This window comes from Prolixibacter sp. DSM 2831 (genome assembly GCF_056493735.1).
The window spans coordinates 3,460,286-3,575,628 of record NZ_CM151379.1; the positions used below are offsets into that span (position 1 = coordinate 3,460,286).

Below are 115,343 nucleotides of genomic sequence, written 5' to 3' on the forward strand. Positions count from 1 at the left end.
TCCGGTCATTTTGCTGAACGGCTTCGCGTAATTCATTGATTTTTCCTTTCGGCAAGAATCCTAAACCCGCTTCATACAAATCGAGTTCTACCACTTCGTCTGCGGGATATTTCTCTTTATACGCTTTAATGAAACTATCGGAAATCCGGAAAGTTCTTGACTCTCCATCTGCTTTTGCATTCGCTTTTATATACAATAACTTGCTCATTTTAATCTCTTTTAAATCCATTCTTTACTGACATTCAGCAAGCCATAAAGCTTGTATCGTCTTCTCTGTTTTTCAGACCCTTTGGGGAAATCCGGAGCATAGCAATTCCATGTAAAGCCTGCTATGTTTTCAAGCTCCATTACCAATTAACCTTACCAGGGTCTCTCTACTTCAAGCGATATCGTTTTTGAGAAGATGGTGATGCAAATGTATCGTGTGGGTAGCGGAATTCTTTTTACAAATGTTAAAAAGTTACTTCTTCGATCGAATCCGGCTGAGTGTCACCTGGGATATGCCCAGATAACCCGCTGTATCACCAAGACTAATGCGCTGTTGAAGATGACCAAACTCTTTCAGAAATTTGGCATAGCGCTCGGTGGCATCCAGGTAGAGTAGATTCTTTAATTTTGAAATGGCCGTGTAAGCGACCATGGATATAAACTTCCGGGCGAAGCTTTCAAATGAGTGGTATTTCTGGCAGAGATCCTCAAAATCATCATATTTCAAATAACAAATTGTCGTCTCCTCCAGGGCCATGGTCGAATATTCAGCGGGTAAATCATTAAAAAAGCTGTCGGTGGCGATGAAGAAATTATTTTCATCGAAAAAGCGCAAAACATACTGGTTGTCATGATGATAATAGAAGTGCTTCACCAACCCGGATTTCACAAAAAACAAGTGTTTGCAAACTTTTCCCTGGGTATGGATTAACGCTCCCTTCGGATAAGTTTTCGTCTGAAAACGTTGCAACAGCTCTTCTGCTGCTTCCTCCGACAACGGCGAAATCTGATTGACGCTTCTTAAATATTCACTCATGCCTGTTTCCTTTCACACCAAAAATAACAAACAATCTGATATGAAACAGCTATCAATCCTCATCTGTAGTTAGTGTGTAATCCGGCATTGTCACTGCATCGCTTGACAATATTTTGATAGGTTGATAAAAAACAACAAATAAATCCGCTAAAGCTGTTTATAATCCAATATTTACCCCTATTTACTCGTCACGTACCGCTTCAGGTTCTTGGCGATTTCAATCCGGTTCAGGAATGAATCGATGACCATATCGTAGAGTTTCTCTTTTAGAATCTCGTCCTCGATGCCAAAATCGATGTTCGGGTTATCGTTCACCTCCATCACGTACACTTTGCCGTCAATCTCCTTCAGGTCGACACCGTAGAGGCCGTCACCAATCAGGGCAGCAGCTTTCAATGCCGTTTCGAGCACATGGGCGGGTACCTCACTTACCGGCAACGTTTCCGAATCACCCGATTGCTCCTCAGCTTCTCCCTGCCAGTTGTAAATCTGCCAGTGGTCCCTGGTCATGTAGTATTTGCAGGCAAACAGCGGTGTGTTGTCGATAATCCCAATCCGCCAGTCAAACTCCGAGTAGGTGAACTCCTGGCAAATCACCATGTCCGATTTCCGGAACAATGTATTCAGCACTTCTAACGCCTCCTCCTCATTATTCACTTTCGTGATACCCAGTGAAAAAGCGCTGTCGGGCTGCTTAATCACCACCGGATAGCTCAGGCCGTCCAAATCTTTGGGTTGAAACAGGTTCTTGGTAAAGACAGTAGTTTGAGGCGTTAGGATTTTATTATTCCGGAACAGCTCGTTCTGATATATCTTGTTGGAGCAACGCAGAATCGACCACGGATCATCAATCACCACCAAACCTTCGGCGTAGGCCAGTCGCGACAATTCATAGGTATAGTTGTTCACGCTGGTGGTTTCGCGGATAAAGAGCGCATCAAACTCGTTGATCTTATCGAAATCGTTCTTCGTGATAAACTCCGTATAAATCCCTTTCCGGTTAGCCGCCTGTTTAAATAGTTTCAATGCCGTGTTACACGAGGGTGGCGTGGCTTCGTGGGGATTCACCAGGATGGCTAAATCGTACTTATAAGCTGTTAGCCTCGATTTGTTGAAGCGTTTCTTATCGAAATATTCCCGTGCAAATTCATTGACCACTATCAGCTCATCATCGCTGATTCTGTTCAGGTTCAGTGGCTGTATCTTTTTGATCATCCACTCCCCGTTCCGGATGAAGTGTACCTTGAATAATGGCGTTTCAAACAGCTGATATAATTTCGGTGCGAGCTTCTTCATGCCCCGCACGTTGGTGTGCCCGAAGTACACGTTCATGCTGAACTCTTTCTCCTTCACGTTTCTCAGCGCTACTTGCAACAACTCATTTATCTCGGTGGTGATGGAACGAATCACGCCCGTGCTGCTAAAATCACGAATGGTGGTCACGTTAGGAATAACCCGCTGTCCGCGGGCCGATGCCAGCAGCGACACGTAGTAACCGTAGCTCTGGTACTGATACGAGCTGCACAGGTTAAAAACGCGCAAGCTGTTGTCGGTATGGTACTCCGAATTGTTGATGTACTCCTTCACTGAAATGATTTTGGCATTCACATCGGTAAAGTGCCAGGTACGCGGCTGGTTCACCACGATGATGTTCTTCATCCGGTTTTGATAAAGAGAGGCGGGTAACAGATACTCCAACTTCAAACAATCATATCCCTCCGCGTAGTAATCCTTCACCGTCTTAACGGGTTGAAAACCCCATTGCTGATACCATTCCAGCAGTTTTTCATTCGATGCATCCGCTTCCAGTATCAATTTTTCCTGCTTCCGCGAAGTCGCCAGGTTCAGCGCGTGAGTCAACAGGAAACGCCCCACCCCTTTACTCTGGAACTCGGGCAAAGTAGCAATAGAATAAATACGCAGTGATTTCTTGTGCAAATGCAGGACCATCGCTCCCACCGGCCGACGCCGGGATTTTCCTTTTTCGGCTATCCAAACCTCCTGGAACGGGCTGGATAGACTTAGTGCAAGACTCCGACGGTTGTTTCGCTGGAAAGCCGGAAACGATTCTTTCTCCAGTTTTTCCAGGAAAATCAAGTCTTCCGGCGAAGACTTTCTAATGTGCAACGTCATGTTGGTTCATCAAGATAATTTGCCAAATAAACTAATTTTTCAAACAGGTTATTCAGCTTATATCAACGAAATACAACATTTTACCAATAAAAATCGACACGAAGCAGACACACACTGATATACTGCTACTTAAACCTAAGACAAGACGCGAATTTATCCATTAATTCGTACTCATCAGGGTTGAGATATGTTCCGCGCTCACCTCATCAAAATCTTTGATAGTTAACGATGCTCCTATTTTATTTAATTCCTCAGCCGAATGACTGGTGGTTACCCCAATAACTCTTAAGCCCGCGCCTACGGCCGATTTTACTCCTGCAAGAGAATCTTCAAATACAACACAACGGGAATCTGGAATAGCTATTTGCTCCAATGTCTTCAGATAAATTTCCGGATGTGGTTTACCATGAGTTACACGGGTCCGGTCGATAATGAATTCAAAATACTCTCTTAGTTGAAGCTTGTCCATCACCATATCGACATTCTTAGTCGGTGCCGACGTAGCCACAACGATTCTGTGGCCGGCTGAACGCATTCGCTCCAGGAAATTACGTAATCCTTTCACCGGGCCTACATTCATCTCGGTTAACATACGGCGAAATTCAGCATCAACTGCCTCATTGAAATGATTTACCTCATCCTGTGTCAGCTCCCTTTTCAGTAAGGTACGAATTGCTGTGTCACCTGTTGTGCCTGAAACGATATTGGAGAAGTCATCATCGCTAATAAAAACATTCTCTTTCTCAAAAACAGATCGCCAAGCCTTTATATGTAATGGATTACTGTCGATAATCACACCGTCCATGTCAAATATAATCCCCATCTGGTCAACGTTTTCCCGGCTTTCCATAATCATCAAATTGACAAGTTTTTAGAGGAGCAAAATTACGGTTTTAACTGACCGACTGAAATTATTCAAATTAAGAAAAAATGAAATCTTCGCCCGGCTATCTGATTACTGAAGACTTCTCATGCTGAGAATGATAAAAAGCCCAAAAATTCTGATTCTACTGAGTTCTATCGAACTAATATCTATTTCTCTCGCCTGTCGATATACAAAAAAGAGACCCGGAGCATTACCGGGTCTCTTCCGCAATTCACCTATTAAAACGGGCTTAGTATTCCGGAGGCAGCTCCGGCACAAGCCAAATTAATATCCAAAAATATCTTCGAGCGCCAGCTCTTCAACCGGGCCGACTGTCTTCAGTGCATTCAAATCGGCATCATTCCGGTTACCCAGTACCAGGTATGTAAAGTGCTGGTTCTTCATATGGTCGTTAAAGAAATTCTGCACATCGGCAATGTCCGATTTCCCGACCTTGTTATAAACATCTTCCCGGATATCCTTGTCGATACCCAACCGTTGGTTACGCAACCAGGTCCAGAAAATGTTCGTTTTGTTGATGCGTTCCGTCTGGATGTTCTTCATCACGCTCTCGCGGGCGATTCCAAACAGGCGATTATCGGAAATCATATTATCCAACAAACCGTTCATGGCACCAATCGCATCCATCATTTTATCGGCTTGTGTGTAAACAGCTCCGTTGATGTAGAAAGGTTCTTCTTTCTTCGATGGTGCACTGTAACCAGCCCATGCTGAATAAGCCAATGCTCTCGATTCACGGATTTCCTGGAATACAACCGAACTCATCGAGTTGCCATAATATTCATTGAACAGCTGCGAGTTAACGTAGGTTTCAGGCGAGAACGGTAGACTTTGTGACATCATCCGGATATCGACCTGCGATTTGTCGTAGTTCACGAAGAAAACCTTATTCTCATTTGTCGGTTGCATCACAAATTCTTTTTCTGCCGGGATCGATTTCAACTCGGCCGGAATCTGATGCCCTTCCTTCACCATCTGGAAAACCCGATCGGAAGCCGTTGGGCCATAGTAGAACACGCGATGTGGGTAGTGACTGAATTCATGCAGTTTGGCCACCAAAACAGCCGGGTCAACTTTGTGAAGTTCTTCTTCCGAAATCACATTCGTGAACGGATTCTCCTTGCCATACTGTCCGTAATACTGCAGAGCACGACGAATCTGGTACTGGTTGAGTTTGGCATCGGCGCGCTCTTTCAGAATGCCATCCACCATTTTATCATAGGCTTCCTGATCGGGCTGGGCATTGGCCAGCAAATGCTCCAGTAATTCCATTCCCTTCTTCGCATTCTTATCCAAACCGGAAATGAACACATAGGAACGGTCATTGCCGGTGTTCACATTCAAATCGACTCCCAGTTTATAGAATTCCTTTTTCAGGTCGGCAGCCGGATATTTATCGGTTCCCAGGTAGGGCAAATATTTAACCGCCAGTTCGAGCAACGGATCGTGATTCCGTCCCATGTCGACTACATAATCCAACTGGAAGAGCTCATTGGTTTCATTGGGAATATAGTCCATCTTCACTCCTTCTGCCAACGGCTTCTCATCGATAGCCTCCTCAAAGTTGACAAACCTGGGCTCCAGGGGCTCGACTTTCTGAGCCGTAAAATCAGTGAAGAATTTCGACTGATCCTGACGGTTGATGGAGATAGGCGTGATTTCCGGCTTCTCTACCTTCACCAGCCCTTTCGCTTCTCCTGTTCGTTTATAGGCCAACACATAGTTATCTTTATAATGCTCGCGGGCAAAAGCCACCAATTCATCTTTGGTGATTTTCTCCATCTCATCGTAGAAAGCCAGTTCGTCGGCCCAGTTGGTTTTCTTGATAAAGGAATTCAGATAATTGAAGACTCTCCATTTACCTTCGTTCTGACGGATGGCATTTAAACGCAATTGATTGACGGTAGCCTGAATCAGCCAATCGTCAAACTCTCCGTTCTTCACTTTTTCAACTTCTCCCAGCAACAGGTCACGAACCTCGTCAAGCGATTGTCCCTGTCGTGGTGTTCCATACAGACGATGTTCGCCATATTCGTTATGGAAGTCACTGTAGCTACCCGCTTTCAGTACTTTCTGGCTTTGATTCAAATCGAGGTCGATCAAACCAGCCGTAGAGTTCGTCAGGATATAATCAATCATCGTCACAAATTTCCTATCGGGCGAATGATAGCCATCAAAACGGTATGCCAGCATCACTCTTTCCGCATCAGGACCATATACATCCTTCACAATCGGCTTCTCGATTGGCTCCAGTTTTGCATTTTTTATTTCAGGAAGAGGTTTCGACTTATATTTACCGAAGGTAGCATCCACCATCTGGATGGTTTTATCGTAATCGAGGTCTCCACTCAGGATAACGGCCATGTTGTTCGGAACATACCAGGTATGATAGAAATTCATGATGTTAACCATCGAAGGATTCTTCAGGTCTTCCGGCCGACCAATCACATCGGTTCCCAGCGGATGTCCCGGATAGAGGCTACTTATGACAGCCCGGTTCAAACGGCGACCATCGTTATCCTGCGACATGTTGAATTCTTCGTACACCGTTTCCAACTCGGTGTGGAACAAGCGAAGAACCGGATCGCTGAAACGCTCGTATTCCATATTGATCCACTTATTCAACTCGTTGGATGGAATATCGTTCATATAAACGGTAAACTCATAGGACGTACCGGCATTCGTATATTTCGCACCAATCGTGGAAACCATTTTGTCGTATTCGTTCGGAATCGCATATTTCGAAGCTTCCTGCGATACCTCGTCAATCTGTTTGTAAATGGCTTTTTTCACTTCCGGATCGGTCGCGGCTTTGTGCGCTTCGAATAAACCGGAAATAGAATCAAGTAATACCTTTTCTTTCCCCCAGTCATTGGTACCAAACTCATCGGTTCCCTTGAACATCATGTGCTCGAAATAGTGAGCCAGTCCGGTTGTTTCTCTCGGGTCATTCAACGAACCGGCACGCACGCCGATAAAAGTAAAAATACGTGGTTCGTCGGTGTTCTGCGACAAATAAACCTTCAATCCATTGTCCAGCGTGTAAATGCGGGTTTTCAACGGATCGTTGGTTACTTCTTCGTACTTATAACCGTTGGAATCGGTTTTCTGAAGGGTCACATACTTCGATTTCTTCTCGGTGCAGGAGAAGAACAGGCTAATGACGGTCATCACCATCAGCACTTGGAAAAGCTTTTTCATAAGTAGGTTAATTTAAATATTGATGTAACATTTAGCTGTCTGGTTTAATTGGATATCAAGTTACTAAAAAAAAAATACAATTCAATTGAGCTATCTTTAAGACGGGTAAAACAAGCTGATAAGTTGCGTGATAACTTCCCCTTTGCACTACCTATTTTCACAGTGTTTGCATATCTGTCCGGACTACTTCGATTCTAAATTTTCTGTTTCTATTTTTTGTTAAATATGTTGAATAGCAGAATTATGTTGCTGTATTTTTTAAGATTTTAACTCCAGGTTGATGACAAAGAGGGTAACACTTTATAGGCCATCGGCTACAAACCGAAAGAAAAGAGCCAAGTGAAAATGGAAGTTGATGAAGAGAATCTTCAATATGGAGGACAATTGAGACCATTTTGCATCGATCCAAAACCAGCTCTGATGCCGAAAACGACGCCCGAGGACATAAAAAACTGCCGGGTGGCGGCCCGGCAGTTAGGAGTTAACGTGCGTAGTTATGAAGAAACTACAGCGTGGACAAAAAACAAGTTTGGGCAACTTGTGCGTTAAATATCTTACATCAGAAATTTTACATCTTTAGCTAATGCCGGGAAATAGGCTGCAATCAAACCAAGCGCTTCTTCTTCGCTCAACTGGTTTGTCGAAAGTTTTCCCTGACCTTCCAGTGCCTTTTCATTCAGATAGTATCCGTTAACCGTCGGGTCAAAACGTTGGAATTTAGCATTCACCAACTTAGCGCCAAAACCACGTTTATTGCAGACATACCTGACTTCAAGATTCTTGGAGCGTACAATGTAGTTACTGCATTTTGAGGTTTTATCGACCAAAATGGTAATCGGATTCTCCGAATTCTCATAAGATAACTGATAGGCTTGCAGTTCCTCTCCTCCTGCTTTAACGGGAGCAATTTGTTTTATTTGGTAAGTTCCCAAAGTACTATTCGACTGCCCCTGGATGGTCTTCGCAGAAAGCGGTCCTACAAACAAAATACTCACAATAAAAAGCAAAGTTGTTGCGATAGATAATTTTTTCATGGCTTAACAATTTTTATTTCCTGTTACAGTTATGCCATTCAGTTATCAATCCACATGCCAAAGAACTCAACAATCTGATTACCTATACCAATAGCAAGAACCAGGCCATACCTGAGAAAATCATTTCTGTACGTTTTCGGAAAGGGAATTGAACGGATACGAACAAAACAAAAATATATGTTAAACTAATCTATCTCCACATAAAAAAGCCCGCTCAATCGGCATGAGCAGGCTCCTATTTCTTCAAAAGTCGGGCTTATTTCAGTCCCAGAACAGCTTTTCCCTGTTCAAACACAATGTCTTTGGGAATACCGGCTGCTGAAATCCGATCCAAATCGCTTTGCAGCTCCGGACGGATGTAGCCGTTTTCTTTTATCAATTTGGCAGCAGCGTTATAGTCACCGTCGCCCTGAATCTTTAGCAACTCATCCGACAATGAAGTCATTGCCTTCTTCATCTTGTCAAAATCAACGCGGTACGTTCCGGTTTCGGTATCACGGGTAAAAGCACCTTGCTGTTCAAAATAGTAGAATCGAATCATGTTGGCTTTACCATGTGCACTGGCTGCACCAAAACGAACTGAACGGAATATTCCCGCCATGAATGTCACATAGTTGTCCATCAGGTCTTCACCAGACAACTCGCCCATGTCGTGCAATTTGGTGATTACCCACAGTCCCAGGATATCGGCTTTGCCTTCTTCGATAGAAGTATAGGTATCTTTCAATGCTTCCCGGACCGTTTGTTTTCCGTCGATGGTATTTCCAAGCCCCAATCCGTGAGCTACCTCGTGGAACATGGTATTTTCGAAGAAAGCATCAAACTTGATGTGCGAACGCTGGTCGGGAGCAATCAACAGGTCGGAAATCGGTACCAGAATCTTGTCAAACTTGGCACGCATGGCATTTTTCAACTGCAGTTTCCGGCTGCCTTTGGCGGCACGAACGCGCTCGTCATTTGGCAGGTTGATAGCAATGGTTTTGGAACCAGCATTGCAATCGCCTGCATAATATAATACATCGTATGCGTTCAGGTCCGAATCCGATCCCGGCATTTCTGCTTTGTACTCGGGAGGACAAGGCAATGCCCGCTGCAAATCTGGCAAAAGGGCCGCAAATTTGGCTAACCGCTGACTCCATACTTTATCCTTTACCAGGATAAATGCTTCGTGCGACGTTTTATAGCCAAAAAGCTGATCTTCATAATTCTCGATAGGCCCCACCACAAAATCGATGGTATTGTTTTTCATATCGAGCCACGCCATATCGCTGTCGTAATAGTTATCTGTCAGCAACGCATCGGCACGCAGTTCCAGATACTTTTTCAGTCCCGGGTCTTCTGCCAATTCCGCAGTCTGACGAATCAACGAAGCTGCTTTCTCAATTTGAGTCTTAAAATATTCATGGTAAGGAATCGACATCAGCTTACCATCTTTATCCCGACGAATCATGGTGTACTGACTGGTTTTTGTGGAATCTTTCCAGTCGTTAAACTCCTGTTCCGTCATGTCCTGAGGATAAAAGTTGGCTCCCTTTGGTTTGGGACCTACTCCTTCGACAAACGGCTTATTATTATTCAGACGTTCCCACGGGCCATAGTTAATCATGGCGAAATCTCTCTCAGCCTGTGTTTTCAGACTGGTCAACAAAGCTTCTTTGTCGCCGTAGGCTTCCTGCCAGAAAATGCCATCCATGATATCCGCCGCATCAAACATCAACGACAACATTTTTTTCTGGTTCTCATCGAGCTGGCTCATGTCGGTAGTTAGTTTAACTTTCGCAAACTCGTTTACTTTTTGCGCGACAACATCCTCCTGCTCAGACTCGCTTTGGGAGGAATTCTTGCATCCTCCCGCCATTAATAATACAATCATTAGTGAAAACAAAGAGATTAGTTTCATACCTATTAGTTTTTTGGTCATATAAAATTCTGTTATTCAATCATTCAAACACTTTCCTCATTTCATTCAGGCGTACCAAAGCTATGAAAAGTAAAACAAAAAACCCTTGACATTCCACCATGTTAATCGAAGGGATTTTATTACTTTGCTCCAAATCGACGGATATGAAGTTCAACATACTTTTTTATATTGCTGTTTTGTTCCTGATGAGCTCCTGCGCTTCCACCCGGCTACCCTGCCCTTGCGAAGCCTCCAGTGTCATTCTTCTCGACGATACGGAACTTCATATTCATTCGGAAGTCATCCTGGAAACTGACTTGGATTCAACCAGCGAGGGAATCAAAATCATTGCGCAGATAATTGCTTCCGGTGGAAAACCTCTGCCCAAAGGCCTGCACGCCGAAGTATACGCCATCCGCCCCAGCGACATGAGTTTTGACGGGTATGAAAGCAAATTCGATAAGCAGTTAGTTGATATCCCGGGTGGTTTTATGGAGCTCACCGCTCTGAACGGCCCGGATTGGAAAGTAGGAACGGCCGTCGACGTGGCTGTAAGACTTGCTGACGATGCGGGCAACCGGAAATATATCAAAGAGGACAAAGTGGTCATTCGGAAAGGACAGTCTTCCCATTCCGATGAATAAACTCTCAGGCCCGGCTCTCTTTCTTTCAGGAAAAATGTTTTGGGAATAAAAAAAATCTCCTACTTTTGTGCCCCGAAGCTTCGCTATATGGCGTGCTTCAAACCATACGGAGAGGTGCAGGAGTGGCTGAACTGGCACGCCTGGAAAGCGTGTGAACCCCTAAAGGGTTCCGAGGGTTCGAATCCCTCTCTCTCCGCCAGGCAAGCGTAATCAAAAAAAGATTACGCTTTTTTTATGCTTCTAAACGGATAAGAAATCTCGCCAAAACATGTATTGCTACTACAATTCCCATTTCCTATAATAATTCACAAATCATACCAATTATCCTATCCTATTGTTATAAAACATTTCAGCAAAAGCTTGCTAAAAACCAATTTTTATGTAACTTATATATAGGAAAAGAGAAAACGGATAAACGTTCTGACCAAGACAACAAAACATTATTAACCTAAAAACCAAAAACTTTTATCTCATGAAGAATATCTTTACACCTCTTTTCCTGATCCTATTAATTGCTATCTTCTCAAACAAATCATTCGCACAAACCGGTCCGCCAACGCCGCCCGACCCGGATAGCAATGATACCGAAAACGCCCTCTTTGATAACGATCCCATTCCGGAAACTGGAAGTATAACGTTCGCTCCTTCGCCAATGACCGATACAGAAGTGACCGGAAATAATACCATTTCTGCTTCCATCTCTGACGATGGCGAAGTTATTTCTGCGATAGTACTCTATGGAACCACCTCCGGTAATTTGACGGAGTCATTTGCATTGAGTTATTCGTCGGGAACCACCTGGAAGGCTGATTTGCCTGTTTTGGAAGACGGCATCTACTACTATCAAATTAAAGTAACCGATAACTCGCAACAAGAAGTGGTTAATACTGAAGCCTCATTTGAAATCACGGCCGGGACACCTGTTGCCCCGGAAGATTTGCGGGCCAGTGCCATCGATTACAACCGTTTTACCCTGGAATGGCAGCCAAGTTACCAGGCTACATCTTATTACCTCATCATTAGCACAGAAGAAGATTATTCAAATCCAATTGTGGATGAAGACATTGGAAATGTCACTTCATACGAAGCAACGTCGGTTCAATTCTCAACAACCTATTATTATCAGCTGAAGGCCATGCGAGCAATGGCCGATGACCCGGTGATGGAAAGTGAAATCTCCACCGGGGAAGTCACTACATTGGACCAACCTGCACCTGAAGTAACGGTTTCAGTCCAAAGCCTTCCGGATTTTGGTGACGTGGTTTCGGGTGAAACTTCTACGACATCATCTTATACCGTAACAGCTCAATATCTGAGGGACAACCTCGTCATTACGCCTCCCACAGGATTCGAAGTTTCCACCGATGAAACCAACTGGCAGGGAAATACATCTCCTCTTTCGCTCACCGGAACAGATGGTGAATTATCCACAACGATCTATGTCCGCTTTGCTCCGGATATTCCAGGGGTTACCAGCGGAGACATCTCTCACGAAACAACCGAACTACCGGAGACTGTTTTGGTAGCAATTAGTGGAACCGCCCTGGAAACAGAACCTACGAACCATGTAAGCGATTTCCGACTCGCCGGACAAAACGGTAATACTTTTCATCTGTCGTGGGATGAAAACAGCGGAGAGGCAGCAGCCGAAGGCTATCTTCTGCTCTTCACGCAAACAACGGCTCAAACGCCCATAGATGGAGAGACTCCGGCAGAAGACACCGATTTCAGCGACGGTGAGGCTTTGATTGTCATCGATAAGGATACGACCGCGGCCGAAGTCTATATTCCTGGAAGTGAAACACGCTGGTATACACAAGTCATTCCTTACCGCGGAAGTGATGAAACAACCAATGTGAAAACAGACGGAACCATTCCCGAAACAGTGCTTATCACGCCACTGGATGACTTACCCAATGCCTGGATTAATGAGTTTCATTACGATGATGGAGATACCGAGGAGGGACGAGTAGAAATTGTTCTCGAGAACGCTGATAATTATGCCCTGGAAGACTTCAATGTCATTCATTATAATGGAAACGGTGGAACTATCATCGATGAAATGACTTTGAATAACTTTTCATCTTCTTCAATCGAAGGCTCATTTTCTATTTACGAACTTGATTTTGGTGAATTACAAAAAGGTGAAGATGGATTAGCTTTAACATACCAGCATAAAGTCGTATTGTTTATAAGTTATGAGGATCCGGTCACTGCCACCGAAGGAGATGCGGCAGGTTTGACCTCAATACATATCACTCCTGAAGAGGATAATGATACCCCCACCAATTTCTCCATCCAACTCACCGGGTCCGGTTCCTACTATGAGGACTTCACTTGGCAGGCCCCCACAGAATCTTCATTTGGTGCGGTAAATACAGGACAAACATTAACGGCATCTCCCAACCTGGAAACAACTTGGTCCGGAACAGTTGATAATGATTGGAACAATGCAGCCAACTGGAATAATGGTGTCCCGGATGAAACGATGAAAGGCATCATTCCAGCCGGCGTTGACCACTACCCAGTGCTTACCGCAGGTGTGACTCCCAAAACACTTGTACTCGAGTCGGATGCTTCACTGGGTGGTCAGCAATATCTTCCTGAAAGCTGCATCTTGTATGCCAAACGAGCATTGACTGCAGAAAAGTGGCTCTTCCTGACTCCGCCGGTAGAGGATAACACAGCTGCGATGTTCGAACCGGTCTACGGCATGGTTTACCTGATTACTTACGATAACTCTCAACCGGCAGATGAAAGTGCCTGGAGCTATGTGTCGGACCAGACACTACCGCTCTCTCCCATGACCGGATATGGCTTTTACAGTACCCGCGAAGAACTCGAGCTCGTTTTCAATGGCAGTCCGATTTCCGGAACGCAGTCCGTTCCGCTAAGTTTCGAAGATGCCGGCAACAACTTCAACTTTGTTGGCAACCCCGGACTGGGAGCCATCGATTGGTCGACTTCGAACCAAACCAACACAACCGGAACATCTTACATGTTCGATCCGAATGCTAAAACCTATCTGACGATTTCGTCCGACGGAACAGTCACCAATCCCGAGTTTACGGATATGATTCCTCCCATGCAGGGATTTTTTGTGGAAGCCACCAATGCCGGTAACTATTCAGTGAATCTGGATGACTGTGTTCCAACCGATCAATATTTTCTGAAACAAGGAGTACCCGAAGATTATATTGTCCGGCTGAAAGTGACCGGCCCTAATGGACAAGATTTCGCTTTAGTTCGATTCGACCAAACCAACAGCGATGAACTGGATTTTAATGAAGATTCGCGAAAGCTGGTTTATTACGACATAGGGGTGCCACAACTTTGGTTCAGCCAAGAAGGCGAGAAACTGGCCATTAACCAGGCACGCACTTATCCGGAAAGCTTCCCGTTAGGATTGTACATTTCAGATGCCAGCGAACTAAGCATTACCGGTGAAGTTTCTAATTCATTTAGTAGCGGAATTACGATTTCGCTGGAAAATACAATTACCGGCGAATCACTTGACTTGAGAAGTAGCGATACATTGCGATACGATGCTGCCGCCGGAGAAAACAATAACAGCTTAATCCTTCATCTCAAAAACGGCACCGGTCTGGACGAATTAACCAATGAAACTGTTCGTATTTACAGTTCGGGCCAGATACTTCATGTCACAACATCACAACTTCTCAATGGAAAGCTGGAAGTCTTCAACTTTGTCGGTCAGAAGATAACTGAATACTCAATCAACCACACCAATCACGCTCGGCTACAGCCCGGGACCGGAATTTATCTTGTTCGTTGGACTGACGACGAACAAGCTATCGTTCAAAAAGTCAGTTTGCGGTAAAAACCAAAAAAATCCCCCGGCGTCTCTCAACCGGGGGATTTAATTTATTTAGTTCCTGAAAACCAGGATATCGTTTTCCACATCCACCAGGATGGGTTTGTCTTCTGAGATGGTTCCTGCCAGCAATTGCTTCGACAGGTCATTCAAAACGAAACGCTGCAACGTCCGTTTGATAGGACGGGCACCAAACTGCGGATCGAAACCCGAAGCAGCCACCCATTCCACTGCCACATCGCTGATGGAAATCTCATGATTGCTTTTCTTCAATCGCTCCATAATCAGGTTGAACTGCAGACGCACAATCTCCTTGATCTCTTCATGATTCAACGGCGTAAACACAATCGTTTCATCAACACGGTTCAGGAATTCCGGACGAATGCTCTTCCGCAAGAGATTCAACATCTCGTAACGGGTCTCCTCCAACACCTCTTCACGGTTTTCATCTTTCAGATTCTCAAACCGCTCCTGAATAATGTGTGACCCGATATTCGAGGTCATAATGATGATGGTATTCTTGAAATTGACCAGACGTCCTTTGTTGTCCGTCAACCGGCCATCATCGAGCACCTGGAGCAGCACGTTGAAAACGTCGGGGTGTGCTTTTTCAATCTCGTCGAACAGCACCACCGAATAAGGCTTCCGCCGAACCGCTTCGGTCAACTGGCCTCCTTCGTCGTAACCAACATATCCGGGAGGTGAACCAATCAACCGGGTAACCGAGAATTTCTCCTGGTATTCCGACATATCGATTCGGGTCATCATGTTCTCATCATCGAAAAGATATTCAGCCAGCGCTTTCGCCAACTCCGTTTTTCCGACACCCGTAGTTCCCAGGAAAATGAACGAACCAATCGGCCGCTTCTCATCCTGCAATCCGGCACGCGACCGGCGAACTGCATCCGATACGGCTGCAATTGCCTCATCCTGTCCGACAACCCGCTTATGCAGTTCATCTTCCAGGTGCAAAAGTTTTTCACGTTCACTTTGCATCATCCGGGAAACCGGAATTCCGGTCCAGCGGGCGACGACTTCAGCGATATCCTCGGCTCCCACTTCCTCCTTAATCAAGGATGATTCGCCCTGCAGCTTAGCTAACTCCGTTTGCAAATGATGGATTTCTTCTTCAGCACCTTTGATTTTTCCGTAACGGATTTCCGCTACGCGACCGTAATCACCTTGCCGTTCGGCTTGCTCAGCCTCCAACTTCATCTCCTCAATTTCGGACTTGTGGCGCTGAATAGCATCGACTACGTCCTTCTCTGCTTGCCAGGAAGCACGATATTTCGTCTGCTCTGCTTTTAAGTTGGCAATTTCCTCATCGAGGCTGGCCAACTTTCGGGTATCGTTTTCCCGACGAATAGCCGCTCGTTCAATTTCCAACTGCTTCAGTTTCCGTTCGATTTCATCCAGTTCTTCCGGAAGGGAATCCATCTCCATCCGCAATTTTGCTGCTGCCTCATCCATCAGATCAATGGCTTTATCGGGCAGGAAACGTTCGGTGATGTATCGCTGTGAAAGCTCGACGGCCGAAATAATCGCATCGTCCTTGATACGAACCTTGTGGTGACTTTCGTACCGCTCCTTTAATCCGCGAAGGATGGAAATCGCACTCAAGGTATCCGGCTCGTTCACCATCACAATCTGGAAACGACGCTCCAGCGCTTTGTCTTTCTCGAAGTATTTCTGGTACTCATTTAAAGTAGTTGCACCGACTGCTCTCAGATCGCCTCGCGCCAAAGCCGGTTTTAAAATGTTGGCTGCATCCATTGCACCATCGCCTTTTCCGGCACCAACAAGCGTGTGAATTTCATCGATGAAAAGAATGATCTCACCATTCGCTTTCACGACCTCATTTACCACAGCTTTCAAACGCTCTTCAAACTCGCCTTTATACTTGGCACCAGCGACCAATGCTCCCATGTCGAGCGAAAAGATTTGCTTGGTCTTCAGGTTTTCCGGCACGTCACCACGAACAATCCGGTGAGCAAGACCTTCGGCAATCGCCGTTTTTCCGGTACCCGGTTCACCAATTAAAATCGGATTGTTTTTGGTACGACGTGAAAGAATCTGCAAAATCCGGCGAATCTCCTCATCACGACCAATCACCGGATCAAGCTTACCGGAACGGGCACGTTCATTCAGGTTGATGGCAAAACGATTCAGCGAATTGAACGTATCCTCTGCCGTCTGGCTATCCACCTTCGACCCTTTGCGTAAATCGGCAATAGCAGCTTCCAGTTCTTTCTTGTTGATGCCGCTGTCCTTCATCATCTTGCTCACAGAATCACCGCCATCGAGCAAACCAAGCAGCAAATGTTCAACCGAAACAAACTGATCGCCCATATTTTGTGAATAACCGGTCGCTTTTTGAATAACCGTATTCGCGGCTGGCGACAAATAAGGCTCACCGCCCGATACTTTCGGGTAACCGGCTACAATCTGATCAAGTGCTTGTTGCAAAGTAGAACTATTGACTCCCAGTTTCTTCAAAAGAAAACCGGTGACATTTTCAGCTTTGCTAAACAAACCTTTGAACAGGTGCCCGGTGTCGATTACCTGTTGGTTGTTTCCCTGCGCCACCTGAATGGCATGCTGCACAACCTCCTGCGCTTTAATGGTAAAATTGTTAAAGTTCATGTCTGTATTTTTAATTTTTTATTGTTGCCCAAATCCAACTTGCCCCGTTGTAGCATTTATCCAATAGAAAGAAACCGACCGGGACCACTTCAGGTCTCTCCCATTTTTCTCCTCACGAATATCAAACTTATTGCCAAAAGGCAACAACAGACAAAATGTCGTCAACCGTCTGTTTATCAGGAATATTTGACATGTAATCCATTAAAGATGATGAAAATATGTCAGCCAATTCAATACTAATCCAATATCCAATTATTTTCAACCAATAATTACCCCAAACTATTTACCATAGTGTAAACGTTTGTTCGCAATCGTTCACAGAAGCTTTCATATGCGGACACTAACCCCTGGTCATTCGTCCCTGCAAAAACTACCAAGAACCTATCATTGTGTTACTTATGAAACGTGGCACTGTCGTTGTAATTTGTTATGCGGAATCGAAGAGGATTGTTAAGCATTAATACTGTTAACAGAAGTTTAGTCCATATCACTGGTTTATACAGTGAACGAAATATTTACGCATCAAACAGTATTATGTCTAATTTAAAAACAAGAAGCCATGAAAACAAAACTCTTCTTACTATTCGCAGGATTACTTCTTTCAGTAGTTGCATTCAGTCAGGAAAACATTGAAGAAGTGAGAGTTTCTCCACCGGAATTTGCCGGATTTAAAGGTGCCGCTCTTTTGATTAACGAAGCTAACGTTGAACTGCAGTCGCTCAATGACTACGTAATTAAACGATTGGAATATCCAACAGCCGATGCCCAGGAATTTCGGGAAGGAAAAGAAGTCATTCAGTTTACTGTTCAACCCGATGGAACATTGAGCAACTTTGTTGTTATCAACAGCGTTTCTTCCGCTATGGATGAAGAAGTTATTCGTGTTCTGAGAACAACCAGTGGTTTGTGGAAACCGGGATGTAACAACAAGGAAGCTGTCGCCATGGACAAAGAATTTGCTGTTACCTTTAAACTGGCAGAGTCATCTGATTTGAAGTCCCAGGCTACAAACTACTTTATCAAGGGGAACAAACAGCTCTTGTTGAAGCAAAATCCGAAGCGTGCCATCCGCCATTTCGACCGCGGAATTGTATTATTACCTAACGAAAAATGTCTCTTGCTCGCACGGGGTATGAGCCGCTATGAAATCGGTGACAAAGAAGGTGCCTGCCGCGACTGGAACCGTATTAAAGCTTTGGGAGGCTTCGAATCCGACGAACTGCTTGACAACTATTGTGAAATGTCGGGTTATGCCGATATGCTGAAAACAGTGAAAGAATGAAAAGGAAGCTAACATCACGTTAGCTCAAAAAGGAACCGCTTCTCTTACCGGTTCCTTTTTTATTGCACCAGGTTTCCCCCTTTTTTTATTTATACTACCTTCTATATATCAATCAACTTTTCCCATCCAGATTGCTGCTGTAATCGCTTTCTCCCTTACTAAGAATTGAACTTTCTATCGGGCACTTCGTTATACCTCAATGATAATCAACCTTTTCTTAAAAAAAAATAAAGAGTGACAACCTGAGCTCAGATAATCATCGTTGCTATAAAAACATTTTTCAATTGATAATAAACCACTTATACAATTCGGTTCACTTCAGAATTCGCTTTTGAGAAATTCTGATACTCCGGCAAATAAGTCTTAACGCAAAAAATTGTTGTATAAATTGCTTTAACGCTTTAATTTAGACTTACTCTATTCGAATATAGCGATATGATATCGTCCGGTTCAAACTCGATTAACATGACTAAAAGACAAAAAAATGGAAAACCTGAATGATTACTCCTATGCAGCATGGGGCCTGATTCAAACCTGGGGCCTGAAACTCGTTTATGCTGTCGTTATTTTGATTATCGGTCTGTGGATTATTAAACGGATTGATAAACTGGTAAGAAAAGCACTTGGCAAAAAGGAAATAGAACCTTCTCTTTCTTCGTTCCTGATTAGCCTTCTGGATATCACTCTGAAAATACTGCTGGTGATCACCATTGCCAGTATGCTGGGAATCCAGATGACCTCGTTTATTGCTATTTTGGGTGCCGCTGGTTTGGCTGTCGGCATGGCCTTGTCGGGAACACTGCAAAACTTCGCCGGAAGCGTTATCATCCTCATATTTAAGCCATTTAAAGTAGGCGATTTCATTGAGGCCCAGGGGCACATGGGAACCGTTAAAGAAATTCAGATATTCAATACAATTCTGAATACGCCCGATAACAAACAGGTTATCATTCCCAACGGAGGGCTGGCAACCGGGAGCATGACCAACTACTCAGCGATGCCAACCCGCCGTGTCGACATGAAATTTGGTATTGGCTATTCCGACGACATAGACAAAGCTCGTGATATCCTAAAAAGGTTGCTGGAAGAAGACGAGCGGGTACTCAAAGATCCGGCTCCTTTTGTTGCTGTACAGGAATTGGGAGACAGCTCGGTGAACTTTGTCGTTAGACCATGGGTCGAAGCAGCCAATTACTGGGGCTTATATTTTGATTATACCGAAAAAGTAAAAAAATCATTCGATGCAGAAGGTATCTCCATCCCATTCCCACAAAGGGATGTACACCTTTTCAATGAAAAATAATGGATAACCAAACGAAATTTGACAACATGCTGAAAAAATTATCTTTCCTCATCATTGTTTTAACAGGAACATTGGCTCTTCAGGCTCAAACGCCGGCTGATACCACTAAATACTGGACCATTAACGGAAATAGTTCACTCAACTTCTCCCAGGTTTCGCTTACCAACTGGGCCGAAGGGGGTGACGGATCTGTTTCCGGGACTTTTCTTTTTAACATCAATGCCAATAAGAAGAAAAATAAACACATCTGGGATAACTCCTTTGATGTGCAATATGGTTTAGTCAAGAACGCCAGTGAGAGCTTGCGCAAGAGTGTCGATAAACTGAGCTTCTCGTCGAAGTATGGCTATAAAATCAACGGTAAATGGTACTTGTCAGCCCTGTACGATTTCAGAACCCAGTTGGCCAAGGGATATAATTATCCGAACAAGGCTACATACATTTCCAACTTTATGGCTCCGGGCTACATGAATTTCGCTCTCGGTTTCGACTACAAGCCCAGCGATAATTTTTCAGCGTTTTTGTCACCGGTCAGTACCAAATTCACCTTTCTTGCCGATGACTCACTATCTACTGTTGGAGCGTTCGGCGTGAGTCCGGGCGATAAGTTCCGCGCTGAATTCGGTGCATATGTCAAGCTTGCATACACCCAGGAAGATTTGTTGAAAAATGTGGATCTGGAAACAAAACTCGATCTCTTTTCCAATTATTTGGACAAACCACAAAACATCGATGTTAACTGGGATGTCCGATTCAACATGCAGATTAATAAATATCTGACGGCCAATTTCGGTACCACATTGAAATACGACGACAACATCAAATATGTCGATTCCAGCGGTGTGGAACACGGGCCCAGGGTGCAGTTGAAACAACTCCTCGGTGTCGGACTCACCTACAATTTTTAAATGCTTTAATTGTTAAAAAAAGGAATAAACACACAACCCGTTCGAATCGGCTTTGTCATTCGAACGGGATTTTTATACTTTGCACCCTGTTAGAGAATTCATCGATGGAAATATTAAGCTTTCAGGAGTACACTCAGCCGCAGCACAAAGAATGGATTGTTTTCATTCACGGTGCCGGAGGAAGTTCCAAAACATTTGGTCGCCAGATTGCTGCATTCCGCAGCCATTTCAATCTGCTCCTCCCCGATTTGCGGGATCATGGTAACTCGAAAGAACTGACCAAACCGGAAGATGATGAACTTTCTTTCCGAATGGTAGCCCACGATGTGCTTACCCTAATGCATGAAAAAGGAATCGAACGAGCACACTTCATCGGGATATCAATGGGCTCAATTGTCATTCGGATTATTGAAGATATTGCACCAAAAGTAGTCTCATCAGTCATTATTGGTGGTGGCGTAATGAAGTTAAATCGCAGGACGCATCTGCTGTTTAAAACCGGCGTTTTCCTGTCAAGCTTTATCCCCTATCACAAACTTTACCAGTTGGTTGCCTGGATTTTGATGCCCTACCGGAATCATAAAGTGGCCCGCCGGCTTTTTGTAAGGGAAGCGGCTCAGATTAAATCGGAAGCATTTAAGGTTTGGCTGGGTTTGCTGGCTGATCTGAAGAAGAACCTGGATAACTATTTCAATAAGCCATTCAAATCGCCGATGCTAATGATCATGGGCAGCCAGGATTTCAACTTCCTCGATGAATCCATCGACTACTGGAAGAAATTCCCCTTTACCAACCTCGATATTTTGCCCAAATGCGGCCATGTTTGTAACATCGAGCAGGCGGATGAATTCAACCAACGCAGCCTGAATTTCCTGCTCAAACTCTCCAAATAGGTTTTCTACCGAATAATGGGTTTTTGTGGTTAAACTTTGTATCTTAAGCGAAGTACATTAACCAGCAAAGCTATCAATATGCCAGATCTATCGACGAAGTTTATGGGACTTTCTTTGAAGAATCCCATCATTATTGCCAGCTCAGGGCTTACCGATTCAGTTGCAAAAATAAAAGAACTGGAAGCGAACGGAGCGGCTGCCGTTGTTTTGAAATCGCTCTTCGAAGAAGAGATTATCCTGGAAATGAAGGAAACCGAACACCGTATGACCGGCCGACCTTTCCTATTTCCTGAAACTATCGATTTTACAGAGGAAGAGTTATACGAAGACTCCGTCCGGAAATATATTCGACTCATCAAAGAAGCAAAAGAAGCCGTTGAGATTCCGGTCATCGCTTCCATCAACTGTGTCTCCAGTCAAAAATGGATGTACCTCGCCAAAGAGATTCAGGATGCCGGTGCCGATGCACTTGAGCTCAATCTCTTTTTCCTTCCTTCGGATGACGATCGGGAACAGCTTGACAACCTTGTTATCACCGATGCAATTATTCACCAGGTAAAAGAAATTGTTTCTCTTCCGGTTTCCCTAAAAATCGGGTATTACTGTTCGAATCTCGCATCCTACATCAGCCGGATATCGGAAGCCGGGGTGCAGGGCCTTGTGCTTTTCAACCGTTCGTGGATGCCTGATATCGATACCGAAAATCTGACGGTCACCTCCGGCCCCATTCTTTCATCACCGGGCGATTACAACCAAACACTTCGCTGGGTATCGTTGATGTCGGGAAAAGTAAAATGCGATTTAGCTGCCTCAACCGGTATTCACTCAGCCGACGCCATCGTAAAACAGTTGCTGGCCGGCGCCAAGGCGGTTGAGATTGCTTCAGTAGTATACAAACACGGTCCGAAGCACATTAAAGTTTTGCTTGAAGAACTGAAGAAATGGATGGCTGAAAAAGAATTTAAATCAGTTGATGACTTCTCCGGCTTGCTGAAACACACATCGACCGGAAATCCAGCTGCCTGGGAACGGGTTCAGTTCATGAAAAACTTCAGCCAGTTTGTATCGTAAAACCGGCTGACGAAAATATGCTATTGGGGAACGAAATTATAGGTAATCGTTCCCCTTTGTTTTTCTGGAGCATTGGGGGCTACATTAAACTCGGTATTCTCGGCCGCTTTCTTCGCATATGCGTACAACATGGTATCGGTGACATTGGGATTGGGACGAGGTGTGGCGCTTAGTACCCGGCCATTTCGGTCCACCACAATATCCACTGTTATTTCTCCACCGCCCTGTGCAAGGTAAATGGGAATCGGCAACCGGACATGATACCGGTCCTTGAGTGAGTAATGAATATTGCTTTTCCCCTTGTAAATGGTGTTCTTAATATCCTCCGGCTTCATGCCTTCAGTCGTTTCCTCGGGCATTTTCACATCACCAATTTCCGGTATTTTCTGCGAAAGCGTTTTATTGACATCATTCACCAGGGCCTTGGCTTTTGCAATCTCATCCCGGTAGGATTTATCAAAAAACTGATCTTTCGTCTGCTTTTTCTTCGATGCATCGTTTACGGCCCGGTTGGAACCCCGATCAGCAGATTCTGTCGGAGAAGCATTCGCTTTTTTCTCTTTCTTCACTTCCGGCTCCGGCAACTTCGGTGGTGGTTGTTCTGTAAAATCGAGAATAATGCCTTCGTCTTTCGGCATTCTGGACGTTTTCAATTCTGCCAGTAAGAAAATAGTCAGTAGTATGAGGTGAAAGGCAAGTGTGCCAATCACTCCATAGATATGCCGACGATATAATTCCTTTAATTTCTTCATTTACGAACGTGAGCAAAATTAAGAATTTTATCGGCGCTGCGAATAGTGGGAAAGCTTTGTTAACACCTTTGGGAAAATATTCAGGAAAGGGCTTCTTCAGAAAAGTATGGACAAAAAAAATGTCCCTTGAAGGGACAGTCTCAACTTACGTTTCTCTTAATCTCTTTCCACGATTTCTTTCAATTCATGAAGGCGCTTGTCAATTTCGCGCATCATATCATCTTTCGATTGTTTTCTGAAAAGAGGATCATCATTTTCTTTTGTTAAAAGTGATTCTCTGAGCAAACGCAAATCTTCCAAACTTTCAAAATACTCTTTTCTTCCCATAAATCTCTCGTTTTTGTGATTTGCACTTTTACACAACGTCAAAAATGCTAATTAAAATCCATAATTATATTAACCATACATTAAAACGACGTTAACTATTCAATTATTGTACCGGATTGTGATTATCTGGAACGAATTAATCAATCACGATGGCCTCGAAGACAAACAGCTCGGCTATACGCCAACCATCCCATCCCAAATGAGCCTTATTTTTAGAGCAGTAGCCCAAAAATTCTTCGACTGTCCAATTGTGTTCGGTGGCTACTTGCGGTAGAAATGTACCTGTGTTTAAACCGTTGCGAATGTAAATTCCATGCTTCCCCAGAATAATTTCCGACGGATCGTGTATCCGCCGGAGTGGTGTTAGCACAGAAATTTGTACTCTCATATCTGGTAGTTCGCTCGCTTCCAACGGTTCAAAACGGGTATCGTTTATTGCCGAAGAAATTGCCAAATCACGAACCCGTTCATACAACGGCTCTCTCTCATCGAAACGCCCAAGGCATCCCCGCAATTTATTCCTGACATAAACGGTGACAAATACGCCCATTTTGGCCCGTAAAGCCGGAGGAAGGTATGCCGGGTCGATATCATCGCGACCTCCCCTTTCAAAATATTGCCAGATGGCTTCTTCCGCCAGTTTTTTCAATTGCGCTTGCTCTTCTTCGCTCAGGTATGTCTTTTTGTCATTTTTCAACACGGCCTCCAACCCGCCATAGCCAACAACTCGGTCATGGCCACCGTAAACTGAATCGCCGGAATTGGAATAATCGACTTTCCGAATAGCAACATTTCCCATCGCTTTTATCAGATGCAAAAAGGTCAGCACAGAAGTCCAGCCACAACATGAGGTATGCAGGTTCGAAATATGCTTGTCATTGTTCCGGTCCAAGCCGTCAAGAAATCTTTCCGGGTCCCCGGAGGTTATTGCTTCTATGGTTTCCGCATCGGCCGCCTGAGCGTCTTCATAATCGGGATAGTGTGACAAATCAGTACTAATGACAAACAACGTTTGTTCATTTACCAGCGACAAGAGCTCATCAGCAATTCGTTTAGATTCAGATGGACGAACGTGACCTAACAAAATGGGAACAATCCGGAAATCTGATTTCAGCTTTTCCTGTAAAAAGGGCAATTGAACTTCCAGACTATGCTCCTCGGTATGTGCTGCCGGATGAAAACGAAACAAATCGTTGTTGGCAATTAATCTTTCGCATGTATCCAATTCAACCGGCACAACTCCCAGCGGTGTTTCGTAATTGCCGATGTTGTATACCGAAGCCCCTTGAAACGAGGCATAGTGCGAGGCCCCCAACAACACAACCCTCTCGATGGTGTTTTTCTCCGGAATACGTGCGTAACATTTTCCCGCTGTTCCACCTGAAAAAACATATCCTGCATGTGGGACTATCAGTCCGAGTAATCGTTCGGATTCGGGTAAGGGAGTTCCGGCCTGAAGGAACTCGTGAATTTCTTTTTGTAGCGTGTTCGGTGAACCGGAATAGAAGCGTCCGGCCGCTACCGGAACACGGTTAACCGTTTCAGCCATGTCCTTTTTCTTTTAAAGGTATAAAAAACGGGGCGCAAGGCCCCGCTTTCATCTGATATTCTTTCGCTTATTTTTTAAGCTCAAACAGCTTTCCTGTCACTTTAAATCGTCCGGTTACCACCGAAGTAGTTGCTGCGTCAGCGCGACCAGTAAATCCGGGTTGTTTACCTCCTACAGAGATGGTAAACCAGCCTGGTTCAACAACCAGATTGTCCTTTTTGTTAATCATCGAAAGTTCACGAGGGCCAAGTTTGAAATTGACCACTTTGCTTTCACCCGCTTTGAGGTTGATACGGTTAAATCCCTCCAGTTGTCTGATAGGACGCGGTGTAGATGCTTTTTCATCCGTAATGTACAATTCAACCACTTCATCACCGTCGCGACTTCCAGTATTGGTCACTTTTACGGAAACCGGAATCGAATCGCCGGAAGCAACCATATTGGGAACCTGCAAATCAGAATAACCAAACGTGGTGTAGCTTAATCCGTAACCAAACGGGTATAGCGGTTCTCCTGTGAAATAACGGTAAGTCCGGCCTTTCATATCGTAATCCCCGAAAGGAGGTAACTGGTCAACCGACTTGTAATAAGTAACCGGTAATCTTCCGGCCGGGTTGTAATCGCCGAATAAAACATCAGCAACAGCATTACCTCCTTCCTGACCTGCATAACCTGCCGAAACAATCGCATTCAGATTATCGGCAGCCCAATTGATAGCCAGTGCGCTTCCGTTAAGCAAAACCAGAACAACCGGTTTGCCTGTCGCATTGATCGCTTTCATCAGATCGCGCTGAGGTTTTGGAAGCAACAGGTTGGTGCGGTCACCACCTTTAAATCCGTCTACCTTTATGGGCATCTCCTCTCCTTCCAGTCTTTGCGATAAGCCTAATACCAACACAACCGCATCCGATTTTTCAGCGGTAGCAACTGCATCTTTCAGCATATTCGGATCAGGCATAGCCCATACCAGCTTGGCATCACCATCACCGAACCAGTTTTTATATTCATAAACTACTTTGTATCGCTTACCGGCTTCCATTTGCACATCGGATTCATGGTAAAATGCATGATGTTCCGAATTATGGCTTAATATCTTCTTACCCTCGAAATAAACATCCAGCGTTGGCATTCCCCAGCATCCCAAATGGTAAGTTCCGGTTACCGGCGGAACAATGTATCCGGTCCAACGTACTGAGAAATTATCGTCCGGCAATTTAGGAGATGGTGAGTCGGCTCCCCAGTAAAAATTGATTTGATCATCCACGCGGGTAAATTCCGGTTTGCCTTTCAATTCTGCATTCGCGAAATACTCGCCGGTAATTCCCTGATGACCATCTTCGGTTTGCAGATAAATGGACGGAACCGGTTTCAGATCATGGATTCCGTCAGCCAAATCACTTCCCTGGGCGTAGGTAATCTTCACCTGTGGCTCCAGCTTGTTTTCAATCCCCTGCAATACCGTTACCGGATGTTTCGGGATGCCATTGTAATTTCCGATTAACGCTTCCCAATTGTTTGCATTGGGCCCGATAACAGCTATCGTCTTCAGCTTTTTGCTCAGCGGAAGGGTTTGATTCTCGTTCTTCAACAAAATGATACTTTTCTGTGCCGCTTCACGAGCCAGTTGGTCATTCACATCAGAGCAATTAGCGCTATATGGTATTTTTGAATAGGGAACCCGATTAGCCGGATCGAACATGCCCAATTTGAAACGGGCACGGAATAATCGCTTCACTGCTTTGTCAATATCAGCCTCCTTTACCAGTCCACGTTTAATAGCTGTATCAAGCCGGGAAAATGAGACACCGCAGTTCAAGTCGGTGCCCGCTTTGATAGCAATCGCAGCCGCTTCTGCAGCATCTTTCGCCGTTTTCTGGAACTGGAAAAAGTCGCTGATAGCCCAGCAATCGGAAACCACGTAACCATCAAACCCCCAATCATCTCTCAATATATTCTGCAACAGAAACGGATTTCCACAGCAAGGCAATCCACGGAAGAGGTTGTAAGCTCCCATCACCGAATATGCTTTTCCATCGACGACCAGCTTGCGGAAAGCAGGAAGATACGTTTCGTAGAGATTGCGATCGGAAACATCCGCATCGAACTTATGGCGCAATGGTTCGGGTCCGGAGTGAACAGCAAAGTGTTTGGCTGTTGCCACCGTTTTCAGATAATGCGGGTCATTCCCCTGCATTCCCTCAACAAACTCCGTCCCCATCATTCCGGTGAGGTAAGGATCTTCGCCGTACGTTTCGTGACCTCTCCCCCAACGCGGATCACGGAAGATGTTGATGTTGGGAGACCAGAAAGTTAGTCCCTCATAAATGCCGTGTTTTCCACGACGAATCCACTCGTTGTACTTGGCGCGAGCCTCCGTGGAAATAGCTGTTGCTTCACGGTACATCAGATCTTTATCCCACGAACCGGCGATGGTAATGGACTGTGGAAAAACAGTGGCATAACCGGCGCGTGCAACGCCGTGCAATGCTTCGTTCCACCAGTTGTATGCCGGTATTCCCAGGCGGTCGATAGCCGGAGCCTGATATACCAGCTGACTAATCTTTTCCTCGAGAGTCATGTGCGAGACCAGATCATTAACCCTGTCCTCCAAAGGCAAATCCGGATCACGAAAAAGAAAATGTGTTTGGTTCTTTTGCGCCAGAATAGAAACCGGCAACAATAACAAGATGAGTGCGATTCTCAGTTTTCTCATTGATTAGAATTAAATTGGTTAAATCGTTCCCGCTAAATTAAACAAAACATCTCAACCCGAAGCCTTTTTAAAATCGAAGGCAGAATAAACAATAAGCACATCGTTGAAAACTTCATCCCCGATTTGTCGTCGAATTAGGTTGAGGTCATTATTTTTGGTGACAAATCGATAAAAGCGTGAAAGTCTGTATAGCAGAAAAACCAAGTGTTGCCCGCGAAATAGCTGAGATTCTGGGAGCCAAAAGCCGCCGTGATGGCTATTTTGAAGGAAACGGATACCAGGTCACCTGGACGTTCGGCCATTTGTGCACGCTGAAAGAACCCCACGATTACACTTCCCGTTGGAAATGGTGGGATCTGCGCACGCTTCCCATGCTTCCGCGGAAATTCGGCATCAAACTCATCGATGACGACGGCGTGAAGAAGCAGTTCGATACCATCGAAAAACTGGTGACCGAGGCAGACGAAGTCATTAACTGCGGTGATGCCGGCCAGGAAGGGGAAGTCATCCAGCGCTGGGTGCTGACGAAAGCAAGATGCCAAAAGCCCATCAAGCGGTTGTGGATTTCTTCGCTAACCGAAGAAGCACTGAAAGAAGGTTTCGAGAAGCTTTACAATGGCTCCGATTTCGATCTGCTCTACGCAGCCGGAAGTGCACGGGCCATTGGCGACTGGCTGCTCGGCCTAAACGCCACACGGCTATATACCCTGAAATACGGGCAAAACAAGCAGGTACTTTCCATTGGCCGAGTGCAAACACCAACTTTGGCTCTCGTCGTTCAGCGGCAGCTGGAAATCGACAACTTCAAGCCGGAACCTTACTGGGAACTGAAGACCACCTACCGAGAAACAGTTTTTAGTGCTACCAGCGGAAGGTTTGCCGTGAAGGAGGAAGCAGAGAAGAAGCTGGAAGAGATCAAAGGGCACGACCTGTTCATCACTTCCGTGGAAACGAAAAAAGGAACCGAGCAACCGCCAAAGCTATTTGACCTGACTTCGTTGCAGGTGGAAGCCAACCGCAAATTCAGCCTTTCAGCAGACGAAACCCTGCGTGTCATCCAAAGTTTGTACGAGAAAAAGGTAACGACCTATCCACGCGTCGATACCACGTTTCTGCCCAACGATATCTATCCCAAAGTTCCGGGTATCCTGAAAAAGCTGAAGCCTTACGAACAACTCACCGAACCGCTGCTAAAAGATAAAATCCGGAAATCGAAAAAGGTTTTCGATGATAAAAAAATCACCGATCACCACGCCATTATTCCCACAGGCGTTTTCACCTACAATCTGACACCGGACGAAAAACGGGTGTTCGATTTGGTGGCACGACGCTTTATCAGTGTTTTCTACCCCGATTGTAAAGTGTCCAACACAACAGTGCTGGCTACCGTTAACCAGGTTGATTTCAAAGCGACCGGAAAGCAAATACTTCATCCGGGCTGGCGGGTTGTGTACCAAAGCGATGGAGGTAAAGCTCAGGCCGACGAAAATATTTTACCGGCATTCGAGAAGGGCGAAAGCGGTCCGCACGAGCCGGATTTGGCAGAGAAGATGACGCAACCACCGCGCTATTACTCTGAGGCAACGTTGCTTCGAGCTATGGAAACAGCCGGCAAACAAGTGGATGACGATGAACTTAGAGATTTGATGAAGGAGAACGGTATTGGCCGACCATCCACCCGGGCAAATATCATCGAAACGTTGTTCCGGCGCCGCTACATTCGGCGCGAAAAGAAACGTATTTTGGCCACACAAACCGGCATCGACTTAATTGGTAGTATCGAGAATGAACTGCTCAAGTCAGCAGAATTGACCGGACAGTGGGAGAAAAAACTCCGCCAAATTGAAAACGGCGAATACGAAGTAGCTCAATTCATGGAGGAGATGAAGCAGATGGTGTCGGAGATTGTGGACCAGGTAAAACGCTCGCCCAGGAAAGAAATAGCCATCATTGAAGACGAAAAAGAGAAAAAAACTTCAGGCAAAACCGATAAAAAGGAAAAGTCGGATGACTCGAACCTGACTTGTCCCAAATGCGGAAAAGGAACGATACTGAAAGGAAAATCGGCATGGGGTTGCAGCGCTTTCCGCGACGGCTGTGATTTCCGACTTCCATTCGAATTGCTGGAAAAGAAACTGACTGACAACCAAATCAAGCAGTTGATTGAAAAGAAAAAAACCGGTGTCATCAAAGGATTCACCCGGAGTGGTGAAAAAGTAGACGGTAAATTGGTGTTGACAAACGATTTCAATATCGAATTGGAGGAAAAGGAAGAAGAGAAACTAACCTGCCCGAAGTGCCAACAGGGGACAATCGTGAAAGGGAAAACTGCCTGGGGATGTACCAATTTTCAAAATTGCTCCCTTCGCATTCCATTTTCCTTCATGAATAAAGACTTGACCGACAACCAGGTAAAACAGTTGACACTAAAAGGGAAAACGCCGAAAATCAAAGGTTTTGAAACACCGGACGGTTCCAAAGCCGACGGGAATCTTCAATTCGACGAAAATTTCGAATTGAAACTGGTCTAAGAAAGAAAACCTTTTCGGGCAAAAGGCTGTTTATCAATAAAAAAGTCATTTATGTTGATTGTTATATCCCCCGCAAAAACCCTTGATTTTGAGGCGCCGCTGGCAACAAAGAAAAACACCCAGCCGCGCTTTCCGCGTAAATCGGAAGAACTCGTGCAGCATCTGCGCAAGCTCAGTTCCGACCAGGTTTCGGAACTCATGCACATCAGTCCCAAGTTGGGACAACTGAACTATGAGCGCTTCCAACTCTGGCAAGCCAAATTTGAATTCCCGGAAGCTCGTCAGGCTATTCTCGCCTTCCGTGGCGATGTTTATACAGGTTTGGATGCCGATACATTAAACGAGAAAGATTTTGAGAAGGCGCAGACGCATCTCCGGATTTTGTCGGGCCTGTACGGCGTTTTGCGCCCACTCGACATGATGCGCCCCTACCGCCTGGAAATGGGAACCAAATATTCATTCGACGATTTCGAAAACCTCTATGACTACTGGAAAGATACCATTACCAAAACCATCCGGAAGGATTTGGACGAAAGTGGTTCCAATGTATTGGTCAATCTGGCATCAAAAGAGTATTTCAAATCGATCGATACCAAAAAATTGAAAGCTGATATCGTTACGCCTGAATTTAAAGACTGGAAAAACGGTCAGTATAAAATGATTTCCTTTTGGGCGAAAAAAGCCCGGGGTATGATGACCCGTTTTATTCTTCAGCATAACATTACCAAAGCCGAAGATTTACAGGCCTTCGATATGGATGGATATTATTTCAATCCCGATTTATCGAAGCCCAATAAACCGGTGTTCACACGCGATCATTAAAAACGAAACTCACCATAAAAAACCGGAGCCTTTGGGTTCCGGTTTTTTATTTTTAATCCGATTAATCGAGAAATATCGAGCGTTCCATTTTAGGAATGATGCCCAACTCTTCAGCTTTGCCATAAAGCGTTCGAACAGCTTGCTTACCTTCTTCGCCCAGATTCCGAGTAAACTCATTCACATATAAATCGATATGGCTACGCATCACCGATTCCTCCATTTCCTGCGCATACAATTTTACAAACGGATAGGAAGCATCGGGCTGTTCGTAAGCATATTCCACGCTCCGTTTCATCACCCGGTTGACTTTTTCCTGCACTTCACGCGGAAGATTTCGGTTCACGACAATTCCACCCAGCGGAATGGGTGAGCCGGTAGTTTCTTCCCAATATTCACCCAAATCGAGAATCTTCTTCAAGCCTCTCTTCTGGTATGTAAAGCGGTTTTCATGAATAATCAAGCCGGCATCCATTTCTCCCGAAAGGACTACATCTTCGATATCCGAAAAGAGGTATTCCTTCTTCTCTTTCACGTTAGGATATGCTACACTGAGCAGCAAATTAGCCGTAGTATGTTCGCCGGGAATAGCGATTCGCAAATTGGGCACCTCGTCGGGATAAATCTTGGTTTTGCTAATCAGCAACGGGCCGTTATTCCGCCCCAGCGCGCTTCCGGCATCCAGCAAAACATATTGGGAAGTCAACTGCGCATATGCCGCGTAACTTAACTTGGTGATATCAATTTCGCCGGCAAATGCCAGTCGGTTCAACTCCTCAACATCCGCCATAACCGTCTCAAAAGTTAACCCTTCGGTATCAACCCGGTTATGGACCATCGCATCAAAAATAAACGTGTCGTTCGGACACGTCGAAAATCCAAGTGTTAAGTTCATGATTTATGAAATCTGTGGTACGGTAGCAAAGTTGCGAAGAATTTTCAACAATTCGTCCGTCAGATTCTCCAAAGCCGTTGGAATGTCCCATTTGGTGGTATCGCGCGACTCGACAAAATTGGAAATGGCTCGTATCTCGAGGAACGGAACATCTTCCATCAGGCAGACATAAAAAACAGCAGCGCCTTCCATCGATTCCACGTCAGCATCAAAATTTATCTTAAGCTGGTCGATGGTCTTGTCGCAACCATGACTCACATTCACACTCAAACCATTGACATTCGGCAGTTCGATACTTTCGTTGAAATGTGGGTTTAACAGCTTTCCTCCCTGAAACGGGAATTGATCTTCCTTCAGGAAACCAGCCTGGAACAACGTTTTGAAGCCGCCCGGTTCTTCGATACCCAAATCGCCAAACTGCTCAGAGGTTATATTAACAACCGTCCCAATGGAGAGCTCATCGTAAAAACTTCCGGCAATGCCGGCATTAATCACTAAATCGTATTTTTCTTTCTGAAGGAGACGGGTTAAATGATAAGTTGTGAAGGAAAGCCCAACGCCGGTTACGATTAGGTCTATCTCCAAATCATGCCAGCGGTAATGCGACACAGGGGAATTTTTACCTTCTATTTCCTCCAGATTTTCCAGGAAAAGCTTTAGTTCAAAACAAGTCGCTGCTACAAAAAGAATCTTCATCCGATTATTTCGTTGGATTATGCCAAATTAATCAATCGACAAAGGTAATGATCCCATCCATTTTGGAAATTACCTTTTACACATTCTTACTCACTTTTGCCGAAAAGGTTAAAATTTGTCTTTAATTTGTACTCAGTTTAATTAAAGATGCTGTAAATCAGGAGATGGATCACTGTTTTTGAAGCCTGTTTTTCTTTCTTTTGTACGGAATCTAATAAACATAAATTGTGCAAAGATGGAAAGTTTACAAACAATCGAAGAAGTGAACGGTTATATATCTCCGCCACACAATAAATAAACAGAGTCAGAAATCAGTTACAGAAATACCGAAAGGAACACCATATGAAGTTTTCGCTTAATAAATTAGACAACGGAGGATACAGTAAAGTAGAACACTACAATACCGAGAATGTAGAAAAACTGGCTACAAACTACCAGGATATTTTGGGCTTGCTGGGCGAAGATCCAAGTCGTGAAGGTTTGGAGAAAACCCCCGTGCGAGTGGCCAAAGCGATGCAATTTCTGACCCAGGGTTACAACATGAATCCGGAAGAAATTCTGAGTTCGGCCAAGTTCAAAGAAGATTATCGCCAGATGGTAATTGTAAAGGATATTGAACTGTATTCACTCTGTGAACATCACATGCTCCCGTTTTTCGGGAAAGCACACGTTGCATATATTCCCAATGGATACATTACCGGACTGAGCAAAATCGCCCGTGTGGTGGAAGCATTTTCACGCCGGTTGCAGGTTCAGGAGCGTCTGACCCTTCAGATTAAGGAATGTATTCAGAACACATTGAATCCGCTGGGAGTTGCTGTTGTTATCGAAGCTACACACATGTGCATGGTGATGCGCGGCATTGAAAAACAGAATTCTGTAACGACTACCTCCGACTTTACCGGAGCATTCGAAAAGGTAGCCACCCGCGAGGAGTTTATTCGACTTATTAGTTCTGATCTTTCATAAATTGGAGCTTTTTTAACGCTTCATGACCAGAAACCAGATGAACTTTCGTCTGGTTTTTCTCTTTCGGAGACACAATGTTTATCTTTGCCACGCATTTAATTTTTACCAAACTGTATTGTAACCACCCTGCCAATTGATGCCAAAAAGGCATATTTAAAAGGGTTGTGTTCTGTCAGAAAATTGAAGAACCAAGATTGAGCAGATGAAACAAGTCTCGAAGCTTCGGGGTGAGTTTCATGTGGCAATTGAAAAACAAAAATGAAACACATGAAAGCATTCGTTTTTCCCGGACAGGGAGCCCAGTTTGTTGGAATGGGAAAAGACCTGTACGACAATTCGGATTTGGCCCGCGAACTTTTCGAAAAGGCCAATGATATTCTCGGTTTCCGCATTACCGACCTGATGTTTGAAGGTACTGACGAAGATCTCAAACAAACCAAAGTTACTCAACCGGCCATCTTCCTGCATTCGGTATTGCTGGCCAAAACATTGGGCGACGATTTCAAACCCGATATGGTTGCCGGTCACTCATTGGGTGAATTTTCGGCATTGGTTGCGAACGGAACGTTGTCTTTCGAAGATGGACTGGTGCTCGTTTCAAAACGCGCCATGGCCATGCAGAAAGCCTGCGAAGTGGAGCCATCGACCATGGCGGCTATCGTGGGTTTGGAAGACGACGTGGTGGAAAAAGTTTGTGCTGAAATCGATGATGTCGTTGTTCCGGCCAATTACAACTGCCCGGGTCAGCTGGTTATTTCCGGCTCGAACGAAGGCATCGATAAGGCTTGTGCCAAGTTAACCGAATTGGGTGCCAAGCGTGCTCTCAAACTGATGGTTGGCGGCGCGTTCCACTCTCCGCTGATGGAGCCGGCCCGCACCGAACTGGCTGAAGCAATTGAAGCCACGACCTTCAATCAACCAAATTGTCCTGTTTACCAGAATGTAACTGCCTCTGCTGTTACTGATCCGGACGAAATACGCAAGAACCTGGTTGCTCAGCTAACCGCTCCGGTCCGCTGGACACAAACGGTGAAAACCATGATTGCTGATGGAGCGTCGTCATTCACAGAAATCGGCCCTGGGAAAGTGCTTCAGGGATTAGTGAAGAAAGTTGACCGAGGTATGGAAACCAACGGTATCAACGCTTACCAGGAATAAGAAACAATAACATCATAAAAAAAGAGACAACCGAATTTCGGTTGTCTCTTTTTTTATGATTGAAAATTAAACTATCGTGGTTCCTAATCAAAAAAGTGGCGGTCGAGAAATTGCTTCTCTACCGGAGAAACATTCTTCAGCGCCAAGGTATGGTGAGCCATTCTTGCTACCGTTTCCAAAACCACCGTGTGATCGAAAGCCCTGATGACATCAGTTCCCCAACAGAAAGGACCATGACCATATACTAAAACACCCGGGATACGAGAAGGATCCAAATTCATCTTCTCAAATGTTTCCACAATCACACTACCGGTTGCCAGCTCCGGGTTGGCGTCTTCAGGCCTTTGCTCTACCGGCGGCGTGCAGGGAATTTCCCCGTTGAAATAGTTGGCATGTGTAATGCCCAAAGGAGGAATACCCAAGCCTGCCTGGGCCCAGGCTGTAGCATATTCGGAATGTGAGTGAACAATCGCTCCAATTTCGGGGAAACTCCGGTATAACGTCAAATGCGTTTCCGTATCCGAAGAGGGTTTCAATTCACCTTCAATGACCTTTCCGTCAATATCTACCACAACCATATCCGCAGGAATCATCTCGTCATAAGAAATCCCGGAGGGCTTAATCACTATGAGCCCGCTTTCCCTGTCAATGGCGCTAACATTTCCCCAGGTAAAAATAACCAGTCCCTGCTCAACCAATCGCAGACTCGCTTTGTAAACCTGGTGTTTTAAACTTTCAAGCATACTTGAAAACCAATAAGTTAAATATTTACAATTTATAATTCAATTAACAAATAAAATTTCAATTCTGTCATATTCGCTATTTGTTTTTAATCATTATAAATTATTTAGAGGTTTTTGCTTTGACTATATCCGCAAAGCGGAAATTATTCTGCTGACACATGCAACCTGTTTACAACAAAAAAATCCTACCTCAATCAAGAAGTAGGATTTTCGTTATTTGCTATATTTTTTGCTTACCAGATAACAGCTCTTTTATCTTCAGGCAAATACATATAGTCACCTGGTTTTACATTGAAGGCTGCATAGAAAGCCGGTAAATTCCGCAACGGGCCAATTACCCGGTAGCGACCAAGAGAGTGTACATCTTCTTTGGTACGACGAAGTGCTTCTTTGTCGCGAATATTCTGTGCCCAAACGTGTGCATAGGCCAGATAAAAACGCTGGTCTGGAGTGAAACCATCGATCTTGCCGGTTTCTTTACTTCCCATTTTGAAAGCGTCGTGAGCAATATTCAAACCACCCAAATCGGCGATGTTCTCACCCAAACACAGACGACCATTGGCGTGAACGGTATCGGTGTCCACAACCAGGAATTGGTCGAATTGATGAACCAATACATCTGCCCGCTTATTGAAACGCTTGGCATCTGCGTCAGTCCACCAGTCGTTCAGGTTACCATTCTTGTCGAATTTACGTCCCTGATCATCAAAACCGTGAGTCATTTCGTGGCCAATCACCACACCAATTGCACCGTAGTTTACCGCATCGTCACCGTGCATGAAGAAGAACGGAGGCTGCAGAATTGCTGCCGGGAATACAATCTCGTTCATGCTTGGACTGTAGTAAGCATTCACCATCTGCGGCGGCATGTGCCATTCTGATTTGTCAACCGGCTTGTTTACTTTATCACGGTTATATTCGAAACCAAATTTGCGTGCCCGCAGAACGTTCTGTACATACGAGTCGTCTTTGATTTGCAAACCTGAATAATCACGCCATTTGTCAGGATAACCAACTTTTACGCCAATAGCTGCCAGTTTCTCTTCTGCTTTCTTTTTCGTTTCGTCGCCCATCCACGTCAGGTTTTTGATGCGGTTAGCCAACGATTTGCGCAGATTTTCCACCAGGTTCTCCATCCGTTGTTTTGCTTCCGGAGGGAAATATTTCTTCACGTACAGCTGACCGATAGCCATGCTCATCGCACCACTAACCGAACGCTGAACGCGCTTCCAGCGTGGACGCATAACTTCTACTCCACTCATGGTCTTTCCGAAGAAATCGAAATTCTGTTTTACGAAAGCGTCGGTAAGATAAGGAGCAGTTCCATCAATCAACGACCAACGGAAATAAGTCTTCCAATCGTTAACCGGAACGTCTTTGATCATAGCGTCAACCTCTTTCATGAAAGCAGGCTGCTCCACGTTGATGTCTTCCGGTTTTACGCCGATACGTTGGAAATAAGAAGCCCAGTCAATATCCGGAGCCATCTCAACCAAACCTTTCAGATTGGTTTTGTTGTAGGTTTTGTCCGGATCACGCTGCTCTAAACGAGTCATGGCAGCTTTAGCCATACGAGTTTCCATGCGCATCACAGTTGCTGCATTTTCCTTCGCAGTTGCCTCATCGTCTCCCATCAGGGCAAACATCTTAGCCACATGATCAACGTATTCTCCACGAAGCTTTTTCGCATGGTCGTTGTCATCGGTATAGTATGAACGATCGGGCAATCCCAGACCTGACTGATAGATTTGAGAAATCACCAAATCGCTGTTTTTAGCGTCGGGTGCAGCATAGAAACCAAACGGGGTTGTAAAACCGTAAGTTTCGAATGTTGCCAGTGTTTTCTGAACATCTGCTGGAGTTTTGATGGCAGCAATGTCATCGAAATAAGGTTTCAGTGGTTTCAACCCCTGCTCTTCGATTTTTGCTGTATCCATACCCAGATTGTACATGGTACCGATCTTGTAAGCAACGGTTCCGGGCTCGTTGGTTTTGTTCGCAGCCTCTTGTACTACTGTTTTTACCTGCTCTTCAGTTTTGTCTCCCAACTGATCGAACGAACCGTAGCGGCTCTTTTCGGCAGGAATCGGATGCGATTTTTTCCAACCACCGTTGGCATACTCATTAAAATTCTGAGTCGGACTGACTGTCGTGTCAAGATCAGCCAGATTAATTGCCGGTTCAGCTGTCTCCGTCTTACTTTTTTCGTTGCATGAAGTCATAGAAAAAAGCAAGCCGGCACAAAGTGCGCATGAAAGCACAACCAGTTTGTTTTTCATCTTTTTGATATTGTTAAAGTTAACACTTGAATTGTATGTTTTCCGTCTTGTTCATAAACGTAATCAATGGTAATAGGTATAAACAGGACCTTTATCATTACAGACTACATTTAATATTTTTCGCAATATGAAATTTATGCATTGACAATACAAACACCATTCTCATTAAATTGTTGACTGACAACAACTCGCTTCCGGACACGAAAAAAGCCGGCTCAACAAAACCGGCTTTCTTACGATGATTTCTGTGTTAATTATTTCAACCACGCATTGTTTCTTCCACCTCATCGGGTGTAATGGGAAGACGTTTCCCCAGAATCCGGGCGCCTTCAGCTGTTACCAGCAGGTCGTCTTCCAGGCGAATGCCACCAAAATCAGCATACTCCATCACTTTATCGAAGTTGATGTACTGCGTATTGATGTAATCTTTCTTCCACTTTTCAATCAAAGCAGGGATGAAATAGATACCCGGTTCATTGGTTAACACAAAGCCTTCCTGCAAGCGACGGCCCAAACGTAAACCGGCCGCTCCTAAACGTTCCATTGGGCGAGTTTCATCGTCGTAACCAACATAAACCTGACCGTAATCTTCCATATCATGAACATCGAGTCCCATCATGTGACCCAGACCGTGCGGCATAAACAGGGCGTGCGCTCCATGACGAACGGCTTCGTCCACATCGCCTTTTATCAGGCCCAAATCTTTCAAGCCGGAGGTAATCACACGAGCTGCATTCAAGTGCACATCGAGGTATCGAACACCCGGTTTTACCATAGCAGTTGACTCGTTGTTGGCTGCCAAAACGATTTCGTAAATATCCTTCTGCTTTTGCGTGAATTTTCCACCTACCGGGACCGTACGGGTAAAGTCAGACGCATATCCCATTCCGGTTTCAGCTCCAGCATCGGTGAGCATCAGCATGCCTTTTTTCAACTTAAGCGAATGGTCGTGGTTGTGCAGTGTTTCCCCGTGCTGAGATAAAATAACGGGAAACGAAACTCCGCCTCCACCTCCCAGGGCAATACCTTCGATGATACCGGCAATCTTCTGTTCACTCTCTCCTTCTTTTGCCATCTTCATTGCCGTCACGTGCATTTCGTAACCGGTAGCACAAGCTTTTTCAATTTCAGCAATTTCATACTGATCTTTTACCGAACGCATATCGACAACGTGCTTAATCAGCTCGAGCGATACATAATCCGGCAGTTTGGCGGTATGAATACCTAACAATTCTTTCAGCAACAACCGGTTATTCGCCCGGTACGGAGGCACAAAGTGCACCCTGCGGCCCTGCCACAACGCCTTGTTCACATACGCATACACTTCATTGAACGAATCGGTGCATTTAACACCCACTTCGGCCGCTTGTTCCCTAAGTGTTGGCTGCGGGCCCATCCAGATGATATCGTCGATGTCAACATCGTTGCCAAAGAGCATATCGGTTCCTTCATCTACATCGATGACCCCGAAAATGCCGGGTTTATTGATGCCAAAGAAATAAAGGAAAGTACTGTCCTGTCGGAAATGATAAGTATTGTCCGGAAAATTCATGGGTGCGTCCACGTTTCCGGGAAGCAAAACCAATCCCCCGCTCATTTTTTCGCGAAGGCGATTTCTCCGCTCTATGTAAACGTCCTTTTTGAACATATTTATATGATTTTTATGGATAATTCTTCTCCATGCAAGTTACGAATTATTAACCGCCATGACAGGATTTTCAGGCAGCTTCCTGCACATCGGCAGCCGAATATCAATTGTAACATTTTACATATTACAAGAGTTCAAGCAGATATCTCATTCTACCCCGATTGACCTTATCGGGATGTTGTTTGGCATATCGTGTATTTATTCTGAAAACAATTTAGGCTGCTCAGGCTTTTTCGGTGAGTTGACGTATCCAGTCCAGTCAATGTCATTTTTCAACGCAGCAAAAGGATTGACTTTACCGAATAAGAAGTCACTGTCCCGTCCGGGTTTGTCATAACACATCATGGGATGCTGGGTGTGATAAGCGTGTTTCAAGTCGAGTCCGGCAACTGCTTTCTCTGCGTGATTTCCCCAAATGAACCAACTAACCGAAGGCTGTGTCTCAGCCAGAAATTCCAGTAACCGTTCGGTGAATGGTTTCCAGTAAGCACTGTGACTTCCCGGTTTTCCAACCTCGCAGGTAAAAGCTGTATTCAGTAACAAAACGCCTTGGTTTTCCCAATGCTGAAACAGTTTTCCGGGAGTAAGTACCTGAAAGCCCTGTCCAAGTTGTTCCTTCAGTTCATTGAATTTGACGACATGACCATTGTAGGTTTTATGCAGTAACCGAAGAATATTCTTCAGGGAAACGTTCCGGAAAGGCTCCGACCATGATTTCAACGTGCCTACTTCGAATGCCCTTCCGGTTGCCACTCCTTCCTGCGGATACGGATCCTGTCCCAGGATAATCACCTTGAGTTCATTCAGCGGAAGCGTTAAAAAACGCAATACATTTTCCGGTAAAGGCGTGTAATGTGAGGAAGCAATTTTCTCCTCAATTTCTTTCAGAATGCCGGTTATTTCGTCAGTTAGAAAAGGACTCCATGATGGATGAATTTCACCGGGAAGTCGATTAAGTAATTCAAGGTTTTCCATGGATTCAAAAATACGAAGAGATTGAAAAGTGTGCCATTTTACAAAATAGATTTACGCTCCACAAAGAAAAGAGGGACAAAAGTCCCTCTTTTTCAGAAATGTAACCAATCTTTGCACATGTGATAAATTAATGAAAAAATTCTCGTAGTTGACTGTAATACAGTTAACCCGTAATTTTTTCAGGTAATCCGTTTAATTGTACCTTCTTCTTTCCGGCTGGCCGGGGTACAAACATATCTTTGGGTGCTAAATCTAACGAATCTACGGCTTCTAAACAATACTCCAACCGCCCTAAATCGTTGGCTGCATTGTTTGTCCCGAAAGTGAACTTCAATCCCGCGTCTTTGGCCCGTTTGATAAATGCCATGCTCGGAATACGATAACGCGCGTTGATTTCCAAAGCCACTTCATTATCTTTCAACACCTTGATGACCCGATCCATCCGCTCCGGTGTCCACAATTCATCGTATCGGGCAGCCAATTCATCGGGCAGAAAAGTCGGATTGACATAAATATCCACCGGCTCCTTGCTCATGATTGACTCAATGCGACTGACGAGCATCTCCATAAATTGTTGATCGTTATCGACAAAAGTTTCTTCCGGAATCCACAAACGCATCCGCCGGCCTTTGTCATCGGTCCACGTCATCGCATCGGTGAAAATATAGTCGAACTTTGCCACGGCTTCCGGCGAGAAGAGCGTTACCCATTCACGTCCCTCACATTGCATCGCTTTGATTACCGGCTCATCTTTGATGCTTTCCAAGTATTCGTTTAACGTCTTGTCATCCGTTACCGGGAATTTCAATCCGCAATTGGCGGCCACTCCGTAATTAATTCCCAGGTTGCGACCATGACTGCGAAGCTCATCCATCGTCAATCCGCCTTTCAAATGCGAATGATAATCGATGACCGGAAATCCTTGCTGGTTCAGCAACGTAAGCTGACGCGTAACAGCATCCTCATGCTCAGGCTCCGATGCTTTTGCCTCTTCTTTTCTCTCCTGCGGCATTACCCGAACTTCACTGACAGCGATATCCCCATCAACGGAAGTTTTATAGAGCGCCAATGTGCCTTCAGAAAAAACCATATTAGAACACTGCTTACTGCGCATGGGCAATGCCGGCTCATTGTACTCAGTTACTTTTTTTCCGTTCACGCTGACGACGATGTGGTGACCTTCGACCTCAACAGCTAGTTTGAACCATTGGTCGTCATTCGCTGCGCGGACAAAGTTGTTCCGGATGTGACTCAGGCTTCCGGTCTTCTCGTGGTTACCGACTCCATAGTCGCTGTTATTTATGAAAATATGGTACCCGGAATGCTCGGGAATATTAGCATCTTGCGGAAAATGAACGCAAAAAATTCCTTCAGCCCCGGCGGTTGTTTTTACGTTCGCCTCAACTTTGAAATCCTTCAGGGAAAACTTACTGTGTATTCCGGAATTATTATCAGCCAGCACATAATTTGAGTCATTATGTTGAACATCTTTCAGTGTCCAATATTTTTCGAAGTTACCGGAATTCGTGACCAACCACTCTCCTGTTTTTGGCTTTTGCTGACAGGAGAATGTGATTAGAGCAATTAGGGAAAGTCCCAATCCCAAGGGGAATGAATATCTTTTCATGAAAACAAGCAGGTTTAATTCGGTTTTGTTAGTATCAATGGAATGAGCAGCAATTTAGCAAAAATGTTCTTTTCCGCCACAAGGCTCACCATAAAAAAGGCGCTGAGTATTAGCGCCTAAGTTTTATTCATCTTTTGTCTTATCCTAAATAATGTGCCTGTTTTTCAGAACACTCACAATGGCATCAACAATGTGGTCGTCCAACATGGTAGAGTAATTGAAAATCAAGTCGAAATCGGAGTTATTTACCTTGCGGCCGGCGATGTGCTCAACAAACAAATCGCGCTGCCGATCGATTTCAATCACATAATCGCGGGCATCGGAATGCGATAAACTACTGATTTGCATGATGCGGTTCACCCGCCAGTCGAGCGGCGCTTCAAGCCGAATCGCTAACCGATCGGTGATTCCATGACTCAGAATTTCACCTCCGCGACCAACAATGATCTGATGACCGGCAACGGCAAATGAACGAATGACCGTTCCTACCGTTTCAATGACCTTCTGGTCGTCGGCATCGTACACCTTCTCGGTAGAAAATGCACTGGTTACCTCCTCAAGCGGTACTTTCTTCTCACTCAGAAATACGTTCTTCACATGGTTGGGATCCATTTCCAGTTCATGAGAAGCCTCCTCAAGGATTTCCTTGCTAATCCAACGCCATTCCACGTCCGTTTTCGTTTCAGACAGGTAACTGTACCCCGTCAGTATTTTCGACAGCTTGGTAGCAATTCGTTTGGCCGAACATCCGCATTCGCGGGAAATCGTGATGACGGGCCCCGGAGAGATGTGTCCGTCCAGTTTCTGCTGCCTGAAAACCTCTGAATAGTTGCCTAGAATATTTTGTGCCATAATCGAAGTTTTTTACACCCTAGAATAAGACAGAAATCTGAAATCCGGGGATGGTTCGTGATGAATGATTACTTTGCTTAAAGTTATGGCTTGAGTGTTCAGCTATCAAGGCTTTATGCTCAAGGACACAGATGTTTTACAATATGTTTAACTGAAACTTTTTCAAAACCAGCATTCTAAATCAGAAATCTTATATTTGAGTGACCGTTATATAAATTCGTTATGGAAAAAGTCATCAAAACAGCACTGGCATCGTTTGGAATGTCGGGCCAGGTTTTTCACGGCCCCACCATTAAGGTAAATTCCCATTTCAGCATTAGCAAGATTCTGGAAAGAACAAAGAGTCTCTCAGAGAAGGATTATCCCGAAGCGACGATTGTCCGTTCGTACGAAGAGATTATCAATGATCCGGAAATTGAACTGGTCATCGTCAACACACCCGATCCCTATCACTATGAAATGACGATGAAGGCGCTGGAAGCCGGGAAACATGTGGTGGTTGAAAAACCTTTTACCAAAACAAGCGAAGAAGCGGCCCGACTGATTCAATTGGCCCAGGAGAATAACAAGATATTGACGGTTTACCAAAACCGACGACTCGACAGCGATTTCCTAACGGTGAAAAGTTTGCTTGGAGCAGGAATGCTGGGGCGTCTGGTGGAGTTCGAATCGCATTTTGACCGTTACCGGAATTTTGTCCGTGAAGGCAACTGGAAAGAGACCGGTGATGAACGAACCGGCGTGCTCTTTAATTTGGGAGCGCACATGGTCGACCAGGCATTAGTCCTTTTTGGAGATCCCGAAGCGGTTACCTGCCATTTGGCTGCCCGCCGAACCGGGGGTGAAGTTCCCGATTATTACGACATCCGCTTGCATTATGACGGATTCAATGCCATCCTGAAAAGCTCGTACCTGGTTAGAGAGCCCGGACCTCGGATAATTCTGCACGGAACCGAAGGTTCTTTCCTGAAATGGGGAATCGACCAGCAGGAAGCTATGTTGACGGAAGGCCGCTTACCCAACGAGCCGGACTGGAACGAAGAACCGGAAGAATGGTGGGGAACGCTGCATACGAACATAAACGGTGTTGAATACAAAGGCAAGGTGAGAACCATTCCGGGCAACTTTAAGGTATTTTACGAAAACCTGTACGAAGCGATCCGGCATGGAAAAGAGTTGCTGGTACAACCGGAAGAATCGAAAAGAGTAATCGACGTGTTGGAAGCTTGCATCGAAAGTAACCGGCAACGAAAAACCATCGATTTTAATCCGTCCTGAAAATAAAAAAGGTAAGTGCCCCGAATCATGGGAATCCACTTACCTTTTCCTTTCTATTAACAATACCAAAGAAATATTGCCGGCTCTTCTTGATGTTTCAATAAACTGATGATTCAAGAATGATATCTTCCGTCAGGCTGTTTTTCGAATTAATTTGAGGATTCCGAAAATAATCAGCCGGATGATACCAATAAGAGCATATAACACAAAACTGATGAGCAAAACAATGTGCAGCTGCGAATACAATTCGCTCCATGAAGTATTGTATCTAACAATGCTGTAGACGTTCATCAGAAATGCGATGATAAAACTGACTCCCCAGAATATCAGTTCCTTTTTTCTTCGTTGTCGGGTAATAATCCAATCACTCACAGGTTCTTATTTTATTGATTCTCGACTTCTCTGTTTTCACACAAGTGCTCCGTTCTTCTTCCAAACATATTCTTCGGGCCATTCAATGATACGATTTTCCTGCATCGCCTGCAATCCCAGCAAAACGGCTACTGTCGCATTGTACCCTTCCCGTAACAATCCCGGATAAGGGCGTCCGTCCCGGACCGCCAATACAAATCCCTCCATTTCCAGTAATGTATCATCGTACTGATAATCTTCCACCAGGTACTCTCCCTTGTATTGCACAGCCGTTTCAGGCACCCAACTGGCGCCGCCAATGGGAATCGTCTCGAAAATATCCTTTTCCAGGTTATTTATCAACTGAAGGAAACCGGGTGCGGAAGGCGGATTTTCCGAATAAATCTTACGGACCTCGGGTTCAATTGTTCCGAGGTGCCCCATAATCTGTTCCTCCAGCCCGTATTTTCGATTACTAATCACTGAGTCGTATATCACCTTCACTCCTTTTGGATAATCGTAAACACAAGCAACATTGTCATACACTTCACGGCCATCCTTCCAGAAACAAATGGAACCAGAGCCCATCACCCGCGTTGGTGTTTCTCCCAAAAACCAGTTCGCCACCTGAATCTGATGGGAAGCCAGTTCAGTCATCAATCCGGCCGAGTACTCGTCGTACATGCGCCAGTTGATTTTCCGTTCCAATTCGGGATGACCTTCCGGAACCGGCCGCCGCCAATCGTTATTGCGGTGCCAGTAAGCCCTGATTTGAGTTATCTGTCCTATCTCGCCGGAAGCAGCCCGTTCGTATGCCTTCAGATAAGCAGGATTGAACATGCGTTGATGGCCAATCTGTAGAATCTTTCCCATCCGGTTCGCCGTTAAGGCCATGGCTTTTGTGTCTTCCAATGTGCGGGCCATCGATTTCTCACAAAACACATGAATACCGCTCTCCAGAAAATCGATGGTAATATGAGCATGCTCGTGAAGCGGAGTAGCAATGACAACGGCATCGAGGTTATCAGCGTCATCAATCATTTTCCGGTAATCGTAAAATGCTTTGGCTTTGCCGTTGGTTAGCTCAATGGCACGTTGGTAATGTGGTTCATAATTGTCGCAAACTGCCACAATTTCGACATTGTCCAATTGCTGGCAATTGAGCAGCAAGGCCCGCCCGCGGTCTCCGACACCGACAAATCCAAGACGGACCCGGTCGGAAGCGTTGTTTCCAACCTGCGATTCATCGGCCATGGCTTTTAACCAGGGCATCGACGCTCCAAGAACAGCTGAGCCACTGAGTAACGAAACGTCGCGGATAAATTGCCGTCGTGTCCGTTCGTCTTTCATATCAAATGGTTTGGTTTAGTTTGGTTATTACAAAGAAATTGTTTTTTCTGAATTGACGCCTCTGAACCCAATGTAACTACCACAATTTCATCATATTCAAATTCATTCAAAACAGCATCATACTGTTCTGGTGAGAGCAGCATGAAAGCAGTCGACAGGATTTCGCCTTCTACCGGAGATTTGCACAGAACCGAAACCGACCTGCCTTCGTTGTCCGGCTTTCCGGTTACCGGATGAATGATGTGATTGGACTTTCGGCTCCAGCCATCATCTGCCAATAATCGGTTAGAAGAGGTAGTCAGCGAATGGTTATTCATCCTGAATTCGTGGAGGATTTCTCCCGGTTTCACAGGATTTCGGACCGACATGGGCCAGTATTCCCCGGAAGGATGTTTCCCGAGCGTTAAAATGGAACTATCACCAAAATTGATGACGGCTTGCCGGGCCTCATGAGTATGCAAAATCTTCCGGACCTGTTCCAGTGCGTATCCTTTGCCATACGCGCCGAAATCAATTCCGGGTTTCCCCGAAAGAAAGCGGATGCAATGACGATTCTCCTCAAATTCCATCTCCTTCATACCCGAAAAACGAAATTGTTCTGCGACTTTATTCTCTGTTGGCTCTTCCTTTCCGTCTTTCCACAACGCCGCCACTTCGCCCATGTTGATGTCGAAAACACCCAGCGTTTTTCGATGATATTCACGACAAGTCAGAAATGCCTGCCAAAGCTCTTCTGAATCGACTTCAATCCATTGGCCATGATGTTGCTGATTGATTTTCCACACCGGTCCGTCTTCCCGGAAACGGCTGAACAAATTTTCGATTCGGTCAACCTCCCGATGGATTTCCTGGAATAACAGTTCACCGCGTTCATTCGATTGCCCCAGAATGAGCATATCGAACCGGGTTCCCATGGCCGGGAAAGAACGAACATATATTTCTCTATCGGGATTCATCTTGCACAATGGATAGAACAGGAAAGTAGCCCTCCTCCCGGACAGCTACTTTACCATCACTCTATGCTATACTGAAAAAATAATCGCTTTCACTTATCAGATTCTGGGCTCCCAACCTTTCGCGTAGGTTCTGCCCCACATCGCCATCGCCTCCTTGTCGTTCAGAATGTGACCATTCTCTTCGTCACAAGTAAGCGGGCGATTCATCTTCCAGGCGATATTCGCCAAATGGCATAACAAAACTGATTTGTGCGCCTCGTCGATAGGAGAATGTTGTTCGACGTGTTTACCGCGAACGGTATCGAGGAAGTTGTTGATGTGATTCAATGTCATCACATCGCCGGTGCCGACGGTATCGGACGTGCTGGAGGTTTTTCCGGTTTTCTGTTCCCGGATCTTCTGACCACTCAAATCATACACTTCGTACCCTGCCCGGTCGATGATAACAGAGCCTTTTGTCCCGAAAATCACCGAACCGCGGTCACGGCCATACAATTTCGCCGCATTACAGCTCTGACCTTCCCAGGTAATGGTTTTATTGCCCTTAAATTCGTAGTGATTGAGCAACGTATCGTAAAACTGCCAGTCGTCGTCTTTATCAAAATAGCGACCACCAGTGGCTTTTATCTGCTTCGGGAAATCGACCTGCAGCGCCCATCGGCATACGTCCAGCTCATGCGTTCCATTGTTACACGTTTCACCCGTTCCCCAATTCCAGAACCAGTGCCAGTTGTACGGATGATAATTATCGTGATACGCAACCCGGGGTGCCGGTCCCTGCCAGAGCTCCCAATCGAGGTAGTCGGGTACCGGAACAAGTTTGCCTACCCCAATGGTTCCCCGCTTGTTGTTGTAAAAAGCTTTTCCGAGATACACTTCACCAATCAGGCCGTTATGGATTTCCCGAATGACTTCGATGGTTTCGGGAGCTGACCGTTGCTGATTTCCCATCTGGATTACTTTTCCGTAGCGGGATTGAAATTTCTTCAGCAACTCTCCCTCTTTGGGATTGTGTGAGCAGGGTTTCTCGACATATACATGTTTTCCGGCTTCCATCGCCATCCACGACGCGGGTGCATGCCAATGGTCGGGTGTCGCGATAAATACCGCATCAATCGATTTATCTTCCAGCAACCGACGAATATCCCGTTCGCCTTTGGGCGTATTTCCAGTTGCCTTTTTAACATTAGCAATGGTTCGATCTACAAACCGGGCATCGACATCGCAAACATGGGTTACCACGGCACCGGCTGCTTTACTGAATTCACCGGCCAGGTAATCGCCGCGACTCCTAATCCCGATTCCGGCTACGTTCATCTGTTCGTTCGCTCCAATAATTCGGCTGTAACTTTTGGCTGACATGCCAATTCCGCCAATGGTGATGCCTACTGCACCCACTGACGATTTCTTCAGGAAAGTTCGTCTGTTTTCCGCCATGTTGGTTAGTTCGTTTGGTTTAGTTTCAGCACCGTGTGCGGTACCGACACGAATATAAGGAAAAAATTAAGCGTCTTAGGTGTTGAGAAACATAACCATACAAATATTAGCCTCCTGTTTTCACATTCGACTACTTGTTAAAATGATCTATCTAACTTTTAAAATATCTCTATAAACGAAGTGTAATTAACGATAAATCCGTTTCTCAAATTCTGTTTATTTCCCTTCAATATCGCTAAATTAGGGCTTTATTCACCCAAAACGACAATCCATGGACATCAATGCATTTCTCAAGGTAAGCTATGGGCTATACCTTATTTCGACAAAAGCTGGAGATAAACTGGGTGGTTATGTGGCCAATACGGCTTTCCAGGTAACAGCAAAGCCACCACGCTTCGCCATCAGTTGTAACCGCGATAACCTGACGTCAGAAATGATTCGCGAAAGCGGCATTTTTGCTTTTTCCGTATTACGGGAAGATGCTTCTCCCGAAATCATCGGCAATTTTGGTTACAAAAGCGGTCGTGAGATTGACAAGTTTGAAAAGGTGAATTACATCACTGCACAGAGCGGGGCTCCCATCGTCACCGATTCTTCGGTAGCCTGGTTCGACTGCAAAGTGATTGAAACACATGAAATCGGCACACATATTCTTTTCATTGGTGAAGTGCTCGACTATGATGTAATTAACGAGGAGGCCAATCCGATGACCTATGCCTATTACCATGAAGTAAGGAAAGGATTATCACCGAAGAATGCCCCGACGTACATCGAAGAGGAGAAACTCGAAGAAGCCCGGAAAGAGGAACCAAAAGAAGAAGCCTCTGCCAAAAATGCAACCTGGACCTGCCAGATGTGCCATTACAACTATGACCCGGAAACGGGTGATCCGATTACCGGAATTCCACCGGGAACAGCATTTGAAGATCTTCCGGACGATTGGGTGTGTCCGCTTTGCGGAGCCACCAAGGACATGTTCGAGAAAGATTAGTCAGACCAAAATAAACCAAAAATCAATTATCACATGGAGAAGAGTATCAAAGGTTCGCAGACTGAGCAGAACCTGCTGAAAGCTTTTGCAGGAGAGTCTCAGGCGCGGAACCGCTATGAGATGTATGCAAAAATCGCTAAAAAGGAAGGTTACGAGCAAATTGCGTCCATTTTCGCAGAGACAGCGATGAACGAAATTGCACATGCCAAACGCTTCTTCCGCTTCCTGGAAGGAGGAATGGTTGAAATCACGGCCTCCTACCCTGCTGGTGTAGAAGGAACAACAGCCGAAAATCTGCTGGCTGCTGCCGAGGGCGAAAATGAAGAATGGACCGATTTGTATCCGGAGTTCGCCAAAGTTGCCGAAGAAGAAGGCTTTAAGGCAGTGGCCCTGGCTTTCCGTAAGATTGCTGAAGTAGAAGCCGAACACGAGAAACGGTACCGGAAACTACTGGAAAATCTGGAAAACGATTCAGTCTTTAAGAAAGAGAAAAAAGTTCGCTGGAAGTGCCGCAACTGCGGTTATGTGCACGAAGGTGAGAAAGCGCTGGAACGTTGTCCTGCCTGCTTGCATCCCAAAGCTTATTTCGAAGAAGAAAGCGAGAATTATTAACCGGGAATACCCGAACGAATCAAGGCCCCTTATAGGGCCTTTTTTATGTAAAAACTCAAGGTAAAGGCAAAGAAAAAGGGCGGTAAAGATACCGCCCTTAATTTTCCACCAACAAAAATTATTTAACCTCAAATCCCCCCTGTAAGAAACAGACGACCACTTCTCTTTCTACAGGGTTTTACAAATATATATATTTTTTTCAAGTGTCAATTACTACAGGTTGTTAATGAATGTTAATTTCGGATTCATTACCTAAAAACTGCTCTATTTATTTAGATGAAACCACTCCACACTACCCTAAATTTCAGCCATCTATACTCATCGTGCAATTAGCTCAGGAAACAGTTCTCCAACAATTAAAATTTATTCTAAATAAACTTTTTCTTCTCGTTTGCAATATAAAAAATCATAAAACATAAAAAAGGTAACCGAATGACTCTCATTTCATTTTTACTCAGCCATAAATTTAGACCACATCGTCAAAAATCCTAATTTTGCCTCAAATCAGAAACAGAGTCCATGGAAAAAATTTCAGTGGTGGTCACCGTTTTTAACGAGGAAGATAATATCCGGCCACTGGTTGAACAAATAACTGCAGCCTTAACCGATTACCCGTTCGAAATTGTTTATGTTGATGATGGCTCGACTGACAACACGGTTCAGGTCATCAAATCGATGAACAATCCGCACCTGAAGCTGGTCGAGCTAAAGAAAAACTTCGGACAATGCCCGGCACTCAAAGCAGGTATCGACTATGCAACCGGCGATTTCATTGTGACGATGGACGGCGATTTGCAAAACGACCCATCCGACATCCCTATGATGGTCGAGCGGGCCAAGGAAGGCGATTTCGATTTGGTTGCCGGTATTCGCGAAAAGCGGAAAGATGGCTTTATTCTTCGGAAACTTCCGTCGAAACTGGCCAACTGGCTGATTCGTCGGGTCACGAAAGTCGATATCAAAGACAATGGTTGCGCGTTGAAAGTTTTCCGTGCCGACATGGCCAAAAGCATTCCGTTGTACGGTGAGTTGCACCGCTTCATTTCCGTGTTGGCTCACTACGAAGGAGCCAAAATCGAACAGGTGAATGTGAAGCACCACGCGCGTATCCACGGAGAATCGAAATACGGTTTGTCGCGTACGTTTCGGGTACTCAGCGACCTTATCCTGATGCTCTTCTTCCGCAAGTACATGCAGAAACCGATGCACTTTTTCGGAACTTTTGGTATCCTTACCGGCCTTGCCGGAGGTGCCATCCTCTTCTACTTTTTCATTCTGAAACTGATGGGCGAAGACATCTGGGGACGCCCATTGCTGTTGCTCGGAATCATTCTGCTGTTCATCGGATTCCAAATCATCACGCTCGGATTGCTGCTCGATTACCAGATGCGCACCTATTACGAGTCGCAACATAAAGCACCCTATAAAGTAAGGCGGGTAACCGGTGGAGAAGAAGCGAATTAAAAAAATTGGACTCAACCTGCTGAAACTGGTGATTTCGGCAGGAGCCATTGCCTGGGTACTTTCCAAAATTTCCTTCCGGGAAGTGCTGCATATTTTCGGGCAATCGGCGCCGGGATACCTATTGCTGGCATTGCTGTTCTTTGTGCTGTCAAAAGTGCTGGCAGCTTTCCGGCTCAACCTCCTTTTCCGCGAAAGCGGGGCACACCTCTCATGGTGGCTCAACCTGAAGCTTTACTGGATGGGCATGTTTTACAATTTGTTCCTTCCGGGAGGAATTGGCGGCGACGGCTACAAAATTTACCTCGTGAACAAGTTCCGGCAAAACGGCCTGAAGAAGAACTTCGGTGCTGTTGTCATCGATCGGGTATCCGGACTCGTGGCCATCGGACTCATCACCATCACGCTCTATTTCTTTTCCGCCATTCAAATTCCATACGGACAATGGGCCTGGGGCGGGTATTTTCTGGTATATGGCGGATTTCTGCTGTTGCTGAGACTTTTCTTTCCCCTGTTTCTTCGCATTCATTTGCCGCTTACGGGTTGGTCATTAGCGTTGCAACTATCGCAACTGCTTTCGGCTTTGTTTATTTTGCTGGCTTTCCATCAGCAGGCTAACCTGGTCGATTACCTGTTCCTCTTCTTTCTGTCGTCAGTTGCTGCGGCATTGCCGATTACGATTGGAGGAGCCGGTGCCCGCGAACTGGTTTTCCTGTATGGCTCGCAACAACTGGGACTGGCCGGCGACCTTTCCATTGCCCTCAGCTTCATGTTTTATCTCATTACTGCCTTTGCATCGCTTTGGGGAATTATCTGGGTATTTCGTCCTCCCTTCCGGGAAGAAGGTGAAACTGATGACGCAACCGAGCCTGTTTCCTGAAAAATAGACTGCAAAGCAAACCATTTGGGCAGAACGATATTTTGTCCGATTTTTGCACCACATCAAAACGCTCGGCTGCATGATTAAATACGTTTTCCTGGTACTTTATCTCGTCATCATGATTTGGGTGGGCATTCGTTCCTCCCGGAAAATCAAATCATCGGGTGATTTCTTCGTTGCGGGAAAACGGGGCAGTTTATGGCAGGTAACCGGTTCTATGCTGGCCACCATTCTAGGAAGTTCGGCCATTCTGGGAACTGTTAATCTGGCTTACGTGCAGGGCTGGGCAGCTTCTTGGCTGATGCTCTCAGCCGCTGCCGGATTCATCGTTCTCATACCATTGGCTAAATATGTCAGCCGGTTCGGGAAATATACGCTTCCGCAGTTGGTGGGCGACTTTTATGGCCCAAAAGCCAAAACACTCGCCTCCATTATTATTCCACTGGCGTGGATTGGCATCGTGGCGGCACAAATCATCGGTGCAGCCAAAATCATGAACAGCTTTTTTGGGTTGGGCTATGGCTACGGTGTGATGGGAGCAGGACTGGTTTTCGTTTTCTATACCCTCATCGGCGGACAGGTTTCCATCCTGAAGACCGACCAGTTTCAGGCGCTCTTTATCCTCACAGGCGTATTGATTTCAGCCGTTTACATTTTCTTCCATTTTCCGGTTGCCGAAGTAAAGATGACACCGATAGGATTTCCGTTCAACCAGCATTTCGATGTGTTGGACCTGCTGGTGTTACTGCTCTCCTACTCGACGACCTTTGTGGTTGGACCGGATATTTATTCGCGGCTGTTTTGTGCCGACAGTGAGGAGACGGCTCGCAAAAGTGTCAGGCTTTCGGCCATTATCCTCATCCCGTTTGCGTTTCTGATTACCTTTCTCGGTGTTTTCGCCAGCTACCAGTATCCCGATCTGGATTACCACACCGGTTCGGCTTTGATTCCGGTTATCATCCATGTGATGCCGGAATGGGGAATCGGACTGATGATGGCAGCCTTGCTTTCGGCAGTAATGTCATCCGCCGATACAACCTTGCTGACGGCCTCCATTATCATCAGCGACCCTATTTCCAAAGGACTCGACACGAAAAATTCGCTGCTCAATACACGCCTGATTATTCTTGGTCTGGGCGGACTCAGCATTTTGCTGGCGCTGGAAGTCACCTCCATCATCCAGGTACTGCTGATTGCGCTGGCTGTATTCTCCGGTGCGTTCATTGTACCAACAGCAGCCGGATTACTCGGCTTCCGCACCAGCGAGAGAAAAAGTACCATGGCCATGGCAGCCGGAAGTATCCTGGCCTTAGCCGGAAAAGTCTACAGTTTGTATGGCGACCGGATGATTGGCAATTGGATCATCATCTCTGCGTTTGCCGTGAACGCGGTCATCTTGTTTAGTGGGAAGAAGACATTCGAGTCAAGACCAAAGACACCAGACGCCAGACAATAGATACCAGACATTAGATTTTAGACATCAGAAAAGAGACAGAATCCATTGCGGTCGAAAGAACCTTTGCTTTTCAATCATCATCATCGCGCGACCGCAGTCCGCATCAGCCAACCAGCAACCGGTGGTTAAAACCACCGGCAATTCATGTGCTCCGTTAATGGATTTCTCTTCTTTTCTTAAAACTGAACACTCTGCCAACCACAGGAACAATTGCAGCACAAACCTGACACAGAATATCTCCTATCTAACGTCTAAACACTCTCCTCTTTCGTCTTAATTAAAACAGGCTCCCCAATTGCTTGAAGAACCTGCTTTGTTTAACTATAAATCTTAACTTATGGCAATTAAGTCAAAGTCCAGGGTGAGCGATATTCGTAATGCAATTTCGCGGTAGCTGCACCGTCTTCATCATCCACAAAAGTTTCCGTATCCGGATCCCATTTGATAGTGCGTTTCAGGTCGCAGGCAATGTTACCGAGGTTACAAACCGTGGCACTGCTGTGCCCGATTTCTACCGGAACCACCGGGTCTTTCCGCTCGCGAACTGCTTCGATGAAGTTCACCTGGTGCGGGATTTTGGTTTCGTACGGACCGTCATCTGCTACCGATTCGGCTGGCATGAATTTCTCGTCCGATGCGTTGAAATAACCACGGGCTACTTCAATCCATCCTGTTTCGCCCCAGAACTTCACTCCCTTGGTCAGCTTCTCATCGAAAGGCTCGGAAGTCATTACCGTTCCGTTGGCATATTTGAACTGCATAAACTCGGTGCCGTCGCCAATGGGTGCAATCTCGATAGGACCACTACCATCCATACCCAAACCCCACTGGGCAATGTCGAACATGTGAGCGCCCCAGTCGGTCGTGAAACCACCGCCGGTTTCCTTGTACCAGCGCCAGCCTCCCCAAAATTGCTCATCCTGCGGCGGGTCAAGGGAAATAGGCGGATTCAGTTCGTTGTTGAAATGAATATCACCAGCCAACGGGCCTAACCAACGGTCCCAGTTCAAATCTTCGGGAATCGGCTCCTCAGGAAGCGTATACGGAGTAGGCGGTGCACCTACGTAGGCATTGATTTTCGTTATTTTACCCAGCTTGCCCGATTGTACCAGCTCCACAGCGTGCTGGAAATTGGGATCGGAACGTTGCTGGCTACCAATGGCCAGTACGCGGTCGTTGTCGCGAACGGCCTGACGCAGTACCTGTCCTTCCTTGATGGTGAAGGTCATCGGCTTCTCGAGGTACACATCCTTGCCGGCTTTACAGGCAGCCACAGCAATCATGGCATGTGCATGATCGGGTACGGCAATCACCACCGCGTCGATATCCTCGCGAGCCAGCAGGTCTTCATATTTTTCGTATGTTTTCACATCCGCTTTCTGACCGGCTTCGGCATAAAAATCGGTCACGCGTTGCTCAAAACGTTTGCGTTTTCTTCCATACACATCGCAACCGGCTACTACTTGCGTACCCGGAATCTGCAGAAATCCGTTGAGCAGGAACATGGACTGACGGCCCATACCAATGAAGCCCATGCGGATGGTTTTGTCTGTTGCAGCAGGTTTTTGTTTACAGGAGGAAAGTCCCGGAAGTACGGCCAGACCAGCCATTCCGGCAGCGGTAGTCCCCAAAAAGCGTCTGCGGCTGACGCCCTTCTTCGCATCTTTTTCCATAGTTTACATTTAATAGGTTAAGTTACAAGTTCGGCGTTTGGTGTCCGAAAAACTGGCTACAAATTAATGAATATATGTTAATTGTACAGTATGGGTAGGAAGAAATATGATTGAAAGATTACTCAACGAACGTTTCGTTCTCCACCTTATAATGGATATAAATTAAAAATTTTAGCTAGCCCGATTTTTTTGATGAACGTATCAATCTTTTTGATGAACGACCGGATCTGGTATGTGAACGGAAAATTGGGAGGGTAAAATGGGTGGATCTAAAGATGTGACGGATGGGGTTTTGGGGGAAATTTTCTATTTTGAACTGCCTAAATAACCAATAAAATGCAAACTGAGCAGACCAACTTCAGATCTCAGCTAGTTGAAATGACGGAGGTTTTCGAGATAATTATCAAGGATTAGAAGAGATGAATAATCTGTTTGATGGTCTTGAAAATATTAGTCAGAAAAAGTGTGTATTTCCATCCAATAATGGAGATATAGCACATTTTCAATGTACATATAAACGTTAGCCACAATATAAAGAACAGAAATCGTGAATAGACAAGAAGCTAATATAAGATTAAAAAGCACTTTTGGATTTGACCATTTTTATGATGAACAATGGGAAACTATTGATTTATTATTTCAAGGAAAAAGAGTTTTACTAATTGAAAAAACTGGATTCGGGAAATCACTTTGTTTTCAATTTCCTGCAACACAATTTCAAGGGCTGACTGTAATTTTCTCTCCTCTAATTGCCTTAATGCGAGATCAAGTAAAAGGACTAAATGAGAAAGGTATAAAAGCAAAATTCATTAATTCTGAACAGACACCAGAAGAAAACTCACAAACGATTCAGGACGCATTAGATGGTAAATTGAAGATTTTATATATCGCTCCTGAAAGACAAGAAAACCAAGAATGGATTGAAGCTACAAGAAAAATGAATCTATCAATGATTGTAATTGATGAGGCACATACAATTTCAGTTTGGGGACACGATTTTAGACCTGCATTTAGGAGAATTATAAACCTTGTTAAATTATTACCACAAAATCTGCCTGTATTGGCAACTACAGCGACAGCGACAAAAAGAGTACAAGAAGATATTGAAAGACAAATATCAGGAAACATTCAGACTATCAGAGGCGAACTAATCCGTGAAAATTTTCGACTATATGTAATAAAAGTAAATTCGGAAGATGAAAAGCTTTTGTGGTTGGCTGAGAATTTGTCAAGATTGGAAGGAACCGGTCTAATTTATACAGGAACAAGAGTAAATACAGAGATTTATTCAAGGTGGTTCGAGTATTTGGGCATAAGTTCAACTGAATACAACGCAGGTCTTGATTCTGATTCGAGAAAAGAAATTGAAAATGGATTAATGGGTAATAGATGGAAAGCAGTTGTGTCAACAAATGCTCTTGGAATGGGAATAGATAAAGCTGATATTCGATTTATTGTTCACACTCAAATCCCAGCCTCTCCAATACATTACTATCAAGAAATCGGTAGAGCAGGTAGAGATGGGAAACCAACCAGATTAATTCTTTTCTATAATTCAGCAAAAGATGAAAATGACATTGAAGAAGATTTCAAATTACCAAAAGCTTTTATTGACGGTGGTCGCCCAAGTATAAAAGCCTATAATAAAGTCATTAACGTTCTCAAACAAGAACAATTGGGCGAACGACAAATAATGAAAGCTACGAATTTGAAGCAAACACAGGTACGAGTTATAAAGGCCGATTTAATTGAACAAGGGATAATAAAAGAGGTTATTTACGGTCGCTCAAAAAAATATGAATATCAATTCAATGCACCTGAACTCAACACAAAGTCTTTTGCTGAACTAAGAGAACAAAAATTGAAGGAACTTGATTCGATGATAGAGTATGTAAATACAGAAAGTTCAAGGATGAAGTTCTTGTGTGATTATTTGGGAGATAAATCACATAGTCACTATCAAAATTGTGATAATACATCACTTGAACCATTGACTTTGAATCCACAGCAAACAACAATACAAAATTTGAAAAATTTCCGAGAATCATACTTTCCTGAACTAAATGTTGAAAGTAGGTTTTCAAATATTGTAAACGGAATTGCTTCAAGTTATTATGGTGTATCTAGTGTTGGTGCAGCATTACATCGGAGCAAATATGAGAATGGTGGAGATTTTCCTGATTTTCTCCTAAAACTTACATTGAAAGCATTCAGGAAAAAATATGGACAAGAAAAATTTGATTTTATTGTTTACGTTCCCCCAACTGAATCTGGTGATTTAGTGAAAAATTTTACAGAAAAGTTATCACAAGTTTTAAAAGTCCCTATTTCTCATAATTTGATAAAAACAGGAGAAACTCAGCCACAAAAAGTATTCAAAAATGGCTATCTAAAAAAAGACAATGTAACTCAAAAATTCGATTACTCTGCCCCCCACGAGATAACTGGCAAATCAGTTATCTTATTTGATGACATATTTGATAGTGGTGCAACAATTAAGGAAATCGGAAATGTTTTGACTAAATTTGGGGTTACGAAAATTGCTCCTTTGGTAATTGCAAGAACCGTAGGAGGAGACATTTAAATAATTGAGTATGAATAAAGAATTAACATATTGGTTGGCTTTAGCTCACGTTCCTAAGATAAAAACTAAAAAGAAAAACGAAATAATTGTTCGGCTATTTGAACAGGGTAAATCAATTATTGACTTTTTTGAGTTTGAAAAATCGACTTGGGAAAAAGAATATGAAATAACTGAAACAGAAGTTGAACTTTTCTTAGATGCAAAAAAAGAATTGTCAAACTATGCTTTTATGGTTGAAGACCTTTTAGAGCAAGGTTACAATATACTTCCAATTACATCACAAGATTATTCCCCAACACTGAAGAAAAATTTGGGTAGAACATACGCCCCTCCAGTTATTTATACTAAAGGTAATCTTCAAATATTGAAAGAAAAATCAATTGCTATCGTCGGTTCAAGGAAAGCAAATGATAATTCTTTAGAATTTACAGATAATATTGCAAAAAATGCTTCAACGGATTATAAGGTTGTTGTTAGTGGATTTGCCAAGGGTGTAGATAAACAAGCACTTGACTCGGCTCTAAAATACAAAGGACAAAGCATAATTGTTCTTCCTCAAGGAATAGCGACTTTTCAATCAGGTTTTAAAAAGTATTACAAGCAAATAATTGAAGGTGATGTTTTAGTTCTAAGTACTTTTTATCCGAAAGCACCGTGGAGTGTTCAACTTGCTATGGCACGTAATCCAATAATCTATGGACTTGCATCTGAGATTTATGTAGCCGAATCAAGTGAAAAAGGTGGAACTTGGTCGGGTGTAATGGATGGATTAAGAAAAGGAAGAACAATTTATGTTAGAAAACCAAATCCGAGAGAAAAAAATGCAAATAATATCCTAATCTCAAAAGGTGGCAAAGCAGTTGATATTGTAGGTAATCTGACAACTTATGAAATTAATGAGGATTCTAAATCAATAGTTTCTGAATCAGACCTCAATAACATTGAAGAAAAAATAATTGAATTCTTAAAGACAGGTGCTTTCCCTGCAAAAAAGATTATTGATACGCTAAAAATTGATTGGAGTTCACGTAAAGTTTCTAATTTCTTAAAAAGTAGACAGGATATTTTAACTGTAAAAGGAAAACCTCTAAAATTTGCACATAAAAATAGGTCAATTCAAACACAAAAATCTCTATTCGATTGAATATTAAAGATACCGAATTCTGTAATGTATATAATGCATAGTCGTTTGGGGATATTTTAGATTAAGCCCGATTATCGTAGTTGTTTCTGTTGGTCAAGCTTTACTTCAGTTGTATGTTCTAATTGTTCTTTTTAGTGGAGAATCCAAAGAATGGTTTAAAGAACAAAAATTTAATTCCGTCCCCAATCAAGAGTAAATTTTACACAGGAATTGGGAGCGTACATAGAATACACAAAATCATACGACACTAATAATCCCTGTTGAAAAAGATAATAAAAGAACTAGACGCAAAGATTCCGCCAGTTAATGATAAAGACATCTTTTAAATTAACGACTCAATATCCTAACGATGAAAAAAGAAGACATCCCTTTGAGAACATCGCAAAAACTAATGTATCTCCTTTTCTTCTGGGGGGTATTTACGCTGGTGATGGCCAACGGCTACAAAGAAAACGGCTATACACGGAAATACCGCGAAGCCTGGAAGTTCATGAAGATTGGTTTTAGCATTTCAGTCGCTTTGCTGATATTGGTTGTCGCTGTGTTTTATTAATTGCTGATACCGGGGATGGTTTTGTGTATCCGCTACGCGGAAAATGCGGGTTTGGGAATGGCAATTGCTACAATACTTTATCCGCTACGCGGAATTTCGCTGCAGGAAATGCAGCATAGGTAGGAGCTTTTCCAAACTCTGGAAACGTCGCGATACTTTCTCCGCAGGAGATTTAGTATTGTAGCTGAAAACCTCTCCAGCCTCAATGCGACCTCGTAGAGGTTGTAGAAGAGTTGATTCTCATTAAAACGTTTTTTAATTTTAATTTCAAACAGCAATAAAAAGGTATAAATGAAAACTGGTGGAGTTTTGTTTTTGATATCAATGGGCTTATTGATTTTAAGTCCTTTCATTCTAATGTATGCAAAAGCTCACTTCCATTTTGAATATTTGAAATCTATTTTTCCCAAAGAATTACAGAAATACGCCAATATCATTGAAACTTCCAGAGACCGAATATTATATAACAAATACGCTGTACTATTTCTTCCCTTTTTTAAACGGTACATTGACAAGGAAACAACTCCTGAAGCAAAGAAATTAGCTCAGAAAGTAATTTTATACATCCGACTTATATACTTCGATATTCTTTTCATAATCATCATCGTCATTTCTTTAGTACTCCTATTTGGTAATTTCTGAATTTTCTCCGGAATAAAACATGTGTCACTTATTTAAACGATTCACTTCTGCGTATTCCTTATATTTACACCTCACGAAGCAAAACACCTAATCGTAATCAAACAAAACATCCCATGAAGAAAACTTATCTGTTGCTCGCCCTGGTGCTTTGGGTGACATCGGCATTCGCGCAAAAGACCGAGTACGTTACCCAATCCAACATTCCGTATTACAGCGATTCACTCAACCAGGCCGATGAGTACCTCCGGCAGCAATGTGTGCTGGACCTGTATTACCCGAAGAATGTGAAGCATTTCCCCACCATTGTCTGGTTTCACGGTGGCGGCCTGACGGGCGGACACAAAGAGATTCCGGAAGAGTTGAAAGAACAGGGTATGGCCGTGATTGGCGTAGGATACCGGCTATCACCTCACATCAAAGCGGAGCATTGCATCGACGATGCAGCGGCCGCTGTGGCCTGGGCGTTCAACCACATCGAGCAATATGGTGGCGATTCGACGCTGATATTCGTCTCGGGGCACTCGGCCGGTGGTTACCTCACCCTGATGGTGGGATTGGACAAAAATTACCTTAAAAAATGGGACATCGATGCCAACCGGATTGCGGGGTTAATTCCCTTCAGCGGACATACCATTACGCACTTCACTATTCGCGCCGAGCGGGGTATTCCGGGAACACAACCGGTTGTCGACAGTCTGGCGCCGCTGTACTGGGTGCGGAAAGATGCACCGCCGTTACTGCTCATCACCGGCGACCGTCATATGGAAATGCTGGGACGCTATGAAGAGAATGCTTACCTGATGCGCATGATGAAAGTGGTGGGGCACAAAGACACGCAACTATACGAAATGCAAGGCTACGGGCACAACATGACCGCTCCGGCCTTTCCGCTATTGCTGAAAGATGTGCGAGAGATTGTGAAAGAGAAGCGGGCGAACGATTAACCTTCGTTACGCCAGCTCCACCACCGTTATACCGGCGCCGCCATGTTGGACGTGTTCATCATGGTAGTGCCGTACCATCGGTTCGGTGCGCAGGTAGTTGCGGATGAGTTCGCGCAAAACGCCGGTACCTTTTCCATGCAGGATGCGGAGCTCGGCAGCTTCCACCATGATGGCTTCATCAACAAACTCCTGAATTTTCTGCAGCGCCTCCTCGGCACGCATTCCCCGCACGTCAACTTCCGGTTTGAAGGTCATTTTCCGGTCGGCAATGGCATCGTTGATCCGGGCAATGGTTTTATTTTTCTGCACCTCACCTTTCTTCAACTGGCTGTTCGATACCACTTCCAGTTTATCGCGTTTCACCGTGGAACGCAACGCTCCAAAGGCCACCACAATGTTTTTGCCGTTGATTTCGAGCACCTCGCCGGCTGCCTGCTGTCCCTGCAACCGGACCTTTGCTCCCACTTCCAGCGTGGGCGTTTTGGGTTGAGCTGGTTTGGCTTTCTTTTTCTCCGGCTCTTTACGCGGTGATTTTTCGCGGCGCTTTTGCTCCTTTTGCCGCAGTTTCTCCATCTTCCGGGCTATCTTTTCCTCGTCCTCGGTAGCTTTCTTTTCCACCTCATCGCGGAAATCGTCCAGCTCGCGGCGCACCTTGCGGGTTTGTTCTTTCTCGGCATTGGCCTCTTTAATCTCGCGAATGGTTCGCTCAATCATCCGATTGGTGTTGGACAATAGTTCATCGGCTTCGCGTTTGGCTTTCGCCAGAATCTCTTTCCGCATCCGTTCGGTTTCTTCCAAATCGGATTCGTACTTGCCGGCCATGTCATCCAGGTGACGTTCCACCTTCCGGATACGCTGCCGCTTGCCTTCCCAGTACCGCTTGTCGCGAACAATGTCACGCAGGTGCTTGTCGAAATCGATGTGCTCCTGCCCGATTTTATCACTCGCTTCCTTCAGAATGTCTTCCGGAAGCCCGATTTTACGGGCAATCTCAAAAGCAAACGAACTTCCCGGTTTGCCAATCTGCAAACGGAAAAGCGGTTCCATCCGGTGCGAGTCGTACAACATCGCGCCATTTTCGATGCCTTCCGCCGAGCTGGCAAAGTGTTTCAGGTTGGTATAGTGCGTGGTGATAACACCATAGGTCCCTAACTGGTTGACACGATTGAGAACCGCCTCGGCAATGGAACCTCCCAGCATCGGCTCGGTTCCGGTTCCAAACTCGTCAATGAGCACCAGCGTTTTAGGCGTACAGTTCTTCGTGAAGAACTTCATATTCGTGAGGTGCGAGCTGTACGTACTCAGGTCGTTTTCCAGTGACTGGTCGTCGCCAATGTCGATAAACATCTGTTCAAAAATTCCGGAGCGACTGTCCGGGCTTACCGGAACGGGCAAACCACATTGTAACATGTACTGCACCAGGCCTACCGTTTTCAGGCAAACTGATTTACCACCGGCGTTAGGACCGGAAATGAGCAAAATGCGGCTCTTTTCGGTCAGTGTAATGTCAAGCGGAACCACTTTCCGGTTCTCCACCTTCAGGTTGCGTTCCAGCAGCGGATGACGGGCCTTGAACCATTCCAGCTCCAGTTTATCGGTCACTTTCGGCTTCACCGATTCGCTTTCGATGGCCAAAAGAGCCTTGGCCCGAATAAAATCGAGTTCGGCTAAAATGCCGTACGAAAACGCCAAATCTTCGGCATACGGACGGATTTCGTCGGTAAAGTGAATCAGGATTTTTACGATTTCCCGCTTTTCGGCCGATTCCAGCTCCCGGATACGGTTATTCACTTCTACTACTTCTTCCGGCTCTACGTAGGCCGTACGTCCGGTAGCGGATTCATCGTGTACAATTCCTTTCAGTTTTCGCTTGTTTCCGGCAGCAATGGGAATCACCGTGCGGCCGTCACGAATGGAAGTGGAAACGTCTTTTTCCACCAGTCCCTCTTTCTGTGCTTTCCGCAGAATGCTCTGCATAATTTTAGAAACGCTGGCCTGCCGGGAAAAAATTTCGCGGCGAATGTGCGCCAGTTCGGGTGACGCATTGTCCTTTATCGTTCCGTGTTTGCTGATGATTTGGTCGATGCGGTCGTACACAAACGGGAAAAGCTGCACATCACGCACCACCTCGCGCAGACTGGGGAATTCCTCTTCTTCCCGGGAACGGAAAAAATTAACGATGGCACGAATGGTTTCCAGCGAACGTTTCAGGTCAAACAGCTCGTGTACTTCGAGAAATGTACCCGGCACTTTAATTTTCTGCAGTGCCGGACGAACATCGAGGTAGTAGCCTGTGGGGAAATTGGTTTCCTCGGCAATGATCTGCATGAATTCCACGGTCTCGTCGAGCTGACGGACAATGGTCTCGTAGTTAGACGAGAAACTAAACTGCGCAGCAATCTCCTTCCCGAGTGTGCTCAGGCACCGCTGACTCAGCAAGTCGCGTATTTTGTCGAAACCAATTTTTGATTCAAATCCCGCAGGATAAATTTCCACCATCGTTATTCATTTTCGAATTGCAAAAATAACAATCGAAAAGGGATATACGAAAAGCGGGAGTAAAGTTACTTACCCCCGCCCTGAAATATTATTTGAAAAGCGATTTAGATGCGTACCATCGTTGAGTCCTGCACCCAACCTTTGTTGCCGTCGGCCAGCTGAATTTCCTTCCAGGTACCGAGACTGTCAGTGAGTTTCACCTTCAGGCCTTCGTGAATAATGAAGAGTTCGGTTCCCGTTTCACTGGGCGAACCTTTCACCGTCACCGTCGGCGCCGTGATAATGGCTGTATTACGGTGTGTCAGCTTGCTCTTCTGGCTCGATGCAAATGAGAAGGTAAATCCCGACCAGACAAGCGCCAAAATGGAAACCCAGAATGCGAGCTTTTTCCGGCGCACCGTTTGCGCAAAAAGAAACAAGGCAAAGATGATGAGGAAGATGAAGAATGCTATCATGCTTTGTGTTCCCCACTCATCCGCAGAATGCGTATTAATAATGCTGTGCCACCATTTGGTCAGGAAAAATTCGGGCAACGGCTGAATGTTATCGACCACGTGGGCCTGCGCCAATTCGAGGTTATACTTGATGTCGTCATCGTTGGGAGCCAGCAAACGGGCCCGCTCATAATTGATGATGGCCTTAGTTATCTTTCCCGATTTGTAATAGGCATTTCCCAGGTTGAAATAGAGGTCGGCCGATTCATATCCGCGTTTCAGGATACCTGAATACACACTGGCAGCCTGCGGATAATGGCCTTGCGCATACAATGTATCTGCCTTAGCGATGGAATCCTGTTCTGCTTTTTGAGCGAATGTTGTGCCGGACACCAGTACCAGCGCCAACAATCCTATGATGTATAATACTTTTTGTCTCATCGAATCCCTGTTCTGTTGATTCTCTTTCATCGTTACTTAATCTCTTTTTCCATGCGGCTCATCACCTCCACAGCCTTGTCGTACATCTCATTCATGGCTGTCGATGTGCCTCCGCCGGGTGCAAAGCGCGCAAACTCGCAAGTGTCGAGCGTTTCGATGAAGCGATCGACGAGTTCCTGCGAAACACTGCGCTCCAACAACGCTTCGGTGGCGCGTTCCTTATTCAAATCGGCTACCGGAATGGTCAGCTTATCGCTGAGATAGCCCCAGAATGCACGGGTTACCGCTTCGTAGAATTTCTCCGCATCGTTTTGCTTCAGAACGCCGCGGGCCACTTTCAGGTGCTTCATGGCCACCTTGCTGGCTTTCCGGTTTTTCACCCGGGCCAGGTTGGCATTCTCGCGGATGCGCTTCATGTTAAAGAGATAGAATATGAGTACGAGGAATGCTCCTCCGAGATAAATCAGGTAGAAGTTCACCGAACCAAAGAACGTATCGTTTCGTTGGAACAGTTGGTTGTTATCCGTCTTGATATAACGAATATCCTTTCCGAGGAATTTCACATCTTCTTTGGAAAGTCCGCTGCTGACAACCGTGTTCGACTGGTTACCGGCTCCTTTTTCCACATGCAAATCATACGACTTGGTGGTCTTGGTCACGTATCTTCCGGTTGCCGGATTGAAATACACAAAGTTGACAGCCGGAATGGTAAAATCGCCGGCATGACGCGGAATGACCAGGTATTCGAACGAGGTGCTTCCTTCCAGACCACTCTCCGTTGCTTTGAAATCGCTGGTATTCTTCGGATCGTATGTATCGAAATCCGGCGGGAAATCAACCTTAGGCGCATCAATCAATTTCAGGTTACCGTTACCGGAAATCTTCAACTTCAACGTCACGGCATCGTTGGCTTTTACATCCGTTGCCGTGATAGAAGATTCGAGACGGAAGTTCCCGACTCCACCGGAATAATCGGCCGGTGCTTTCGGCAATGATTTCACATGAATGGTGATCGGCTGACTGAACACCGTAGCTTTCACCGTTGAGAACTGATCGAAGAAATCGTCGAAAATGCTCTGCGGCTGCTGCACGCGCTGACGCACCAACGCCACAATTTTTACCGGCTTGATGGTGATATTTCCGGTTTGCTGCGGGAAAAGAATCGTCTTCTTCAGTGTTCCCACATTGTATATTTCTCCGTTGTAGGCTTCCCGGTGCAACGAAATCTGTTGCGGAATATCGATATCCTGCGACCAGAACCCTTCGAAGTTCGGGAGTTCAATATCGTCGAATCCACTCAGGTTCACCCGTGAGTAAATTTTAATGGTCGCAACGAGATGCTCTCCTTTGTAAACCGATTTCCGGTTCACGTCCACCTTGACAAACAGATCCTTCGAATCGATATGTCCTGGTGTAGCTGCCGGCTTGTCGACACCTCCTCCAGCCGGTTTCGACGAGCCTTTTACCACCTGAATGGTCACCGGGTTTGACGTGTATGTCTTTCCGTCCGCGTCAATGGTGGCCGGTTGAATGGTGAACTTTCCCTCTTTCTTCGCCTGCAGAATGTAGGTGTAAGAGAAAGTGACCGAACGGGTTGTTTTCCCGTTGATCATCTGGATGGAGGTGCTGTTGGAAGTCGAGGGTCCCATCAGTACATCGAAGTCATTCAACTCCGGAAGTTTCAAATTCTCTCCCTGCGTGTTTAGCACAAAAGAGAGCCGGAACTGACTTCCCAGCTCTACCACGTTGGGCGCCGACATCGAAAACCGAACGTCGTCGGCGCGGGCAGTTAAGCCGGCAAAGAGCGTAAACAAGAGAAGAAACAGGGTCTTTTTCTTCATCATCTGTATGCCTGTATATTTCGTGATTAATCTGTTTTGCATTGTCAACATGCCTCAAAATTAGCAAAACCCCGGAATTTTTCCGGAGGGTATCCGGTTACACATCAATGGCAACCGTTACCAATCCTTTTCAACCTTGCGCTGCTGCGCCTTTTTTGCTTTCAGCTTACGCACTTTTTCCTGTGTTTTTCGCTCATCGTTTTGCAGGGCCTGCAACATCTGCTCGGCATTTTGTTTTGAAATCTTGTTTTGCTGAGGCTGTTGTTGCTGCTGCTGATTTTGGTTTTGGTTATTCTGGTTTTGCTTGTTTTGATTTTGTTTATTCTTATTCTGATCCTGATTTTTCTTCTGGTCCTGATTCTGTTTGTTCTTATTCTGGTCTTTGTTTTGCTTGTTCTTATCCTTGTTGTTCTTGTTATTCTTGTCTTTGTTGTTCTTATTCTGCTGGTTCTTCTGATTCTTTTTCTTATTCTTTTGCTGCTGCTTCAATTTTTCCGCGTAAGCGAGATTGTACTTGGTCTCCATATCGTTCGGATTCAACCGCAACGACTTTTTATAGGCATCGATACTCTCGTCAATCTTTTTCTGCGCCAGCAACGAATTCCCCAGATTATGGTAGACCATTGCCTTATCCTTGGTGTTATCGGTCTCTTTGGCCAGCTGCTCAAACTGCTCGGCAGCTTTTCCGGGCTTAGCCTGCTTGTAGGTGGCATCCGCCAGATTAAACTTCCACTTGAAGTCGTTGGGCTTCTCCTGCAGCGCTCTGCGATAAGCTACTTCGGCCTTGCTGAAGTTGACTGTGTCGAGACTGGCTGTGTCCTGTAATCCTTTCTCGAAAAAACTATTTCCTTCCCGGATGTATTTCCGCTCTTTCTGCGCAAATACCGGAACCGCGAGGGATAGAATCATCGCCATGAGAACGATTTGCCTCATCCACACTTTATTTTCCGACATGAATGTTTTCACGTTCATTATATCTAAATCCTTCTCTGTTAATTAAATAAACTGTAATTTTTCAACCACCTGTTTTTCCTGTCGAGCACGAGGAAATCGATCAAAATCAATGCCAGAGCCATGATTAGGAAATACCCATATTGGTCTTCATAATCGGAATACACCCGCGATTCAATTTCCGCTTTTTGCAGCTTGTTCAACTCGTCGAACAAAGTATTCAATCCGATCTGTGCATTGTTGGCCCGGATATACGTTCCTCCTCCCGCATCCGCAATTTCGGTCAGCATCTTCTGATCCAACTTCGTAATAATCGTGTTCCCTTGGCTGTCCTTCCGGTAACCTTGTTCTCCGTTGGGCAACGTAACCGGAATCGGTGCTCCTTCGGGAAGTCCCATCCCAATGGTGTTGACAGTGATTCCTTTTTCGTACGCCGCTTTGGCTGCCGCTACCGGATTATCTTCATGGTTTTCACCGTCGGTAATCACAATGATGGTTTTATTTCCCTCGAAATTGGGCGAGAACGAACGGGCTGCCAGGTTGATGGCTGCTCCAATAGCTGTTCCCTGAACCGGAACCATATTCGTGTTAACCGAATTCAGAAAAAGTTTGGCCGATGCATAATCGGTAGTAATGGGTAACTGAATATAAGCCTGCCCAGCAAACACGATCAACCCGATTTTGTCCTGATTGAGCCGGTCTGTCAATTTGGCAATGGCTCTTTTCGCCCGGTCCAGCCTATCGGGTTTGATGTCCTGGGCCAGCATACTGTTCGACACATCGAGGGCAATCATGATTTCGATTCCCTTGCGTTTTACCGTTTTCAGTTTCGAGCCAAACTGCGGACGAGCGACTCCGACAATTATAAATGCCAAAGCCAGCATCCATATCCAGAATTTCACTACCGGACGACCATTCGACACGTTGGGCATCAAACCGGCCAGCAGTTCCGGATTTCCAAATTTGCGGATTGCTCTACGTCGTCCTCTTCTGGCCAGCCAAAAGACGATGGCAAATGCCGGTATCACCAGCAAGAGGTATAAATATTCGGGATTTGCGAACCTAAATGATTCCATTTTTCCTTTTAATTTCTTGACTAAAATTCTTCAACACCACCGGGCCAGGCCCTCTTTCTCTCAAGCTTCTTTCTTACGGAATATTTCTGAAAATCGTGTTCTTCAGGAACACCAGCAACAGCGTCAGTAACAGGGCCGGAAGAGCAAAACGTTCGAATTCTTCCGTCTTCCTGCTGAACTGCTTCACATCGATTTTCGATTTTTCCAGCTTATCAATCTCTTTGTAAATTTCTTTCAGCTTGGCATTATCGGTGGCCCGGAAATATTCCCCTCCGGTAATCGACGCGATTTGTTTCAACATTGGTTCATCAATCTTCACCTGCATTTGCCTCATCTGCGTGCCGAAGGGAGTCTGCACCGGATAAGGTGCCGTGCCAATCGAGCCGATCCCGATAGTGTAAACACGAACTCCAAACGTTTTGGCAATTTCGGCTGCGGTAACCGGCGCAATTTCGCCGCGGTTATTCTCACCATCGGTCAACAGAATTACCACTTTGCTTTTGGCTTTGCTGTCCTTCAGGCGGGCCACAGCCGTAGCCAGACCTTCACCAATCGCTGTTCCATCCTCAATCATCCCGGTATGAATATCCTTGAACAGGTTAATCAATACTGCGTGATCGGTTGTCAACGGACACTGCGTAAAACTCTCGCCTGCAAAAACCACCAGGCCAATCCGGTCGTAAGGTCGGCCGGAAATAAACTGAATGGCGATATTTTTGGCAGCATCCAACCGGTCGGGCTGAAAGTCACGTGCCAGCATCGAACTGGAAATATCGAGCGCCATAACAATATCGATTCCTTCGGTTGTGGCATTCTCCCAGCTGGAAGTCGACTGCGGGCGGGCCAGTGCCATAATCAGCAAGGATAACACACCTAACTTCAATACAAAAAGCAGATGACGCAGATAATGCTTCCATGTACGGGGTGCCCCCTCAAAACCTTTCAGTGTCGATAATTGAATACTTGCCCGCGATTTCTTCTGCTGCCAGACATACCAGACAATCATCGGTATGAACAGCAGAAAAAGATAAAAGAATGCAGGATGTGCGTATGTTATCTGACTCATGATTTTCTTCTTCCCTTTTTATCCGACAAATCAATGGTAATCTCCTCATCGCCGTTGTCTTCATCGTTTTCTTCTTCCTCTTCCTCGGGCGATTTCTCTTCTATTTTCGTTTGGTTGACGAAGAAATAGGCATTGGCCAGTGTCATCTGGTTATCATCTTCCACCGGAATGAATTTGGCAAACTTCACCAAATCCGCCAGTTCCAGAATTTCCTTCAGCTGCTTGTACGATTTTTCATCCAGCTTCACGGTATCGTACTTCAGCGCGACCATAATTTCGTCGGTTGTTTTCTCCATGGCCGTCACGTCGAAACGTCCTTCCAGGTATTCCCGTAAGGTATCGGTAATGCGGCTGTAGTATTCTTTTACATGGTCATGCTGCCAGAGTTTCTGTTCTTTGATTTCGTCCAGTTTGCGCAAAGCAACACGATAAGGCGGCTCTTTCGGCTTCGGCGGTTTTTGGAACAACGGTAGCTTCTTCTTCCTTCGGCGAATCGCATAAATCAACAGGAAGATGATGGCTAAAATGAGTATTCCACCAAACAACCACGGGGCAATTTCTTTCAGCGTTACCGGAGCATCGAAAGGCTTCTTGATGTCGGCCGGGCCCTTTTTCAAATCCACTTTCGGAACCTGTACAAACAGACTCAGGCTATTGGTATGAACCGAATCAGTCAGCTGGTCGTACTTCAGTTTGAACCAAACCGGTGGAATTGGATGCGGTCCGCTGTCGAATGCAGTAATCAAAAAGTCCTGCCGCAGCATAATCCGACGGCCTTCCATCTTGATAGTATCAATCGGGGTGCGTTGCAGCACTTCGATGGACTTCCCTATGCTGTCGGGTATTTGTGGAAACTGAATCTTCGGACCGATATTCTGTTCCAGCTCCAGGTTCAGGTGAATCTGGTCGCCCAGCAGAATCGTATCACGGTCGAGCGTGGCACGTGCCTTTATTTCCTGCGCCTGCGCACCCGATGCTACTATCAGCAACAGGGCCAAGACGAAGGTTATATGTTTCATCGTTCGTGTAACGTTCATTGATTATTGTTCTCTTTTCTTAAACAGTGAAACAAGCGATTTCACATAGTCATCACGGGTGTTAATTCCGACATAGTCGACACCTGAACGCTTCATCATGATGTCGAGCTTCGTGCGGTAGTCGTTCCACCATTTCTGATAAGCTTCCCGCACTTTCCGACTCGATGAATCAACCCACAGGTATTCACCCGATTCGGCATCTTTGAATTTCACCATGCCAATAGCGGGCAATTCGGTTTCCCGTTCATCGTAAATCTGCAGTCCCACTACATCGTGTTTGCTGTTGGCTATGCGAAGTGCTTTTTCCAACTCCGGATTATCATCCATGAAATCGGAAATAACGAAGGTCGTTACCCGGCGTTTCATTACGTTGGTGAGATACTGCATCGCCTGAGCAATGTCGGTTTCTTTCGATTCCGGCTGAAATTCAATGAGCTCCCGGATGATGCGCAACGTATGTGTCCGGCCTTTTTTCGGTGGAATGAACTTCTCGATTTTATCGGAAAAGAAAATCACCCCAATCTTATCGTTGTTGGAAATAGCCGAGAACGAAAGAATCGCACCGATTTCGGTAATCACATTCTTCTTCAGCTTTTCGGCTGTACCGAATTCACGCGAACCACTTACATCAATCATCAACATCACGGTCAGCTCCCGCTCTTCTTCAAAAACCTTAATAAAAGGCTTGTTGTACCGGGCCGTTACGTTCCAGTCGATGTTCCGCACATCGTCGCCAAACTGGTATTCACGCACTTCGCTGAAGGCCATACCGCGGCCTTTGAAAGCACTGTGATACTCCCCGGCAAAAATATTGCGGGACAATCCCCGTGTCTTTATCTCAATTTTCCGAACTTTCTTTAACAGGTCCGATGTTTCCACAGCACAATAACTTGTTTGTTCCTATTTCATTCCATTCAATTCTCTCTCCCCGTTTCCGGGAAACCGTCACTACGGTACCTCAACGGTATTGAGAATTTCGGAGATGATTTCTTCACTGGTCAGGTTATTGGCTTCCGCTTCGTAACTGAGACCGATACGGTGACGCAGTACATCGTGACTCACGGCACGGATATCTTCCGGAATCACATAACCACGGCGCTTGATGAACGCGTATGATTTGGCTGCCTGTGCCAGGCTAATTGATGCACGCGGCGACGCTCCGTAGGTAATCATCTCGGCGTATTTCGGCAATCCGTGCTCGGCTGGCTGACGGGTTGAGTAGACAATATCGACAATGTACTTCTGAATCTTTTCGTCGATGTACACATCTTTCACGATGTCGCGTGCGCGGATAATGTCTTCCGGCTTCAGAATCGGCGATGCTTCCGGGAACTTCTTCAGCAGGTTTTGCTGAATGACCATCCGTTCTTCATCTTTCTTCGGATAATCCAACACCACTTTCAGCATAAAACGGTCGACCTGTGCTTCGGGAAGCGGATATGTTCCTTCCTGCTCAATCGGGTTTTGGGTTGCCATTACCAGAAAGGGCTGCTCCAATTTGTAGGTGTGATCGCCAATGGTAATCTGGCGCTCCTGCATGGCTTCCAACAACGCCGACTGCACTTTGGCAGGTGCCCGGTTGATCTCATCGGCCAAAACAAAATTGGTAAAAATCGGGCCTTTCTTCACCATGAACTCCTCGTTCTTCTGGCTGTATATCATGGTACCCAGCAAGTCGGCCGGCAACAGGTCGGGCGTAAACTGGATGCGGGCAAATTTAGCAGCCACAATATGCGAAAGCGTGTTAATCGCCAACGTTTTTGCCAAACCGGGAACACCTTCCAGCAGAATGTGTCCATCGGATAACAATCCGATCAGCAAGCTGTCTACCAAATGCTTTTGTCCTACAATCACTTTATTCATCTCCATGGTAATCATGTCGACAAATGAGCTCTCCTGTTGAATCCTCTCATTGAGTTCTTTAATATCTACTGACTGATTCATCCGAATATGATTTGTTTTTAATTGTCGAATAGAACTAACATGTTGTTACAATTATTCCCGTCAATGCTAACAATAATTACACCATGTTCGTTACATACTTCCGAAAGGTTATTTTTTTAATTGAAAATTTCTTTTTTTGAATGCTTACGAAATTAATGGTTTACCGATGATTAGCCAATAACATTTTGTTAAAAATCGTTAACCCTAAAAGCTTTGAAAGCTTCCTAAAATACTTTAATTTAAGATGCTGGAAAAATATTTTTTACTATGACCCAACGTAAAGTCATATTAACCCCCAAAGCTGAAAATGAGTTCAGTCAACTCCGGAAATTTTTGTCAGGAGAATGGTCGCCGCGGGTCGGTACCAACCTTGAGCGAAAAATCGACTGGCTCCTGGAAAAGCTGGTCCAAAATCCGGAAAGCTTTCCAACGACGACTTCCGGTGATTATCACGTTGCCCGTCCGGGACGAACAACGTCAGTTTTTTTTACCTTTGACGACCGGGAAATCCGCATACAATCCATTGTGGATACCCGCTTAAATCCGAAGGTAAACAATTCCTGATGCAACGATATTTTATTCAACTCGCATACGATGGAGCAAACTATCATGGCTGGCAAATCCAGCCCGGCTCTATCAGTGTGCAGGAAGTTCTGGAAAAATCAATCTCAACCATATCCCGCGAGGAAATTCACGTAACAGGCGCCGGACGCACCGATACCGGCGTACATGCCAGCTTTTTTGTGGCTCACTTCGATGCCGAATCAGAAAACCTGGACGACCAGCATTTCACTTTCCGGTTGAACCGGTTCCTTCCGCCAGATATTTCAGTGCAGAATATTTACAAAGTGCACGACAAAGCGCATGCCCGTTTTGATGCGACCTACCGTACATATCAGTATTTCATTACCAAACAAAAGGATCCGTTCAGCCGGGCTTTTGCCTACCACCATTACCGATTGCTGGATACGGAAAAGATGAATGAGGCAGCCCAACTGCTTTTCAACTATTCTGACTTCACCAGTTTCAGTCGTACCGGAGCGGATGCAAAAACCGGCATTTGTAAAATGATGGAAGCTTATTGGACTGAAGAACCCGATCGGTATATCCTGACGATTAAAGCTGACCGTTTTCTGCGGAATATGGTTCGTGCCGTGGTAGGAACCATGCTCGATATTGGTATGGGAAAAATGGAGCCGGAGGAAATTGGCCGAATTATTGAAGCGAAGGACCGGCGGGTAGCTGGTTCCAGTGCTGCCGCCCGTGGCTTATTCCTTGTTGATATCGGTTACCCGGAAGAAATTTCGCAGGGCCTTATCAGAAATCCCGGTTAATCGCGATTCCAGATTTCCCAGGCTGCCAACGCCTGTCCATGCAGCATGTCCAGACCATTTTTGATCGTTGCTCCCTGCTTTTCTCCCTTTTCCAGGAAACGAGTCTTTTCCGGATTGTAAACCAAATCGTATAACAGGTGCTTTTCGGTGATAAATTGGTAAGGTATGTCCGGAAAACCGTCTGTTTTTGGGTATGTTCCCAGCGGTGTCGTATTAACGATGACCGTATAATCAGACAGCAGACTCTCGTCCAAATCGCCGTAGCTAATTTGTCCCTCACCTTTCGGTAAACGGGAAACCAACACCGTTGATAAACCCAACCTTTCTAACGCCCAGACAACCGCTTTGGAAGCGCCGCCGGTTCCTAAAACCAGCGCCTTTTTATGATGCGCCTTCAACAAGGGTTGAATGGAATCGCCGAAACCGATGACGTCGGTATTAAATCCGCGCAAGCGATAAGTTGCTCCTTCCCTTTCAATCCGGATGGTATTAACAGCACCTATCTCCTGTGCTGCCTCATCTACTTCATCGAGATAAGTGAAAACATCCTGCTTATATGGAATGGTCACATTCAAGCCTATTAACATTGGATTTTCACGAATGACAGCCGGCAACTTATCGATGTTGTCGATTTCGAAGTTTTCGTAGATCGAGTCAATCCCCTCCCGGGAAAACTTTTCGGTAAAGAATTTCTTCGAGAAGGAATGCGTCAGCGGATATCCAATGAGGCCGAATGTTTGTTTCATGATTCCTCAACAGTTTGAGCAGATTTCTCCAACAAGTATATGGTAAAGATTCCGGCAACCATTAGCAGTACGGCTACAATCACTGCCGTTGACCATGATTCGGGAATGTACCAGTCGTAACCGGAAACCACTTTCTCGCCACTTTTCTTTAACAAGATATTTCCCAAAGCATCCAGCTTATACACCGGATGTTTCCAGGGCCACAAAATTCCCATGGACCCTAAAATGAAACCGGTAAGCAACGCGATGGTTTGATCTTTGAATTTTTTGAAAACCCACGATAAGACATGCGAAAACGCGACCAGGCCAACGACTGCTCCGACTACAACCGGCAACAATACCATCAGGTTGAGTTCGTTAATGGAGTCGATCATCACCAGTTGGTAGTTACCCAACAAAATGAGCACGAACGAGCCGGACAATCCGGGAAGAATCATGCTACAAGCCGCCACGATACCACAAATGAAAAGGTAGAGCAGCGATGAATTTTCAGAAGCCGGGCTCAAAACCGAAACGGAGAAGGCAAATGCTGTTCCCACAATCAGGCTGATGACGACCGACAGACGCCACTTTTCGACCGTCTTCCCAATAAAATAGACCGAAGCCAGAATCAAGCCGAAGAAAAACGACCAAATGTAAATCGGGTAACTTTTGAACAGAAAATCGAACAACCGGGCCAGTGTCAAGATGCTGATGGCAACTCCGGCAAAAACAGCCAGCAAAAAGTCGAGATTGATATGCTTTGCCAACTGACGGAATTTACCGCTCAGCAAGAGTTTAAGCGCTGTTAAATTGAAGGATTTAATGCTATCAATCAACTTTTCAAAAATGCCCGTTATCAGAGCCACTGTTCCTCCCGAAACGCCGGGAATGACATTCGCGGCCCCCATGGCCAAACCTTTCGTGAACAGGTTTAAATATTTTTTCATCGTTTATGTTAATATTTTCAGACTTCCGGTTGGCTAAAATAGACAAAAAAACGGCCGAAATCGCTTCCGGCCGGATTCTGTCAGTATTTTAAAAGTTAATCATTGTTAATGATAATGATTAATCGTCTTATACTTATCAATCAATCGGTTGACAGGCTCACTTTCCACAGCTTTCGGACAAAAGTCGAATAAATCGTGGTACTGGCTAAAGTCTTCGCTCAGTGCTTGTTCCAGATAGTGCATAGCCAGATGTTCGTCACCATTCTCGAGCAAATAGGCTGTCAACCGGTAATTCAGTGTGGCACTCACTACATGTTGCTTTTTGGCTTTCATCAGGGTGTCGATGGCCATAGCCAGTTGATCGTACTCGTAATAGAAGTCAGCAAACGAAAGCCAGCTCTCAGGATTGTTCGCGTCTAACTGAAGCGCTTTCTGGAAAGCCTGCTCAGCCTCTTCGTAATCATTCAACGTGGAGTTAACCTTGCCGAAGGTTAGCCAAAAATCGGCATTATCCTCTTCCAGCTTGATGGCCTTTTTCAGGAATACCAGACTCTCCGGCACTTTATCCTCAACCAGCAATACCACTGAAGCGCCGTACCAGGCGTCGGCATTGTAGGCATTTAACTGCAACGCTTTCTTATAGTAATCGAATGCCTCTTTGAACTTCCTCTGATGAAAATAGCATTCAGCAATGTAACAGTAGGTTTCGTCGGACTCGCCATCGATTTTCAGGTACTCTTCGTAACCGGCAATGGCTTCGTCGAACCTCTCGGCATTGGCAAGCGAATTCGCCCGGTTAAACAGTGCCGAGGCATAATTATCATCGAGTGCCAGCGCGAAATCGTATGCTTCCACTGCATTGTTGAAATCATTCACCCGGTTGTAAGCAATTCCAAGGTTGTACCAGACAAACTCAGAGAACGGATCCAAATCAAGGTATTTGTTGTAATAATGAATACACTTATAGCTCTCACCTACCTTGTCGTAGCTAAAAGCCAAATCGTAAATCACGTTCTCGTTTTCCGGATTTTCCTGGTAAGCTCTTTCAAAAAACGGAATAGCGCGATTATATTCGCTGTTCTGGATAAATGCTACCCCAATGCTGTAAAGGACTTCATCTTTTTCTTCGTAAGCAAACCGCTCCGCCTCTTCGAAGTAATAAGTGGCTTTTCGGCTCTCACCCAAAAAGTTGTAACAAGAACCGAGCATCAGCAAAATCTCCGGATTCGAAGATTCGATTCCAGCTACCATTTCGAGCATTTCTCTCGCCTCGTCCACTTTTCCCTGCGTAAGCAGAATACGAGCCTGCCGCACTTTCAGCGAAATCGCCTGGGGGTGCTGCCGCAATCCGCTCCTCACCGCCTTTACCGCATGAGAATGATGTCCCCTGTCGGAATAATAGTCGATGATGTATTCAAACTCTGCTACATCAAAAAACTCAACACGCTCCTCGTGCTGCATCTTCTGATAACGTTCAATTAGTAAAGCAATTTCGTTGCTTTCGTAGTCGTCCTTAGCTCCTTGTTCCATAAAATTTACCTGTCTGCGTATCTGTTAAAAATACCCAACGCAAAATCATCCCATCCTTAGGAGTCCTGGTGTTCTTCTCTCAATAAATCGTTGACGGTTTTCACCGGATTGAAGGTGATGACCGGAACTTCTACAAAGAGAGTAATCCAGTCGGCCATGGCTCCGTTCCAAAGTCCTGGCAGCTCCTGCGCCTTCAGCGGCTTTCCTTCTTTCGATTTATGAGAAATAAACCCGGTATTCGGATCGCGGTACTTCAACAAGTCAAATTTTTCGCCTTTGCTGTCGCGAACCCCACACACCAAATCAACCGGATTAAAATGTGTCGATTGCCCGACTATTTTTGTTTGTTCCTCATTTTCATTGTCAATCTGACTTCCCTCGACAATCTGCAACGAAATGGTATTGTCTGCGTTGCGTGCCCAAAACGGACCGCCGCCCGGCTCACCTTCGTTTTTCACCATACCGCAAACCCTGATGGGGCGGTTCAGTTTATTTCGCAGATAAGGAATCAAATCTTCCTTTTCAGTATAGTACTGGCTTTCCACGGCCTCAACGCAAAGTTCATTCGTCAGAAAATCCGAAATCTCTGCGATGAGTTTGTCCGGCACTGCCGCTGAATTTTTTTCCAGCTCGCGAAGGTAATTAAAAACCCTTTGCCGGTAATACAGTAACACACCTGCCAACGCTTTTTTATAACGTACGGTCGGCTCTTTTAGTCTGTCAGGCACGACATTATCAATATTTTTAATAAAGATGATGTCGCTGTCAATATCGTTCAGGTTTTCGAGCAATGCTCCGTGTCCTCCCGGCCTGAACAGCAATGAACCGTCTTTCTGGCGGAAAGGTTCGTTTTCGGGCGTTACCGCGATAGTATCGGTTGATGGTTTTTGTTCAGAAAAACCAACCTGGTAATGTGCGCCGTACTGGTGCTCATATTTCTTCGCCGCTTCATCGGTTTTCTCTTCAAAGTAAGAAAGGTGCTCCGGTGATACCGTGAAATGCAAGCTCACTTGCCTTCCCGAATCTTTTCCATACAATGCACCTTCAACCATGTGCTCCTCAACCGGCGTTCTGGATTTCTCGCCATACTGATGAAATTGCAGCAATCCTTTCGGAAGAAAGCCGTAATTCAACCCTTTCACAGTCAATACAAATTCCAGAATTTCCCGGTAGGGTAAGTGTCCGTCACTATCCGCTTTTTTCAATTCATCGGGCAACTGATGGTAAAAAGCGAACTTCGGGAGGTTATCAAAGAAAGCTTTGACATCGGCATGTGCTCCCTTTTTTAACAGCGAAACAGCCTGCTCCTGCGATTGAGCTGCATCCTGAAAAGCAAAAAGCTTTTGAAACATGCGACTGGCTGCACCCGAAGCCGGCACAAACTTTTCGATGGCGATTCCCCGGTTGACCTCGTGCTCGAAAATGCCGATGTACCTTTCAATCCGGCCTTCGTCGAGCTTTATAATTCCGTCGTTTACAGTGGCTGGACGGAGAACATTCATGAAGGGAAATCCTTTTTTAAAATTCTCAATTTGATGTTCTACTTCGGGTAGCTGGCTACCGCGATTGCTAATTTGCTGAATATCCTTTTCTGTAAACATAATCAACCAGTTACTTTAGTCGCTAAAGATAGAAAAAGGTTTAAAAAATAAAAACGAATAAACCTCTCCGAAACCTTAAGTTATCAAGAAGAAATCAACCGTTAGACATAATTTTAGAACGGTTCTAAAACTAAATAACCGCTATCTTTGCGGCCATGAGGGCTGATGCACAAATAAACGGGATTTTTCCCTGGGGACACCAACGGAGATACAACGATTTTCCTACCTTTTTCAGGCGCAAATTTAATGAAAGGGTTCAGAAAATCTCAATCGATGCGGGATTTACCTGCCCCAACCGTGACGGCAACCGCGGAACCGGAGGTTGCACCTACTGCAACAACAAAACCTTCAAGCCTACTTATTGTAACCTCGAGAACAGCGTTTCCAGTCAGTTGGAAAAAGGCGTGGAGTTCTTTCGCAAGAGATATGACAGCATCAAGTTCCTGGCATATTTTCAAGCCTACTCCAACACCTACGCTCCAATTGAGGATCTCCGAAAACTGTACGAGGAAGCGTTGGCTTACCCGGGCGTCATTGGTTTGGTGATTGCCACCCGTCCTGATTGTCTGGACAATGAAGTGCTCGACTACCTGCAAGCGCTTTCAGAAAAGCATTACGTGATGGTAGAACTGGGTATCGAATCGGTTCAGGACGACACGTTGAAAACGATTAATCGGGGCCATGTCTGGGAAGAGTCCGTCAGAGCATTAGAGGAAACATCGAAAAGAGGAATTCACAATTGCGCTCACATGATTTTGGGACTTCCGGGTGAAAGCCGGGACGATTTACTGCAACAGGCTGAAATTATTTCCCGGTTACCGGTAGAAAATCTGAAATTGCACCAGCTGCAAATTCACAAAGGAACGGTGATGGCCAAACAGTATGCTGACACGCCCGAGATGTTCCATCTTTTCTCTGTCGATGAATACAAGGAACTGGTGGTTGACTACCTTGAGCGGCTGAATCCTGAAATCATTGTCGAACGTTTTGTCAGCTCAGCGCCGCCGGACATGCTGATTGCCCCCCGTTGGGGATTAAAAAACTTCGAGTTTGTGGCCAAAGTGGAAAAACGTCTCGAAGAACGGAATACCTGGCAAGGACGGCTTTTTCAGGAATTCTAATGCCGCTTATGATGTTTCGGCTTCTTTCTCTTTGACTGACTTCTCTTATTTCCGGCCGGTTGTTGCTCTGCATCAAACAACCGTTTCTCCAAATCGCGACGATTGAGTTGCTGTAATTCCTGCCTCAGCGAATTCCGGTATTCTTTCTTGTACCAGAAGAAGAATTTGCGTTGCGCCAGTTTCTCTTTTTCGGTTCTTGGAACGAACACTTTCTCGAGGGTGTATGGATGGTATCCGGAATAATATATCACAGTAGCCACCGTCATCGGCGTAGGCGTAAAATCCTGTACCTGCTCCAATTTGAAATCCAACTCTTTGGTTTCTGCCGCCAATTCCGCCATATCCTCTAACTTACTTCCGGGATGACTGGAAATGAAATATGGAATCAACTGCTGCTTCAGCCCCTCTTTCCGGTTGACCGAATGAAAGAAAGTGGTTAAGCGGCGAAACAGTTCAAATGAAGGCTTGCGCATTACATTCAACACGTCATCAGAAGTGTGTTCCGGCGCCACTTTTAGCCTGCCGGAAACATGATGCCGGATGACTTCACGCAGATATTCCAGGTTGCCTTCATCTTTTTCCGCATCACCTGTTTCATGAAAAGCCAAATCGTAGCGAATACCACTACCGATGAATGCTTTTTTCACTCCAGGGAAACCGGCTACTTTCTGATACAAACCGGTTAACGGACGATGATCAGTTTCCAGGTTCCTGCAAACCGACGGATAGATACAGGAAGGACGTTTGCATTGGCGGCAAAGCTCCAAATCCCTTCCTGCCATGCGGTACATATTGGCCGAAGGACCGCCCACATCGGAAATGTAGCCTTTGAAGTCGGGCATATCCACAACGGTTTCCACCTCTTTCATCACCGATTTTTCGGAACGGGAAACCACAAACTTCCCCTGATGTGCCGAAATAGTACAAAATGCACAGCCGCCAAAACACCCCCGATGAATATTAATCGAGTGACGAATCATCTCGTAGGCAGGAATCGCTCCTTTTCCGTTGTAACGTGGGTGAGGCATCCGCGTAAACGGCAACTCATAAACCTTGTCAATTTCTTTAGTGGAAAGTGGCGGCCAAGGTGGATTTACCACAATCTGTCGACTCCCAACCTGCTGAACCAGTTTCTTTGCCTGCCAGCGGTTGGATTCTTCTTCGATGTACCGGAAATTGGCCGCAAACTTCTTTTTATCCTTCAGACATTCTTCATGAGCATTGATTTCCAGCGTTTCCCAATCGGCCTTTGTTGCATAATTTTCTTCTGAAGAAACCATAAAAGCTGTTTGCGGAATATTGGTCAACGAATTTACCGGAACGCCTCGCTGTACCAACCGCGCAAACTCTGAAATGGATTTTTCAGCCATCCCATAAAAAAGCAAATCGGCACCACTTTCTTCCAGAATACCCGGTTTCAGCTTATCCGACCAGTAGTCGTAATGCGTCAGACGGCGTAATGAAGCCTCGATACCACCCAAAACAACGGGAATGTCGGGATATATTTTTTTGAGGATGTTTGTGTAAACCACCGACGCGTAATCGGGACGGGCGCCTGCTCTGCCTCCCGGCGTGTAGGCATCGTTCGAGCGCCGGCGACGATTGGCCGTATAGTGATTCACCATCGAGTCCATATTTCCGGCGGTAACGCCAAAAAATAAACGAGGTTCACCCAGCTTTTTGAAGTCACGTAAATCGTCGGTCCAGTTGGGTTGGGCCACAACGGCCACCCGCAATCCGGCAGCTTCCAGGATGCGCCCGATAACCGCCGCCCCAAACGACGGATGGTCCACATACGCATCACCGGTAAACAGGATCACATCTGCTGCATCCCATCCCAGCGCCTTCATCTCTTTCGCCGAAGTCGGCAACCATCCGGATGTTTCTGCTCTATTCAAATTCTGAGTCAATTTGCTTTGTTTGCGGCAAAGTTACACTTTTCAGCATCTACATTTTCAAAAGCCTTTATTTTTACATTTTACATACAGAATGGTTACATCTCTCCAAAACATATCATACAGATTCCATTTTTTTTATCTTTAGCCCAACCTAGCACATGTTAAATTAACCATGGGAATCGTTAGCTCTAAAGACCTGGTAAAAGCCAGCCCATTCATCCAATATCTTGGGGGTGAATATTTTGCCAAATTCCTGATGCACCTCCTGCGCTTCAACGAGTTGAATACGCTCTACGAAGAAATTGGAAATAAATCGGGTATCGAATTCATTGATGCTTTAATTGATTATCTGGACATCCGTCTCGAATTTAATCCGCAGGACCTGGAACGCATTCCGGCAACGGGTGGATTTATAACGGTTTCGAACCATCCGTTTGGCGGTATCGATGGCATTTTGCTCATCAAACTAATGTCGATGGTACGCGATGATCAGAAAGTATTGGCCAATTTCTTGCTGAAAAAGGTCAAACCGATCGGAGAATACTTTTTCGCAGTCAATCCGTTTGAGAATATGCCGGAAGCGGGGTCGAGTGTCAGCGGGATGAAAGCTGCTTTCGACCACATTAATGAAGGAGGCGTGCTCAGCATTTTCCCTGCCGGGGAAGTTTCGACCAAATACAACTCTGCCAATTTCATTGCTGATCGGGAATGGTTGTATCCGGCCATCAAATTCATCCGGAAAGCAGACGTGCCGGTGGTGCCTGTATTTTTTCACGGGACCAACAGCCGCATGTTCCACTGGTTAGGTCGCATTCACCCAACGCTTCGAACAGCCAGACTGGCTTCGGAGTTGCTGAATAAAAAAGGGAAAACCATCAAGGTGCGCATTGGGAATCCCATTCCGGTGAAAGAGCAACATTCGTTTACCGACATACATCAATACGGACGTTACCTCCGTTCAAAAACCTACTGTCTCGATACCGGACTGGAAGTGAAGCGCTTTTTCAACTATTCGCTGAAAAGAAAAACCAAACCGGAAGAGATTATTGCACCGGCATCAAAAGAGGCTATTCTGGAAGAGGTTCGAAATCTTCATCCTGATTTCCTGCTTTTCGATATCAAAAATTATTCGATTTACTGCGCGCCGTCGGAGGTGATGCCCAATATTCTGCATGAAATAGGACGATTGCGCGAAATTACCTTCCGGGAAGTGGGCGAAGGAACCAACCGGGCCACCGACCTCGATGAATTTGACCTGTACTACAACCAGATGTTTATCTGGGACAGGGACGAGGAAAAAATCGTGGGCGCCTACCGGATTGGAAAAGGTGCCGATATCATCCGCCAATTTGGTGTTCAGGGATTTTACACCCAGAGCCTTTTCCGGATGAAAAAAGGTTTTAAAGACACATTGAATCAATCGTTGGAACTCGGACGTTCGTTCATTGTGAAGGAATACCAACGGAAACCACTGCCTTTGTTCCTGCTGTGGAAAGGCATTCTTTATTTTCTCTTGCGGAATCCGGAATACCGCTATTTACTGGGACCGGTGAGTATCAGCAGCACGTATTCCGACAAATCGAAAGAGTTGATCATCCGGTATATTATGGCCAATTTTTACGATTACAAAAGCGCCAAACATATCCGTCCGCGCAACCGACACAAAGTGACCACACGTGATGAAAACCTGAATGTAGCACTCGAGAATCTGACCGACGACATCCGCTCGCTGGACAAATTCATTGGCGACATCGATGAATACAACAAGGGACTGCCGGTACTGCTGAAAAAATACCTAGGGCTGAACGCCAAAATCATCGGCTTCAATGTCGATCCGAAATTCAACAATTGTCTGGACGGGCTGATCATCCTCGATCTGTTCGACGTGCCTCAGGAAACCATCGTTTCACTGTCGAAAGAAGCCAACGACATGAGTATCCTGGAGCGGTTTTATTCCAACACCGAAACAGATAAAGCAAAAGAGTAAAAGCAACTTATCGACATAAAAAACGCCCTCTTTTGAAGGGCGTTTTCTTTTTATGGTGCGATAAATAACTATCGGTTAGCTTCCGCGAACTTTCTTCCTGCCCTCAACGCTTCGAGGTTCAGGTTGACAATCTCCTCTCCTTTCCGTATAAAAATTTTGCGAATTCCGTCTTCAATCAGCCCGAACGGAATATCGATAAACGGTGAAGCGGCTCCCAGCATCACCATATTCGATGCGCGTGAGTTGCCCACTTCTTTCGCTACTTTGTCCGCATCGATGGCAATGTGATGCGGTTGTTTTTTTACTTCGCCCAACACTTTGTCAAGCTCCGGATAATCCGGAATATTCACAAAAGGCGTGGTATTGGTCACCACATACCCTTTTTTCGACAGGAAAGGCAGATAGCGAAGTGATTCCATCGGCTCGACCGAAAGAATAATATCAGCTTCTCCAGCCGGAATTAAATCCGAGTAAATGAGATTATCCGACAATCGAAGGTACGATTGAACAGCACCACCACGCTGACTCATTCCATGCGTTTCGGCCTGTTTGAGATATAAATCATTTTCAACGGCAGCCATTCCCAGCACAGCAGCAATCGATAAAATGCCCTGTCCGCCAACGCCTGCCAATACAATATCACATTTCATAATTTTTGTTTTTTTCGGTTTGACTAAGCGTTCTGTTCACTCTTCATCTTTTCGGCGCGGATGCGACGAGCTGCTTTCTGGATACATTCCCTTCGCGGAACTATCACCGATACGCCCTCGTAATTCACTTCCCGTTCAAGTAATTCTACCAACTTGTCGTGATTTTTGGGGTGCGCTTCAATCGTATGCAAGTGATCCGGATCGACACCTAACCCAAGGCAAATGGATTCAATTTTGCCCAATGCTGCCGAATCCTGTCCTCCGGTCATCGAAACCGATTCGTTATCGCAAATCAAGACCGTAATTGGCGTTTTTTCGTTTACTGCATCCAGCAAACCTGTCATTCCCGAATGGGTAAAAGTCGAATCGCCAATCACAGCCACCGATGGGAACAACCCGGCATCGGCTGCACCTTTCGCCATCGTGATCGATGCGCCCATATCGACACAAGAGTTGATAGAAGAATAAGGAGGCAATGCGCCCAGTGTGTAACAACCGATATCGGAGAATACATGGCCGTCACCAAATGGCTCCATCACTAAGTTCAACGCTTTGTAGGTATCGTGGTGACTACAGCCTTTACACAATGCAGGAGGTCTATTGGCAATAACTTCCGGAGCTTTTTCTCCCTTTTTCACTTTTATGCCCAACGCATTCGCCACATGATCAGGATTGAGCTCTCCCATACGGGGAAGTGTTCCATCAAGACGCCCTAAAATGCGGCGTCCGCGACAGAAGAATCCGCTCAGCATCTCTTCCACCAACGGGTAACCTTCTTCCAGCACCAGAATTTCATCGACCTGCTCTTCCAGTTTCTTCAGCATATCTTCCGGCAACGGATACTGACTTAGTTTCACATGCGGATAAGGACATTCCTCGGGGTAGTTTTCCTTGAGGTAATTATAGGTGATGCCGCAGCAAATGATTCCCAGACTTTTGTCCTCGCCATCAAAATACTGGTTAAACGACGCCTTTTCTGCACTTTCGCGGAAAGAATCCTGTTTCTCCAGCAGACCAGCGTAACGCTTGCGGGCAATAGCCGGTAGCAAAACAAATTGTCTCGGATCTTTCGGCAATGAACCTGTATTTTCCTGCATCGGTTCAACGGTTTCCACGCCGGCACGCGAATGCGCCAATCGAGTGGTAATGCGCAACAAAACAGGAACGCCTAGCTTCTCGGATAATTCAAATCCGGTACGGGCCATTTCATATGCCTCCTGCTGATTGGATGGCTCCAGAATAGGAAGCATCGAGAATTTTCCGTAAAAACGGGAATCCTGTTCGTTCTGGGACGAGTGCATCGAAGGATCGTCGGCAACGGTGACAATCAAGCCGCCGTTCACGCCGGTAATGGCCGAGTTAACAAATGCGTCGGCAGCCACATTCAGCCCCACGTGTTTCATGCAGACCATGGCGCGTTTACCGGCATACGACATGCCCAATGCCGTTTCCATAGCCGTCTTCTCGTTAGCCGACCATTCGCGGTGAATATTCCGCTCCTTCGCTACCGCATTCTCCTGAACATATTCGGTTATTTCGGTGGAAGGAGTCCCGGGATAGGCGTAGACGCCCGACATTCCTCCGTCGATTGCGCCCTGTCCAATGGCCTCCGCCCCGAGCAGTAATTTTTTAGTCATAGCGTATATGTACGTTTTATCGGTTTGTGTTGTTGAATCTTGTCCATTAGATTCTTAAAACAACGGAAAAAACGCACCAATAAAAATGACCGAATGCAGGATTCAACGTCCTGCATTCGCTATGACCTAATATAAAATGTTTCTAAACCAGATGAATAAATTGATGTGCAATCTGCGGTTATTCCCCCATGATCGTCACCACAATCTTTCGCGAACCACCGCGGTTCCGGAATTCGCAAAGGTAAATTCCCTGCCAGGTTCCGAGGTTCAGGCGACCATTTGTCACCGGAATCGTCAGGCTTGCGCCGAGAAGAGACGACTTCAGGTGCGCCGGCATATCATCAGAACCTTCCAGTACGTGCGTAAAAACCGGATCATTTTCCGGAACCAACCTGTTCATGAACGATTCGAAATCATCACGTACCGATGGATCGGCATTTTCATTCAGCGAAAGCGCCGCCGAAGTATGTTTAATGAGCAAATGAACCAGTCCAATTTTCGGCAACTCGGGAAGTTGCCGCTGAATTTCACTGGTGATTAAATGGTAACCTCGTGGGTATGGCGAAAGAGTAATTTCGAATTGCTTCATCATAACGATTCATCTTTTTGATTTCTGAATGGTTATTTGGTGCCGAAATCCTGAACGAGATAGTTATCATATTTGCTCGTCGTGTTCCGGTAAAAACCGATCCCCACAACCCGATACGATCCATTCAGTATGTTCTTTCGGTGTCCGACACCAGATATGCCTGTGTCTATAATCAGCAACTTGACAAATGCAATGGCCGCTCCGTTCGGATCCGATTCAGCGTTGTACGACGGATATGAGCCAGCCGCAATATTTTCGCCTACTGAACCGGTGTAACCTTCGGCCTGCGCACGCGATTGCGGCGTACCGTTTTCGGTGTGGCCGAAAACATTGTTGTCGGCCATGTATTTCGCATATTTCGTTGCTGAAGTGGTCAACAGGTTATTCAAAGTTAAGGCATTTACAGCAGAGCGGCTGGATAAATCATTGTACGCTCCATTGTCTGTACCTGAATTATACTCGCTTTTCAACCGCTGATTGGCATAATCTGCCGGCTTCGTCCGGGCAAAATTGATTTCAGCCAACATCGCATCTTTGAATGTTACATTCCCGGAAGGCGTGGTCGATGTCGTGTCCGGTGGTGTCGAAGTTGAAGTTGAAGTTGACGTGGTATCCGTCGTGGCTGTTGACGTTGAATCCTGAACGCTCCCACTACCTGGTTGATTCGGCAAAGGAACCAAAGAATCGTCTGTTGAACAGCTCCATCCCAACGCTACTAAAAATAATACGGCCATTATCCGGCCGGCGACCCAATAATTCTTCTGTTTTTTCTGTTTCATTTTCCCCCTTTTAAAATTCCAGCCCTAACTCGCGAACAGCATAGTTAAAGGCATAATCATCTATCTCATCTACACTCTGGCGATATACTTTCAATCGCTCTTTCTCCTCACCCGTTGCCAGTTTCGGATCGTCAAAAATGGCTTCCTCTACCGTCGCTGACGGGTATTTACTCATCGCTTCACTGGTCGCCAAGGGGGTAAGCGTAATGATTTGGTCGAAATGAGCCTCGTCCAACTCTCCCAGTGTATTACTTTTGGCTTCCCGGATATCCACCACCGCTTCAATCATCGCCTTCACGGCAAATGCATCCAGGTTGCAAGGCTTCAATCCGGCGCTTCGAATCACCACATTGTTTCGCGTATAATAGCGAAGCCATCCCTCCAGCATTTGCGAACGGGCAGCGTTTTCAGTGGTCAATATCAAAACTTTCGCCATAAAAATTATTTCTTCACAAAATCCTTAAATGCATTATACGTCCCGCCGGTTTGCTGATACTCCTGGTAATCTGCCTGCTGTTTTTTCCATTCAGCGGCCATCTGCGTCAGCACACCATCGGCGTGTTCGAAAAACATCATGTATGCCTCACAGAAACGTGGTTTCCGATGATCACGCGGATCTTTAATCCGATCTTTCGTGCAACCACCGTAACACTTCGTATACCAACGGCATTGACGACATTTTACCGGAACAGCACTCTTCGCACGTCCAAAAGCCTGTTGTTTTTTGGAATTCAACATATTAACAATTTTGTCATGCCGGATATTTCCCAAACGGTATTTCGGATCGACAAAAAAGTCACATGAATAAACGTTGCCGTTGTGCTCAATCACCGTGTAAACTCCGCATTCGCGCATAAATGCACACTCGGGGGCTTCCATTCCCACATACGTGTGAAAAACCGTTTCGAAGTGACGAATGGACGTGGTGGGTTGTCCGTTTTCGAAATCAGCCAGCCATAAATCAAAAAGTTCAACCAGGAACTTCCCGTATTTCTCGGCTGTAACCGAAAAGGATGCTGCTTTGGTGGGATCATCCTTGTCCGGTTCCACAATGGGAATAAACTGCATGTAAGTTAAACCGAGACGCTTGTAGTAATTGTATAGTTCCGCCGCATAATCAGCCGAATAATCGGTCACGCAACACATGGCATTTACCGCCACACCTTCTTCCAACAACATCTTCGCCACATTCTCGACCTTTTCCCAGGTAGGCTGCTCACCTTTATCCTTACGGAAACGGTCGTGAATATGTTGCGGGCCATCCAGCGATAAACCGATGAGCCAGTCGTATTCCTTGAAGAATTTAGCCCAGTCGCGGTTCAGCAATGTACCATTGGTTTGGAAACCGTTGCCGATGACTTTTCCATAACCGTATTTATGCTCCAGCTCAATCGCCCGCTTGTAGAAATCCAGTCCCATCAAAGCCGGTTCACCACCTTGCCAGGCAATGGAAACATTTTGTCCCGACTGCTGCATTACCTGCCGAATCATTTCTTCCTGAATTTCCGGCGACATCCGGTGTACTTTCGTATCCGGAAACAGCTCGTCCTTCTCCAGGTAGAAGCAATAACTGCAATCGAGATTACAGTCAGGGCCGGCAGGTTTTACCAGCACCGAGTTCAATGGTTTGTAACGTACACTCACGGAAAAATCTATACTCTACAATTCTTTCTCAGTCTCACAATTATGTGATATTTGCAAACATAGTCAAAAATATGAGCTGGTAAAAATCATTCCTTTAGTTTAAATTCGCTCAATTCAGACGATTTAACCATCTTTATGGTAACCAAATTCACGTTGAAGCGCCCGATTCTTATGAGAAAATGTTTCGTCGTTTTTTCCATGCTTATCTGCTTGCTGACTATTCCCTTAGCAGGAAAAAGTCAAACATTGACGGCTCATGTCAAAGGACAGGTGACCGACGAAAAAGGAGCGCCGCTCGAATTGGTCAATATTTCCCTCAAAGGCCTGGCTGTTGGAACCAGCACCGACGAAAACGGCCGGTTTATATTGCAGGTTCCGGCGCGAAAAGAGGAAACGCTTTTTATCTCCCGGGTGGGTTATCAATCAGTCGAGATGAAAATTTTGCTAGCCCCGGGAGAAGAAAAAACGATTACGCCAGTATTGAAATTGCTCCCCGGAGAAATAGACGAAGTAACGGTTTCGGAAGCCCGCCGTGAAAAAAACGGGATGACGACACTAAATCCGAAGTTGACGACTCATATACCAGAAGTTTCGGGAGGTGGCGTGGAAGCGTTACTGAAAACCATGCCGGGCGTTTATTCCAACAATGAGCTCAGTTCACGTTACTCAGTGCGCGGTGGGAACTTCGACGAAAACCTGGTGTACATCAATGGAATTGAAGTGTACCGGCCTTTCCTCGTTCGTTCAGGACAACAGGAAGGATTGAGCATTATCAATCCGGATATGGTTTCGTCCATCGAATTTTCTTCCGGTGGTTTCGATGCTTCGTACGGCGATAAAATGTCTTCGGTACTCGATATTCAATACCGGAAACCGCAACAAACCGCGGCTTCAGCAGAAGTGAGTTTGTTGGGAGCTTCAGCTCATATCGAAGGAACAGCGTTGAAAAACCGGTTCACCTACATCACGGGAATCCGATACAAAACCAATCGTTACCTGTTGGGAACATTGGACCAGAAAGGCGATTACTCCCCGAATTTTCTCGATTTCCAAACGTACCTCACCTATCAGTTTTCACCGAAACTCACTCTGGGCTTTCTGGGAAATATTGCTTCCAACGTTTATCAATTTATTCCGACGACGAGGGAAACACAATACGGAACGTGGAGTCAGGTGTACCAACTGAAAATTTACTTCGACGGACAGGAAAAGGACCGGTACGAAACCAAACTGGGCGCGTTGAATCTGGATTACCATCTAATAGATAAGCTTCACTTGAAACTAACCGCTTCCGCTTTTCATTCGGTGGAAGCAGAACGATATGACATCCAGGGGCAATACTTATTGAACGAAGTGGATATTTCTCCCGGCTCGGCTACTTACGCCGACAGCACGATGAACATTGGCATTGGCTCCTATCTCAACCATGCCCGCAACAATCTCGATGCCCGCGTGATGAGTCTCGAACATCGTGGAGAACTCCGGGAAGGGAATAACAAAGTAGACTGGGGATTACAATTCCGTCACGAAACATTTGACGAAAAAATCAACGAATGGCAAATGCGCGATTCGGCCGGTTATTCGCTTCCGCGAAATGACCAGGCAGTACAGCTCTACCAATCGGTGAATGCCAAAAACAACATTAGTAGTAACCGTTTTTCCGGATTCATTCAGGATACCTGGAATATTCCACTGGCCAACGGCAATCTCAACCTGAACGGCGGAATCCGGGCTCAATACTGGGATTTCAACAAACAAACCATTGTGAGTCCGCGAGTTTCGGCCACCTGGTACCCGAACTGGCAAAAGAATTACGTCTTCCGGTTGGCCTGGGGGAAATACCAGCAGATGCCCTTCTTCAAAGAACTACAGACCATCGATGGACAAATCAACCGGAATGTAAAGGCACAGGATGCGACCCATTATGTGGCCGGTGTCGATCACCAGTTTCGTCTATGGGAACGTCCGTTCAAACTCTCATCCGAAGTCTATTACAAATCGCTCCAAAATCTGATTCCCTACCAGATTGACAACATCCGTATCCGCTACCTTTCGGGAGAAGTCGCCAAAGGTTACGCTTACGGCCTCGACATGAAACTGAACGGCGAGTTTGTGAGCGGTATTCAGTCGTGGGCCAGCCTTTCGCTCATGAAAACAGAAGAAGACATTAGCGGCGACCAGTACACGATTACCGATGCGAACGGAAATACGCAAATTGTTTATCCGGGTTATATTCCGCGCCCAACGGACCAGCGCGTGAATTTCAGCCTCTTTTTTCAGGATTATTTCCCAGGATATCCGTCCATTAAGATGTACCTGACGCTGCATTACGGTTCAAAATTGCCTTTCGGTCCACCAAACAATGAACGTTGGATGGACACCTTCCGGATGCCGCCTTACCGCCGCGTGGATATCGGCTTCACCAAAACATTGTTTTCCGGTGAGAACCGCAATATAAAAAACCGATTGGGCATGAAAGCTGCTTCCATTTCGCTGGAGGTTTTCAACCTGATGGATATCAACAACACCATTTCTTATTTCTGGGTAACCGATGTATATAACCAGATGCACGCTGTCCCCAATTACCTAACGGGAAGAAGAATCAATCTGAAACTTTCGGCCCGATTTTAACGGCCTTGGCGGATTTCCGATTTTCAGCTAATTTCGGAGCCGGGAATGATTAACACCTTAATTCAACGCTAAAGCAAATGACCTTTTTGTATCCGACATATTTCTGGGCACTGTTCCTGATTCTCATTCCCATCATTATTCACATTTTCAAATTCAGGCGATATACCACCGTTTATTTCAGCAATGTCAGGGCTCTAAGCCAACTGAAGAAGGAGAAGAAACAGCAAAAGCATCTGAAAGAACTGTTGATACTCGCCAGTCGGATTCTGGCGATTACATTTCTGGTGACGGCTTTCGCTCACCCGTTTATTCCTCCCAGGAATGCCTCAACGGATACCAATTTGAATAAAGCAGGCATTTACATCGACAATTCCTTCAGTATGCTGGCGGGCTCTGAGGGAAACAACCTACTGGAACAGGCCAAACAGGAAGCGTTGAACCTGGCCAATGCCTATCCCGTCGATACCAAATTTGCATTGGTTACAAACGATTTGTCGCTGCAAAATCAACGTTTGCTCGACCGCGGCATGTTGTTGGACCGCATCAGTGCCGTGCAGGCTACGCCTTCTCGTCCACCGCTGTCGCAAATCATGCGGGTGCTTTCCCGACGGCTGAATAGCGACAAGAATGCCAGTCCAAATTCCGTTTACCTGTTCAGCGATTTTCAGAAAAACATTTCGGATATCGGGCGGATAAAGGCGGACACTTCGATGAGTCTGAATATTGATTTGTTGAAGGCGCAGCAATCCAACAATCTTCTCGTTGATTCAGTCTGGTTTGCCGTACCCGGAAGAATTAAAGGAACGGCTGAAACACTTTATGCCCGGGTCAGAAATAACGGTGACCAGGAGTTGACAGACGTTCCCATGCGTTACATCGAAAACGACTCGTTGCGGGCTGTCACCAGTTTCGACCTGAAGCCCAACCAGGGAAAAACCGTTTCGCTGAAATTTACCGCCCGAAGTGCGGGAATTAAGAATGCCCGGGTGGAACTGACCGATTATCCGGTTACCTATGACAACACGCTTTACATCGGTTTCCGGGTAACCGGACGGATAAACGCACTGGTGATTCACGGCAACGATGAAAGCGCAAAATATCTTTCGGCATTGTTAAAAACCGATAGTCTGGTGCGTTACCAGGAAGTTGGCTGGCAACAAGTCCAAACCGGCGACTTCAGTAAGCAACAGATTATTTTTCTCACCCAACTTCCGGAACTTTCTTCCGGGTTGACAGCAAGTTTGACGCAATTTATCCGACAAGGCGGAACGGTTGTCTTTTTTCCTGTGAAAAATGGTGATTTAGAGTCGTACAACACCTTCATTAGTGAAATGAAGGGAAATCCTTTCTCCGCAACCGCCGACACCACTTCCATGCGCATTGCAAGGCTTGATGTCACGAACCCACTTTTTCAGGACGTTTTCAGTGGTCCCAATCCGGATGGCGATTTGCCGGAAGTGAAAATTCATTTTCCCAGTCAAACAGCTCAATCCAGCGCATTGCCTATTCTTTCGCTGGCCAATGGAAATCTGCTGCTCAGCGAAAGCCAACCCGGGAAAGGAAAATTCTTCCTGTTCACACTGCCGTCATCGCAGGAAAACCGTGCATTCTTCACCAACGCGTTGTTTGTTCCGCTGATATACAAAATGGTGCTGAACAGTGTGCAAGGTTCGCCGCTGTATTACACCATCGGGCAAAATAAAGTGATTGACCTTCCCTTTCCGGGAAACGGAAATGCACAAAGCGAAATGCAGCTGAAAGGAGTTGGCAATTCGTTTGATTGGCTGCCCACTGTACAGCCTCTTCCGGGTAACCGATTTCAAATAAAAACCGAAGCCGTTACCCAGGCCGGGAACTATGAATTGACGTCCGGAAACGGGACATTGCCGCTGGCTTTTAACTTCGACCGGGAAGAATCGGCCCCGGCATGCTACAATACCGCTCAACTCACAGAGCAACTCCAACAAACTGGCTACCAAAAGATCCGTTTTATTACTGCATCAACAACTGAACTTTCTGCTCACTTCGACGTCGTACATAACGGGAGGCAACTTTGGAGGTTAGCCCTGATGCTCGCCATCATGGCCCTTCTGGCTGAAGTTTTAATTATCCGTTTTTGGAAATAATCCGGTAACAAATTAGCAAACGTTTTTCACCTTTCGCTTCCGGTTTAACGTCAAAATAAAATTTGTACTATTGCAGAACATTTTGATAATGCAAATAAAATCCTTTAGCTTCAACTCCCGCTGATATTGTATAAAACCATATTACGTATGAATATGACAACAAAGGACTACATTGCCCGTGAAGATAAATACGGAGCACATAATTATCACCCGCTTCCCGTTGTACTGGAACGTGGCGAAGGAATTTTTGTATGGGATGTGGAAGGCAAAAAATATTATGACTTCCTGGCTGCATACTCGGCGGTAAACCAAGGACACTCGCACCCCAAAATTGTAAAAGCACTGACCGAGCAGGCCAATAAACTGGCGCTGACCTCACGAGCGTTTTATAACAACGTACTCGGTGAGTGGGAAGAGTACATCACCAAGCTGTTTGGCTACGATAAAATGCTGCCAATGAACTCGGGCGCCGAAGCCGACGAAACAGCGCTGAAGCTGATTCGCAAATGGGCTTATAAAGTAAAAGGCGTTCCGCAGAATGAAGCCCGCATTATATGCTGCGATGGCAACTTCCATGGGCGTACCATTTCCATCATTTCGATGTCGACTGACCCGGATGCATATGGCGACTACGGACCTTATACGCCTGGGTTTGTAAAAGTTCCGTATAACGATTTGGAAGCACTGGAAGCAGAGCTGAAGAATCCGAATACGGCAGGTTTCCTCGTTGAGCCGATTCAGGCCGAAGCCGGTGTTTACGTTCCGGAAGATGGTTACCTGAAAAAAGCCAGAGAATTGTGCAAAAAGCATAACGTCCTTTTCGTTGCTGATGAAGTTCAGACCGGACTGGGCCGTACTGGCAAAATGCTGGCCTGCGACCACGAAGATGTTCGTCCGGACATTCTGGTACTCGGTAAAGCCATTTCAGGCGGTTTGATGCCCGTTTCCTGCGTGTTGGCCGACGATGATGTTATGCTGACCATCAAACCGGGAGAACACGGTTCTACGTACGGTGGAAACCCAATTGCCGCGAAAGTTGCGATTGCCGCACTGGAAGTACTGCAGGAAGAGAATCTGGTGGAAAACTCAGAGAAGATTGGTGCTTATTTCCGTAAAGAAATGAAGTCGATCGATTCGCCGCTAATTCAGGAAGTACGCGGAAAAGGTTTGCTGAACGCAATTCAGATTAAACCAACCAACGGTAAAACGGCCTGGGATGTTTGTCTCGCCATGAAAGAGCACGGCCTCATCGCGAAACCCACGCATGAGCACACCATCCGTTTCACTCCGCCGCTGACCATCACCGAGGAGCAAATGGCTGAAGCCATCGCTCTGATCAAGAAAGCATTTGCTGAGTTCGAATAAATACAAAACGTCAGACACAAAAAAGGCCTTTCCAATGCGGAGAGGCCTTTTTATTTTTAATTCCCTGGTTTATTGACTAATTCCGGTTGCCCGGAAACGTAATAACATTGTTCTGTTGATTCGTACTGTCGGGCTGCATCTCTTCGGGTTGTCCTGAAAGCAGCAACGGCAAATCACCCACTTTTCCAACGGCCTTCACATGGTAATCGCGCGTATATTTCATGATATACAGCGTGTGGTTCATGTAACCGCCAAAATCGGAAACCTTCTGGAAGTTATAGTCACCTTGCAGCAAGTGTACATTCAGGTACGGAAGGCATTGAGCAAAGTTGGTTCCGAATTTCTGAATAGCATTCACAAAATAATTCGTGATATCGTATCCCTGGAAGCTAAACTGATTGGGCTCGTCGTAAAAATTGTTCCGGTAACGCTCAATAAACCTCACAACCCCTTTATCACGATAGTCGATATAATATGGTGTCAGATAATGCAGCTTCAGGTTGTGCAGATAATCGGTTTCGATACTCCGGTAACGTGAAAATTCCGAAAGGCCGACCAGCGTAATGTTATATTTCTTGGCCGCTGTATTCAGGTTTGTTACTGCCACACTTACGTCGGCTTCACGAGTCATCGGCACAATCACCACATTGTCCTTGTTCGGCTCAAGCAGATGAATCAGTCCGTAGTATCCGCCTTCGCGGAAATCGAATTCGTGGAACAGTACCGATGGTGTCTGGTCGTAATAGCCGGTTGCGAAGAATTTGTTCCGCACCCAATCTACCAGTTTCGATTCATCGAGATGCGCATTGTTGCCCATCTGCATCACAATGAAGTTCTTGTTAAAGTAGTCGTCGCCCAGATAATCAGCCGTTGCTTTCAAACGGTACATCTTGTCCGGGTTAATTTGAAAATAATATGGATTCTTGTCAGCAAGCCCTCCGTTTGACGCCAGTGGAGAAACCATCGGAATCCGGTTTTTAGCCGAAAGTTCCGAGACCAGTTTCTGGCATTTGGGATACACCGGACCAATAATCAAATTCAGCGACAAGAACTCGGGACGTTGAACCAATTGCCGGATTACACTCGTATCCTGGTTTGTATCGTAAACATACAATTCAGTTTTAATTCCTTGCTGTTTCATGGTATCCAGTGCCAGTAAAACTCCCTCGTAAAAATCGAGGAAATTAACCGATGGCTCGTACACAATCTTGTGGTCTCTCACCTTCACCGAATCAACAACCGGGTCATCAATTCCGGCAGCCTTTTGTTCGTCAATCTGCTTCTGTATTTCGTCCGGTGTCATCCGGATATAATTGACCGTGTCATTTGCTTCGAGATACAACGGAAGGAACAATCCAATTTTAATCGGCTCGTTACCCGACCAGCTCTTTCCCATGCATTCAGCTTTGGGTGCAGCCGGATTAGGCTCGACTTCGTAAGCGGGCGTTTGAACCGGAACGTTGGATTTAATTTCATCCGAAAGGTTCTCTTTCAATTCTTCCGGAACACCGGGCTTGGGAATCAACAGTTGTTCGCCAACTACCGGTCCACGCAATTTCAGCACAGGGTTCAGCTCTTTTAGCTGACTGATTTTTACGTTGTACTGATGCGAAAGTCCGTAAAGCGTTTCGCCTTTAGTAACCGTATGGTATTGAAACAGATTTTTATTGATGGGAACAACTTTCGTCGAAGCCACCTGTTTTTCCGGGATGCGTATAACCAGACCAGCATTCAACCCGTCATACAACTGCGGGTTTAACTTTACCAACTCGTCCTGCGATACACCAAAACGCTGTTTCAAACTGAAGTAGGTATCGCCCGTTTCCACGCGGTAGGTAAAATATTTCCCTGATGCCGTTGGAACCAATTGGGTAGGTTGAGTGGAAGCCTGTTTGGGAATTCTCAGCATACTTCCGGTTTCGAGTGACTGAGCTGCCCCCGGATTCGCTTTCAAGATTTCGCTAATCTTCCGGTTATACTCTTTTGAAATGGAATAGAGCGTTTCCCCTTTTTCCACTTTGTGGTAAATATAGTTGTCATTTGCCTGGGGCGCTTGCTGCGTTTCCGTTGTTGGTTGCGTTTGCCGCGGAATGCGCAAAACTTCGCCTACCAGCAATTCTTTTTTAGCTTCCGGATTGTATTTGTAGATGGTTTGAACGTCCACACCATACTGGCGGGAAATGGAGTAAACCGTTTCCTGCGGTTTCACCGGATGGAAAAAGAAATCAGCCGAAGGTGGCAAAGCGTGCTGCTTCTCGCGTGTTTTATGTCGGCGTCGTCTTTTTTCTTTCCTCGATTCACTTTTTTGCATCTTCCCCACCGGAATGCGCAGGATTTCACCAATCGAAAGTCCATCCTTCACCGACGGATTTTCGTCCGCAATTTCGGTTTGCGATACTCCGTACGATTGAGAAATCGAATACAAGGTCTGCCCTTTTTCAACGGTATGCAACAGGTATTTTTTCCCGCCTATGACAACAGTCTCGGATGAAATTTTGACCTGAGCTACTGTCGGGATTACCGTCAGCGCAAACAAAAAAGTGAAAACTATGGTAAAACGGCTTATTCTGGTCTTCATTTTCAATATCTACAGAAATGTCAAATAGTTGGCCGAAAGGTAAGAAATTTTGCAAACATTCCTGAACGCTCTCTTCCTCCCAAGTGACGGAGAAACAAAAAAAAGCCGGCTTTCATTTGTCATTAAAAGCCGGTTAGTCAGAAGTATTAAATTTTGTTTAATCGTGCTCGCCAAAGTTACGCATGAACTGAACGCGCATATAAGCAGCCGGATCGACATCATTCCCCAGGCTCAACTTACCTTTGAAATCCTCGACCGAAGCATAGTTGTGACGCTCCATCCAATCGGAAAGTCCCTGGTTAAAATCTTTGATAACGCTCACTTTGTCAATATACAATGCTGAGACTACCTGTACCGCTGAAGCACCTGCCAGCAACATCCGGACGACCGTCTGCCAGTCGTGCACTCCGGTTGAAGCAGCTAAATCGCAATTAACGCGTTTGGCCATGATGCCAATCCACCTGAGTGGCAGTGTATAATCAGAATCGGTTGAGAATACATCGGCACTGATCATTTTCTCGTCTTCCACATCGATGTCCGGACTATAAAACTTGTTGAATAGCACCAGTCCACTGATTTCGGCAAACGACAAGTCGCGAATCATCCCTCCGAGGTTCGAGAAGTACGGACTGATTTTCAGCGAAAGCGGAATTTTAATATTTGAAGCAACACGGGTGGCCACATCAAAATAGATGCTTTCATTCTCGCGGCTGTTTTGCGAAAGATCGGAAGGCCGGATGAACATATTCAGTTCGATAGCATCAGCACCGGCCTCTTCCAGCTTTTTGGCAAAGAATGACCACTCCTGGTTTGAGACGCAGTTGATACTGGCAATTACCGGTATGGACAGTGCTTTCTTTGCATCGGAAACCAGTTGGATGTAACGCTTCAGATTTCCCTCACGGATTTCGTAGTCGTAATAATCCAAAAACTCGAGGTTGTTATCCATCGGGCCGAGCTTTTTCATCTCTTCGGCATACTCGAGGTAAATTTCTTCCTCGAAAACCGACTTGAGCACGACAGCTCCCGCCCCGGCTTTTTCAATTTCCCGAAGACTTTCGATGGAATTGGTTAATCCGCTACTCCCGGCGATTATGGGGCTTTTTAATTCCAGTCCAAGATATGAAACAGAAAGATCAGGCATGATTCGATTTACTTTTAGACATTAATTCACAGCATATTTTTCCTTGAGAAAATGGTCCATCTTTTCAGCAGCCCGACGGCCATCTCCCATGGCTAAAATCACGGTTGCACCACCACGGACGATATCACCCCCAGCAAACATTTCCGGGATGGATGACTGCATCTTCGCTTCATCGACCACGATGGTTCCCCATTTGGTTACTTTTAACTCTTTCAAACTCGAAGGTACTAAAGGATTTGGCGAAACGCCAACTGCCACAATCACTAAGTCCACTTCCATTTCGAATTCCGAACCTTCCATCGGAACCGGACGACGGCGCCCTGAAGCATCGGGTTCTCCCAACTGCATCCGGATTAGCTTCATCCCACTGACACGTCCATTTTCGTCGCCATAATATTCCAGCGGGTTACAAAGATTGTGGAACTCCACGCCCTCTTCCTTCGCATGTTTAATCTCTTCGATACGGGCCGGCATCTCCTCTTCCGAACGACGATAAACAATCATTGCTTTTTCAGCACCCAATCGCAAAGCGGTGCGAACCGAGTCCATGGCTGTATTTCCGCCACCAATTACGGCTACGCGCTTTCCATGCAAAACAGGCGTATCGGTTTCGTCGTATTGCGCTCCCATCAAATTTACACGGGTCAGGTACTCATTCGATGAAAGAATGCCGTTATAATTTTCTCCCGGAATGCTCATAAAACGAGGCAAACCGGCTCCACTTCCGATGAAAAATGCCTGGAATCCCTGCTCTTTCAAATCATCGAAAGAGGCTGTTCTTCCCACGATAAAGTTGGTCTCGAAATGAACGCCCATCTTTTGCAGGTTCTCCAATTCCTTATCGACGATTTTATTCGGCAACCGGAATTCAGGAATACCATATTTCAAAACGCCGCCAATTTCGTGCAACGCTTCGAAAACAGTCACATCGTAGCCCATCTTAATCATGTCCCCTGCAAACGAAAGGGCCGCCGGACCAGAGCCAACGGTAGCGACTTTAATTCCATTTGATTTCGCCGTTTCCGGAATACTCATCTCTCCGCTCTCACGCTCAAAATCGGCAGCGAAACGTTCCAGGTGACCAATGGCCACTGCGGGTTTGTTCAGTTTCTGAACGTAGAAGCACTGCGCTTCGCACTGTTTCTCCTGCGGACAAACCCGACCACAAACGGCCGGCAATGCGCTGGTCTCTTTCAATACCGACGCTGCCTGCTGAATTTCGCCGCGCTCAATATTTTTAATGAACTTCGGAATGTTGATGCTTACCGGGCAACCTTCGATGCAGGTAGGATTCGCACAATCCATGCAGCGAATGGCTTCCTGCATGGCCATTTCACGGGTCAGGCCACTGTTGACTTCCCTATCCTGGTAATTTACCCGGACCTCAGGCTCCAGCTCAGGCATGGAAACCCGTTCAATCAGCATCCGGTCCTTGTTCTTTGTTTGTTTTCTCAGTTCGGCGCGCCATTCGGCTTCGCGTTCCTGTTTTAGGTATAATGAATCGAGTCCCATTACTTTTCGACCAATTTGTGCTGTAAATGATAACGTTCCAATGCTTCTTTCTCTTCTTCGCGATAGCCGCCAAGGCGCATCAGCATCTCGTCAAAATCGATGTGATGAGCGTCAAATTCAGGACCATCCACGCAAGTGAAACGTGTCTTCCCTCCAACCGATACACGACAGGCACCACACATTCCGGTACCGTCAACCATGATGGAATTGAGACTGGCCTGCGTTGGCACGTTATATTTTTCTGTTAGTAAAGCTGCAAACTTCATCATGATAGCGGGCCCGATGACAATGCACTCGTTCACCTCTTCACGTTGAAGAATCTCTTCCATTCCGGCAGTTACCAAACCTTTTCTTCCGTGAGAACCATCATCCGTCATCACGATGAGCTCATCGGACCACTGGCGCATTTGCTCTTCCAGAATAATTAAATCCTTGCTTCGGGCAGCCAAAACCGTAATTACACGGTTCCCGGCTTTCTTAAATGCCTCAACAATGGGAAGCAACGGAGCAACACCAACGCCACCACCAGCAGCCAGAATCGTTCCTACATTTTCAATGTGTGTTGGCTTACCAAGCGGCCCAACCAGGTCGGTAATGTAGTCGCCCGGCTCCAAATCAGCCAGCTTCGAAGTACTCACCCCAACCACTTGTGCAACCAGGTCGATAGTTCCTTTTTCGGCATCAGCCGAAGCAATCGTTAACGGAATCCGCTCACCTTTTTCTCCCACTCGGAGAATAACGAAATTTCCTGCTTTCCTGGAACGGGCGATCAGAGGTGCTTCAACAACCAATCTGACAACCTTTTCCGAGAAAAACTCCTTTTTTACAACTTTATTCATCTAACAGGAAATAGTTTCTTATTAATTCACATAATTTTTTCAAAAATAGGAATTTCGTGAAATTAAGAGCCAATATGGAAGTTAATCTTCATGTGCTACACAACCTATGCCTCAAAGTATTAATGAATCAGCCAGTTCAAAAACGCGTCTGAGATTTTCGGTTCTATCCTGATGTTTTTCGAAGGAAATATTTATTTTTAAAGTTTTCTTTATCGCAAAGTGATTTTTGCGGATACCAAATATTAAGGATTGAGAACTTGACAGTTTCATTACCGGATAGAAAATGACGAAAGAAGATCGGGAAAAACTACGGGAAACCATGACGACGAAAGTGGCCGGACTAAAGGAAGAGCTGCTCGATTTAAAAGAGCTGACACGCCCGGAGGCTCCGGATTGTGCCATTGGACGAGTCAGCCGGATGGACGCAATTAATAACCGTAGCGTGAACGAAGCTGCCATGCGAAAAAAGCAATTGAAGTTGTCGAAACTAGAAGAGGCGCTGGAGAAAATCGATTCTCCTGACTTCGGGAAGTGTACCCGCTGCGGCCAGGAAATTCCGTGGGGACGCATCGCTATCATGCCCGAATCTACATTGTGTATCCGGTGTGCATCGCGTTAAAATTGATTGATAGAATGGGAAAAAACAAGAAAAAGAATGACCGGCAGGGAATCGTCTATTCGACCGATAACCAGTTTGATTACGAATACAACGAGCAGGAAGAGGAAGAAACATTGCCGCCCTCGCAACAGAATCTGAAAATCATGCTCGACAGGAAGCAGAGAAAAGGAAAAGAGGTAACACTCATCACCGGGTTTGTCGGTGCCGAAGACGACCTGAAAGCACTGGGAAAACAATTGAAAAGCAAGTGCGGAGTCGGAGGATCGGTGAAAAACGGTGAAATTCTGCTCCAGGGCGATTTCCGCGACAAAGCCATGCAACTTCTGACCAACGAAGGTTACAAAGTGAAGAAAGCCGGCGGTTGAACCGCTACTCCGTTTAATTCATGCCATTCAGGCAAAAGCTAACAAAGAGGGATTATTTGTGAGTCTACAGTTCATTATTGCCATCACGGAACACCGGAATCTGGGTTACGTTCTTGCCCCTTATTTGGTTGAGAAGAAAGGGACGAACACTTTCTATTCTGTCGTAAAGAAAATCCATTGCCACAACCTCGATGACGGAGATTATGCCTACTCTCCTACCGAGAAGAAACTGGTTAGCCTGATGGAGAAATACAGCAATGAAAACTTGCTGGAACAGTTCGGTAACCGGGGCGGACTGAATGATTTCTTCAAACACATCGACCTGGATACTTTCACGAAACAGGTGGTTCCGTACATCGAAAAGCAAATACTCAAATGCCTTGATTTGCTGAAAGAGGATTCCATCCCATTGTACCGGAAAGAGTCCAAATACAGCAATTTATATGAAGAGGATCGGATAGAACTATGCTACCGCGACACCAGCGCTGTTTTCAATTTCGAACGACTTGAGCACGAAACCCGCTATTATCTAACCATCCGTTACCACGAGCAGGAGATCTCACTGCAACACCGCAACGTGATTCTGCTGACCAATCATCCTTGCCGCTTGCTTTACCAGGGAAAACTTTATTTCTTCGACAACCTGGCCGGGAATAAGCTGCTTCCTTTCTTTGAAAAAAACTACGTCAGCATTCCGCGCAGTGTGGAAGACAAGTACTACCGAACGTTTGTCCTCAGCACCATTCGTCATCACCAGGTTCACGCCAAGGGTTTTGATATTGTAGAAGGAAATCCGGAAAAGAAAGCCATACTTTCGTTAGAGGAAGACCAGCGAAAGAATCCGCGCCTGATGCTTAAATTCAGGTATAATCAGCGCGATTTTCCTTATATCGACAAGGAGATGCAGGCTGTTTATCTGCGTAAGCAGAATGGAAATTACACCTTTTACAAATTCGAGCGAGACAAGAACTGGGAGAAAGATTTACTGAAGTCGCTCCGGAAAATGGGATTGGTCAAAACCTCTTCCGGACTTCACCCAGAGGGGATTTCAGATGTTACGAGCAGCGAGTACTTCTATTCGTTAATCAACTGGCTGAATAATCATCAGCAGGAGCTGGAAGAAGCCGGCATTGAACTGGAACAGCACAACCTCGACCGGAAATACTACACTGGAAGTCATACTCTCAACATCGAGATAAGTGACGAAAGCGACTGGTTCGACATTTACGCTTATGTCAATTTTGGTGAGTTTCGTTTCCCTTTTGTCCGGCTGAAAAAGAATATCCTCAACGGGGTCCGGGAATTTCAATTGCCTAACGGCGAAATTGCAGTTCTTCCGGAAGAGTGGTTTGCCCGCTACCGCGATATTTTCACGCTTTCGGAAGCGGATACTGAACATCTGAAGCTTCGAAAACACCATTTCCCGGTCCTGGAAAATAACCTGAACGGCATCCATAAGAAGTACCTGAAGAAATTTGAGACACTGACTCAGGAACAACCGGAAGCTCCGGAAGTGCCACAAAAGCTCAATGCTCTGCTTCGGTCTTACCAGGAAGAAGGCTTTGGCTGGATGTATCATCTTCACCAGCATCATTTTGGCGGTTGTCTGGCGGACGACATGGGATTGGGAAAAACGGTGCAAACGCTGGCATTGCTGGTAAAAACGCAACGCAAAGTCAACGGATATCCTACGTTATTCGACCAGGTTGAAGATGACAACAACGGAAAAAACCGGCAATTTTCGAAGAATCACCAGCCTGCCAGTTTGATTGTGCTGCCGACTTCTCTTGTTCACAACTGGGAAGATGAAATTTTGAAGTTTGCGCCAACGCTCAGGTACTATAAATATATAGGTGCGCGCCGCCGGCATAAAATCAACATGCAGGATATTATTCACCAGCATGATGTGATTCTCACCACTTACGGAACCGTGCGCAACGATCGGGAATTCCTGAAGCAATACCAGTTTTATTACCTCATTCTCGACGAAGGGCAATACATTAAAAATTCGGGCTCGAAAACCTACCGGGCCATTAATGATATGAATGCTTCGCACCGGCTCGTACTGACCGGTACACCCATTGAGAATTCGCTTTCCGATTTGTGGTCACAAATCAATTTTTTGAACCGAGGACTACTCGGAAGTCTGGCTTGGTTTAAACGCGAATTTATCTCTCCTATCGAGCGAAAAAACGATGAAGAAGCACAAAAAAAACTGCAGCAACTCATTCAGCCCTTCATCCTTCGGCGAACGAAAGAGCAGGTAGCCCGCGATCTTCCGCCTTTGAGCGAATTAATCCGGTATGTAGACATGACGCCGGAGCAGAAGAAGGCATATGAAGCTGAAAAGTCTTCCATCCGGAACAACATTCTTTCAAATATCGAAGAAATCGGCCTCGAGAAGTCAGCTTTTGTGGTACTGCAAGGCCTTATCCGATTGAGACAGCTGGCCAATCATCCGGCCATGATTGAGGACAACCAGCACATTGAATCGGGAAAATTCAACGAGCTTTTGCGCATGCTGGGCATTTTGGTTGCCGAGAAGCACAAAATTCTCATCTTCTCCTCCTTCGTCAGACAATTAAAATTGCTGGCCAAAGAATTTGAGACCAATGGCTGGAACTACAGTCTACTGACAGGACAAACCCGCGACCGCAAAAAGGTGATCGACGATTTCCAGCAGAATCCCGACAACAACTTATTCCTTATTTCACTAAAAGCAGGCGGCGTTGGCCTGAACCTAACTTCTGCCGACTATGTGTTCATCGTTGACCCATGGTGGAACCCGGCAGCTGAAATGCAGGCTGTGAATCGTGCTCACCGCATCGGACAGGACAAGAAAGTATTTGTGTACCGCTTTATCACCGAAGGAACCATTGAAGAGAAGATTCAAAAGCTGAAAGAAAAGAAATCGTCGCTGGCCGAAAAATTCATCAATTCCAATAACCCGTTCCGCTCTGTCTCCAAAGACGAACTCATGCACCTCTTCGAAGACTAAAAAAGAAAAGGACAGACCGGGCGGTCCATCCTTTTACTAAACTAACCAAACTAACTAACCTAACTAAACCTAAACTTATGAAATCGTTGCAAAAATAATTCGCGACGCTTCAAATAATATTAACTAAAGATTAAATAAACGTTTTCTTCATTTCAATGCTCTTTTCAACAGAGCCTTTTCCGACCTTTTTAAAAGTTAAAAAAGAAAAGGACGGACCGGGCGGTCCATCCTTTTACTAAAACTAACCAAACTAACTAACCTAACTAAACCTAAACTTATGAAAAAAAATGTACCACAAAGATAACCGCGCATCCAGGGGTTCGACGAATTATTTCTGTTAAAAATTGTAAAGATTTATCTAAAAAACCTTAACAAACGTAAAGTCTGTTGGGGCATATTTTGAGAGAAACAGGCCATTTCAGGTCCGAAATTGGATAACGGAGAAACTCTCGAGACCTGAAAATTGAATGCATAAAAAAAGGAGCTTCTGTTTTCAAGAAACTCCTTAGTGAACCCGAAGGGATTCGAACCCCTAACCTCCTGATCCGTAGTCAGGTGCTCTATCCAGTTAAGCTACGGGTCCGGGCAATGCAGCGATAAAAAACTTTCAAAAAAATAGAAGTTCCTCACTGCAAGAAACTTCTTTGTGAACCCAAGCGGAGAAGTATCGAACTTTTTAGTTGAAGATTACGATGCTGTATTGAGTTTTATGAATGCAGAAACGCAAAGAAAGAAACTCAAACTTTAATTATCGGAACGATGAAAAGTAACTAACTCAGTAGTTATTATTTTTTTTTGTATAGAAAGATTTTACGTAACTTTAAAACACTTACTCGAATTCAATTGTCAATGAATTGCATTAACCATCCATCCGAAACTGCTGTATCTCAATGTCAGGTTTGTGGTAAGGGATTGTGTGTTGAATGTACCAATAAGTTTTCAAAACCAATTTGCCCGGATTGTTTTTCAGATTCCCGGCAAAAGCAAAAAAGAACAGTTGTAGCTGAGATAATCTTGACTCTTTTAATAGGATTGCCCATAAGTATTATCATTGACCTGTTGGTAAATGATACTTATAAAACCCCTGACAGCTTCTGGAAAAGCCATTTTTTCTTAATTTATATGGGGCTTGGCATTGTATCCGGATGGAAAACCTTAACACGGATAACCCCGCAAATATTTCTTTTTCTACCGGTGCTGGGATGGGTGCTTTATTTTTTTATAAAGGCGGTCTTATCCTTGTTTGTCGGGCTGGTTGCGTTTCCTATACGGATGACAAGGAATTTGTCCCTGTTTTTTTAATAAGTAACATCCTGTTTTTTAAAGTTGAAGTTACATAGATATGTAACTATTTTATCATTTCCAGCTTACTTGTCCCTTGTGCTTTTTTTTAGCAAGAAGTAATTCATTATAAATAATTCTCAAAGCCTACCTTACTATTACCATCCATTAAACTTTTGGCCAAGTTATTCATCGCCGTCCGGAAAAGTCAAGGGCGGCTGTTTTTGTTTGTTTTATGTTGCCAGCCGTCCTTTGGATTCGTTCAGTTTGTTTTGAGGAAGAAAAAAACAAACTGACATGCACCCTTGACAAGTATCCATCCGGCTCAATTCGGTACGCCAAAATTTAATGGCGTGCCGGAAGCCAAAATAAATCCCAAAGGCATGGGTAACTTCAATGACTAATTTATTTTCGCTTAATGAAATTACAGTTTCTTATTCACGTAAATCAAAGTTGACGGATTTACCAAAAATTACCTGTTCAAAAGATGTATATGATTTGGTATATCCTTCCTGGATTGTAGATATTGACCACCGCGAGTCGTTTAAAATATTGCTGTTATCGAGGGCAAACCGGGTAATTGGAATCTCAAACATGTTTACCGGTGGTTTGTCAGGAGTAGTTGTTGACCCAAAGCTGATATTTCAAACTGCCTTGAAATGTAATTCAAGCTCGATTATTTTATGCCACAACCACCCAAGTGGGAACCTGGAGGCAAGTGATGCCGATTTAAAACTCACAAACAAAATTGTTGAAATCGGTAAAGTACTTGACCTTCCGGTTTTGGACCACATTATTTTCACCAGTGAATCATTTTATTCGCTCGCTGATAAAGGGGAAATGTAACACCCCGATAAATTAACGAAAGGCAACTGCCGGGTTGCCTTTCATATAAACCCCACAAATAGGAAAAGACACGGTCAAAGTTTTTTGCTTGGTTGGGCTTTCGCCAAATCCCCGTTTTTCACAACAAACCGCTGGTGCCTGCCACCATTCTTTTCGAACAGCTCAACAACCAGTTGTTTTTTATCAGGGATGGTAAATTTCTGAAATGCAAAAACGGTACTTTCTGTTTCCTTGCCCTTTACTGAGGTCAGGTAATTATAGGCCCGCACCGGCTCTATAACAGTTTCCTGTATCGCCATCCGTTTAACAACCTTTTTATCGACTATTTTAAAAACAAGGAAATCAATATCAAATGGGATAGCGGTGGTATTCCTGATTTCGGTATGCAGAAATAAAAGTCCGTTGTGGCTAAAAATCCCACGGAGTTGGAACTCAATGCCAAACTGTTTGCTATTAATATGGTTAATCCGCTTTCGGTTTGTTTTATGGATTTTCTCCATTATAGAACGAACGGCTTGGGGCGACTCGTTCCCCAACTCAGAAAGATGTACCTCTTGCGTATTTTCCGGTTTATTGCCCGGCTTTTTATTGTGAAGAAAATCTTTCATTTCAATGTTCAGCTTCTCGGGGTTCTCCGAATAGTTCACGATAAAGGAGTAAAAACTGCCTTCATCGGTAATCACTGAAAAGTTGGTTTCTTCTTTAAAACCAATAATGGCAGCTTTTACCCTGACCACATTTTCAGCGCCATCTGCTTTGCCTGCAATAATATTGGACGAACCGAGGTCAATGTATGAAATACCCGAAGGAAAAATCAAATGGGTGGTTTTATCAAAGGTTACTTCGATACAATACGAAGGGATAACCCTGTCTTTTGAGATAACTTTGGTAAAACTGTTTTGGGCAAACGATGTTAGTGTCAAGGTTACAAAAAATACAAATGTGAGAAATAATTGTTTCATGTTGATGGATTTTTGAATTATACAATCTGGTTTTAATTGGAAGGCATTAACAACAGGCGGTGTCCGGCTTTCAGGGTGACTTTAGGTGTCCGCAGTTTTTTTGAAACATACTGCGAAGCCCCCTGGATAAGACTCCGGCCCACGTCGGCAGCCAATTGCTGACCTGCGGTTGTCCCCTGATTAATGCTGATGCTTGTACCTGCGCCTTGTCCCATTGATGCGGCAACCTCTTTCAGGGCGTTGGTTTCCACAGAGCCGGGAATAAAAATTCCCGGCTGCCCGTCCGTATCATATACCGAAATTTCCACAGGGATTATCCTGCCCCTGTATTCCAGCGAGCTGATGGTAATATCCAACCGTTCGCCCTGGATAACAGCAATCCCGGTAACCATTTCATTTTCGGGGATTATTACCCCTTCTGCCTTTATCGGTTCCAGCAAACGTATTTTTACATTTTGGCCTGAAAAAATTACCTGGTCATTATGGATACAGGCTTTAACCGTGTTTGAGGAAACCCTAACATGGTTCTCACCTGCCGTGTAAAAGCCGGTATTCACAGGCTGGGCATATCTGTTCAGGAAAACAGAATCTTCCACTTGTTGATGGAGTGCGCTTGTTTCAGTTGTTCCCAATTTAGCAACCGGGACAATGTTTCTGGTTTCTTTCAGGAGAGGTTCCGGTACTAAATCCTTATCCTGATGTTGTTCCAATTGTTCTACCTGCCCCTGTGGCATATACTTTGCAGCCAATTTGTAACTTTCCTCCATTAATTTGAGTTGTTGTTCTATCCGGCTGACACTGTCAACGTTTTCTTTGCCGTCCAATTCCGCCTGTAATTTTTCAACCTGCCCTTCCAGTTCTTTTTCCCGTGAGCTTATCTGCGGCTCGTTGAAAAAGGTGTTTAAATCACTGCTTACTTTTTTGTAAGCTTCAGCCGATGAACGGATAGAGGATTGCGGTGCTTTTTGTGAGGCGTTCCTCCCGATGCTGTTGGTGATAATCTTGCTTTTTCCCGTGTCAGGCTTAACACCATAATCTTCGAGGGACAGCGTTTGCCGGTTTTTCTTTTTCCCGAAAAGTTCCATCTCGTAAGCTGTTTTTTTGTCCCCGATGATTTCGTTTTTTGGTATCGGTAAATCGGTGTTCAGCCCTTTCTTTTCTTTCCCTTGCCGGGACGAAGGCATAAAGATAAAATACATTGCCGCTGCGAAAGCGATGAACATCAGCGGGAAAATGACTATCTTTTTGCGCTTCTGCAGTTGTTCCGGGGTCAGTATTTTGCGTTGCCCCGTTTTATTGTTGTTCTCTTTCATTATTTGTGATTTTATGTGAAACCGTGTCCTTGGAGTTCTCCAATATTTTTAGAGGAACAATATGCTTTGGTTCTGAAAGTTTTGGCCCATTTCGGAAAATGTCCGAAACGGAACCCAAAACCAAAACAGTAAATACAATAAGCAAAACCCAAACAGCAAGCTTGCGTTGCCTTTGTGTAAGCTTTTCACAGGCATTCTTTAACCTGCGCCGAAAAGCAGTCACGGATATTTCTTTCTCTACAAGACCTTTATCTGTCCAACGTTGACATATCTTCATTTTCCCTTATATTGAAATTTTCAATGATAAACCCGTGCGGGTTATTGTCGCTGCGCGAAGTATCGCGCAACCGGCAGGATGTAACCAGCCTGCGCTCTGTAACGGTAGTTTCCCGGATAATATGTTGCCGTGCATAAACCGTAGCTTCGTAAGGATAGTTATTGAAGTTGCACGAAATGCTGTCAACCCATATCCTTTGGGTTACGTTGCCCGAAATCACTCGGTTGAAATACCCGCTTTCTACCAAATCCTTGTAGATGGAGAAAGCGCTTTTGTCAGAGAGGTAAAGGGCGCGGTTGATGTTGTGTTCAATGGCATCCTTGTCGGGCGAAAGAGTAAAAAACAATTCATGAAAACGCCTGATATGGTCTTTGGCCTCTACCGGCCTGTTTTGTGCCAAATCCTGCGAAAGGGCCAGTATCAGAGATTTTCCCTGGTCGAGCACGTAAATTTTTTGACGCTGGGCCTCAGCATAGCTGTAGGAACTCCAGAGAGCATAAACAGTTACAACTGTACTGGCACAAACAAAGATGATGGCGAACAGCCGTATCAGCTTAAAACTGCTTTCTATATTCTTTAAAGGTTTAAATTCCATAATTTTAAATGATTCGATTATCGTTTTAATATTTTTCCTGTAATATTCCCGGAGGCAGCGCCAGCCGTTCCAGATGCAACAGAAGCCCCTTTCATGGCAGCGCTGTTTACGTTTCTTCCATAATTTCCCATGCCACCGGCCTGTACAATCCACCCGGCCACACTTGGGATGGTAAAATACCCGACAATCCCGATAAGCATAAAAGTAATGTACACCCCGTCAGTACCCTGCGGGATAAAATTCGGGTCGGCTGCCATTTCTGCAATATCTTTTTGAATCATCAATGCCTGGAGCTTGGCCAGTACGGAAGAAAAAATATCGGCCACCGGTAGCCAGAGGTAAATGCTGATGTACCGTGTAAGCCAGGTAACAAGTGTATTCTGAAAACCATCATAGATACTGAATGCAAATGCAATTGGCCCAAGAATGGACAGTACAATTAAAAAGAAAGTCCGCAGACAGTCAATTACCAAAGCGGCAGCCTGAAATATCAGTTCCAACAGATTGAGAAAAGCCTCCTGAATAGATTTTTTCAGGTTATACCAGCTTCGCTCGGCATACATTCCGGCGATGGTTACAAGGTCTTTTGGTCCCCATCCCAGTTCATCGATGGCCTTGTCAAATGCTTCATCACTCACAAGGTAAGCTTCGTCCGGGTTTCGCAGCATTTTCTCCCGTTCAATTGTGTCCTTATCCTTTTTCAGTTGTTCCAGGTCCAGCACCTGCGATTCCAGTATGCCGTTTGTCCCTCGCACGATTGGGCTTAACACGGCATTCATTGTTCCAAGGACGATTGTCGGGAAAAACAGGATGCACAGGCCAATGACAAAAGGGCGTAGCAAGGGGTAAACGTCAATTGGTTCTGCCCGTGCCAGCGACTGCCACACCCGGTAGGCCACATAAAACAAGGCGCCCAGCCCGGCAATACCTTTGGCAACCGCTGTCATATCCGAACAAAGGGGCATCATCTCGCTATAAAGCACCCGTAGCGCCTGGTGTAAATTATCGAATGTATCCATAAACAAAAATTTTACCAGTACCGGTCTTCAGCATTTCCGTAAAGCGCCAGTATCCTGGCTTTATCACCTTCCTGCTCTGCCCGTATAAGTGAAATAGAAATATTCTTGTTGGTATAATACCGGGTGAGGTTCCGGTAATGTTTCACTACGTTATAGCACCGGTCAACAATATCCATGCGCTCTTTATCGGTCATGGAAAGCCCGGTATTACTGATGACATCTTTCATCTCTTTGAGGGTAGCTGCCCCTTCTTCCAGTAGCTTTGTATAACCAAAGGCAATGGCCCCCAACTCCTCTGCGGTGTAATATTTATCCTGCAACATCAACTCAAACGAACTGACATATATATCGGAAATTTCACCAATCATGAGCAGCGTTTGCTGCACTTTATAAGCGTCTTTGACCAGGTCGTGAACCGCCTTGAGTTTGTCATAATACTCCTTTCCCTGCTGGTAAACCTTTTTTACTTCCTGAAAATTTTTTATTACGTTGGATACCGTGCTTGAAGTCTGTACAATCTCATTGGCAGAGTTGACAATACTTTGTGCAAGGTTTACCGGGTCGGTAACGACAAACTGTGCTTTTAGCCCGGATGTTCCGAGCAGGATTAGCAGTCCTGCTATTATTACTCGTGTTCGCATACTTTGATGTTTTAAATTTTAATGAGTTAAGATTCTAGTTTGCTTTCGGCCAATTGTTTGATGGCCATTTCAATGTTCCCGTCCAGCTTTTCGGTCAGGCGGGTGAGTTCGAGTTTCTCCGTTTCTTCGGTTGTATAAGTAACATATTCACTCAAAGAAACTTCTGTGGCATAAACCGCAGACTGAACCCCGCCCAGTCCCACCCATACTTCCTTGTATTTCCGGCTAGGGTCATTGTCCATGTTAATGGAAAGAATCTGGTCGCGTTCTTTTTCGGTAAGCCCGAGCAGTTCCTGTATTGCATCAAACTTGTTCATATACTTGCGTTGGTCAAGCAGGATTTTGCAATCCGAATTATTGATGATACTTTCCTTTACAATGGGAGAACTGATAATATCGTCCACTTCCTGGGTGACCACTACAGCTTCGCCGAAGTATTTTCGGACTGTTTTAAACAGGTACCGGATGTACTCGCTCATGTTGGCAGAAGTCAGTGCCTTCCAACATTCTTCAATCAATATCATCTTGCGGATACCTTTTAACCTTCTCATTTTATTAATGAATGTTTCCATAATGATAATGGTCACAATGGGGAGCAATACCTTATGGTCGCGGATATTGTCCAGCTCAAAAACGATAAAACGTTTGTTGAGCAAATCCAGTTGCTTGTCCGAGTTCAGCAGAAAATCATATTCGCCCCCTTTGTAATAGGGTTCGAGTACGTTCAGGAAATTATCCACGTCAAAATCCTTTTCACGGACATTTTTTGTATGCAATTCATCCCGGTAATCCTTCCTGACAAACTCATAAAAGGTATTAAATGAGGGAATGGTACCGGAATCTTTCTTTATAAGCCGGATAAAGCTGTTCACGGCATTGGACAAAGCTACTTCTTCCGCCCGCGTAGGGACTTCACTGTCCTTTTTCCATAGGGTAAGGATAAGGGTTTTGATGCTTTCCCTTTTTTCAATATCAAATACCCCATCTTCGGTGTAGAATGGGTTAAAGGCAACCGGGTTGTCTTCGGTATAAGTGAAATATACCCCGTCTTCACCCCTTGTTTTATAGTGGATTAAATCACACAACCCTTTATAGCTGTTCCCTGTATCCACGAGTAAAATATGCGTGTTCTGTTCAAAATATTGCCTTACCATGTGGTTGGTGAAAAAGGATTTTCCACTTCCCGAAGGCCCAAGGATAAATTTGTTCCGGTTGGTGATAATTCCCTTTTTCATGGGTAAGTCGGAAATATCCACATGCAATGGTTTCCCGGTAAGCCGGTCAACCATTTTAATCCCGAACGGCGACGGTGAACTTTGGTAATTCGTTTCCCCGGTAAAAAAACAACAGGCTTGTTCGATGAAAGTATAAAAACTTTCCTCTGCCGGAAAGTCAGCCGCATTGCCCGGGATGCCCGACCAGTAAAGGGTCGGGACATCGACGGTGTTATGCCGTGGCTGGCAGCCCATCAGTGAGATTTGGGAACCCACGTTGTTTTTAACCATCTTTAATTCCTGCGGGTTGTCAGACCATGCCATCACGTTAAAATGTGCACGTACGGAAATCAGTCCCCGGGCGTGCGCTTCGTTCAGGTACAAATCAATCCATTCTTTGTTTACCATGTTGCCCCGCCCGTACCGGGACAGCGACTGCATATTGCGCCCCATTTTTTCAAAGCGGTTCAGGTTTTCTTCGTGGTTGTCAATAAACACAAACTGGTTGTAGATGTGGTTACAGGCCAAAAGCAGCCCCACCGGCGATGCAAAAGACAGGCGGCAACTGCTCCTGTCAGTGGAGAGCCGCTCATACCGGTAGTTTGTGGTTACTTTTCCCGGTAAATCACCCACATCTGAGAGGGTATGCAGACAAAGGGCATTGTCGCCGATGTGCATTTCGCCGGGGTCAATACGCATGTCTTTTAATACCGGGTTGTTGTCCTGAGTGAGGGCAAGGTATTTTTCAATGATACCACTTTCTGTATCTGTTCCGGCAATTTCGGCTGTGGACAGCCGTTCCAGCGTTACTATACCACTGTCGTTCATAATACGTTCAAACTGGCTGACCGCGTCCAGGAACCTGTTTGCTGTTTCTTTGTCTTTAACTTCTTTGGGGACGATAAACCCCCTCGCAAGGCTGTTGAAGGTACTTTGCTGCCTTAAACGTTCTTTGGTCGTTTTAGTCAGCATCAGGTAACAATAGTGGTTCAGGAAAGGGCGTTCGTTAAAATGCCTCTGGAAACTCCGGGAAAGAAAGGATGCATTATCTGTCTCCTGTATTTCCGGGGCATATTTTTCCTCGCAGTACCAGTCCTGCTTCAACACAATTGAATAATCGGGCAGTACTTTTATGGCCTTGCACCAGGCCGAATTCAACGCTTCATACCCTGCTGCGCTGACCGTAAAGAGTTCAGGCAGGCGTACCTTAAAGGCAATGGTAATATCTGCATCTTTTGAAATGATACAACCATTTTCTACTGCCAGTAACGGGAATTTTTGTTCCAGTGTACTTGTCTTTAAAATATTTCTCATTGGGATGACTGTAATTTTAAGGTGATTATTTTACCTGGCTCTGACTAACAGTTTCAGCACCCTCCGCCTGTTTATCAACCTGCGGGGATACCGTTTTACGGCCTGTAGTTTCATCAGCCCGTGGGTGCCGTATTTTTTGTTAAAGGAAAAAGTTTGCCAGATAAGCAACGGGGCGGTAATTACGGCGAACCCAATACATACAGTTTGTGGCACACCACTCATGTACATCACCATAAAAAGGATGATGATACCGAGCAGCCCGCCTGCAAAAATGAACAGGTACTGGCTCTTCAACCCCTGAAACTCGACTGGCTTGTTTATGCCTTTGTTGATTGTAAATTCGGCCATAGCTTAAAGGAAAAAAGACC

The 115,343-nt window shown here is 45.3% G+C and carries 91 protein-coding genes and 2 tRNA genes (2 of these 93 running past the window's edge); 34 read left to right on the forward strand and 59 right to left on the reverse strand.

Translation table 11 applies throughout. The features are described from left to right. The 5 genes from AC060N_RS14135 to AC060N_RS14155 all read right to left on the reverse strand — a co-directional run. Positions 1 to 208, reverse strand: the start of a protein-coding gene (locus AC060N_RS14135) for an FMN-dependent NADH-azoreductase (RefSeq protein WP_106542213.1). Its footprint begins 398 nt before the window's first position; 208 of the gene's 606 nt are visible here — the first part of the coding sequence; its start codon is at positions 206 to 208; its stop codon lies off the left edge, out of view. 252 nt (positions 209 to 460) lie between these two features. After that, on the reverse strand, positions 461 to 1,024 hold the full coding sequence (locus AC060N_RS14140; protein ID WP_463236415.1) for a Crp/Fnr family transcriptional regulator: 564 nt from the start codon (positions 1,022 to 1,024) through the stop codon (positions 461 to 463). A gap of 177 nt (positions 1,025 to 1,201) precedes the next feature. Beyond that, the gene (locus tag AC060N_RS14145) at positions 1,202 to 3,151 is read right to left on the reverse strand and encodes a GNAT family N-acetyltransferase (RefSeq protein ID WP_479524386.1); all 1,950 of its coding nucleotides are present in this window, start codon (positions 3,149 to 3,151) and stop codon (positions 1,202 to 1,204) included. A 166-nt stretch (positions 3,152 to 3,317) separates the two neighbouring features. Next, positions 3,318 to 4,007: an HAD family hydrolase gene (locus AC060N_RS14150; RefSeq protein ID WP_479524387.1), complete on the reverse strand. Its 690-nt coding sequence runs from the start codon at positions 4,005 to 4,007 to the stop codon at positions 3,318 to 3,320. A 300-nt stretch (positions 4,008 to 4,307) separates the two neighbouring features. Then, positions 4,308 to 7,244: a M16 family metallopeptidase gene (locus AC060N_RS14155; protein WP_479524388.1), complete on the reverse strand. Its 2,937-nt coding sequence runs from the start codon at positions 7,242 to 7,244 to the stop codon at positions 4,308 to 4,310. Between the two features lie 345 nt (positions 7,245 to 7,589). Between AC060N_RS14155 and AC060N_RS14160 the strand changes: the two genes are divergently transcribed. Continuing rightward, positions 7,590 to 7,793, forward strand: a complete 204-nt coding sequence (locus AC060N_RS14160; protein WP_479524389.1) for a hypothetical protein — start codon at positions 7,590 to 7,592, stop codon at positions 7,791 to 7,793. A gap of 5 nt (positions 7,794 to 7,798) precedes the next feature. On the opposite strand, the gene AC060N_RS14165 is transcribed toward AC060N_RS14160, so the two are convergent. Both AC060N_RS14165 and AC060N_RS14170 read right to left on the reverse strand, forming a co-directional pair. Beyond that, complete coding sequence (locus AC060N_RS14165) at positions 7,799 to 8,278, reverse strand: hypothetical protein (RefSeq protein ID WP_479524390.1); 480 nt, start codon at positions 8,276 to 8,278, stop codon at positions 7,799 to 7,801. 256 nt (positions 8,279 to 8,534) lie between these two features. Beyond that, positions 8,535 to 10,178 carry a dipeptidyl-peptidase 3 family protein gene (locus AC060N_RS14170; protein WP_479524391.1) on the reverse strand — a complete coding sequence of 548 codons (1,644 nt, stop codon included), beginning with the start codon at positions 10,176 to 10,178 and terminating at the stop codon, positions 8,535 to 8,537. Between the two features lie 164 nt (positions 10,179 to 10,342). Here AC060N_RS14170 and AC060N_RS14175 point away from each other — a divergent pair, with 164 nt between their 5' ends. The 3 genes from AC060N_RS14175 (at position 10,343) to AC060N_RS14185 (ending at position 14,663) form a co-directional block, all read left to right on the forward strand. Beyond that, positions 10,343 to 10,822: a hypothetical protein gene (locus AC060N_RS14175; protein ID WP_479524392.1), complete on the forward strand. Its 480-nt coding sequence runs from the start codon at positions 10,343 to 10,345 to the stop codon at positions 10,820 to 10,822. A 108-nt stretch (positions 10,823 to 10,930) separates the two neighbouring features. Continuing rightward, a tRNA-Ser gene (locus AC060N_RS14180) sits at positions 10,931 to 11,021 on the forward strand. Between the two features lie 273 nt (positions 11,022 to 11,294). Beyond that, a complete protein-coding gene (locus AC060N_RS14185) occupies positions 11,295 to 14,663 on the forward strand; it encodes a T9SS type A sorting domain-containing protein (protein WP_479524393.1) in 3,369 nt (1,122 codons plus the stop codon). Positions 14,664 to 14,711: 48 nt separating this feature from the next. Here the strand turns inward: AC060N_RS14185 and clpB are convergent, their stop codons facing one another. Then, the gene (gene clpB / locus AC060N_RS14190; protein WP_479524394.1) at positions 14,712 to 17,300 is read right to left on the reverse strand and encodes an ATP-dependent chaperone ClpB; all 2,589 of its coding nucleotides are present in this window, start codon (positions 17,298 to 17,300) and stop codon (positions 14,712 to 14,714) included. Positions 17,301 to 17,859: 559 nt separating this feature from the next. Here clpB and AC060N_RS14195 point away from each other — a divergent pair. The 5 genes from AC060N_RS14195 to AC060N_RS14215 all read left to right on the forward strand — a co-directional run bounded on the left by AC060N_RS14195 (position 17,860) and on the right by AC060N_RS14215 (position 22,757). Continuing rightward, positions 17,860 to 18,582, forward strand: a complete 723-nt coding sequence (locus tag AC060N_RS14195) for an energy transducer TonB (protein ID WP_479524395.1) — start codon at positions 17,860 to 17,862, stop codon at positions 18,580 to 18,582. A 484-nt stretch (positions 18,583 to 19,066) separates the two neighbouring features. After that, the gene (locus AC060N_RS14200) at positions 19,067 to 19,885 is read left to right on the forward strand and encodes a mechanosensitive ion channel family protein (RefSeq protein WP_463228474.1); all 819 of its coding nucleotides are present in this window, start codon (positions 19,067 to 19,069) and stop codon (positions 19,883 to 19,885) included. A gap of 26 nt (positions 19,886 to 19,911) precedes the next feature. Beyond that, the gene (locus AC060N_RS14205; RefSeq protein WP_479524396.1) at positions 19,912 to 20,793 is read left to right on the forward strand and encodes a DUF3078 domain-containing protein; all 882 of its coding nucleotides are present in this window, start codon (positions 19,912 to 19,914) and stop codon (positions 20,791 to 20,793) included. Between the two features lie 104 nt (positions 20,794 to 20,897). Then, positions 20,898 to 21,686 (forward strand): alpha/beta fold hydrolase, encoded by a 789-nt coding sequence (locus tag AC060N_RS14210; protein WP_479524397.1) that lies wholly within the window; start codon positions 20,898 to 20,900, stop codon positions 21,684 to 21,686. 78 nt (positions 21,687 to 21,764) lie between these two features. Further along, a complete protein-coding gene (locus tag AC060N_RS14215; protein ID WP_479524398.1) occupies positions 21,765 to 22,757 on the forward strand; it encodes a dihydroorotate dehydrogenase-like protein in 993 nt (330 codons plus the stop codon). A gap of 20 nt (positions 22,758 to 22,777) precedes the next feature. Here AC060N_RS14215 and AC060N_RS14220 read toward each other — a convergent pair whose 3' ends face one another. The 4 genes from AC060N_RS14220 to AC060N_RS14235 form a co-directional block, all read right to left on the reverse strand. Then, a complete protein-coding gene (locus AC060N_RS14220) occupies positions 22,778 to 23,509 on the reverse strand; it encodes a hypothetical protein (RefSeq protein WP_479524399.1) in 732 nt (243 codons plus the stop codon). Positions 23,510 to 23,665: 156 nt separating this feature from the next. Then, on the reverse strand, positions 23,666 to 23,836 hold the full coding sequence (locus AC060N_RS14225) for a hypothetical protein (RefSeq protein WP_153639827.1): 171 nt from the start codon (positions 23,834 to 23,836) through the stop codon (positions 23,666 to 23,668). Positions 23,837 to 23,972: 136 nt separating this feature from the next. Further along, a complete protein-coding gene (gene amrB / locus AC060N_RS14230) occupies positions 23,973 to 25,385 on the reverse strand; it encodes an AmmeMemoRadiSam system protein B (RefSeq protein ID WP_479524400.1) in 1,413 nt (470 codons plus the stop codon). Between the two features lie 67 nt (positions 25,386 to 25,452). Continuing rightward, the gene (locus tag AC060N_RS14235) at positions 25,453 to 28,098 is read right to left on the reverse strand and encodes a glycoside hydrolase family 3 C-terminal domain-containing protein (protein WP_479524401.1); all 2,646 of its coding nucleotides are present in this window, start codon (positions 28,096 to 28,098) and stop codon (positions 25,453 to 25,455) included. A 176-nt stretch (positions 28,099 to 28,274) separates the two neighbouring features. Here AC060N_RS14235 and AC060N_RS14240 point away from each other — a divergent pair, with 176 nt between their 5' ends. Further along, positions 28,275 to 30,629, forward strand: coding sequence for a type IA DNA topoisomerase (locus AC060N_RS14240; protein WP_479524402.1), 2,355 nt, complete (start codon positions 28,275 to 28,277; stop codon positions 30,627 to 30,629). Between the two features lie 51 nt (positions 30,630 to 30,680). Further along, on the forward strand, positions 30,681 to 31,451 hold the full coding sequence (yaaA, locus tag AC060N_RS14245) for a peroxide stress protein YaaA (RefSeq protein ID WP_463233671.1): 771 nt from the start codon (positions 30,681 to 30,683) through the stop codon (positions 31,449 to 31,451). Between the two features lie 61 nt (positions 31,452 to 31,512). On the opposite strand, the gene AC060N_RS14250 is transcribed toward yaaA, so the two are convergent. After that, entirely contained in the window at positions 31,513 to 32,343 is an 831-nt protein-coding gene (locus AC060N_RS14250) for a 1,4-dihydroxy-6-naphthoate synthase (RefSeq protein ID WP_479524403.1), read from the reverse strand. 3 nt (positions 32,344 to 32,346) lie between these two features. After that, on the reverse strand, positions 32,347 to 33,039 hold the full coding sequence (mqnB, locus tag AC060N_RS14255) for a futalosine hydrolase (RefSeq protein ID WP_463233674.1): 693 nt from the start codon (positions 33,037 to 33,039) through the stop codon (positions 32,347 to 32,349). A 342-nt stretch (positions 33,040 to 33,381) separates the two neighbouring features. Between mqnB and folE the strand changes: the two genes are divergently transcribed. Both folE and fabD read left to right on the forward strand, forming a co-directional pair. Beyond that, positions 33,382 to 34,008: a GTP cyclohydrolase I FolE gene (gene folE, locus AC060N_RS14260; protein ID WP_106541639.1), complete on the forward strand. Its 627-nt coding sequence runs from the start codon at positions 33,382 to 33,384 to the stop codon at positions 34,006 to 34,008. Positions 34,009 to 34,275: 267 nt separating this feature from the next. Further along, complete coding sequence (fabD, locus tag AC060N_RS14265; RefSeq protein ID WP_479524404.1) at positions 34,276 to 35,166, forward strand: ACP S-malonyltransferase; 891 nt, start codon at positions 34,276 to 34,278, stop codon at positions 35,164 to 35,166. 83 nt (positions 35,167 to 35,249) lie between these two features. Here the strand turns inward: fabD and araD are convergent, their stop codons facing one another. The 6 genes from araD to AC060N_RS14295 form a co-directional block, all read right to left on the reverse strand. Next, positions 35,250 to 35,909, reverse strand: a complete 660-nt coding sequence (araD, locus tag AC060N_RS14270; RefSeq protein ID WP_479524405.1) for an L-ribulose-5-phosphate 4-epimerase AraD — start codon at positions 35,907 to 35,909, stop codon at positions 35,250 to 35,252. A gap of 233 nt (positions 35,910 to 36,142) precedes the next feature. Beyond that, on the reverse strand, positions 36,143 to 38,188 hold the full coding sequence (locus AC060N_RS14275; protein WP_479524406.1) for a M13 family metallopeptidase: 2,046 nt from the start codon (positions 38,186 to 38,188) through the stop codon (positions 36,143 to 36,145). 259 nt (positions 38,189 to 38,447) lie between these two features. Next, the gene (locus AC060N_RS14280) at positions 38,448 to 39,836 is read right to left on the reverse strand and encodes an aminopeptidase P family protein (protein ID WP_479524407.1); all 1,389 of its coding nucleotides are present in this window, start codon (positions 39,834 to 39,836) and stop codon (positions 38,448 to 38,450) included. Between the two features lie 198 nt (positions 39,837 to 40,034). Next, positions 40,035 to 40,811: a uracil-DNA glycosylase gene (locus tag AC060N_RS14285; protein ID WP_479524408.1), complete on the reverse strand. Its 777-nt coding sequence runs from the start codon at positions 40,809 to 40,811 to the stop codon at positions 40,035 to 40,037. Positions 40,812 to 40,974: 163 nt separating this feature from the next. Further along, positions 40,975 to 42,438, reverse strand: a complete 1,464-nt coding sequence (locus AC060N_RS14290; protein WP_479524409.1) for a 3-keto-alpha-glucoside-1,2-lyase-like domain-containing protein — start codon at positions 42,436 to 42,438, stop codon at positions 40,975 to 40,977. A gap of 144 nt (positions 42,439 to 42,582) precedes the next feature. Beyond that, entirely contained in the window at positions 42,583 to 43,290 is a 708-nt protein-coding gene (locus AC060N_RS14295) for a cytidylate kinase-like family protein (protein ID WP_479524410.1), read from the reverse strand. Positions 43,291 to 43,512: 222 nt separating this feature from the next. Between AC060N_RS14295 and AC060N_RS14300 the strand changes: the two genes are divergently transcribed. Then, positions 43,513 to 44,568: a Gfo/Idh/MocA family oxidoreductase gene (locus AC060N_RS14300; protein WP_479524411.1), complete on the forward strand. Its 1,056-nt coding sequence runs from the start codon at positions 43,513 to 43,515 to the stop codon at positions 44,566 to 44,568. A gap of 132 nt (positions 44,569 to 44,700) precedes the next feature. Here AC060N_RS14300 and AC060N_RS14305 read toward each other — a convergent pair whose 3' ends face one another. The 4 genes from AC060N_RS14305 to AC060N_RS14320 all read right to left on the reverse strand — a co-directional run bounded on the left by AC060N_RS14305 (position 44,701) and on the right by AC060N_RS14320 (position 48,662). Next, positions 44,701 to 44,940, reverse strand: coding sequence for a hypothetical protein (locus AC060N_RS14305; protein WP_479524412.1), 240 nt, complete (start codon positions 44,938 to 44,940; stop codon positions 44,701 to 44,703). 36 nt (positions 44,941 to 44,976) lie between these two features. Then, positions 44,977 to 46,269: a Gfo/Idh/MocA family protein gene (locus tag AC060N_RS14310; RefSeq protein WP_479524413.1), complete on the reverse strand. Its 1,293-nt coding sequence runs from the start codon at positions 46,267 to 46,269 to the stop codon at positions 44,977 to 44,979. After that, positions 46,266 to 47,225 carry an FAD:protein FMN transferase gene (locus AC060N_RS14315; protein WP_479524414.1) on the reverse strand — a complete coding sequence of 320 codons (960 nt, stop codon included), beginning with the start codon at positions 47,223 to 47,225 and terminating at the stop codon, positions 46,266 to 46,268. The genes AC060N_RS14310 and AC060N_RS14315 overlap by 4 nt, the downstream gene beginning before the upstream one ends. A gap of 96 nt (positions 47,226 to 47,321) precedes the next feature. Next, complete coding sequence (locus tag AC060N_RS14320) at positions 47,322 to 48,662, reverse strand: Gfo/Idh/MocA family protein (RefSeq protein WP_479524415.1); 1,341 nt, start codon at positions 48,660 to 48,662, stop codon at positions 47,322 to 47,324. A 271-nt stretch (positions 48,663 to 48,933) separates the two neighbouring features. Between AC060N_RS14320 and AC060N_RS14325 the strand changes: the two genes are divergently transcribed. The 5 genes from AC060N_RS14325 (at position 48,934) to AC060N_RS14345 (ending at position 54,062) form a co-directional block, all read left to right on the forward strand. Continuing rightward, entirely contained in the window at positions 48,934 to 49,653 is a 720-nt protein-coding gene (locus tag AC060N_RS14325) for a flavin reductase (RefSeq protein WP_479524416.1), read from the forward strand. A gap of 33 nt (positions 49,654 to 49,686) precedes the next feature. Continuing rightward, positions 49,687 to 50,265: a rubrerythrin gene (rbr, locus tag AC060N_RS14330; RefSeq protein ID WP_479524417.1), complete on the forward strand. Its 579-nt coding sequence runs from the start codon at positions 49,687 to 49,689 to the stop codon at positions 50,263 to 50,265. Between the two features lie 519 nt (positions 50,266 to 50,784). After that, a complete protein-coding gene (locus AC060N_RS14335; RefSeq protein WP_479524418.1) occupies positions 50,785 to 51,729 on the forward strand; it encodes a glycosyltransferase family 2 protein in 945 nt (314 codons plus the stop codon). Then, positions 51,710 to 52,606 (forward strand): lysylphosphatidylglycerol synthase transmembrane domain-containing protein, encoded by an 897-nt coding sequence (locus AC060N_RS14340; RefSeq protein ID WP_479524419.1) that lies wholly within the window; start codon positions 51,710 to 51,712, stop codon positions 52,604 to 52,606. Before AC060N_RS14335 ends, AC060N_RS14340 begins: the two co-directional genes overlap by 20 nt. A gap of 79 nt (positions 52,607 to 52,685) precedes the next feature. After that, entirely contained in the window at positions 52,686 to 54,062 is a 1,377-nt protein-coding gene (locus tag AC060N_RS14345; RefSeq protein WP_479524420.1) for a sodium:solute symporter family protein, read from the forward strand. Between the two features lie 344 nt (positions 54,063 to 54,406). On the opposite strand, the gene AC060N_RS14350 is transcribed toward AC060N_RS14345, so the two are convergent. Further along, a complete protein-coding gene (locus AC060N_RS14350; RefSeq protein ID WP_479524421.1) occupies positions 54,407 to 55,735 on the reverse strand; it encodes a Gfo/Idh/MocA family protein in 1,329 nt (442 codons plus the stop codon). Between the two features lie 547 nt (positions 55,736 to 56,282). On the opposite strand from AC060N_RS14350, the gene AC060N_RS14355 reads away from it, so the two are divergent. The 4 genes from AC060N_RS14355 to AC060N_RS14370 all read left to right on the forward strand — a co-directional run bounded on the left by AC060N_RS14355 (position 56,283) and on the right by AC060N_RS14370 (position 61,602). After that, the gene (locus AC060N_RS14355; RefSeq protein ID WP_479524422.1) at positions 56,283 to 58,319 is read left to right on the forward strand and encodes a RecQ family ATP-dependent DNA helicase; all 2,037 of its coding nucleotides are present in this window, start codon (positions 56,283 to 56,285) and stop codon (positions 58,317 to 58,319) included. Positions 58,320 to 58,329: 10 nt separating this feature from the next. Beyond that, on the forward strand, positions 58,330 to 59,463 hold the full coding sequence (locus AC060N_RS14360) for a DNA-processing protein DprA (protein WP_463233700.1): 1,134 nt from the start codon (positions 58,330 to 58,332) through the stop codon (positions 59,461 to 59,463). A gap of 349 nt (positions 59,464 to 59,812) precedes the next feature. After that, entirely contained in the window at positions 59,813 to 60,016 is a 204-nt protein-coding gene (locus tag AC060N_RS14365) for a hypothetical protein (RefSeq protein ID WP_463233702.1), read from the forward strand. A gap of 755 nt (positions 60,017 to 60,771) precedes the next feature. Further along, positions 60,772 to 61,602 carry an alpha/beta hydrolase gene (locus tag AC060N_RS14370; protein WP_479524423.1) on the forward strand — a complete coding sequence of 277 codons (831 nt, stop codon included), beginning with the start codon at positions 60,772 to 60,774 and terminating at the stop codon, positions 61,600 to 61,602. A 6-nt stretch (positions 61,603 to 61,608) separates the two neighbouring features. Here AC060N_RS14370 and AC060N_RS14375 read toward each other — a convergent pair whose 3' ends face one another. The 9 genes from AC060N_RS14375 to AC060N_RS14415 form a co-directional block, all read right to left on the reverse strand. Then, complete coding sequence (locus AC060N_RS14375) at positions 61,609 to 64,101, reverse strand: endonuclease MutS2 (protein ID WP_479524424.1); 2,493 nt, start codon at positions 64,099 to 64,101, stop codon at positions 61,609 to 61,611. Between the two features lie 104 nt (positions 64,102 to 64,205). Beyond that, positions 64,206 to 64,976, reverse strand: coding sequence for a tetratricopeptide repeat protein (locus AC060N_RS14380; protein ID WP_479524425.1), 771 nt, complete (start codon positions 64,974 to 64,976; stop codon positions 64,206 to 64,208). 32 nt (positions 64,977 to 65,008) lie between these two features. Further along, positions 65,009 to 66,820: a BatD family protein gene (locus AC060N_RS14385; RefSeq protein ID WP_479524426.1), complete on the reverse strand. Its 1,812-nt coding sequence runs from the start codon at positions 66,818 to 66,820 to the stop codon at positions 65,009 to 65,011. A 114-nt stretch (positions 66,821 to 66,934) separates the two neighbouring features. Beyond that, positions 66,935 to 67,750: a tetratricopeptide repeat protein gene (locus AC060N_RS14390; protein WP_479524427.1), complete on the reverse strand. Its 816-nt coding sequence runs from the start codon at positions 67,748 to 67,750 to the stop codon at positions 66,935 to 66,937. A gap of 59 nt (positions 67,751 to 67,809) precedes the next feature. Further along, entirely contained in the window at positions 67,810 to 68,844 is a 1,035-nt protein-coding gene (locus tag AC060N_RS14395; protein WP_479524428.1) for a vWA domain-containing protein, read from the reverse strand. Between the two features lie 73 nt (positions 68,845 to 68,917). Then, positions 68,918 to 69,910, reverse strand: coding sequence for a vWA domain-containing protein (locus AC060N_RS14400; protein WP_211297779.1), 993 nt, complete (start codon positions 69,908 to 69,910; stop codon positions 68,918 to 68,920). Further along, entirely contained in the window at positions 69,907 to 70,929 is a 1,023-nt protein-coding gene (locus AC060N_RS14405) for a hypothetical protein (protein WP_479524429.1), read from the reverse strand. The genes AC060N_RS14400 and AC060N_RS14405 overlap by 4 nt, the downstream gene beginning before the upstream one ends. A 21-nt stretch (positions 70,930 to 70,950) precedes the next feature. After that, positions 70,951 to 71,826: a DUF58 domain-containing protein gene (locus AC060N_RS14410; RefSeq protein ID WP_479524430.1), complete on the reverse strand. Its 876-nt coding sequence runs from the start codon at positions 71,824 to 71,826 to the stop codon at positions 70,951 to 70,953. 69 nt (positions 71,827 to 71,895) lie between these two features. Continuing rightward, a complete protein-coding gene (locus AC060N_RS14415; protein ID WP_479524431.1) occupies positions 71,896 to 72,891 on the reverse strand; it encodes an AAA family ATPase in 996 nt (331 codons plus the stop codon). Positions 72,892 to 73,158: 267 nt separating this feature from the next. Here AC060N_RS14415 and AC060N_RS14420 point away from each other — a divergent pair, with 267 nt between their 5' ends. Both AC060N_RS14420 and truA read left to right on the forward strand, forming a co-directional pair. Continuing rightward, positions 73,159 to 73,455: a type II toxin-antitoxin system RelE/ParE family toxin gene (locus AC060N_RS14420; RefSeq protein WP_479524432.1), complete on the forward strand. Its 297-nt coding sequence runs from the start codon at positions 73,159 to 73,161 to the stop codon at positions 73,453 to 73,455. Next, a complete protein-coding gene (gene truA, locus AC060N_RS14425) occupies positions 73,455 to 74,225 on the forward strand; it encodes a tRNA pseudouridine(38-40) synthase TruA (protein WP_106541673.1) in 771 nt (256 codons plus the stop codon). The genes AC060N_RS14420 and truA overlap by 1 nt, the downstream gene beginning before the upstream one ends. Here the strand turns inward: truA and AC060N_RS14430 are convergent. The 4 genes from AC060N_RS14430 to AC060N_RS14445 all read right to left on the reverse strand — a co-directional run bounded on the left by AC060N_RS14430 (position 74,222) and on the right by AC060N_RS14445 (position 79,031). Continuing rightward, the gene (locus AC060N_RS14430; protein WP_479524433.1) at positions 74,222 to 74,971 is read right to left on the reverse strand and encodes a shikimate dehydrogenase family protein; all 750 of its coding nucleotides are present in this window, start codon (positions 74,969 to 74,971) and stop codon (positions 74,222 to 74,224) included. The two genes, truA and AC060N_RS14430, sit on opposite strands and share 4 nt — an antisense overlap. After that, positions 74,968 to 75,900 (reverse strand): DUF368 domain-containing protein, encoded by a 933-nt coding sequence (locus AC060N_RS14435; protein WP_153639873.1) that lies wholly within the window; start codon positions 75,898 to 75,900, stop codon positions 74,968 to 74,970. The genes AC060N_RS14430 and AC060N_RS14435 overlap by 4 nt, the downstream gene beginning before the upstream one ends. 105 nt (positions 75,901 to 76,005) lie before the next feature. Further along, on the reverse strand, positions 76,006 to 77,430 hold the full coding sequence (locus AC060N_RS14440) for a tetratricopeptide repeat protein (protein WP_479524434.1): 1,425 nt from the start codon (positions 77,428 to 77,430) through the stop codon (positions 76,006 to 76,008). A 56-nt stretch (positions 77,431 to 77,486) separates the two neighbouring features. Further along, positions 77,487 to 79,031 (reverse strand): DUF4301 family protein, encoded by a 1,545-nt coding sequence (locus tag AC060N_RS14445; RefSeq protein ID WP_479524435.1) that lies wholly within the window; start codon positions 79,029 to 79,031, stop codon positions 77,487 to 77,489. Between the two features lie 155 nt (positions 79,032 to 79,186). Here AC060N_RS14445 and mnmL point away from each other — a divergent pair, with 155 nt between their 5' ends. Beyond that, positions 79,187 to 80,152 carry a tRNA modification radical SAM protein MnmL/YtqA gene (mnmL, locus tag AC060N_RS14450; protein ID WP_479524436.1) on the forward strand — a complete coding sequence of 322 codons (966 nt, stop codon included), beginning with the start codon at positions 79,187 to 79,189 and terminating at the stop codon, positions 80,150 to 80,152. Here mnmL and AC060N_RS14455 read toward each other — a convergent pair. After that, positions 80,149 to 82,050 (reverse strand): YgiQ family radical SAM protein, encoded by a 1,902-nt coding sequence (locus AC060N_RS14455; protein ID WP_479524437.1) that lies wholly within the window; start codon positions 82,048 to 82,050, stop codon positions 80,149 to 80,151. The two genes, mnmL and AC060N_RS14455, sit on opposite strands and share 4 nt — an antisense overlap. Positions 82,051 to 82,222: 172 nt before the next feature. Here AC060N_RS14455 and AC060N_RS14460 point away from each other — a divergent pair, with 172 nt between their 5' ends. Next, a complete protein-coding gene (locus AC060N_RS14460) occupies positions 82,223 to 84,037 on the forward strand; it encodes a lysophospholipid acyltransferase family protein (RefSeq protein WP_479524438.1) in 1,815 nt (604 codons plus the stop codon). Positions 84,038 to 84,105: 68 nt separating this feature from the next. On the opposite strand, the gene AC060N_RS14465 is transcribed toward AC060N_RS14460, so the two are convergent. The 6 genes from AC060N_RS14465 to AC060N_RS14490 all read right to left on the reverse strand — a co-directional run bounded on the left by AC060N_RS14465 (position 84,106) and on the right by AC060N_RS14490 (position 89,336). Beyond that, positions 84,106 to 84,687: an indolepyruvate oxidoreductase subunit beta gene (locus tag AC060N_RS14465; protein WP_479524439.1), complete on the reverse strand. Its 582-nt coding sequence runs from the start codon at positions 84,685 to 84,687 to the stop codon at positions 84,106 to 84,108. 23 nt (positions 84,688 to 84,710) lie between these two features. Further along, complete coding sequence (locus AC060N_RS14470; RefSeq protein ID WP_479524440.1) at positions 84,711 to 86,324, reverse strand: thiamine pyrophosphate-dependent enzyme; 1,614 nt, start codon at positions 86,322 to 86,324, stop codon at positions 84,711 to 84,713. A 178-nt stretch (positions 86,325 to 86,502) separates the two neighbouring features. Next, positions 86,503 to 86,916, reverse strand: coding sequence for a secondary thiamine-phosphate synthase enzyme YjbQ (locus AC060N_RS14475; protein ID WP_479524441.1), 414 nt, complete (start codon positions 86,914 to 86,916; stop codon positions 86,503 to 86,505). 29 nt (positions 86,917 to 86,945) lie between these two features. Then, entirely contained in the window at positions 86,946 to 87,692 is a 747-nt protein-coding gene (locus tag AC060N_RS14480; RefSeq protein WP_479524442.1) for a CAP domain-containing protein, read from the reverse strand. Positions 87,693 to 87,702: 10 nt separating this feature from the next. Beyond that, a complete protein-coding gene (locus tag AC060N_RS14485; protein ID WP_479524443.1) occupies positions 87,703 to 88,128 on the reverse strand; it encodes an arsenate reductase/protein-tyrosine-phosphatase family protein in 426 nt (141 codons plus the stop codon). A 5-nt stretch (positions 88,129 to 88,133) separates the two neighbouring features. After that, on the reverse strand, positions 88,134 to 89,336 hold the full coding sequence (locus AC060N_RS14490) for an anaerobic sulfatase maturase (protein WP_479524444.1): 1,203 nt from the start codon (positions 89,334 to 89,336) through the stop codon (positions 88,134 to 88,136). Between the two features lie 171 nt (positions 89,337 to 89,507). On the opposite strand from AC060N_RS14490, the gene AC060N_RS14495 reads away from it, so the two are divergent. The 3 genes from AC060N_RS14495 (at position 89,508) to rocD (ending at position 95,458) form a co-directional block, all read left to right on the forward strand. After that, positions 89,508 to 91,967, forward strand: a complete 2,460-nt coding sequence (locus AC060N_RS14495) for a TonB-dependent receptor (RefSeq protein WP_479524445.1) — start codon at positions 89,508 to 89,510, stop codon at positions 91,965 to 91,967. Between the two features lie 77 nt (positions 91,968 to 92,044). Next, the gene (locus tag AC060N_RS14500; protein WP_479524446.1) at positions 92,045 to 94,093 is read left to right on the forward strand and encodes a vWA domain-containing protein; all 2,049 of its coding nucleotides are present in this window, start codon (positions 92,045 to 92,047) and stop codon (positions 94,091 to 94,093) included. A 147-nt stretch (positions 94,094 to 94,240) separates the two neighbouring features. Continuing rightward, positions 94,241 to 95,458, forward strand: coding sequence for an ornithine--oxo-acid transaminase (gene rocD / locus AC060N_RS14505; RefSeq protein ID WP_479524447.1), 1,218 nt, complete (start codon positions 94,241 to 94,243; stop codon positions 95,456 to 95,458). A gap of 76 nt (positions 95,459 to 95,534) precedes the next feature. On the opposite strand, the gene AC060N_RS14510 is transcribed toward rocD, so the two are convergent. From AC060N_RS14510 to AC060N_RS14525, 4 genes are all read right to left on the reverse strand, one after another. After that, positions 95,535 to 98,036: an amino acid ABC transporter substrate-binding protein gene (locus AC060N_RS14510; protein WP_479524448.1), complete on the reverse strand. Its 2,502-nt coding sequence runs from the start codon at positions 98,034 to 98,036 to the stop codon at positions 95,535 to 95,537. 157 nt (positions 98,037 to 98,193) lie between these two features. Next, positions 98,194 to 99,180, reverse strand: coding sequence for a dihydroorotate dehydrogenase-like protein (locus tag AC060N_RS14515; protein ID WP_479524449.1), 987 nt, complete (start codon positions 99,178 to 99,180; stop codon positions 98,194 to 98,196). A gap of 21 nt (positions 99,181 to 99,201) precedes the next feature. Continuing rightward, entirely contained in the window at positions 99,202 to 100,692 is a 1,491-nt protein-coding gene (gene gltA, locus AC060N_RS14520) for an NADPH-dependent glutamate synthase (RefSeq protein WP_479524450.1), read from the reverse strand. Next, positions 100,692 to 101,531, reverse strand: a complete 840-nt coding sequence (locus tag AC060N_RS14525; RefSeq protein WP_479524451.1) for a sulfide/dihydroorotate dehydrogenase-like FAD/NAD-binding protein — start codon at positions 101,529 to 101,531, stop codon at positions 100,692 to 100,694. The genes gltA and AC060N_RS14525 overlap by 1 nt, the downstream gene beginning before the upstream one ends. A gap of 283 nt (positions 101,532 to 101,814) precedes the next feature. Here AC060N_RS14525 and AC060N_RS14530 point away from each other — a divergent pair, with 283 nt between their 5' ends. The 3 genes from AC060N_RS14530 to AC060N_RS14540 are packed head-to-tail and all read left to right on the forward strand — an operon-like array spanning position 101,815 to position 105,513. After that, positions 101,815 to 102,150 (forward strand): TraR/DksA family transcriptional regulator, encoded by a 336-nt coding sequence (locus AC060N_RS14530; RefSeq protein WP_479524452.1) that lies wholly within the window; start codon positions 101,815 to 101,817, stop codon positions 102,148 to 102,150. Positions 102,151 to 102,164: 14 nt separating this feature from the next. After that, positions 102,165 to 102,515: a translation initiation factor gene (locus tag AC060N_RS14535; RefSeq protein ID WP_479524453.1), complete on the forward strand. Its 351-nt coding sequence runs from the start codon at positions 102,165 to 102,167 to the stop codon at positions 102,513 to 102,515. 58 nt (positions 102,516 to 102,573) lie between these two features. Continuing rightward, positions 102,574 to 105,513 (forward strand): DEAD/DEAH box helicase, encoded by a 2,940-nt coding sequence (locus AC060N_RS14540; RefSeq protein ID WP_479524454.1) that lies wholly within the window; start codon positions 102,574 to 102,576, stop codon positions 105,511 to 105,513. A 509-nt stretch (positions 105,514 to 106,022) separates the two neighbouring features. On the opposite strand, the gene AC060N_RS14545 is transcribed toward AC060N_RS14540, so the two are convergent. After that, positions 106,023 to 106,096, reverse strand: a tRNA-Arg gene (locus AC060N_RS14545). A 1,094-nt stretch (positions 106,097 to 107,190) separates the two neighbouring features. On the opposite strand from AC060N_RS14545, the gene AC060N_RS14550 reads away from it, so the two are divergent. Further along, a complete protein-coding gene (locus tag AC060N_RS14550) occupies positions 107,191 to 107,640 on the forward strand; it encodes a JAB domain-containing protein (protein WP_479524455.1) in 450 nt (149 codons plus the stop codon). A 74-nt stretch (positions 107,641 to 107,714) separates the two neighbouring features. On the opposite strand, the gene traN is transcribed toward AC060N_RS14550, so the two are convergent. The 9 genes in view from traN to AC060N_RS14595 are tightly spaced (at most 32 nt apart) and all read right to left on the reverse strand, a layout consistent with a single transcriptional unit that may run on beyond the window. Further along, a complete protein-coding gene (gene traN / locus AC060N_RS14555; protein WP_463233117.1) occupies positions 107,715 to 108,602 on the reverse strand; it encodes a conjugative transposon protein TraN in 888 nt (295 codons plus the stop codon). 32 nt (positions 108,603 to 108,634) lie between these two features. After that, positions 108,635 to 109,915, reverse strand: a complete 1,281-nt coding sequence (gene traM, locus AC060N_RS14560; RefSeq protein WP_463233115.1) for a conjugative transposon protein TraM — start codon at positions 109,913 to 109,915, stop codon at positions 108,635 to 108,637. Continuing rightward, complete coding sequence (locus tag AC060N_RS14565; RefSeq protein WP_463233113.1) at positions 109,896 to 110,192, reverse strand: TraL conjugative transposon family protein; 297 nt, start codon at positions 110,190 to 110,192, stop codon at positions 109,896 to 109,898. The genes traM and AC060N_RS14565 overlap by 20 nt, the downstream gene beginning before the upstream one ends. Beyond that, positions 110,164 to 110,787: a conjugative transposon protein TraK gene (gene traK / locus AC060N_RS14570; RefSeq protein WP_463233111.1), complete on the reverse strand. Its 624-nt coding sequence runs from the start codon at positions 110,785 to 110,787 to the stop codon at positions 110,164 to 110,166. The genes AC060N_RS14565 and traK overlap by 29 nt, the downstream gene beginning before the upstream one ends. Positions 110,788 to 110,804: 17 nt before the next feature. After that, the gene (gene traJ / locus AC060N_RS14575; protein ID WP_463233109.1) at positions 110,805 to 111,806 is read right to left on the reverse strand and encodes a conjugative transposon protein TraJ; all 1,002 of its coding nucleotides are present in this window, start codon (positions 111,804 to 111,806) and stop codon (positions 110,805 to 110,807) included. An 11-nt stretch (positions 111,807 to 111,817) separates the two neighbouring features. Next, a complete protein-coding gene (locus tag AC060N_RS14580; RefSeq protein ID WP_479524456.1) occupies positions 111,818 to 112,447 on the reverse strand; it encodes a DUF4141 domain-containing protein in 630 nt (209 codons plus the stop codon). 26 nt (positions 112,448 to 112,473) lie between these two features. Beyond that, on the reverse strand, positions 112,474 to 114,975 hold the full coding sequence (locus tag AC060N_RS14585) for a TraG family conjugative transposon ATPase (protein WP_479524457.1): 2,502 nt from the start codon (positions 114,973 to 114,975) through the stop codon (positions 112,474 to 112,476). A 30-nt stretch (positions 114,976 to 115,005) separates the two neighbouring features. Then, positions 115,006 to 115,323: a DUF4133 domain-containing protein gene (locus tag AC060N_RS14590; RefSeq protein WP_479524458.1), complete on the reverse strand. Its 318-nt coding sequence runs from the start codon at positions 115,321 to 115,323 to the stop codon at positions 115,006 to 115,008. 3 nt (positions 115,324 to 115,326) lie between these two features. Then, on the reverse strand, positions 115,327 to 115,343 hold the 3' end of the coding sequence (locus AC060N_RS14595; RefSeq protein ID WP_479524459.1) for a DUF4134 domain-containing protein. It continues 280 nt past the right edge of the window; only the last 17 of its 297 coding nucleotides appear in the window; the start codon falls outside the window, past its right edge; its stop codon occupies positions 115,327 to 115,329.

What these genes read in the sequence shown, in the direction of transcription:
- AC060N_RS14590 (WP_479524458.1), bottom strand. Translation starts at nt 115,323, where the DNA reads ATGGCCGAATTTACAATCAACAAAGGCATAAACAAGCCAGTCGAGTTT.
- AC060N_RS14475 (WP_479524441.1), bottom strand. Translation starts at nt 86,916, where the DNA reads ATGATGAAGCAATTCGAAATTACTCTTTCGCCATACCCACGAGGTTAC.
- gltA (WP_479524450.1), bottom strand. Translation starts at nt 100,692, where the DNA reads ATGGGACTCGATTCATTATACCTAAAACAGGAACGCGAAGCCGAATGG.
- AC060N_RS14530 (WP_479524452.1), top strand. Translation starts at nt 101,815, where the DNA reads ATGACGAAAGAAGATCGGGAAAAACTACGGGAAACCATGACGACGAAA.
- AC060N_RS14375 (WP_479524424.1), bottom strand. Translation starts at nt 64,101, where the DNA reads ATGGTGGAAATTTATCCTGCGGGATTTGAATCAAAAATTGGTTTCGAC.
- AC060N_RS14585 (WP_479524457.1), bottom strand. Translation starts at nt 114,975, where the DNA reads ATGAGAAATATTTTAAAGACAAGTACACTGGAACAAAAATTCCCGTTA.
- AC060N_RS14360 (WP_463233700.1), top strand. Translation starts at nt 58,330, where the DNA reads ATGAATAAAGAATTAACATATTGGTTGGCTTTAGCTCACGTTCCTAAG.
- AC060N_RS14170 (WP_479524391.1), bottom strand. Translation starts at nt 10,178, where the DNA reads ATGAAACTAATCTCTTTGTTTTCACTAATGATTGTATTATTAATGGCG.
- AC060N_RS14535 (WP_479524453.1), top strand. Translation starts at nt 102,165, where the DNA reads ATGGGAAAAAACAAGAAAAAGAATGACCGGCAGGGAATCGTCTATTCG.
- AC060N_RS14480 (WP_479524442.1), bottom strand. Translation starts at nt 87,692, where the DNA reads ATGAAACAGAAAAAACAGAAGAATTATTGGGTCGCCGGCCGGATAATG.
- AC060N_RS14225 (WP_153639827.1), bottom strand. Translation starts at nt 23,836, where the DNA reads ATGGGAAGAAAAGAGTATTTTGAAAGTTTGGAAGATTTGCGTTTGCTC.
- AC060N_RS14250 (WP_479524403.1), bottom strand. Translation starts at nt 32,343, where the DNA reads ATGAACTTAACACTTGGATTTTCGACGTGTCCGAACGACACGTTTATT.
- clpB (WP_479524394.1), bottom strand. Translation starts at nt 17,300, where the DNA reads ATGAACTTTAACAATTTTACCATTAAAGCGCAGGAGGTTGTGCAGCAT.
- AC060N_RS14325 (WP_479524416.1), top strand. Translation starts at nt 48,934, where the DNA reads ATGGACATCAATGCATTTCTCAAGGTAAGCTATGGGCTATACCTTATT.
- AC060N_RS14440 (WP_479524434.1), bottom strand. Translation starts at nt 77,430, where the DNA reads ATGGAACAAGGAGCTAAGGACGACTACGAAAGCAACGAAATTGCTTTA.
- AC060N_RS14500 (WP_479524446.1), top strand. Translation starts at nt 92,045, where the DNA reads ATGACCTTTTTGTATCCGACATATTTCTGGGCACTGTTCCTGATTCTC.
- AC060N_RS14465 (WP_479524439.1), bottom strand. Translation starts at nt 84,687, where the DNA reads ATGAAATGTGATATTGTATTGGCAGGCGTTGGCGGACAGGGCATTTTA.
- AC060N_RS14485 (WP_479524443.1), bottom strand. Translation starts at nt 88,128, where the DNA reads ATGGCGAAAGTTTTGATATTGACCACTGAAAACGCTGCCCGTTCGCAA.
- AC060N_RS14435 (WP_153639873.1), bottom strand. Translation starts at nt 75,900, where the DNA reads ATGAAAAAATATTTAAACCTGTTCACGAAAGGTTTGGCCATGGGGGCC.
- AC060N_RS14175 (WP_479524392.1), top strand. Translation starts at nt 10,343, where the DNA reads ATGAAGTTCAACATACTTTTTTATATTGCTGTTTTGTTCCTGATGAGC.
- AC060N_RS14525 (WP_479524451.1), bottom strand. Translation starts at nt 101,531, where the DNA reads ATGAATAAAGTTGTAAAAAAGGAGTTTTTCTCGGAAAAGGTTGTCAGA.
- AC060N_RS14420 (WP_479524432.1), top strand. Translation starts at nt 73,159, where the DNA reads ATGACCCAACGTAAAGTCATATTAACCCCCAAAGCTGAAAATGAGTTC.
- AC060N_RS14320 (WP_479524415.1), bottom strand. Translation starts at nt 48,662, where the DNA reads ATGGCGGAAAACAGACGAACTTTCCTGAAGAAATCGTCAGTGGGTGCA.
- rocD (WP_479524447.1), top strand. Translation starts at nt 94,241, where the DNA reads ATGAATATGACAACAAAGGACTACATTGCCCGTGAAGATAAATACGGA.
- AC060N_RS14565 (WP_463233113.1), bottom strand. Translation starts at nt 110,192, where the DNA reads ATGAAGATATGTCAACGTTGGACAGATAAAGGTCTTGTAGAGAAAGAA.
- AC060N_RS14300 (WP_479524411.1), top strand. Translation starts at nt 43,513, where the DNA reads ATGGAAAAAGTCATCAAAACAGCACTGGCATCGTTTGGAATGTCGGGC.
- AC060N_RS14315 (WP_479524414.1), bottom strand. Translation starts at nt 47,225, where the DNA reads ATGAATCCCGATAGAGAAATATATGTTCGTTCTTTCCCGGCCATGGGA.
- traJ (WP_463233109.1), bottom strand. Translation starts at nt 111,806, where the DNA reads ATGGATACATTCGATAATTTACACCAGGCGCTACGGGTGCTTTATAGC.
- yaaA (WP_463233671.1), top strand. Translation starts at nt 30,681, where the DNA reads ATGTTGATTGTTATATCCCCCGCAAAAACCCTTGATTTTGAGGCGCCG.
- AC060N_RS14140 (WP_463236415.1), bottom strand. Translation starts at nt 1,024, where the DNA reads ATGAGTGAATATTTAAGAAGCGTCAATCAGATTTCGCCGTTGTCGGAG.
- truA (WP_106541673.1), top strand. Translation starts at nt 73,455, where the DNA reads ATGCAACGATATTTTATTCAACTCGCATACGATGGAGCAAACTATCAT.
- traN (WP_463233117.1), bottom strand. Translation starts at nt 108,602, where the DNA reads ATGAAACAATTATTTCTCACATTTGTATTTTTTGTAACCTTGACACTA.
- AC060N_RS14365 (WP_463233702.1), top strand. Translation starts at nt 59,813, where the DNA reads ATGAAAAAAGAAGACATCCCTTTGAGAACATCGCAAAAACTAATGTAT.
- AC060N_RS14395 (WP_479524428.1), bottom strand. Translation starts at nt 68,844, where the DNA reads ATGGAATCATTTAGGTTCGCAAATCCCGAATATTTATACCTCTTGCTG.
- AC060N_RS14290 (WP_479524409.1), bottom strand. Translation starts at nt 42,438, where the DNA reads ATGAAAAGATATTCATTCCCCTTGGGATTGGGACTTTCCCTAATTGCT.
- AC060N_RS14445 (WP_479524435.1), bottom strand. Translation starts at nt 79,031, where the DNA reads ATGTTTACAGAAAAGGATATTCAGCAAATTAGCAATCGCGGTAGCCAG.
- folE (WP_106541639.1), top strand. Translation starts at nt 33,382, where the DNA reads ATGAAGTTTTCGCTTAATAAATTAGACAACGGAGGATACAGTAAAGTA.
- AC060N_RS14580 (WP_479524456.1), bottom strand. Translation starts at nt 112,447, where the DNA reads ATGCGAACACGAGTAATAATAGCAGGACTGCTAATCCTGCTCGGAACA.
- AC060N_RS14470 (WP_479524440.1), bottom strand. Translation starts at nt 86,324, where the DNA reads ATGACTAAAAAATTACTGCTCGGGGCGGAGGCCATTGGACAGGGCGCA.
- AC060N_RS14220 (WP_479524399.1), bottom strand. Translation starts at nt 23,509, where the DNA reads ATGAAGAAATTAAAGGAATTATATCGTCGGCATATCTATGGAGTGATT.
- AC060N_RS14275 (WP_479524406.1), bottom strand. Translation starts at nt 38,188, where the DNA reads ATGAAAAACAAACTGGTTGTGCTTTCATGCGCACTTTGTGCCGGCTTG.
- AC060N_RS14335 (WP_479524418.1), top strand. Translation starts at nt 50,785, where the DNA reads ATGGAAAAAATTTCAGTGGTGGTCACCGTTTTTAACGAGGAAGATAAT.
- amrB (WP_479524400.1), bottom strand. Translation starts at nt 25,385, where the DNA reads ATGGCTGAAACGGTTAACCGTGTTCCGGTAGCGGCCGGACGCTTCTAT.
- AC060N_RS14515 (WP_479524449.1), bottom strand. Translation starts at nt 99,180, where the DNA reads ATGCCTGATCTTTCTGTTTCATATCTTGGACTGGAATTAAAAAGCCCC.
- AC060N_RS14550 (WP_479524455.1), top strand. Translation starts at nt 107,191, where the DNA reads ATGACTAATTTATTTTCGCTTAATGAAATTACAGTTTCTTATTCACGT.
- AC060N_RS14295 (WP_479524410.1), bottom strand. Translation starts at nt 43,290, where the DNA reads ATGGCACAAAATATTCTAGGCAACTATTCAGAGGTTTTCAGGCAGCAG.
- AC060N_RS14235 (WP_479524401.1), bottom strand. Translation starts at nt 28,098, where the DNA reads ATGAGAAAACTGAGAATCGCACTCATCTTGTTATTGTTGCCGGTTTCT.
- AC060N_RS14195 (WP_479524395.1), top strand. Translation starts at nt 17,860, where the DNA reads ATGAAAACAAAACTCTTCTTACTATTCGCAGGATTACTTCTTTCAGTA.
- AC060N_RS14280 (WP_479524407.1), bottom strand. Translation starts at nt 39,836, where the DNA reads ATGTTCAAAAAGGACGTTTACATAGAGCGGAGAAATCGCCTTCGCGAA.
- fabD (WP_479524404.1), top strand. Translation starts at nt 34,276, where the DNA reads ATGAAAGCATTCGTTTTTCCCGGACAGGGAGCCCAGTTTGTTGGAATG.
- AC060N_RS14345 (WP_479524420.1), top strand. Translation starts at nt 52,686, where the DNA reads ATGATTAAATACGTTTTCCTGGTACTTTATCTCGTCATCATGATTTGG.
- AC060N_RS14185 (WP_479524393.1), top strand. Translation starts at nt 11,295, where the DNA reads ATGAAGAATATCTTTACACCTCTTTTCCTGATCCTATTAATTGCTATC.
- traK (WP_463233111.1), bottom strand. Translation starts at nt 110,787, where the DNA reads ATGGAATTTAAACCTTTAAAGAATATAGAAAGCAGTTTTAAGCTGATA.
- AC060N_RS14400 (WP_211297779.1), bottom strand. Translation starts at nt 69,910, where the DNA reads ATGAGTCAGATAACATACGCACATCCTGCATTCTTTTATCTTTTTCTG.
- AC060N_RS14415 (WP_479524431.1), bottom strand. Translation starts at nt 72,891, where the DNA reads ATGAATCAGTCAGTAGATATTAAAGAACTCAATGAGAGGATTCAACAG.
- araD (WP_479524405.1), bottom strand. Translation starts at nt 35,909, where the DNA reads ATGCTTGAAAGTTTAAAACACCAGGTTTACAAAGCGAGTCTGCGATTG.
- AC060N_RS14210 (WP_479524397.1), top strand. Translation starts at nt 20,898, where the DNA reads ATGGAAATATTAAGCTTTCAGGAGTACACTCAGCCGCAGCACAAAGAA.
- AC060N_RS14385 (WP_479524426.1), bottom strand. Translation starts at nt 66,820, where the DNA reads ATGATGAAGAAAAAGACCCTGTTTCTTCTCTTGTTTACGCTCTTTGCC.
- AC060N_RS14310 (WP_479524413.1), bottom strand. Translation starts at nt 46,269, where the DNA reads ATGAAAGACGAACGGACACGACGGCAATTTATCCGCGACGTTTCGTTA.
- AC060N_RS14155 (WP_479524388.1), bottom strand. Translation starts at nt 7,244, where the DNA reads ATGAAAAAGCTTTTCCAAGTGCTGATGGTGATGACCGTCATTAGCCTG.
- mnmL (WP_479524436.1), top strand. Translation starts at nt 79,187, where the DNA reads ATGAGGGCTGATGCACAAATAAACGGGATTTTTCCCTGGGGACACCAA.
- AC060N_RS14370 (WP_479524423.1), top strand. Translation starts at nt 60,772, where the DNA reads ATGAAGAAAACTTATCTGTTGCTCGCCCTGGTGCTTTGGGTGACATCG.
- AC060N_RS14510 (WP_479524448.1), bottom strand. Translation starts at nt 98,036, where the DNA reads ATGAAGACCAGAATAAGCCGTTTTACCATAGTTTTCACTTTTTTGTTT.
- AC060N_RS14390 (WP_479524427.1), bottom strand. Translation starts at nt 67,750, where the DNA reads ATGAGGCAAATCGTTCTCATGGCGATGATTCTATCCCTCGCGGTTCCG.
- AC060N_RS14200 (WP_463228474.1), top strand. Translation starts at nt 19,067, where the DNA reads ATGGAAAACCTGAATGATTACTCCTATGCAGCATGGGGCCTGATTCAA.
- AC060N_RS14160 (WP_479524389.1), top strand. Translation starts at nt 7,590, where the DNA reads ATGGAAGTTGATGAAGAGAATCTTCAATATGGAGGACAATTGAGACCA.
- AC060N_RS14460 (WP_479524438.1), top strand. Translation starts at nt 82,223, where the DNA reads ATGGGAATCGTTAGCTCTAAAGACCTGGTAAAAGCCAGCCCATTCATC.
- AC060N_RS14150 (WP_479524387.1), bottom strand. Translation starts at nt 4,007, where the DNA reads ATGGAAAGCCGGGAAAACGTTGACCAGATGGGGATTATATTTGACATG.
- rbr (WP_479524417.1), top strand. Translation starts at nt 49,687, where the DNA reads ATGGAGAAGAGTATCAAAGGTTCGCAGACTGAGCAGAACCTGCTGAAA.
- AC060N_RS14495 (WP_479524445.1), top strand. Translation starts at nt 89,508, where the DNA reads ATGAGAAAATGTTTCGTCGTTTTTTCCATGCTTATCTGCTTGCTGACT.
- AC060N_RS14215 (WP_479524398.1), top strand. Translation starts at nt 21,765, where the DNA reads ATGCCAGATCTATCGACGAAGTTTATGGGACTTTCTTTGAAGAATCCC.
- AC060N_RS14430 (WP_479524433.1), bottom strand. Translation starts at nt 74,971, where the DNA reads ATGAAACAAACATTCGGCCTCATTGGATATCCGCTGACGCATTCCTTC.
- AC060N_RS14350 (WP_479524421.1), bottom strand. Translation starts at nt 55,735, where the DNA reads ATGGAAAAAGATGCGAAGAAGGGCGTCAGCCGCAGACGCTTTTTGGGG.
- AC060N_RS14405 (WP_479524429.1), bottom strand. Translation starts at nt 70,929, where the DNA reads ATGAAACATATAACCTTCGTCTTGGCCCTGTTGCTGATAGTAGCATCG.
- AC060N_RS14285 (WP_479524408.1), bottom strand. Translation starts at nt 40,811, where the DNA reads ATGGAAAACCTTGAATTACTTAATCGACTTCCCGGTGAAATTCATCCA.
- mqnB (WP_463233674.1), bottom strand. Translation starts at nt 33,039, where the DNA reads ATGAAGATTCTTTTTGTAGCAGCGACTTGTTTTGAACTAAAGCTTTTC.
- traM (WP_463233115.1), bottom strand. Translation starts at nt 109,915, where the DNA reads ATGAAAGAGAACAACAATAAAACGGGGCAACGCAAAATACTGACCCCG.
- AC060N_RS14205 (WP_479524396.1), top strand. Translation starts at nt 19,912, where the DNA reads ATGCTGAAAAAATTATCTTTCCTCATCATTGTTTTAACAGGAACATTG.
- AC060N_RS14165 (WP_479524390.1), bottom strand. Translation starts at nt 8,278, where the DNA reads ATGAAAAAATTATCTATCGCAACAACTTTGCTTTTTATTGTGAGTATT.
- AC060N_RS14380 (WP_479524425.1), bottom strand. Translation starts at nt 64,976, where the DNA reads ATGAGACAAAAAGTATTATACATCATAGGATTGTTGGCGCTGGTACTG.